Below are 115343 nucleotides of genomic sequence, written 5' to 3' on the forward strand. Positions count from 1 at the left end.
GTTCTCTGGATCGCACCCGGCGGCCACCAGAGCATCGATCTGCAGTGCTTCGTCCCGCTCGAGGGTGGAGACTCGCGCGTACCCGATCATGGCAATGGCAATGGCAATGGCAATACTGTCTCAGAAGCATGCGACGGAACACGTAGCGAGGCGATCAACTGAGACGGGATAATGAGAACGGCGGACTCTTGCGATCGCGGGAGCTGGCAACGTCGGCCGACAGTCGCGCGGGGCGTCTCAGGAACTTTGGGTTGCGAGACAGCAGTGTAGTGCTCCGCGCAGCGCCTAAACATACGTGTTCCTGGCCACAATGATGTGCTTGCGACTGACCGGGGTCTACTTCTTGTCCCACTCGCGCAACCCGTCAGATCACGCGGCCCGCGGCAGCCGCCAAACTGGCTAGCGCTCATCAGAGACCTCCCCTTGCGCGTGCCAGACCAACAACACCTACATCAATCAGGCAGACGGTTGTCCCGCGTAGTTCGCATCGCGAACACGTCGCGGGCAGCAGTTGCGCTGGAAACGATCGCGGCGATCGCGAGGGCAATCATGACGACGGCAAGGCCGAAGCCAATCCCGATGGCATCCGTGGTCGCGTAGTAGAACGTAAAGGCGACTCCTGCTTGGAGGATCGCTCCTGCGGCTTGCAATCCAGCTATCTTTCTTTGATTTCGTGGTGTCCGGCTCGACATGAGGGTGCCGAGAACGAGCCCGACTCCTGCAATGAGCGGTCCGATGACTTGGATCAGCTTGTAGGCGGTGCCGGAGAAAGATAGTGGAAGTAGATTTGAAAAGATCACGATCACGATCGCGATCAAGACGCTAGTAGCAGCCCACGTCAGCGCGGCGCCGCACCAGCGGGTTCTTGATGGTGTCATCTGCCATTCCAACCATTCGTGGTTCGGCTAACAACCCAGTAGTAGGTAGACGCCCTGCTGTAGCAGCTTTGGAGGTAACCGCCATACCCCCGAAGAGCGTACAAGCAGTTTTGCCTCATGTTGCTCTTAAGGTTTCGGTCTTCGGTGGCGCGTTGAGTTCGTTTCGAAGTGAGGCTGAGATTGTAGGTAGCTATGCGAGCGATGCCCATGTCGTGTCGTGCGCAAGGCCCCTTGAAACTGGCCGTGCCCCTGGCGTACTTGGCGGTGTCGGGTGAGCTGGTGCAGTAGTCGTGGCGTCCCGCGGGCTTGCACCTGGCAGTCGTGTGCGTCTTGCAGTAGATGTAGTTGCTTGGAACAGTGACAAAAGCCGCCCTCAAGGCCATGGCATTGGCCGTCGGTTGCTCTGTTGGTGAAGGAGCTGGTGCAGCTTCAGTGTTCGGCGTGGTGTCGGGGGGCGGTTCTGTTGTCTCGGTGTCACCGTTTAGCTCATCTTCTTCGGCGTCGAGCTGCTCTTGTGTTTTGAGGTTGGGACCGTTCCCGCCGACGAGATCTGAGAGTGTTTCAGCGATGTCATCGACGAGGTCTGAATCTGTCGCCTGAGTCAGATATGCGGTTACGAATCCGTCGAATTCGGGCGTCTGTGGTGAAATTCGCAGTCCGTTGTTGTCTAGATCTGCGGTTACATCCACCGTATTTCCGTCAGCAGTCACGGCTACCGGGGAGATGACAACGGGTCCAAAATCGCACGAAAGGCGCAACGCGACGGGGTCCTGCACTGAGCATCCCGTAGGCAGAGGGAGTGTGGCGGTTCGTGTGTCGGTTGCCGCAGTCGAAAATACGAGGTCATGAGTGTCGTACGGGGTTACGGCCGGGAGCGCTTCATCTTCGACTGAATCTTGGGGGTTGCTTGCGAGAGCTTCGCGCATCTCGCTTGCGACTCGATCCGCTTCACTGGGAATGTCGATGTCGACCTCGTCTGGCTGGCTGAACCATCCCTGCGTGTTGAGGAGGACGTGGGTTGACCCGGTGGTCGAGAGGTTCTTGAGGGTGATTGTTCCGCCGTATGATGCCTGAACGATTGATGTGGTCTGTCGCGGGACCTGATACGGACCTGCGAAAGCGACGTTCGAGGTTCCGTTCGCTCCACCAGGATTGTCGGAGTTGTAAACGGCCAGTGAGCCGCTTCCGGTCCAGTTCAATGCGGTAACCGTCATTGCAACCGAGCCTGCATCCTCAGGAATGCTCTGGGCCCCAGTGATCCGGATCTCGCGTTCCTCACGTGGGGCGAGAGCGCCACCGGCGCTGTTGCGCGAGTCCCAGATTCTTCTGTTGTCTTGGGGCGTGAAGCTTCCGCCTTCGGTGCCCGGAGTGAAGTAGCCCTGGACATCGATGATGAGGTCGGCCGTGGTGTTGGTGGTGATAAGGACCTTCATCTTGCCGTCGGGTCCAACCTTCACCGCTAGACCGGAGTCGGCGTCGTATCGGACGCGTAATCCAGCACCGAGGTGTTGCTCATTGAGATGGTCGTGTCGGAGGGTCCCACGCGAAGGCCGCCGCGTCCGGTGGTTGTGCCGCCTGCGTTACGGATGCGGAAATTGGCGAAAACTGCGGTCGCGTTGGCTGGAATCCCAGCTGTGCCAGCGAGTTGGACGGTGTACTGGGTGCCGCCCTGCATAGGGCTGACGTTCAGACCGACGCCCGTGTCGGTGCGGACCATCCGTTCCGGCTCGATCGGAACGAAACCACCCGTAGAGCTGGCGTCAGAGGTTTTGGTGAAGTACCCCTGCACGCCTACGTTGAAGTCAGTGTTTCCCGCGCTGCTGTAGACCTTGATCTTTCCGCTGTCGTTGACTCGCACGATGGCCGTGTTTGCTGCCCGCTCTTCGCTCCCACTTACCGACAAAATCCCCAGACCACGGCTGTCCTCAGCGGGGTAGGCATACAAGGTCGTATTCACGTTTGACTCTGCCGATAGATCGAGGACTACAGCTGACACGTTGGTCGTCGGGACTCCACCCTTCCCAGTGACTTGAATAGTGCGCTCAGACCCACCCGGGACCGTGCCCGATGCAGGTAGGCCTAGGCCCGACCGGGTGTCCGCAAGAAGCGCAGGGGTGACCGGCACGAACGAACCGCCCTCACCCGTGGTGGCCGAGGATGGAGCCGTGATGGCTGTCAACGCACCAACTGAAACAACGACCGCCACCAGCGACGCCACAACGCGACTGACCTTCAAGGGATCCTCCTGTATGAATCATCAGCCGCATGCTGATCGAGACAGACAGTAGTACAAAGCGAGCTCTTGAGCGGCGGAACTCGCGAAAGATGGCTCTTCGGGACTAGCCCCATCCAGCCCCATCCAGCTCGGATTAGAGATTGTCTCTAGACGAGCCGCCCTGGAGCTGCTCGAGCGGGTTGATCTCCCCAGGCGTTGAGGCACCCCATGTGGTGGAGGGTTTCGGTGCGCACATTGTCGGCGTGTCGCCACGATCTCAGCACCGCTGATCAACGCACCGAAAACGACCGTTTCTGAAACGCTTGTTCAACTCCTGTGGTTTCAGCGTCCGACTGACAGCGGGTGGCTAGGCTTTAGTCGCACAGAGGAAACGCGCAGCAGTCCTAGCCCAGATGATGCCGAACCGTTCAGCAGGCCCAACCGTTGTCGAACATCACGATCGACGTTGCCGCTTCGCTCTGACTAGTTTCCGAAACTCAGCCACAACTAAAGCAAGCAGCAAGATCAGTGCTAGAAGAATGATGAGCCATTTAATCCCCATAGCGGGAACCTGGGTCATGCTGTAGCCGGTTAATACGGCGAAGGCTGCTAGTAACGGAAGGGTTACCGCCGCACGCCAACTCATGAGCATCCGCTTCGCGTAGCACCCAAGGGGTCGTAGACGCCCGCCAAACTGGCTGATCCTGTACCCAGACCTAAGCCGACTAGCCCGGAAGCGCTGGTAACACTAAGGGCTAGTACGCCAACTTGGCCGAACACAACTCCGGTGCACCTCAGTTGGCCGCCGACGGTCGAAGACGAACCACCTGCGATGTAGCCGCCGCAGTTTGGGGTGTAGTAGCCCGTCGATCCGTTGGTGCCGCAGAGCGGATCCGCCGCGAGGCCTGTTGGGTCGAATCTATTGACCGGGTTCCCGCCGACGTAGTTGTAGCGGTTGGCGTTGGTGGGGTCGAGTGGTGCGTTGAGGGCGTCTTGCTGGATCCAGGATCCGGTGGTGGAGTCGTACCAGCGTTGGCCGAATTTGATGAGTCCGGTGGACCTGTCTTGGAGTCCGCCGCCGTAGGTGTAGGGGTTCTCAACGTAGGCGGTGTCGCCTGCGTTCTGGGTGGTGGTGGCGGTCCCGTAGGGGTCAAGCTCGTACAGGTAGCTTGTCGTGGCTCCTTCGCTGGTGAGGCTGACGGGATTGCCTTGCCCGTCATAGACGTACATGCCGGTCTGGCCAGTGCTGGCCTGCAGCATGACGGGCAGGCCGGTGTTGTCGTGAGTGACGTAGGCATCCACGAGTGCGGCGCCGTCTTCGGTCCTGCTGACTTCCTGGATGACGGGCAGGCCGTTCTGGTCAGGGGCTCCGTAGGCGTAGTCGTAGGTGACGTCGCCGGGTGTGTGCGCACGGGTGATCTCGTTTTGATCGGTGCCGGCGTAGGTGTACTCGGTGTCTTGCGTGTTGGCCGAAGGTCCAGATTCGGCGGTGCGGGACCTCATCTGTCCTGCCGTGTTGAACTCTGCCCCCATCCCGGGCCTGAAGCTCAGGTTCCCCGCCGGGTCGTAACCCCAGCCGCTGTTAGTGATCTGGTTCGCGTTGTTGTACGTGAGCGTTTGCGTTGATGGGTTCGAGCCGTTGACCGCCGCGGTGAGCCGGTTCCCGGCAGCGTCGTAGGTGTACGCGTAGGTCCGGGGGTTCGACCCGCCGGTGATGACCGAGCCGGTGAGTCGGTTGTCGGCGTTGTAGGTGAACTTGGTGGCTTGGCCGTCGACCGCGTTTTTGACCCATTGGATGTTGGCCCGGTCTGAGGTGGACGAGGTGGTGCACCCGCCGGCGGGGGTGGTGCCCGAAGAGAAGCAGTACGTCAGGTCGATGACCGAAGTGGGCGACGATGCTGGCCCACGCTCGGACTTCACTCCCACTACACGGCCCGAGGCGTCGTAGGTGGTTTTTGTGTGAGCCGACCAGGTGGTGTTGGTTGAGTTCGACTTCAACCACATGTCGGTGCGACGGCCGGAGTCGTCGTAGGCGAACGACATCCTTGAGGTGCCGCCGCCTTGCGGGTAGGTCATGTACTTGAGCCGGAAGGCGTCATCGTAGGTGTAGGTGATGGTGCCGTGGTAGTCGGTCTGCGTCTTCATGTTGCCGGCTTTGTCGTACGTATAGGACATCGTTTCGCCGCCAGCGGTGTTCTTCTTGGTCAACACGCGTCCCAGGACGTCGTACGTGTAGGTGGTGACACCAGAGACATCAGCGCGCGTCAGGATCTGCCCGTTGACGTCGTAGGTGTAGATGACGTCGTTGGTCGTTTCGTCGGTGTAATCCACGCGTGTGATGCGGTCGAGCTTGTCGTAGAGGTAACGGGTTGCCTCGCCGCGACCATCGTCAGCGCTGTACAGGCGACCGAACGCATCCCACTCATAATCACGGTTCCCCAAAGTCGCGCCGGACACGGGAGCGATATGGACCAAGTTCTTGGTCCAGTCGTAGAAGTAGCGTGTCTGCACCCCAGAAGCGGCACCAGGAGAGGCAGACGTCGCCACGGTGCCGTTCGAGTTGTACGTCACTTTGGCCTGCGGGCCTGTGCCCTGGGCGTTGGTCAACTGGTTTCCGGCGCCGTTGTAGGTGTAGTTCAAGGAATTCCCGGCGTCGCTGGTCGTCGATGACGGCAGGTGCGCGTTCGCGCCAGTGTTGTCATACGACGCGGTGCCAGTGGCGCCACCAGGAGACGCCGACGACGTCAGCGACTCCGCACCGTTGGCGCCGTAGGTGTTGGTCGTGGTTCCACCAGCGGCCGGAGTCTGCGTTGCGACCTGACCCAGCGACGTGTACGTCGCGGACCGAGCATGACCGTTCGGATCAGTGGCCGACGAGACGAGCTTGTCTGCCGTCAACGCATACGTCGTGCGCGGCACCGAAGCAACCGGCGCCGACTGGTCAGTAGTCGGATCAGCCACCAGGGTCTGCGTCGATGACGGGTAGGTCAAACGAGTGGTCGACGTGCCAGCGCCCGGGGCATTGGACTGAGTGACCGAGGCGGTCTTAGTGCCGGAGTACGCCAACGCGGTCGTGGCGTTCTTCGCGTTGGTGATCCGCACGACCTTGCCGTCATCGGCAGCAGGGTTGTAGAACGACGTCAAATCACCCTTCGTGTTCACGATCGTCTCCAGCTCGCCGGCGCTGGTGTATGCGAACTGGACCTGACGTGAAAGCGACCCCGCGGACTGCGTCAGCTTCGTGATCCGATTTTCACTGGTGGCGATCGTCAACGTCGACGTCGCAGTGCTGCCACGAGAGGACACGATGCTGGCCGGCAGATCGCCGTCGTACGTGAACTGGGTGAGGTTGTCGTTGCGGTCCTCAGACTTGGTCTGGCGACCCTCGGCGTTGAACGTCAGCGTGGTGTTGGACTGGTGATCGGTCAACGTCCACCCGGTGCTGCCGGTCTTGACCAGGTCAGCCTGATACTGCGCCGGTGCCGTATAACCGGTGCCGCTGGCAGCGAACACACCCGTTAGACCCGCCGGACCGTGGAACGTCACCGAGCCGTCGGAGTTCTCCAGCAGCCGGTTGTCGAACCCAGTGATCGACCAACCCGACCCGGTGTCACCTGTGACCGCTGAAGGCACATCGGATCCGAAAAGGCTCGAGTTGTACGCCACAGAGATCGGCACATCATTGTTCACACCAGGCAACGTGATCAGCTGGTCGGTGAACAGCGCGTTACCGGTACCCACGTCGACCGACACACCGGCCGTGCCCGACACCGTGAAGTCCAACCGTGTCGCATTCGCACGCTGCCCCGCCTCCGGCGCCGGATTCGCCGCCGCCGAGGCTGGAGCCTCCAGGCCCACCAGAGTCGCTAGAACGACCCCCGCTCCGACGATTCCTACAAGTGATCTACGCACGCGAGCCGAACCCGCCTCAGATGAACCCACAGCCGTTGACCTTTCAGACCAAAATCGGATGAGGCCGCGACCGAGGCTCACGATGAGCGATCAATTTGACAGACTGTCCCGCAGCGATCACGCCTATTCGACAGCACATCGTTGCCAGGCGCAAGGACTTTCTGGAGAACAGTTCAGGCTACGAGCAATCGGCGACATTCGGGCTCCCTCGCCGTTCGCGGTGCGGCGAGGCTGCGGCGGCGGCGAGGTCGGCCTGCGCACACAGCTGATGCGCTGCGGCATCCAGGCACCGGGTCGCACGCTGCGACGGTGCCTGAGTGCCGCTGGCTGGGCTCAACCAGATGTTCGTTCACCAGGTGGTCGTAACCCAGGACGGCCTGCTTGAACTCGCTGACCAGCTGCACGGCACTCAGGTCAGTTCTTAACCGGTTGCCACGGGTACAGCGTGTCGAGTGTCCCAAACCCGGTCGGGCGACCGCTGGCGTCGAACTGAATGTCGGAATGGTGGAGTGAACCGGAGCTGCGGGCGAATCCAGGTCCCCTGCGGCGGTGTTCCGATCACGGCGCGAGCGTGGCGGGCAGCGTCGCGTAGCCGCGCAGGATGCGGGTGGGTCGGCGCGTGGCTCCGGCCTCCAACCGCAGGTCTGGGAAGCGGTCGAAGATGGTGCGCAACCCCACCTCGCCCTCCATGCGGGCCAGCGCCGCACCCAGGCAGTAGTGCCGGCCCGAGGAGAACGACACGTGGTCGGCGGCGTTCTCGCGGGTCACGTCGAAGCGCTCAGGATCGGTGAACACCTCCGGGTCGCGGTTCGCCCCGGCGAGCAGGGTCGTGACCATGGCGCCGCGCGGCACGGTCACGCCGGCGATCTCGGTGTCCCGCGAGGCCATCCGGCCGGTCAGCAGCACCGGTGGGTCGTAGCGCAGGACCTCATCGACCGCGGTCGGCCAGAGGTCGGGCTGATCGCGCAACGTGGCCAGCTGGTCGGGGTGATCGTGCAGCAGGCGGATCCCGTTTCCCAGCAGATTGACGGTCGTCTCGAATCCCGCGGCCAGGACGAGCCCGGCGGTGGAACGCAGCTCCTCGTCGGTCAGGGCCGTGCCGTCGTCGTCGCGGGCCGTGACGAGCTGGCTGAGCAAGTCGTCGCCGGGATCGCGCCGCACCACCTCGATGTGTCCAGCCAGCCACTGCTCGAACTCGGCCAGCGATGACTCGACTCGATGGAAGGTCCGCCACCCCAGACCGAGGTCCAACGACGGCGCAGCGCCGGTGCCGAATCGCAGCACCCGGTCGTGGTCCTTCTCCGGGACGCCGAGGATCTCCGCGATGACGGTGACCGGTAGCTGGGCGCAGTACCGCTCGACCAGGTCGACCGGACGACGGGGATCGAGCCCGTCGAGCAGCTCGTCGGCGATCTGTTGGGTGCGCTCCTGCAGGCGTTGCACGGCACGCACCGAGAAGACGCGGGTGACGAGCTTGCGGTACCGGGTGTGGTTGGGCGGCTCGGTCACCAACAGCGAGGGCGGAGTCAGCGGGCCCAGCGGTGCGGACTTGAAGGCCCACCGGCTCACCGTCGCCAGGGGCCCACCCGGCCCGAAGTCGATGCCGCTTCGCATGTCGGGACTGGTCAGCACCTCCTTGACCACCGGTTGCGAGGCGGTCACGAAGGCGAACTTGGACCGGTGCAGCGGGCCCTGGGAGCGGATCTGATCGAACAGGTCGAGGGTCGTCGCCTGATCCCTCGTCTCGATGAGCCGCCCGTGCAGGTCGCCGCGGCGAGCCGAGCCGCGGATCGCCACGCGCGGCATCGCATGCCCCAGACCCCAACGGACCGTGCGGGCCGCGTGAGCCTCCACCTGTGCTGGCACTGACATCTGAACTCCTCACTCCACGCTCGATACTCAGGGGTATCGAATACTCAGGGGTATCCTATCCACTGATGTCAACTGCACCCGAGTCCCGAGCCGCCCGCCCCTCCCGCGACGAGGTGCGACGAGCACTGCTCGACGCTGCAGCCCAGGTGTTCGCCCGCCGGGGCATCGACTCCGCCAGCCTCGACGACGTCGCGGCCGCCGCCGGGTTCACGAAGGGCGCCGTCTACTCCAACTTCGGCAGCAAGGACGGTCTGGTCGCGGCACTGGTCGACGACCGGGTCACCGCCTATCTCGACCTGGGCCTCGGCGCCGTCAGCGATCTCGACGCGCCGTTCGACGGTCGGATCCAGGCCCTCGGCGACCAGCTGACGACGGCCTTCGACGCACAGCGCGACTGGACTCTGCTGTTCCTCGAGATGTGGCAGCGCGCGGTGCGCAGCGGGCGCACCGACAGCGCCTTCCTCCAGCGACGGCGAGAGCTGCAAGCCTCGATCACGACCGCGATCGAGCATCACTTCGGCGCAGCTGGCGCGGCCCTGCCGATGCCGGCCGGTGAGCTCGCGACCCTGCTCATGGCGTTGTCGAACGGACTGGCCATCGAGCGCCATGCCGATCCGAGCTCGGTCCCTGACGATCTGCTGGGGCGCGTGCTCACCCTGATCATCGGCGGGACCCCACCATCGGAGTAGCAGGAATCGAAATACCCCCGCGCCGTATCCCTCACCCTGTGCTCTGAGCGCCCGTCATCTGCGGGTGCCCGGTAGACTGGGCGGTGATGATGCCACGGGTCGTGCGACACGCGACGCCAGCTGGCCCGACGTGGCTGCTGGCGATGCTGGCTCCTGTCCTCATCCTGGGAATCGTCGCCATGCACAGCATGCTGGCTCAGTCACCACAGCCCATGCCGATCGCGATGGCGTCGTCGTCGAATGCGTCTGCGCCGATTGACGGGTCTGAGCACCCGACGTCTCACACCGCGACTGCGGCCCAGGCGATCGCCGATCCCATCGATGGTGGCCACGGGCACGAAGGCTCCATGCCCGACTGTGGCGGCCTGATGGCGATGTGTCTGGCTCTGCTCATGTCGATCATCGCGTTCGTGGCTGCACGGCGCACCGCCGTTTTCCGCGTGCTGTGGGTGCGACCTCTGCCCACCCACGTGCACCTTGGCGCTGCCCGCGCCGCCTTCGAGCAGCTCACACCCCTGCAACGCACTGCTGTCATCCGCTGCTGACAGGTGAGACCGCGACCCACCGGGTCGCGGAGCCCTCACCCCACCTGTCAAGCAGACCACTCAAGGAGAAGCACCCGTGCGTACACGAATGATTGCGGCGACCCTGATCGCCTTGGCAGCAGCGTTGCTGACTGCCTGCTCGAACAACGACGACTCGTCGGCCGAGGCCGGCTTCAACTCCGCTGACGTCACGTTCGCGACCGACATGATCCCCCACCACCGCCAGGCCACCGAGATGGCGGCGCTGGCGGCCTCACGAACCGAGAACGCCGAGGTCCTGGACCTGGCAGACCGGATCGGAGCCGCCCAGGATCCCGAGATCGACACCATGTCGTCGTGGCTGGAGTCGTGGGGCGAGGACGTTCCCGAGGACATGTCCGGCATGGACGACATGAGCTCGATGCCCGGCATGATGAGCGGCGACCAGATGTCACGACTTCGGGACTCCTCCGGCGAGGCGTTCGACCAGCTCTTCTTGACCATGATGGTCGAGCACCATGAGGGCGCCGTCGAGATGGCCCAGACCGAACAGACCGACGGAATGAGCACCGATGCGGTGTCGTTGGCCACCGAGATCGAGCAGACGCAAACCGCTGAGATCACCGAGATGATGAAGCTGCTCGCCTCCTGATCGAGGTGTCGCTGCCCGACGCCCCGAGGTCGACCCACCGCTCCACAGAACAGGAACCCGCATCATGGTCATGATCAACAACGTCCCCGACTGGCTGACACCGGTCGCCTGGGCCTTCATCATCGCCGCCGTCACCACGGCGGCCCTCATCGCGTTCGACATCTACGGACGAGGCAAACGGCACGACACCGTCGCGGAGGAGGTCGTCTGGGTGACGTCCGCGCTCTACCTCGGACCTTTCGCGTACCCGCTGTTCTCCCGGTACGGGCGTGCCCGCGGCGGTGCAGAACTGTCACCCGATGCGCCACCGATCTCTGAGGCCCCCTCGGCTGTCCATGGCCTTCCCGGCGGCGGTGCATCGGCCATCGCCCACCTCATCGGCGTCCCCCTGGTGGTCGCGTCAGGGCTCACCATCGCCGGAATCGACCTGTGGGTCATGATCGTGGTCATCGGTGTGCTGGCGATGGCGGTGCTGTTCGTGTTCGAGCGCACCACGGCGAGCTCCCGCGGCCACCGGCTGAGTGTCGGTGCCGCGGCCGGCGCGGCGGTGCTCACCGTCCTCGCCTTCGACGTCGGCATGGGCGGCTGGATGCTGCTGCTGCACTTCAACGAGTACATGCCACCCGCCACGGAGGGCACCTTCTGGTTCCTCATGCAGATTGGCATCGTGGCCGGCCTCGTGACCGGTTACCCGATGGTCGCCTGGCTCGCACGTCGGAACCGAACCGTCACTCCCCTGTGACCTTCAGCAGGTGACGGAACGTGCGTGCCCTCACACCGGGCCCAGTGAAGAGCCCGCCTGAGGAGGAAGGACAAGGCGCCCAGGACCGCAGCCATGACGAACAGCGCGACCAGTTGATCAGCGGTGACGGAGGCACTCGACGCGACCACTGGCCCCACCTCACCGTGGGATCACCGACCTCCCCACCGCCGTGAATCGACGGGCCGGGAAACGTCAGCCTGTCCGGGTGCGGAACGGTTCTCCGGTACTCTTGCGCGGTGCCGGGCCTCCACAAACGAACAAGGTCTGACCGACTGTCCGCCACCGGGCAGACCGGGACGAGCACCGAGACCCCCGGGCAGCGAGCCGACATCCAGGTGCTTCGCGCGGTCGCCGTCGGCACCGTCGTCCTCTACCACCTGTGGCCCAACAGGCTCACCGGCGGCTTCGTCGGCGTGGACATCTTCTTCACCATCTCCGGATTCCTGATCGGCGCACACCTCGTCGGGGAGCTGAACCGCGACGGGACGATCCGGCTCGGTCGATTCTGGGCTCGCCGGGCTCGCCGGTTGCTTCCTGCGTCGCTGCTCGTGCTCCTGGTGGTCGCCGTCGCCACGTGGACCGTGGTGCCACTCAGCGGTCGACGGCCCATCTTCGAGGAAGTCCTCGGGTCGACGTTCTACGTCCAGAACTGGGTGCTGGCGGGCAAGTCGGTCGACTACCTGGCCAGCGAGCAGGCGCCCAGCCCGGTGCAGCACTTCTGGTCGCTGTCGGTCGAGGAACAGTTCTACGTGACCCTGCCGCTGCTGATGCTCCTCGTGGCCCTGGCCTGCCGGAACCGACCGGCGCTGCGCTCGTGGATCCTTCGCGGGGTCGTGATCGTCCTGCTGCTGGCCAGCGTCACCTACTCGGCTCTGCTCACCGTCAGCAATCCCGGCGTCGCGTACTTCTCGACGGCGACGCGGGCCTGGGAGTTCCTCGCTGGGGTCGCGCTCGCGATGTTCGTCCCGCGCTGGTCGCGCGGTCTGGGGACGCTCATCGGTTGGATCGGCCTCATCTGCATCGTCGTCGCCGCCGTGACCTACTCGCAGTCCACCGCTTTCCCCGGTCTGGCCGCAGCTCTGCCGGTGATCGGTGCCGCAGCCGCCCTGTCCACCACGACAGGACCCTTCGCCCTGGCCGGTCGCATGCGTCCGCTCGTCTGGATCGGCGACCTGTCCTACGCCATCTACCTGTGGCACTGGCCACTGCTGGTGCTGCTCCCCTACGTCACCGGAGTGCCTCTGCGCACGGTCGACAAGCTGCTGATCGGCCTGGCCACACTCCTGCTCGCCTGGGCCACGACGCGCTATCTCGAGGATCCGATCCGCTTCTCCTCCTCGCTGCTCGCCGGACGTCGGCCTCGCGCGATCGGTGGCTGGATGCTCGCCGCCACCTGCCTCGTGGCGAGCTGCGCCTTCGTTCTCGACCAGGACGCGCAGAGCGACCAGGCGCAGCTGACCGCACGTGCTGAAAGGCTCCTCAGCGGCAGCACCCTCACCTGCCTCGGCGCCGGATTGGCGTCGGCGGCGCCGGGGTGCGATGACCTCGGCGAGACGATCGTCCCGGACCCCTCGGTGGTGAACCTCGACGACGTCAACCGGGTCGACTGCTGGGCCAGACCGCGCGAGGAGTCCGTGAACCTGTGCGCGATGCCGCTGCAGGGCGAGTCCCGAGCCGCGCCGTCCGACGACCCCCCGGTCCGGGTCCTGGCCATCGGCGACTCGCACAACAACGCGCTGCTGCCGGCCTACGAGCAGATGCACCGAGATCTGGGGTGGCAGATCGAGGTGGGCGGACACGCCGGCTGCGGCTGGCTGGACCCCGAGAGCGGGATCGAGGATCCCAACGCCTGCGAGATCTGGCGAGGTGGCGTTCGTGACCACCTCGACGAGTCCGAGCCGTACGACATCATCATCACCACGATCCGATCGATTCCGAACGACCCCAGCCCCGCCCGGCAGCAGGAGATCGTCGATCGGATCGAGTCGGCGTGGAAGCGCCAGATCGACCGCGGCACCACGGTGGTGGCGATCCGGGGCAACCCCTTTCTGGACAAGGACGTGGTGGCCTGTGTCGAGCGCGAGCGCGCAAGTGCCGACCAGCAGTGCGACCGGGACCGAGCTGGGGCACTTTCGCGGTTCGACCCGTTGATCCCGGCCGTCGACCAGACACCTGGCAGCGCGCTCGTCGACCTCACCGACCTGCAGTGCGGGAAGGACCGCTGTTCACCGGTCATCGGCAACGTGGCGGTCTACCGCGACGGCACCCACATGTCAGCGAGCTTCGTTCGCACCCTGGCTCCCGCCCTGATCGACCGGGTCGCCGACGCCGTCGAGGACAGTACGCGGCGAGCCGACTGAGCCCTGACGCACGAAGGGCCGGAACCTCTCGGCTCCGGCCCTTCGTGATCAGGTTTTCGATCGTGCTGTGCGCGAGGGGGGATTTGAACCCCCACGCCCTTGCGGACACTGGCACCTGAAGCCAGCGCGTCTACCGTTCCGCCACCCGCGCATGGTCCGAGAACTTCCGAACCGAAAGTCGAGTCTAACAGCACTGCGGCGAGGACTCGAACGGCCTCCCAGCCCCCTGGCGCGAAGCGGGTCGCGACCTGGCATGCGGCCCCGTGTCGCCGCGCCCGTTAGGATCGACCGAGCGACAAGCAGTGTCGCGCGTCCGATCGCGTGCATCCAGGAGGTGGCCCGACCATGGCAGGTGTCCTGCAGCGCTTCGAACAGCGCCTCGAAGGAGCCGTCACGGGTGCGTTCGCACGCGCCTTCCGCAGCGCCGTGCAGCCGGTCGAGATCGCTGCGGCTCTGCAGCGCGAGGTCGACAACACCGCGCACATCCTGTCGCGAGACCGTCGCCTGGTGCCCAACGACTTCACCGTCGAGCTGTCGGACTCCGACCACGAGCGCCTCGTTCCATTCGGCGACACGCTGGTGGCCGAGCTCAGCACGATGGTCCAAGATCACGTCACCGAGCAGCGCTACACCTTGGCCGGTCCGCTGGCGATCACCTTCGTCAACACTCCCGAGCTCGGCACCGGTCGATTCCGGGTCCGCAGCAAGACCAACGCGGCCGTCACCGGATCCGAAGGTGCCACGAACGTGACCACCCGTCCCTCCGACGTCACGCTCGAGGTCAACGGGGGCACCCTTGCCGTCCCCTCCACCGGCAGCGTCATCGGCCGCGGCAGCGAGGCCGACATCAAGATCGACGACCCCGGCATCTCCCGACGTCACGCCGAGGTCTCGGTGCACCGCAATGGTGGCGACGTCACCGTCTCGGTCGTCGACCTCGGGTCCACCAACGGAGTCGTCCTGAACGGGCACCGTGTCACCAGTGCCGTCGTCGCCGACGGGTCGGAGATCCGACTGGGCAACACCGTGCTCGTCGTCCGCATCGCCGGGGACCGGTAGGAAGCAGTCATGTCCGAACTGACTCTGACCCTCATCAAGCTGGGGTTCCTCGCCGTCCTGTGGCTGTTCGTGCTGTCGGCCGTCTCGGTCATCCGCTCGGACATCTTCGGCACCAAGGCGCCCAGCCCGGCCCGGGCCCCGAAGGCCGAGCAGAAGGCGGCGTCCAAGCCCCGCAAGCAGAAGCCCGCCCGTGGACGCAAGGCCCCGCGTGGCAATCCCACGACCCTGCAGGTGCTGTCCGGGGCCAACCAAGGGCAGAGCGTCCCCCTGGGCGAAGGACCCATCCTCCTCGGACGGGGCACCGACGCAGCCATCCGGCTCGACGACGACTACGTCTCCACCCGGCACGCCCGCTTCGCCACCAACGGGGAGCAGTGGTTCGTCGAGGACCTCGGATCCACCAACGGCACCTACATCGGCAGCCAGCGGGTCACCACGCCCGTCCCGGTCGGCCTCGGCATCCAGGTCCGCATCGGCAAGACCGTCGTCGAACTGCGGAAGTGACGATGACCGACCTCACCTATCGCTACGTCGCGCTCACCGATGTCGGTCTCCGACGCTCCAACAACGAGGACTCCGGATTCGCCAGCCCCCACCTGCTGGCCATCGCCGACGGCATGGGCGGCGCCGCCGCGGGCGACCTGGCATCGTCCTCGGCGATGCACGTCCTGCGTCGCCTCGACCGCGATCTCGAGGTCGACGCCCTGGCCGCGCTCGAACAGACCGTCCAGAGCGCCAATGACCGCCTCGGCGAGCTGATCCGCAAGGATCCGGCCGTCGAGGGCATGGGCACGACCCTCGAGGCCATGCTCTGGGACGGCGAGAAGCTCGCCGTCGCCCACTTGGGCGACTCCCGCATGTACCGGCTGCGCGATCACTACCTGTCGCAGGTCAGCACCGATCACACGTTCGTGCAGAGCCTCGTCGACGAGGGCAAGCTGACCCCGGCCGAGGCGCGCGTGCACCCGCATCGCTCCCTGTTGTTGCGCGCCATGCTCGGGCGCGATGACAACGAGGCCGACTTCTACTGGATCCAGCCGATGCTGGGCGACCGGTATCTGCTGTGCAGCGATGGCCTGTCCGACATGGTCGCCGACGAGAACATCGAACGTGCCCTGCAGGCCGACTCGATCGACATGGCCGCCACCGAGCTGGTTCGCATGGCCCTCGAGGCCGGAGGCCACGACAACGTCACCGTCGTCATCTCCGAGTTCGCCGACGCCGACGACGATCCGGACGAGAACCTGTCCTCGGCCGACGGGCAGCCGCAGCTGGTCGGCGCCGCCGCCGAGCAGTACCGTCCGTCCACCGACGGCGTCGACGCCGAGTCCGAGCAGACCTCCGACCGTCAGGTGATCGGTGACGGGTCGCCGCCGATCGCCGCTGCCGACGGCGAGTTCGACGAGGAGGCCATGCGCTACGCACCGCGCGAACCTCGTCGGTTCGGCTGGCTGCGGCGCACGGCCCTGCTCGTGGTGATCCTGGCGATACTCGGCGGCGCCGGATATGGCGCCTACCAGTGGAGCCAGACCCAGTACTTCGTCGCCGCCACCGACGACGGCCGCGTCGCGATCTACCGCGGCGTCCAGGCCGACATCCCGGGCGTCGCCCTGAGCAGCGTCGACGAGGTCAGCAGCATCGACCTCGACTCCCTGCCCGCGTACAGCCGCTCCCAGGTCGAGGACGGAATCGACGCGGCCGGTCGCACTGACGCCGAGGAGATCGTGGCCAATCTCGATCAGTTCGTCCGACCCGAGCCCGCACCCTCCGACGCGCCGACGGACGAACCCACCGACGAACCCACCAACGGGGAGGCGAGTCCCTGATGGCGCTCTCCCTGCCCAACCTCGTCCCCCGCAAGCGCCGCGGCGCCGAGCTGTTCCTGACCGCGCTCGCCGTCGCGATCAGCATCCTGGCCTACGCCGCGGTCGGCATCGGCACCACCGGTTCCATCCCGTCGGACACCTTCAAGCTCGGCGGCGCCGTCATCATCGTCGCGATCGCCACCAGCCTGATCGTGCGCAAGCTCGCGCCCTATGCCGATCCGGTGCTGCTCCCCCTCGTCATCTGCCTCAACGGCCTCGGGCTCGCGATGATCTACCGCATCGACCAGGACTGCACCGACTTCTGCCTCGGTGGCAACTACGAGCCGCTGGCCAATGCGCAGCTGATCTGGACCGCTCTCGGACTCGTCGCCTTCACCGCGGTGCTGTTCGTGGTCCGCGATCACCGCTCCCTGCAGCGTCTGACGTACTCCTTCGGACTCGCGGCCATCGTGCTGCTGATCCTTCCTCTGATCCCGGGCATCGGCCAGAACATCCGTGGCGCCCGCATCTGGATCAGCCTCGGACCGTTCAGCTTCCAACCGGGTGAGGCCGCCAAGATCGCACTCGCGATCTTCTTCGCGGGCTACCTGGTGGTGCACCGCGATGCGTTGGCACTGGCCGGCCGGCGCATCTTCAACGTCGACCTTCCCCGCGGCCGCGACCTCGGACCGATCCTCGCCGCCTGGCTGATCAGCGTCGGCATCCTGGTCTTCCAGCGCGACCTCGGGTCCTCCGTGCTGTTCTTCGGTCTGTTCGTGGTCATGCTCTACATCGCGACGGAGCGGCCCGGCTGGCTGATCGTCGGTGGCGGCCTGTTCGGCATGGGCGCCTTCCTCGGCTTCAAGGCCTTCGGGCACGTCCAGCGGCGTTTCGACGTCTGGCTCGACCCGTTCGGCGATCCCGACAACAACGGTCAGATCATCAGCTCGCTGTTCGGACTCGCCCACGGCGGTGTGCTCGGACAGGGGCTCGGGCAGGGCAGTCCGCAGCTGACCCCGTTCTCCTTCTCCGACTTCATCATCGGCGCCTTCGGCGAGGAGCTCGGCCTGACCGGTCTCATGGCCATCTTGCTGATCTACGGGTTGATCGTCGAGCGCGGTCTACGCATCGCCCTGACCTGCCGAGACGCCTTCGGCAAGCTCCTGGCCGCCGGACTCGCCGTCTCGTTCGCGCTGCAGGTGTTCGTGGTCGTCGGCGGCGTCACGCGCCTCATCCCGCTCACCGGACTCACCACGCCCTTCCTGGCCCAAGGTGGTTCGTCGATCGTCATGAACTGGGCGATCATCGCCCTGCTCCTGCGCATCAGCGACCAGACCCGGCGTCCCGCACCCGAGATCTCCACGTTCGACGGGAACGAGGAGACCCAGGTGGTGAAGCTCCCATGAACAAGCCCATTCGTTTTCTGGCCATCGGCTGCATGCTGCTGTTCCTGGCCCTGCTGGCGAACATCAACTACGTCCAGTTCGTCGAGGCCGACAGCCTCAATGCGCGCAACGGCAACCAGCGCGTCATCAACGAGGAGTTCTCCCGCGACCGCGGACCCATCCTGGTGGCCGGCGACCCCGTCGCCCAAAGTGTCCCCAGCAACGACGAGTACACGTTCCAGCGCGAGTACCCCGAGGGACCGCTGTACGCGAACCTGACCGGATACTTCTCCTACATCTACGGCAACAGCGCGATCGAGAACTCCCAGAGTCGCGTCCTGTCCGGCAGCGACAACCGGTTGTTCGTCAACCGAGTCGTCGATCTGTTGTCCAACAAGCAGCCCAAGGGCGGCAGCGTCGAGCTGACCATCGACCCCCTGGCTCAACGCACCGCCGCCGAGGGCCTGGAGGCACTCGGTCCCGACACCAAGGGAGCGGTTGCAGCGATCAACCCGCAGACCGGGGAGATCCTGGCCATGGTCACCCAGCCCTCCTACGACCCCAACCGGCTGGCCAGTCACGACTTCTCGTCCGTCACCGACGCCTGGGAGTCGCTGACCACCGCAGAAGACCAGCCGATGCTGAACCGCGCCACCCAGCAGACCCTTCCTCCCGGATCCACGTTCAAGCTGGTCACGGCCGCAGCGGCGCTCGAGAACGGTGTGGTCGACGACATCGACGACGAGGTCAAGGGAGGCGCCCAGCTGTCCTTCCCGGGCATCGACTACACCCTGCCCAACGAGGGAGGCGGCAACTGCGGAGGCGACCCGATCACCTTCGAGCGCGCCCTCAACGTCTCGTGCAACGTCTCGTTCGGCTCGCTGGCCGGTGACGTCGGCCAGGAGGCAATGGCCGAGCAGGCCGAGAAGTTCGGCTTCGGCTCGGACGCGCTGGAGGGTCTGTCCCTGAGCGAGAGCCGGTTCACCTCCGAGGGCACCGATCTGGAGGCCCCGCAGCTGGCGCAGTCCGGCATCGGTCAGTTCGAGGTCGCCGCCACACCGCTGCAGATGGCGATGGTCACGGCGGCGGTGGCCAACGACGGCCAGGTCATGCGGCCCTACATCGTCGACACGATCCGCTCCCCCAGTCTCAGCGTGCTCGACCAGGCGCAGCCCGAGGAGCTCGACCAGGCGATGAGCAGCGAGAATGCGGCCAAGCTCCAGCAGGCCCTGGTCAGCACCGTCGAGCAGGGCACCGCCACCTCCGCCCGTATTCCCGACGTCGAGGTCGGCGGCAAGACCGGCACCGCTCAGTCCACACCCGATCGTCCGCCATACGCCTGGTTCGTGTCCTACGCGGGGGGCGACGATCCCGAGGTCGCGGTGGCCGTCGTGGTCGAGTCCAGCGACACCGCGCGCAGCGAGATCGCCGGCGGTCGTCTCGCCGGCCCCATCGCCCGCTCCGTCATGGAAGCCGTGCTGGGTCGATGAGCCCGACCCAGCGACGATTCACACCCCCCGTGGGCAATGTGACCCACGCACCGACGTCCCATATTTTCGAGAGGTACCCCTGATGACCGAATCCGGCGACGAGACGATCCGCCTCGGCGATCGCTACGAGCTCGGCGGACTGCTGGGTCGCGGCGGCATGGCCGACGTCCGCGTGGGTCGCGACCTGCGACTCGGACGCACCGTGGCCGTGAAGCTGCTGCGCACCGATCTGTCGTCCGATGACACCTTCCAGGCCCGGTTCCGACGCGAGGCACAGTCCTCGGCCGCCCTGAACCACCCCTCGATCGTGGCCGTCTACGACACGGGCGACTCGGTCAACACCCACGGCGCGCACGTGCCGTACATCGTGATGGAGTACGTCGAGGGCCAGACCCTGCGCGACATCATGCGTGGGGCCGAGAACGGCCGCAAGATCCTGCCCGAACGCGCCCTGTCGATCACCGGGGACGTGCTCAGCGCGCTGGACTACAGCCACCGGTCCGGGATCATCCATCGCGACATCAAGCCCGCCAACGTCATGATGACGCCATCGGGTCAGGTCAAGGTGATGGACTTCGGCATCGCCCGCGCCATTGCCGACACCTCGTCGGCCATGACGCAGACCGCTGCCGTCATCGGCACGGCCCAGTACCTGTCGCCGGAGCAGGCACGGGGTGAGACGGTCGATGCTCGCAGCGACATCTACTCGACCGGCTGCCTGCTGTACGAGCTGTTGACCGGCCGTCCGCCGTTCGTGGGCGAGAGCCCCGTCTCGGTGGCCTATCAGCACGTGCGCGAGGAGGCCAAGCCCCCTTCGGACCTCAACCCCGACGTCAGCCCCTCGATCGATGCAGTGGTGGCCAAGTCCCTGGCCAAGCGCGTCGAGGATCGCTATCAGAGCGCTGGCGACATGCGCCGCGACATCGAGCGCGTCCTGGCCGGCCAGGCCGTCGACGCGCCGACTGCTGCCACGGCAGCCATCGGCGCCACCGCCATCACTCCTGCCGTTGGTGCTGCGGCCGCTGCGACCCGTCCGACGGCCGGTCAGCGCAAGGCCGTCGCCGAGGACGAGGAGGAGGCCGGCCGACGCTGGTGGTTGGCCGCGGTGGTCGGACTCCTGCTGGTCGTCGCAGCGATCGTCGCCGTGTTGTTGGTGACGAACGGAAACGACGAGCCTGAGGTGACCACGGTCGACGTGCCGGCTGTCGCGGGCCGCGAGGAGCAGGTGGCCACCCGATTGCTGACCGAGGCGAACTTCGAGGTCGCCACCGAGGAGCAGGCCGATGCCGACATCGCGGAGGGTCGTGTCATCGAGTCCGACCCACCCGAGGGCACCGCAGCCGAGCCGGGCAGCACCGTGACCCTGGTGGTCAGCACAGGACCCGAGGAAGTAGCCATCCCGGACGTGCAGGGCTTCAGCTTCGACGCAGCCCAGGACCGACTCGAGGAGCTGGGCCTCACGGTCGAGAAGCAGACCGTCGACGACGAGGCCGAACGCGATCAGGTCATCAACACCAACCCCTCACCAGGGGAGTCCGTGCAGGTCGGCAGCACCGTGACGATCATCGTGTCCCGCGGGCAGACGACCGTGCCGAACGTGATCAACCAGTCGCAGGAGGATGCCGAGCAGGCCCTCCAGGACGCCGGTCTCGAGATCGGCGACGTCCAGCAGGACGCCGAGGCCGAACAGGAAGCCGGCATCGTGTCGGGTCAGTCACTGGCCAGCGGGCAGCGGGTGCCGCGCGGCACCGCGATCTCCATCACCGTGTCCGACCGGCCCGAGGAACCTGAACCCACGGAGACGCCGACCCCGGAGACGCCACCGACGCCCGACGAGGAAGGCGGGGACTGACACGACAACCCGGTCGGGTCAGGAGCTGCCTGCCGGCCTCGAGGCGAACTCGAGATTGACCTGGCCGGAGTAGGCCGGTACGTCGATGCGCGACGGGTCCGAGATCTCGAGACCGAGGCCGAACTCGCGAACGTAGTCCGCGTAGGTGGAGGTCGCTGGTGTGGTGCGGATCGCCTCCATCATCCCCGTGGTGTCGCCGACCGCCTCGATCACGTAGGGCGGGGAGTAGGGCACGCCTTCGAGCAGCACCGTGTTCCCGACGCACTTGATGCCCGTCGTGGAGATCAGCCGCTGGCCCTGCAGCGAGATCGCCTCAGCGCCGCCGGCCCACAGCGCGTTGACGTAGGCCTGGATGTCCTGCTCGTGCACCACGAGCACATTCGGATCGAGTCCCGGCCGCCCGGCCCCGCGCGGTGCGTCGGTCAGCGACACGCGGATGCCGGGACCCGACACGGGCGTGAGACCAGTGACCGGCTCCAGATCCTCGATGTCGGCACGCAGATCGTCCAGCGCACTTCCTCCCACCGCACCGGACAGCTCGTCGATGCGAGCCTGCAGCTCTCCGGCGCTGCCCCGGCGGTCCTCGACGCGTTGGGATCGCTCGGCCAGCAGGGAACTGACATCGCCGCCGGTGGGTCGCAGGTCGTTGCCGCGAGCGCTGACGGCTGCCGTGACGAACAGCAGGCCGGTGGCGGCGAACACGCCCAGGACCGACAGGGGCCACCGCTGCTGCGCGTGCAGCCCGCGCTTGGTGGCCGAACTGGGCATGTGCCCTCCTGATCGAGTGGGTCCGGGGCCTAGGCTAGTCCAGACCCCATAGAACTGCGGCCATCCGGCCGCTCCACCTGGAGGACCCCGTGGCGCGAGACAAGACCCCCAAGGGACCGGCACCGCAGCGCATCGGCAACCGCTGGGCCGGGCCCGCCATGATCATCGCGGCTGTCATCGGCCTGATCTGGATCGTGACGTTCTACGTCATCAACGGCCAAGTGGAGGAGTACCCGTCGTTTGCGCAGTGGTACGGCGACCTCGGCAACTGGAACATCGTCATCGGGATGGGATTCATCGTGGCGGCCTTCGGCTTCGCCACCAAGTGGGAGTAAGTCCAAGGTCGCATCGATCCCTCGCCCGAGTTATTCCCAGGTGTGGACTCACATGGGGATAACTACACGCGTGTAACTCGTCCCCAGCTGTGTGCAAACCTGTGGATGTCCTAGCCGGGTGTCAGCGCCGCGGTGCGCAGCACGAGCGCCGCCACGGACCCGACCACCAGTACGAGCACCGCTGCGATCTGGGCCTGTTGGCGATACTGCTTGGGTGAGTGGACGATGGCCGAGGCCAGCAGCAGGCCCGCGATGAAGCCGCCCAGATGCCCCTGCCAGCTGACACCGGGGCGGAAGCTCAGCACCGCGTTGATCGCCAGGAGGATCAACAAGAAGTTGACGTCCTGCTTGGCGCGCACCATCAGCACCAGGGCAATGGCGAACAGGCCGAACACCGCACCCGAGGCGCCCACGGTGGAGGTGCGCGGCTCGGACAGCACGTAGACGAACACCGACGCGACGACAGCCATCGTCAGGTAGGCGACGATGAATCGCCACGTGCCCAGCGCGCGCTCGACATAGGGTCCGAACAGGTACAGGGCGTACATGTTGAAGGCCAGGTGCAAGAAGCCCAGGTGCAGGAACGCCGAGGTCAGCAGCCGCCACCAGGCCCCGTCGGACACACCGAGGTAGACCGGTCCTCCGGCATCGAAGGGTCCCGACTCGGCGATCATCGCGCCTTGCCGGAAGATCTCACCGCTGCGGTCACCACTGGCCAGCTGCGCGACGAACGCGATCACGTTGATGGCGATCAGGGTCGTCGAGACCTTGCCGACGTTGCTGGAGACCAGACCACCGGCCATGGTGCGCGGAGACCGCACCGACTTCTTGCCCTCAGCGACGCACGACGGACAGTGAAATCCGACGGCGGCATCGTTCATGCAGTCCGGACAGATGGGTCGCTCGCACCGCTGACACGTGATGTAGGCCTCGCGGTCAGGATGCCGATGGCAATGCTGGGCGCCGCCGGGCTGCGACCCGGCAGCGTCGGTCATGCCTCGGTGCGCTCGATCGTCACCGACTCGAGGACCACGGGGGAGTCCGGAACGTCCATGCGGTCGGTCGGCACGGCACCGATCGCGTCGACGACGGCGCGGCTCTCATCGTCGGCGACCTCGCCGAAGATGGTGTGCTTGCGCGTCAGCCACGCCGTGGGGACCAGCGTGATGAAGAACTGCGATCCGTTGGTGTTGGGGCCGGCATTCGCCATGGCCAACAGGTAGGAGCGATCGAACTGCAGGTCCGGGTGGAACTCGTCCTCGAACTCGAAGCCAGGTCCGCCGCGGCCGTCACCCTGAGGATCGCCGCCCTGCAGCATGAAGTCCGCGATGATGCGGTGGAAGGTGAGCCCGTCGTAGAACGGCCGCGTGGCTGGCTGACGCGTCTTGTGGTCGAGGAACTCCTTGGTTCCCTCGGCCAGACCGACGAAGTTCTCGACGGTCTTGGGCGCATGATCGGGAAACAGGGTGATCTTGATCAGCCCGTGGTTCGTGGAGAGGTGGGCGGTCAGCTGCGTGGCCACGTTCGGAGTTTCCTTTCACAGGGAAGAATTCCCTTCAAGTGTCCCACGCCCCACGCGAAACGCCCGTCAACGGGCCGCGGCGCCGAGCGCTAACGTGTCACGCATGAGTGTTTCTGTGGATCGCCCCGATTCGGGCCTGGCCGTCATCACCTTCAGCGCACCCCCGGTGAACCTGTACTCGGCGCAGATGCACGCCGATCTCGATGCCGCACTAGACCAGATCGAGGCCGATCTCCCCCGTGCCCTGTTGATCCGGGCTGAGGGCAAGCTGGTCTCCGGCGGCGTCGACGTGGCCGCGTTCCGAGAGCGCACCAGCCGCGAGGACACCCAGGTCCTCTACGACCGGATGCTGGAGCTGCCCGAACGCATCGACGCACTCGACGTGCCGACCTTCTTCGCCGCGCACTCACTGACGCTCACCTGGGCCTTCGAGGTCGCGCTGGCCTGCGATCTGATCCTCGCCTCGGAGAAGGCCTCCTTCGGCCTGGTCGAGCGCGTGATCGGACTGACTCCGACGATGGGCGGCACCCAGCGGCTCGCGGCTCGCGCCGGTGTCGGGCGCGCCAAGGAGCTGGTGTTCACCGGCCAGACCTACGACGCCGCGACGCTCGAGCGGTGGAACGTGGTCAACCGGGTCCTGCCCGCCGAAGGATTCGACGACGCCGTCCTGGACTTCGTGCGGCACATCGCGGTCGGCCCCACCCAGGCGTTCGGTGCGGCCAAGGAGATCCTGCGGCACTTCGAGGCCGGCGGCGTCCCCGAGGCCATCGCCCACACCACCTCCATCGCCGCTGCGCTCTACGACACCGACGACCTCCAGCGCGGCATGGACTCGTTCCTCGCCGAAGGCCCCGGAAAGGCCACCTTCTCCGGGAGGTGATGGTTCCCCAGGTTACGTAGGTTTGCCAGCACTGCTCAGGGCAAATTTGCGGGGAGAAGTCACGGCTTTCCTGCCGGAGTCAGCCCGACACCTTCACGATGCGCGCCGCCGGCGACGCGACTGCTCGAGAGCCGAGCGGATCCGCTCAGCCGTCTGGGCGCGTCGCCTTTTGCCGAGATCCTCAGTCGTCCATCGACTCACACCGTAGTCGAGCGCACGGATGCGATCCTCGCGCCGCTTCTCCTCGACGAGGACCTGACCGACCATGTCTCCTCGATGTGGGTTGAGTCGGCCGTACTTGACGAGGCCGTCGAACTCTCCAACGTGGTGATGCTCGAGCCAGGTGAAGTCAGAACGCGCGAACACTCCGTCTGCGTCGCAAAACTCCACCTGCGGGGTGGGGATGGGCAACCCGTTGGTCGCGAAGAAGTACATCGACCTCACCTCGCCGACCGACTCGCAGCGGGGCTCGGCGCGGCGCAGGGCCAGACGCACCTGCAGCATGCCGGGCCACCGCTCGTGACGGCTCATCCGGTCCTCGAGCTCGGCGATCTCCACCAGTCCTCGTCTCAGGGCGAAGCTCGCAGTGACCATCCCTGACTCGACACCGGCCAGGGACGACGACTCCACGACAGCTCGACTGGCCACCACGACCGGGAGGCCCTCGACCATGCAGACATCGTCGTCGGGAAGGACCCGCCCCACGTGGTGGTCGATCCCCGACTCGATGCGACCACCCCGGCCGTCGAGTCGTGTCACGTGAACGGTCGACAGATCGACGCCGTAGGACACTCCGGTGTGCAGGATCGCCGCCGTCTGGTGACTCAGCACCACACCGTCACCGAGCTTGTCCACCACGGCCCGGGCGAGCAGGACGTGCTGCTGCTCGGGACTCAGGGCGTCGTAAAGCACCTTGGGCGTGTAGGAACCGTGGCGCAGCCTCACCAAGAGTCCGCTGCGCAGGGCAAGACGGATGTGCCGGTCCTGGAGGCCGGCTGCGAGAAAGTCATGTCGATGGGCGAATCCGCCCCGAGTGGCGCAGATGCCTGCGATGAGTTCGTCCATCCGTCGACGATCGCCATCATCGACTCGCGCGTCACTACCTCCGTCGACCCTTGGGGATAGGTGGGCGGGCGCCGCGATCCTGGGGACGACGACCACTCCAGCAGGAAAGCCGTCACTTCTCCTGGCAAATTTGCCCTGAGAAGTGCTGGAGAACCTACATAACCTGGGGAACCATCACCTGGTCGAGGCGGGGGCGGCGCGCAGGGCGGCGGAGGCGCGGCGTTCGGCCCAGAAGCTGACGAACGGGATCGTGGCGAACAGGGCCGTGGTCAGGACGAAGGCGGGCTTCCAGCGGTGGCGGCGGGCCAGCACGGCGATGAGCACCAGCAGGGCCATGAACAGGTAGCCGTGCACCATGTCGACCACGGTGATGAAGCCGGCGTTGCGGTTCCACCACGAGGCATCGCTCGTGCTGAGCTGGGCCAACCAGGCGGTGATCACGAAGATCAGGTTGACGCCGACGATCCAGGCAATGGCACGGTACGCAGTTGCAGTTCGACTCACGAGGTCAGGCTACCGAGCGCCGGCCAGTTCGCGGTCGTCGGCGGTCAGCTGCTCGGTGCACATGCGCCACCACATGAACACGACGAACAGCCCGAACACCCACCACTGCAACGTGTAGGCGAGATTCTTCAGCCCCACGGTCCAGGACACCGAGAGGTCGGGCGGCTGTGCCGCCTGGAGTCCGCCGGTCAGCTCGGCGTCGGCGCCGGTGGCGATCGCGAAGCCCGAGTACAGGTCGTACGGCAGCACGTTGGTCATCGCGGGAATGCGCACAGACCCGATCTGGCGGGTGTCGGGATTCCACGGAGTGCCGGCACCTTCTCCCTGCTGCAAGCTCGCATCGATGGTCACCGGTCCGGGGGGCAACGGCGGCGCATCGCCGGGCTGCGGAGCCCAGCCGCGCACGACCAGCAGCGCACTGCCGGACTGGGTCATGAATGGCGCCATCAGCCATGCACCACGAGTGCCGTCCTGCTCACGGTCGGTCACCCAGAACTGATCGGCGTCCGACGCGAAAGTGCCCTCGGCGGTGATCGGACGCTGCACCAGCCGGGGTTCGAAGGCATCATCGGGACCCCACAGACCAGCCAGCTCCACCCGAGGGACGTCGCGCTGGTCGGCGCGCTCATCGTCCTGACGCGAGTCGTACACACCCAGCTGCCACAGGCCCATCGTGACGCAGAAGACCAGGCCCACGACAGCCAGCACGTGCAGGGCGATCAGTCCCGGCCGCAGCCAGGCCCGCAGGGTTCTCACGAGGTGAAGGGCGCCAGGTCCGGGTAGAGCGGGAACCGCTCGGCCAACACGGCGGTGCGCTTGCGCAGCGCGTCGACGTCGATGTCACCGGGCACCAAGGCCTCGGCGATCACGTCGGCCACCTCCGCGAACTCCTGCGCACCGAAACCCCGGGTCGCCAGCGCCGGCGTCCCGATACGAAGGCCCGAGGTGACCATCGGCGGGCGGGGGTCGTTGGGCACGGCATTGCGATTGACCGTGATGCCGACCTCGTGCAGCCGGTCCTCGGCCTGCTGGCCGTCCAGCTCGGACTCCCGCAGGTCGACCAGCACCAGGTGGACGTCAGTTCCGCCACTGAGGACCTGGACCCCGGCAGCGCGCGCATCGTCCGACATCAGTCGGTCGGCGAGGATCCGCGCACCTTCGATGGTGCGCTCCTGACGGTCCTTGAAATCTGGTCCGAGCGCCATCTTGAAGGCCACCGCCTTGGCCGCGATGACGTGCTCGAGCGGACCGCCCTGCTGGCCCGGGAACACCGCCGAGCGCATCTTCTTGGACACGGCCTCGTCATTGGTCATGATGACGCCACCACGAGGTCCACCCAGCGTCTTGTGCGTCGTGCTCGTGACGATGTGTGCGTGCGGCAGCGGGCTGGGGTGCAGTCCGGCTGCGACGAGTCCGGCGAAGTGCGCCATGTCGACCCACAGCTTGGCGCCGACCTGGTCGGCGATCGCACGGAAGGCCGCGAAGTCGAGCACCCGTGGATAGGCCGACCAACCGGCGATGATCACGGTGGGCCGATACTCCAGCGCGAGGCGCTCCACCTCCTCCATGTCGACCAGACCCTGGTCGTCGACGTGGTACGCCACCGGGTTGTACAGACGGCCCGAGAAGTTGAGCTTCATGCCGTGGGTGAGGTGACCACCGTTGGCCAGGTCGAGACCGAGGATCGTGTCGCCCACCGTCGCGATGGCGTGCAGTGCAGCGGCGTTCGCCGTGGCACCGGAGTGGGGCTGCACGTTGGCGTACTCAGCACCGAACAGCTCCTTGAGCCGGTCGATGGCGATCGTCTCGACCTGGTCGACGAACTCGCACCCGCCGTAGTACCGCTTGCCCGGGTAACCCTCGGCGTACTTGTTGGTCAGCACGCTGCCCTGGGCCTCGAGGACCGCGACGGGAGCGAAGTTCTCCGACGCGATCATCTCCAGCGTCGTCTGCTGGCGGTCCAGCTCGGCATCGAGCAGGGCGGCGACATCGGGGTCGAAGGAGGCAAGCGACTGATCCAGGCTCATGACGTCCAGACTACCCGCGCCCCGTCGGGACCAAACGCCTCAGTGTTCAGGGAACAGTGCTCTCAGTGTTCAGGGAACAGTGACCCGCCACGCTTGGTCACCAGGACCGCTGCCTGGGTGCGCCGTTGCAGTCCGAGCTTGGCCAGCATCTGGGTCACGTAGTTCTTGATCGTCTTCTCCGCGAGGAACATCTCCTCGGCGATCTGCCGGTTGGTCAGGCCCTCGCCGATGTACTCCAGGATGCGGCGCTCCTGACGGGTCAGCTTGTCGACCGGATCGGCGACGGGCGCACCCGCACGGATGCGCTCGAGCACCTTCTGGGTGACGGTCGGGTCGAGCAGCGACTCACCCGCCGCGACGCGGCGGATGGAGTCGACGATCTCGATGCCGCGCACCTGCTTGAGCACATAACCGGCCGCACCGGCCATGACGGCGGAGAACATCGCTTCGTCGTCCTCGTACGACGTCAGGATCAGCACCGCGGTCTGGGGATGACGTGATCGAACATCGCGGCACACCTCGACACCGGTGCCATCGGGCAGTCGCCCGTCGAGCACGGCGACATCGGGCTTGAGCTGGGGAATCTGGCGCAGCGCATCGGCCGCCATCCCCGCCTCACCCACGACCGTGAGGTCGTCATGCTGCTCGATCAGAGACTTGATGCCCTGCCGCACGACCTCGTGGTCGTCGAGCAGGAAAACCGTGATCTTGTCGCTCATGCCTGACCCCCTGGAATCTGATGACGAGCTGCCTGCGAGCCGGGGACGGTCCACGTGATCGTGGTGCCCTCGCCCCGCGCGCTGCGCGACGAGCACCGGCCATCCAGGAGCTCGGCCCGACGCACCATGTTGCGCATGCCGTTTCCACCCTCGAGCTCGTCGCTCGCGGTCATGCCGCGACCGTCGTCGGTCACCACGAGCACGACGTCCTCGCCCACCGACAGGTGAACTGACACATGGCGCGCCCTCGAATGCTTCACGATGTTGGACAACATCTCGCCCGCGACCGCGACCACGTGCTCTCGGACCGTACCGGACATCTGTGTCGCGAGGGCGCCAGCGAAGGTGACCTCCGGTTCAAGACCCATCAGCTCACCGGCATCGGCGGCCAGCTGCGTCAGCTGAGCCACCACGTCAGGGCCGTCGACGTCATCCCGCTCGAGGCCGGCGATCGTGCGACGCAGATCCGCGATCGTCTCGTCGATGCCGTCGACGGCCGCGTCCAGCGACTCGACCGTCTGCGCGTCCTGGCTGGAGCGCGCCGTCTGGTCGAGGTTCATGCCGATCGCGAAGAGCCGTTGGATCACGATGTCGTGCAGGTCGCGGCTGATCCGGCCGCGATCCTCGACCACGGCGAGCCGGCGGTTGTCGCCAGACGTCCGCGCGATGTGCAGCACCTGCGCTGCCTGCTCGGCAAAACGTTCCGGCAGCTCGGGGTCGAGCTCCCACGCGTCCAACGAGCGCGAGTCCGCCCAGCCCACCACCAGGGTGCCGGTGTGGGCGACGTCGTCGGGATGCAGGCGATCGCGCATCGGCAGCATCTGCACCGTGCGCAGTGCCGGCCACTGCGGGGTCACGGCTGCGTCGTAGCGGCGGTCCAGCTCGGTGTGCGGCACCACGACGGCTCGGCCCGTGCGAGACGGGCGGCCCACGAGCGTCCCGAGCACCGGGACCACCTCGCCGAGCACCCCGTCCGGGTCGATGCCCGACACCGCTGAGACCACCAGGTCGCCATCGCCGTCCGGCAGCAGCAGGATGGCGCAGGAGGCCGAGGCCACCTCGCGCGCCTGGTCGACGACGATCTGTCGCGCGGACGTCGCCGACACCGGTCCGAGCAAGGTGGTGGCGATCTCGGCCGAGGCCTCCAGCCACTTGCGATCGCGCACCGACTTGTGCTGGACGAGTGCCGTGCTGATCATCAGCCCCGCCGAGCTGGCGAAGGCGTCGGCGACGGCCTCGTCGTCCGCGACGAACCCCCGTCCGTCGACCTGGTCGAAGAGGTAGAGATTGGCGACCACACGCCCATCGACCCGGATCGGTACGCCGAGGTAGGGCAGGGTCCCGAGCGGCGAGCTCGCCTGCTCGACCAGGTCGACCAGCACCTCGCGGCCCACCTCCAGGTCGTTGGCGCCGGCGACTGGCTCGGCGTCGACCAGCCCGTGGCTCACGAACCGGGCCAGCCGCTGATCGGCACTGCTGTCCACCACGTCGAGGATGCCGCGGCTGGCCCCGCCGACCCGGCACGCCTCGGCGACGATCCGCTCGAGAAGTCCGTCGATTGACAGATCCCGCGCGACGTCGGCCAGTCCGAACCAGGATTCGCGCCGGCGTCGCTGGTTCCCCGTGATGGAGCTCCGGGTGTTCGGGTCACGGGAGGTGTTCGGGTCACGGGAGCTCGGGCCGTGGTCCGACACGGTGCCTGCATCGATGCCCATGTCGACCCTTCTCGAAAGCCTGCTGAACACCTCATGGTACCGAGTCGCAGCACAGGTCGACCAGAACTTTCTCCTGATCGGTCAAGAGCAGAAGTCGGACCGCGAAAAAGGACACCAAATTGCAATCACACGCCGATCCACGGGCGTGTAGCGTGCCGAACGGTCTGGTTCATCGGAACCAGGGACCCTGACCCAGGAGGACCACCCATGAACCACGTCCGTCGAGGAACCGCGGTGCTCGCGGTGACCGCAGCATCCGCGCTGGTGCTGGCCGCCTGCGGCGCCGGCAAGTCCGGAGGGTCGGGAGAGGGCCTCATCGTCGGCACCACGGACCAGGTCATCTCGATCGATCCCGCCGGCGCCTACGACAACGGGTCGACCACGGTGCAGACGCAGGTGTACCAGTACCTGATGAACTTCGAGGCCGGCTCCACCGACCTCTCCCCGGACGCCGCCGAGTCGTGCGAGTTCGACGCCGACGACGGCACCAAGTTCGTGTGCACCATGAAGGACGGTCTGACGTTCGCCAATGGCAACGAGCTCACCGCCAGCGACGTGGCCTTCAGCTTCCAGCGCGTCAAGGACATCAACGACGCCAACGGGCCCGCCTCCCTGCTCGGGGCGATGGAGTCGGTCGAGGCGACCGACGACTCGACCGTGACGTTCACCCTGTCGGCCGCCAACGACCAGACGTTCCCGCAGATCCTCGTGACCTCGGCCGGTCCGATCGTCGACGAGGACACCTACCCGGCCGACGAGGTCATGTCCGACGAGGACGCCATCGAGGCGAACGGGTTCTCCGGTCCGTACACGATCGGCAGCTATGAGAAGAACCAGCTGGCCGAGTTCACCGCCAACCCCGACTACAACGGCGCCTACGAAGCGCCCCAGACCGACAGCGTCACCGTCAAGTACTACGCGAAGTCCGAGAACCTCAAGCTGGACATCCAGAACTCCGACATCGACGTCGCGTACCGGTCGCTGACACCCACCGACATCGAGGACCTGGAGTCGCGCGACGGCATCACGGTGCACACCGGCGACGGCGGCGAGCTGCGCTACATGACGTTCAACCTCAAGACGATGCCCGGCGACGACGTCGACCAGAAGAGGGCGATCCGTCAGGCCGTGGCGTCCTCGGTCAACCGCGCCGACCTGGCCGAGCAGGTCTACAAGGGCACCTTCACCCCGGCGTACTCCATGGTCCCCGAGGGCCAGGACGGCGCTACCGAGTCGTTCAAGGACGCCTACGGCGAGGCTCCCGACGAGGCCGCGGCCACCCAGATCCTCGACGAGGCCGGCGTCCAGACACCGGTCGACGTCCAGCTGCAGTACAACCCCGATCACTACGGTTCCAGCTCGGACCAGGAGTACAACGCGGTCAAGCGTCAGCTCGAGGCAACCGGCCTGTTCAACGTCGCGCTGCAGTCCACCGAGTGGGTCACCTACTCCGAGGAGTACAACGCCGACGCGTACCCCGTCTTCCAGCTCGGCTGGTTTCCGGACTTCCCGGACGCCGACAACTACCTGTCGCCGTTCCTGAGCCCGTACGACGACGAGCAGAGCGGCAACTTCACCAACTCGCACTACAACGAGATCGGTACCGAGTTCGAGGACACCGAGATGACCCAGCTGCTCGAGGCAGAGCGGGTCGACGCCGACGAGGCGTCCCGCGAGGCCACGCTCGGTCAGATCCAGGACCGGCTCGCCGAGGAGGTGCCGTACCTGCCGCTGCTGACCGGCAGCCAGGTCGCGATCGCCGGTGATGACGTGCAGGGAGTCGACGACACCCTCGACGCGTCCTTCAAGTTTCGGTTCACCTCGCTGTCGAAGTAGCACCACCACCCACTGAACGGGGCCGGTCCATCGGGCCGGCCCCGTGTCAGGTCACTGCCGTCTCACGTCCATGCGAAGGAGCCATGCAATGGCCACCACCGAGGCGCTCACCCCGACCGTGCCCACCCCCTCCGAGCCCTCGTCGCCCCGCAAGGGCGGGCTGAGCCCCCTGGCGCGCTACCTGCTGGTGCGGCTGGCGCTGCTGATCCCGATGATCTGGCTGTTGGTCACCCTGGTGTTCCTGCTGATGCGGGTCATCGGAGATCCCATCCAGGCTGCTCTGGGTGGACGGCTCAGCCCGGCGCAGATCGCCGAGCGCAAGGCCGAGGCCGGTCTCGATCGGCCGATCCTGACCCAGTACCTGGAGTACCTGGGTGGTCTGGTGCGCGGCGACTTCGGTGTCACGTTGACCGACAACCGCAAGGTCAGCGATATTCTGCTGGTCAACGGAGCCGCGACGCTCGAGCTCGCGTTCTGGTCGCTGCTGGTGGCGTTCGCCGTCGGCATCCCCCTGGGCCGTCTGGCCGCGCGGTACCGCGACCAGCTACCCGACGTGGCGCTGCGCCTGTTCGCGATCCTCGTGTACGCCGCACCGGTGTTCTTCGTCGGCCTGCTGCTCAAGCTGGCGTTCACCCCGTTCGGCTGGCCGTCCTCGGGGCGGGCCAGCACCACGACCGAGATCACCCTGCAGCAGGTGGAGCCGCAGACGAACATCATGATCATCGACGCCATCCTCTGGGGTGAACCGTCGCTGATCCTCGACGTCCTGCAGCACGCGATGCTGCCGGCGATCGCGCTCGGTCTGCTCACCGGCGGCGTGTTCTTGCGCCTGGTGCGCCTCAACCTGCTGCAGACCCTGCGGATGGACTACGTCACGGCCGCCAGGGCGCGCGGCGTCAGCGAGCGGCGGGTGCTGAGCAAGCACGCCTTCCGCACCGCGCTCGTCCCGGTCGTGACCGTGATGGGCCTGCAGGTCGCGCTGCTGCTCGGCGGCGCGATCCTCACCGAGACCACCTTTGAGTGGAAGGGTCTGGGCTACCAGCTGGCGGAGTACCTGGTCCGCCGTGACTTCCTGGCCGTGCAGGGCATCGTCACCGTGATCGCCCTGATCGTCGGCGTGATGAGCTTTCTGATCGACGTCATCGTGGCGTTCGTCGACCCCCGAGTGAGGTTCTGATGATGTCTCGCGGATCGATCAACCCGGGCTCGATGGTTCCGTCCGTGGTGCGCCATTCGCATGGTCTGCAACGCTTCATGCTGATGCTGGGCTTCGGTCTGCTCGCACTGTTCGTCGTCCTCGCGGTGTTCGCGCCGCTGCTGGCGCCGTACGACTTCAACCAGGCCCGCGGCGACGACGGCCTCCTGTTCGGCACCCAGCAGGGGCCGTCGCTGGACCACCTGTTCGGCACCACCGTCGGTGGCACCGACGTGCTCTCGCGCGTCATCTACGGGGCCCGCACCGCGGTCATCGTGATCATCCTGGCCGTCCTGTTGTCGGCCGTGGTCGGGGTGCCTCTCGGACTGATCTCGGGATTCCTCGGCGGCTGGCTCGACCGCGGCCTCGTGTTCGTGATGGATGCGCTGTACGCGTTCCCGTCGCTGTTGCTGGCCATCGTGGTCTCGATCGTGCTGTCGGGCGGGAGCAGCGGGGCGGTCGGGGGCATCGGTGCCGCCGCGATCTCGATCACCGTGGTGTTCGTGCCGCAGTACTACCGCGTCATCCGCAACGCCACGCTGTCGGTCAAGACCGAGCCCTACGTCGACTCGGCCCGGGTCGTCGGCGTGCGGACGCCGCGCATCCTGCGCAAGCACGTGTTCTCCAACGTGTCGCAGTCGCTGCCGGTCATCGCGACGCTCAATGCCTCCGAGGCGATCCTGACCCTCGCCGGTCTGGGTTTCCTCGGCTTCGGCATCGAGCCCTCCGCTGCCGCCGAGTGGGGCTACGACCTGAACAAGGCGCTGCCCGACGCCGCCTCGGGCATCTGGTGGACCGGGGTGTTCCCCGGCCTGGCGATCGTGCTGATCGTGCTCGGCGCGACGCTGGTCGGCGAGAGCCTCAACGACATCCTCAACCCGCTGCTGCGCACGCGCAGCGGCGAGGCCACGACGGCCGACGAGGCCGAGATGGATCGTCTGGGGATGGGCGAGTTCGAGGCTTCGTCGTCAACTGGGTCGCAGGCCGTGGAGGGCGCCGCGGTGCGCACCGCCGTGCTGTCCCTGACCGATCTCGACGTCACGTTCCGCACCGACGCCGCACCGGTGCGCGCCGTCAACGGCATCAGCTTCGACGTCGCTCCCGGCGAGGTCCTGGCGGTGGTGGGCGAGTCCGGATCGGGCAAGTCCGTCACGTCACGGGCCATCCTCGGGCTGTTGCCGTCGACCGCCGACGTCACCGGTTCCGCACAGCTGCGACACGGCACAGGTGACCCGCGCGAGCTGATCGGCCTGGGCAGTCGCGGACTCCAGCCGGTGCGCGGCGACCAGGTCTCGATGGTCTTCCAGGAGCCGTCCACCGCGCTGAACCCGGTCTACTCCGTGGGCTGGCAGATCGCCGAGGGCCTGCGCGCGCACGGCACGACGTTCACCGGGAAGGGCTCCAAGAAGGCCGCCCGCGCCCGGGCCATCGAGCTGCTCGAGCTGGTCGGCATGCCCGACCCTCACCTGCGGGTCGACTACTACCCGCACCAGCTGTCGGGCGGGCAGAAGCAGCGCGTCGTCATCGCGATGGCGATCGCGTCCGAGCCCGACGTCATCATCGCCGACGAGCCGACCACCGCCCTCGACGTCACGGTGCAGGCGGGCATCCTCGAGCTGCTGCTGTCCCTGCGTGAGCGTCTGGGCACCGCGATCGTGCTGATCACGCACAACATGGGGGTCGTGGCCGACGTGGCCGACCGGGTCGTGGTCATGTATCGCGGATCGATCGTCGAGCAGGCCCCGGTGGATCAGCTCTTCGCCCGGCCCGAGCACCCGTACACGCGGGCGCTGCTCCAGGCCGTGCCTCACCTCGGTCGCGGCGGGGGGCCCGAGCCCGTACCCACCGACACGGAGCCGGTGCTGCAGATCTCCGACCTCGTGGTCGAGTTCGCCGGTGGGTTCGGCCGCCCCGGCTTCCGAGCCGTCGACCAGGTCTCGCTGACCGTCCGCCGCGGTGAGGTGCTGGGCCTGGTGGGTGAGTCCGGATCGGGCAAGTCCACGATCGGCCGGACCGCCGTGGGTCTGCAACAGCCGACGTCCGGGACGGTGCAGGTCTCCGGAACCACGGTGTCGGGCCTGTCCGACCGCCAGCTGCGCCCCTTGCGCAGCCGGTTCGGCTTCGTGTTCCAGGATCCGGCCTCGTCGCTGAACCCGCGCATGTCGATCCTGGACTGCATCGCCGAGCCGTTGCACGTCCAGACCGACCTGGACAAAGAGGCGGTCGACCAGCGCGTGCGCGAGCTGTTGGACAGCGTCGAGCTCAGTGGCTCCTACGCCGAGCGGTTCCCGCACGAGCTGTCCGGTGGCCAACGCCAGCGAGTGAGTCTCGCGCGCGCCCTCGCGCTCGACCCCGACCTCCTCATCGCCGACGAGCCCACCTCGGCACTCGACGTGTCGGTGCAGGCGCGCGTCCTCGAGCTGTTCAGCGACCTGCAGCAGCGGCTGCAGTTCGCCTGCCTGTTCATCAGTCACGACCTCGCGGTGGTGGACTCAGTCGCGAATCGGGTTGCGGTCATGCAGCACGGCCAGCTCGTCGAGGTGGGTGACCGGGCGCAGGTGCTGGGCGATCCTCAGGTCGAGTACACCCAGCGCCTCATCGCGGCCGTGCCCGTTCCCGATCCCGTCGAGCAGCGCCGTCGACGGTCCGAGCGTGGCGCCCTGCTGCAGGATCTCGACTGAAGGTATGAGCTGAAGGGTCTGGGCTGACCGAGGCTTCGCCTGCCGGACTGGGACACGACTGGGACACTGGGCACATGGATCCGGTGGCGATGATCAGGCAACGCATCGGATCGGCACTGTTCGAGCGGGTCGCCGGCGAGGAGGGACCCGATCGGCGCGAGCGTATCTGGTCCAGCACTGGCGAGCGGCGCTTCGGACCGGACTCGGCGATCTTCCGGGTGCACATGGACGCGTCGATGTTCGTGGGAGGCATCCGTGCGCTCCTGCTGCAGTCGTTGCACCCGTTGGCGATGGCCGCGGTGGACCAGCACTCGGGCTACCGCGGCGATCCGTGGGGGCGCCTGCAGCGCACCAGCGGCTTTCTCGCCGAGACCACCTTCGCCACCATCGAGCAGGCCGATCAAGCCATCGCCGTCGTGCGCTCCGTGCACGACCGCATCGAAGGCGTCGCGCCGGACGGCCGCGCCTACCGGGCCTCGGACCCGCACCTGATCCGCTGGGTGCACGTCGCCGAGATCGACAGCTTCCTGCGCGCCCACGACCGCTACGGCGCCCAGCCCCTCGATGCTGCGGGCCGCGACGAGTACGTCGCCCAGACGGCCCACATCGCCCGCGGGCTCGGCGCCGTCGACGTGCCCGAGACCGTCGCCGAGCTGGACGCGGTGCTGGCCGACTACCGGCCCGAGCTGGCGAGCACCGCCGCCGCCCGCCGCACCGCCCGCTTCATCCTCGTGCACCCGCCGGTCTCGCTGGCCCAGCGCGCACCGTACTCACTGCTGTGTGCTGCCGGTGTGTCGATGATGCCTCGGTGGACCCGCTGGCCCCTGCGCCTGCCGTACCTGCCGGTCACCGAGGCGACTGCGGTGCGCGGTGCTGGCATCGCGATGACCAGCACGATCCGGTGGGCGATGTCGGCCACCCCCGCCACCGGGTGAGCGCGGTCTCCGAGGCCGTCGGCCGATCCCTGCGCCGCCGCCTGACGATCGTCGGCCGCGACCTGCGGGCCTTCCGCCCCGACCTTCCCTGGATGATCGGGGTGCTGCGCTCGTTCGTGGTCTCCTTCGTCGCCCTGAGCCTGGTGCTGTGGTGGCTGCCCGGCACCCAGGTCACGCGCGGCACCACGTCGGTCGCCGCACTCGCCGTGGCCCTGCTCGCGGTCGGCGCCCTGCTGCGCCCCTTGCTGACGCGGCTGACGGTCCTGACCGGAACGATCGGGCTGCTGGTCGCCGGTGTCCTGGCGCAGGCGGTGCTGCTGGGTGTGGCGCTCGCGGTGGTGCCGACGGTCGAGTCGTTCTCGTTCGCCGAGATCGTGGTCGCGTCGTGGGCCGTGGCCGTGGTCGCTGCCGGCGTCAACTGGCTGTTCGACGCCAGCAGCGACGAGGCGTTCTTCGGTCAGGTGCTGGGGCAGAGCGTCAGCCTCACGCACCGATACGGTCGCGAGTCCCACGGAGTGCTCGTGGTGCAGCTCGACGGCGTCAGCGCACCCCTGATGCGCCAGGCCATCACGGCCGGCGCCATGCCGACCGTCTCCAGGTGGCTGCGGTCGGGATCGCACCACATGGACTCCTGGCACACCGGGCTGCCCGCCACCACTCCGGCCGGTCAGGCCGCTCTGCTGCACGGGGAGATCATCGCCGTGCCGTCGTTCCGGTGGTACGACAAGGAGCTGGGACGGCTCGTGGTGACCAGCCAGCCGTCGGACGTCGCGGCGGTCGAGAAGTCGTTCAGCACCGGCGATGGTCTCCTGGCCCACGGCGGCGTCAGCATCTCGAACCTGTTCTCCGGTGACGCCCCCACCCGCATCCTCACGATGAGCGATGCGCGCATCCCGTCCAAGGAGCGCGCGACGGCCTCGTTCGCGGTGGGCCGCGCGGGGTTCGTGCGCTCGTTCGTGCTGTTCATCGGTCAGGTCGTCACCGAGCTCCACCAGGGCCGCCGGCAACGCCGACGTCACGTCGAGCCGCGCGTCAAGCGCACCGGAGTGTTCGTCCTCCTGCGCGGACTGACCACCGTGGTGCTGCGCGACCTGAACGTCTCGATCGTGGCCGAGCACATGGCCCGCAGCGCGCCGGTGATCTTCGTGGACTTCGTGGACTACGACGAGGTCGCGCACCACGCCGGGCCGAGCCGGCCCGAGTCCATGCGCACGCTGGAGAACCTCGACCGAGTCCTGCGATTCTTCACCGAGGTGTCCGAGGAGGTGCGTGGCTCCTACGAGATCGTGGTGGTCTCCGACCATGGCCAGACCCAGGGAACACCGTTCAAGCAGCTGACCGGGTCGACCCTGTCGCAGGTCGTGCACGAGCTCGCCGCCCAGCCGACCCGGGCCGGAGGCGACGACCGACCGGTCGAGCCCTGGGGCGCGGCCACGCTGCTGGCCAGCAGTGCCGCCGGAACGCGGGTCGCCGAGGTCGCCGCTCGGCGGGCCAGTCACCAGGCGGCCGCCGAGGGGGACCTCGACGACCTGGTGGTCGCTGCGTCGGGCAACCTCGCGCACATCTACCTGACCGACGAGCCCGGTCGGCTCACCGTCGACGCCGTCGCGGCTCGATTCCCGTCGCTCGTGCAGGGGTTGGCGCACCACGGCCACATCGGCCTGGTCCTGGGCCGGCTGGCCGACGGAACGGTCCGCGTGTTCGGCACCGACGGGTGGCGCGACCTCCGCGACGGTGAGGTCGTCGGAGGCGAGGGAGGCGATCCCACCGCGCCCTATGGATGGCGTGCTGCGGCCGATCTGTGCCAGCTGTCCACCCGCGACCACGTCGGCGACCTCGTCGCGATCGGCCGTTTCGACCCCGTCCTGCAGGAGGTCGTCGCGTTCGAGGAGCAGGTCGGCTCCCACGGAGGCCTCGGTGGCTGGCAGAACGAGGCTCTGCTGATCCACCCGTCCGGCTGGTCGCACACCGCGCCTCGCGACGGCTCGCTGACCGGACAACAGGTGCATCACGAGATCGTGCAGCGGCTCGACCAGCTCGGGCTCCGGGGGCAGCCGTGAGCACGCTCGCGGTCACCTGGTGGGGTCACTCCTCGGCCTCGATCGAGCTGGGCGCCGCGACGGTCGGCACCGACCCGCTGCTGACCGACCGCCTGGCGCACCTGGTTCGCCACGCACCGACGCCGCCGGCGCACGCCCGCGAGGTGGACGTGGTCGTGATCTCGCACCTGCACGGCGATCACCTGCACCTGGCGTCCTTGCAGCGACTGGATCCCGCCATCCCACTCGTCGTGCCGCGCGGAGCGGCCGCCGTGATGAAGAAGCTGCGGCAGCGCACGATCCTCGAGGTGGAGCCCGGCGACCGACTCGACGTCAGTGGTGTGCGGGTCGATGTCCGACCCGCTCATCACGACGGTCATCGGTTGCCCCGGAGTCGTGCTGTGGGACCCGCACTCGGTTTCGTGCTGGAATCGGGTGGTCACCGGGTCTGGTACCCCGGCGACACCGGCGATGCGGACCACCTGCGCTCCGTCGGGCCCGTCGATCTCGCGCTGGTGCCGATCGGCGGCTGGGGGCCGTCTCTCGGCGACGAGCACCTCGGTCCCGAGCAGGCGGCCGATGTCGCCGTCGCGAATCAGGCCCGGTGGGCCCTGCCCGTCCACCACGGCACGTTCTGGCCGTGGGGGCTGCGCCGCGTCGCCCGGGGCAACCACGAACGGTTGTTCATCGGTCCCGCTGGCCGGTTCGCGGTTGCGCTGGAGGACCGGCCGACCACCGCCCTGCCTGCCGTCCACGGCCGGCGCATCGTGCTGAGCGGGGACGAGTCATGAGTGTGGGCGCCCTGGTGGGGGTGATGGCCTTCGTGATGTTCGGGTCGGTCATCCCGATCGTGCCGACGGGGGCGGCGGTGAGCGCCGCAGTGGTCGTGGTCAGCGCCGATCGTCCGTGGGAGATCGTGATCGTGATCGCCGTCGGTGCGCTCGGCGCCTACCTGGGCGACATCATCACCTACGGCGCGCTGCGACGGTGGGGCGAGCCGCTGGCCCAGCGGGTCGGCTGGCTGCAACGGGACAACCCGCAGGCAGCGCTGGCCAAGCTGCGCGAGGGGATCGAGCGCAACGAGATCCGCACGCTGCTGGTCTCGCGGCTCGTGCCGGGAGGACGCATCCCCGTGTTGGTCGCGGCTGCGCTCGGCGGCTACCCGTGGAGGCGGTACACCACCGCCGCGGCCGGAGCGGCCCTGCTGTGGTCGACCACCTACGCCGTGATCGGCCTGGTCGGCAACACGTTCATCGACGACCAGAGCACCGCGACGATCGCCGTGGTAGCAGCCGCCATAGCCCTGACAGGCGTCGTCCAGCTAGCCCAAGCAATCCGCCGACGAGTCACGCAGGCCCGGTGAGGAGTCACGCAGGCCCAGCGACGAGTCACATACGCCCGCTCCAGCGGGGACGGCCTCGCTTCTCTAAGTCCCCGCACCGCTGTCCAGCAGCCAGTGGTACTGCATGCGCAGGGCGCGCTCGATCGCCCCGACGGCTGCGCCGAAGCCAAGACACAGGTTGAGCCAGAGCGGTAGCTCCACCGGCGACTCGAAGCTGCCGATCGACGCCGCGATCTGAGGGACCTGCGAAATGGGTTCGGCCGCCTGCAACAGCCCGAGGAAAAAGCCGACGGTCAGCATGAGCACCGAGATCGCCCCGATGAAGGCACTCGCGGTGGGGTGTCGACGAGCGAAGCGCATCCGGCGCCCCTCGGCCGACTTCGGATGGGGCACCAGCTGCCGTTCCGTCCCGTCGAGCGCGACGAAGTGGCACCGTCGCATGCCACCTTGACTGATGCGAACCTCGATGTGACCGCCCTCGACCGGAAACCTCGCCGGCAACCTGGACTTGAGTCGCAGCGCCCCATCGAGGTACAGCGCTGCCCTGACGATGGAATCGCTCTCGCCGCCGTGTCGGACCTCGACGGTGTGCACCACGTGATGCCCACCCACCTCCAGCGTGATCGACAGCACCGACCGCCGCATCATCTGCCACCATCGGAAGGGCTTGAGCGGGCGCCCGTCGGCGGGTTTGGAGCGCCTCGACAACCGACGATCGTTCCATCGGGGGCTCATGGCGCGGGCGTCCGCGCGGGACCGCTCGTGCGCGTCATCCACCAGACGATCGCCGTGGCGACGATGATCCCGGCGCTCGGAATCAGGTTCACGATGGAGCCGACGGCTGACCCTCGGCCTTCGAGCTCCCCACCCAGGTCGAGGTGCAAGGTCGTGGCGAGCAGCAGGGCCATGTTGTAGACGCTGTGGAGCACGACGGCGACCTCTAGACCTCCGGTGCGCCAGGTGACGACCGCCATCGACGAGAACAGGACCAGGTAGGACGTCAGCAGGTACGGATCAACCGTGCCGTGGACCAGGGAGAACAACACGGTGGTCACGACAATGCCCAGCACCAGACCGACGCGAGCCCTGCGAGCCCATCCCCCCACCACGCGGAACATCAGGCCCCGGAACCCGTACTCCTCGCCCGCCGCGGCGAGCGGGCTCACGAGGAGGCCACTGAGGAACATGACGATCAGATCTCCGTCCGTCCACTCGATCCTCGCGCCGCCCTGCAACGCCGCGATGGCGACCGCGATGAGGACGGGTGGCCCGAGCACGAGCAACGCCTTGCCGAGCACACCGAACCGGAACCGTCCCGTGACCGAGTGCAGGGATCCGGGCGACACTCCGTAGAGCACGCGCTGCAGCAGCATGGCCCACGGGATGAGCAGCACCAGGGACAGTGACCCGGCCACGTGGCGCAGCGGCGTGAACTCCTCCGTACGCCCGAACACCTCCTCATCGATCACCTTCGACAGCTCGACGAAGATCAGCGAGAATCCGATGAGGCCCGCGAAGAGCAGCACGATGGTCAGCAGACCACGCCCGATCCGACGCTTGTCACCGGCCAGGACTCGGTGGTACTCGACACCTCCCGGCACGCCTCGCACCGGTGAAGGCAGATCTTCGCGTGTCAGCCATGGCTGCTCGGTGGTCGTCATGATGCATTCCCCTCTGGTCCTGTCCGGTGCTGTCCGCACTCGGAGTCGTTCAGACGATTGGCATCTTCCTTCGTCGTGGCAGATCCGCGGTAGTACGCTGTGCCAATGCCTCATCGGAGATTAGCACGCTGTACTACCGGCCCTGACGGAGGGACGTTGCAGAATGTCTGAATCTGCACCCAGCACGAGGGACAAGATCCTGATCGCAGCCGCCACGATGCTCACGAAGGATCCAACCGCACGGCTCAGCGTCCGGGCCGTCGCCGCGCGCGCCGGCGTCAGCGCCGGATCCTTGCGGCACTTCTTCCCGACCCAACGAGCACTGATCGACACCGTGGTCGCCGGATTGCACACGCTCGATCTGCCCGACAATCCGATGGACACCGCGAACAGCCCCTCCGAGCGCCTCGCGGCTTGTCTCCATCTCCTGCTCGCCGAGGTCGGCGCGGGAGAGGCGGCCCGTCAGTACCTCCACACGCTGCACCGCGCCTACGTCGCCTCCCCCCCGGACGAGGACTCGATGCACACGTACGCCGCGCTCGAACGCCTCGCCGTGCACCGAGTCGAGCGTTGGCTCGCCACGCTCCGCGACGAGGGTGCGCTCGTGACGGCCGACCTCGAGCACCAAGCGCGGTTCCTCCTCACCGTCGTGAACGGCCTCGCACTCGAGCGTGCACTTCCGGGAGCGCCGGCTCGGCTCGCCTACGAGGCGTCGACCCTGGAGATCGCCGTGTCATCTCTGATGACGACGGCGGGAGGGGATTCGGCCCCATCATCGGCGTGAGCGGCCGTCGCCCCAACCCGAGTAGATGGCCACGGACGAACAACGACGTGGTATCCGCTGCCACCGCGGCCGTGTCGGATTGAATGTCGCCATGGAGATGATCGGCCCGGAGGACGACGAGACGCTGACCGCGCTGCGCGAAAGGCTCGAGAGCGTGATCGACGAACGGCGAGCGGCCCTGGTCGGTCACCTCGACGACCTCACCGAGGAAGAGGCGCGGCGCTCACTCACTGGTGCCCTCGCTGACGACCGTGCTGGGTCTGGTCAAGCACGTGAACTATGTCGAGCGGTTCTACCTCGACCACCTGGTCAGCGGCCGCTCACTGGCCGAGATCGGCGTCGCCTCCACCCCGCACCGTTCCTTCATGCTCGCGAGGGCAGACACCATCACCTCCGTCACGGAGGCGTACCGCGAAACCTGGGAGGCCTCGCGCCAGGCGGTGGCCAGCCGGCTGCTCGGCGACACCGTCGACGGCGCGCGCGGCGAGCGAGCCGTCTGGTCGCTCCTGCTCGAGGTCGTCCGCGAGCTCGCTCACCACAGCGGACACGCCGACATCCTCCACGAGCAGATTCTCGCTGCCCGTGAGTAGCCCAGACCGGCTGCCACGGACTACCCCGTTGCGGGTCCTCAGGCGGGGGGACGCACGAACGCGCTGGGGGTGATCGGGAGGTCCCGAGCCCTCACGCCGGTCGCGTGCCACGCAGCGTTCGCGATGGCCGCCGCCGTGCCGACGATGCCGATCTCCCCGATGCCGCGACCCCCGAAGGGAGTGGCGAGATGGTCGTCCTCGTCGAGCCACTCGACCTCGATGCTGGGCACGTCGGCGTGCGACGCGACGTGGTAGGTGGCGAGGTCCTGCGTCACGACGTGTCCCAGACGGGGGTCTCGCACCGACTCCTCGTGCAGCGCTCCGGACAGGCCCATCACGAGCCCGCCGTAGAACTGCGATCGCGCGGTCATCGGGTTGATCACCCGTCCCGTGGAGTACACCCCGAGCATCCGGGACACGCGTGGCTCCCCGGTGTAGCGGTGAACCCGAACCTCGGCGAAGACCGCGCCGAAGGAGTGCAGTGCATGGTTCTCCATGTCGGGGTAGGCCTCGGCGACGGAGGTCGATTCAGCTCCCGGATCGGGGCGCTGACCGTGGTCGCGCCGGAGCTGCTGCACGGTCTGGACGATCGCGGTGCCCCACGACCCGGTGCCTGCCGACCCGCCGGCCACGGTGGCCGCTGGCTGGTCGGTGTCGCCGATGCTGAGGTCCACGGCACCGGGGTCGACCTCCAGCGCGTCGGCCGCGATCTGGCTCAGGACGGTGCGCGCTCCCGTGCCGATGTCGACGGCGCCGATCGAGACGGCATAGCGACCGCCGTCGAGCGCGACGACTCGGGCGGTGTTGCCCGGCATCCACAAGGTGGGGTAGGTCGCCGCGGCGACGCCGGTGCCCACCCACCAGTCGCCGTCTCGGACGGTACCCGGCGTCGCCGAACGCTCGGCCCAGCCGAACCTCTCGGCGCCTCGCTCCAGACACTCCACGAGCCTGCGACTGTTCCACGGCTTGCCCGTCTCGGGGTCGACGTCCGGCTCGTTGCGCACCCGCAGCTCGATCGGGTCGACCTCGCACGCGACGGCCAGCTCGTCCATCGCCACCTCGAGGGCGTACATGCCGGGCATCTCACCCGGGGCCCGCATCCACGACGGGACGGCGACGTCGAGCGCGGCGACACGATGCGTCGTGCGACGACTCGGGGCGGCGTACATCATGCGCGCAGCAGTCGCGGTCTGTTCGGCGAACTCCTTGATCCGCGAGGTCTGGCTGATGGCAACGTGCTCGATCGCGAGCAGCCGCCCGTCGGGCTCTGCACCGAGGCGAAGATGGGAGATCGTCTCGGTGCGGTACCCGGTGAGAGCGAACATCTGCTGGCGTGTCACGGCGAGCCGGACCGGGCGCCCGTCTACGGCCATCGCAGCGAGCGCGGCAGCCATCTCCGGGGCGTGAGGCAGGCCCTTGCTCCCGAAGCCGCCGCCCACGTACGGGGCCACCACCGTGATCTGTTCCTGCTCGAGACCGAGCATCGGAGCGAGCGCCGCCGCCACCGCGTGCACGGCCTGGGTCGAATCCCACATCGTCAAGGTCGACCCGTCCCAGCGAGCCGTGCAGGCGTGCGGCTCCATCGGGTTGTTGTGCTCGTGGGGGGTGGAGTAGGTGGCATCCACCTGCACCGCCGCGTCGCGCATGGCCGCATCGACGTCGCCGGTCTCGAAGTCGGTCTCGTGTCCGGCGTTGACCGACTCCGGAGCATAGGTGTCAGCGTCCTCGAGCGTCACGCGGTGTGGCTCGGCGTCGTAGTGCACCGTCGTCAACCGGGCTCCTTCGCGAGCCGCCTCGGGTGTCTCGGCGAGGACGATCGCCACGATCTGCCCGCGCAGGCCGACCCGATCGTCCTGCAGGATGGCCAGCTCGCGGTCATCGGTGTCAACCAGTCGTGGGGCGTTCTGGTGGTCGACGACCTGGACGACTCCCGGGTGCTTGAGAGCAACGCTGGCGTCGACCCGCACGACGCGGCCGCGAGCGATCGTCGACTGCACCAACCACGCAGTGAGCGGCGAGTCGGTGCCACCTGCCTCGTGCTCCATGGCGTAGACGGCGCGGCCGGTCACCTTTTCCCGGCCGTCGACACGATCATGGTGGGTTCCCATCGACCGGGCCGTGATGGGGGTGGCTCGGGTGGTCATCGGGCGCCTCCCTGCCGGACGGCGAGCTGATTCAGCACCAGGGCCGTGGCGTTCGCCACCATGGCGATCTTGAAAGCGTTGTCCTCGGTGGTGACCGCGTCACGCAGCTCCTCGGCTGCCGCCTCGCGCACGGCGTCCTCACTGAAGGTCTGTCCGCGCAGCAGCTCCTCGGCGCGGGTGGCGCGCCATGGCTTGTGCGCCACGCCACCCCAGGCGATCCGCACGTCTCTCACCGTGTCGCCGTCGAGCTCGAGCGCCCCCGCGACGGAGACCAGCGCGAACGCGTACGAGGCGCGATCGCGTGCCTTGTAGTACGTCGAGTGGCGCGTCAGGTGACTGCTGCGCAGCTCGACGGCGGTGATCAGCTCGCCGTGGGCCAGCGTGGTCTCGACGTCGGGGTGATGACCGGGCAGGGTGTGCAGGTCGCCGATGGGGAGTCGTCGTTCGCCGTCGGGCCCCAGCACGACGACCTCGGCATCCAGTGCCGCCATCGCGACCGCCATGTCCGAGGGGTGGGTCGCCACGCACTCGGCGCTGGTGCCGAGCAGCGCGTTGTACCGCCCGTACCCCTCCAGCGCCGAGCAACCGCTGCCGGGATCTCGCTTGTTGCACGGGGTCGTGACGTCCTGGAAGTAGACACAACGAGTGCGCTGGAGCAGATTGCCCCCGGTGGTCGCCTGATTGCGGATCTGACCTGAGGCCCCCGCGAGCAGGGCGCGCGCCAGCGCCGGGAAGCTGCCGCGCACCACGGCGCTCGCGGCCAGGTCGCTGTTGCGCACGTTGGCCCCGACACGAGTCCGGCCCTCGACCGTCTCGATGTCGTCCATCGGCAGCTGGCTCACGTCGACCAGGACACTGGGCGTGGACACACCCAGCTTGAGGTGGTCCACGAGGTTGGTTCCGCCACCCAGGAACCGGGCCTGGGGGTCGCCGGCCACTGCACTGACCGCTGCGCTCGCATCCGTGGGACGGAGGTACGTCAGCTCCTTCATCGGGTCTCGATGCCTTCCTGTGAAGCGGCCTGGCGGATGGCGTCGAGGATGCCGACGTAGGCGCCGCAGCGGCACAGGTTCCCGCTCATTCGCTCGCGAATCTCCTCGTCGGTCAGGGCGATCTCGCCGCCGAGGGTCAGGTCTTCGGTGACATGGCTCGGATGGCCCTGTCTCGCCTCGTCCAGAACGGCGACCGCCGAGCAGATCTGACCTGGCGTGCAGTAGCCGCACTGATAACCGTCGTGATCGAGGAAGGCCTGCTGCATCGGGTGCAGCTCAGCGTCATCACGCGCGTCGTCGGCTAGGCCGCTCGCGGTGACGATCTCGTCTCCGTCGTGTGCGACGGCCAGCGCCAGGCACGTCAGGTGACGGCGTCCGTTGAGCAGGACGGTGCAGGAACCGCACTGACCGTGGTCGCAGCCCTTCTTCGCCGCCGAGACGCCGAGCCGCTCGCGCAGGGCGTCGAGCAGCGTGGTGCGCGTGTCGACATCGAGCTCGCGCTCCGCACCGTCCACCCGCAAAGAGATCCGCGTGTCCATGAGTCACCTCTCAAGCAGGTACTGGGTCCGTGCAGAACGATAACTGCGGGTCGGTCCGCTTGCCGATCGCTGTCTGTGCGCCCTCACCAGCTGGACCTAGCCGATGTGCTCGCGCACCGCGTCGAGGAACCCCTTGGGCTCGTCGGTCCAGAGGTAGATGCGGTCGACGACCTGTTCGCCTCCTTTCGGCGGAAGACCCGGAAGGGTGATGGTCGTCGGTCTTTCCAGCACGACCTCGACGTTGGTCTGGTCGGTGATGCTCATGACCAGTGATCGGCCTTCGTGGTCATCGATCACGCTCGGGGTCTTGGGCTCGTGGTTGCGGTTCTTCGGTCCCACGGAGTACACGTCGTCCCAGGTGACGTGAGCATCCAGGTCGAGGCCGTTACGGACTCGGATGCCCTCGGTTCCGACCGTGTGGGGCCGCATGAGGTGAGCACACAGGAGCCCGGCCATCCAGACCAGTCCCCAGACGCCGAAGATGAGCAGGGGGATCCTGAGCCAGAGCCACTGGTGCACGATCAGGTCGATGACGACGACCTCGACGGCGGAGAGCACGATGAAGATGATGAGAGCCGCGAAGCTCTGAGCGTGGTAGTGGAACCCCTTGGCGTCGCGCGCCTTCCACGGTCTCCGAGCAATCGCGCGGCCGATGGCGGCGTAGATGATCTTCTCGATCCCCATGCCTCGGGCCAGCAGAGCTCGGGTGCGGCTCGGATCGGTCTGCGGGGTCTGGGTGGCGGGGCTCATGAGCCGTCCTCCGCTTCCGCCTGCTCCGCACTCATCAGTGCGGCAACACGGACGATGATCGCGTCGATGCCCTGTTCGAGTCCGTCCCAGTGCTCCGGCTGGACGGCGTCGCGCAGCTCTGCCTCCAGATGAGCGTGTTCCTCCCGCATCCGGTCCATTGCTTCCTCACCGGTCGAGGTGAGCGTCACCAGCACGGCGCGGCGGTCGGACGGATACGGAACGCGCTCGACGTATCCGTGCTGCTCCAGCGCGTCCACGAGGCCAGAGATGTTGCGGGGCGTCACCGACAGCGCCTCGGCGAGGGCTTGCTGCGTGGACGGTCCGGTCAGCGCCAGCGTCCACAGAACTGCGACCCGCGACTCCGTGAGAGGGGTGCCGGCGAAGGCTCGGGCCATGTCCTGCTGGAACATGCTCGTGACGGCCATGAGCTTGTCCACGATCGAGGGGTCCATATCGTTACCGTACTACATGAAGTAGATAGGTAACTATTCAGAGCAGAAAAATGTGTTCACCCTTGTAAACGGGGCGACGTCTCCGTGTGCGTAGACCGTCAGAACGAGACCGGTGGCGGCTGTCATGACAGCACGAAGGCCTCGCCGGGATCCTCCAACAGCCTGCCCAGCATCGCCAGCGCGTTCGACCCCGGCTCCGGCCGGCTGACGTTGCACCTAGCGTCGAAGCTCCGCACCTTGATCCCCGGTGCCAGCGCAAAAAGTGGTGGAGCCTAGGGGACTCGAACCCCTAACCCCCTGCTTGCAAAGCAGGTGCGCTACCAATTGCGCCAAGGCCCCTCTTGTGGTGCTAGACCGGATCAGTACCGGCCGCCCACGCATCGGCCGGGGCCGATGTCTTGCGGCGTCCGAGGGTCCATGCGATGCCTGCGGCCGTGAGGCCGAGGGCGATGATCTTGCGCATCGAATCCTCCTCGAACAGTGGGCGTACCAGGACTTGAACCTGGGACCTCTTCCTTATCAGGGAAGCGCTCTAACCGAGCTGAGCTATACGCCCGCAACAGCGATGAACGTTACCGTACGACCCCGTGCGGAGACGAACCGGCTCAGTTCTGCCCTCAGTCCTGCGATGTGTACGTGACCTGGAAACCGCCGAGCAGCTGCGCTCCCAGGTTGTACAGGTGCGCTGCGATGGTGGCCAGCACGGTCGCGATGACCACGTTGAGGGCCGACAGCACCAGGGTCAGGCCCACGAGGCGACCGAAGCCCAAGTAGTCGGTGATGCTGAACGCCGTGGCGTCATCACTGAGCACCGAGGTCACGCTGTTGTCGACCGTGTCCCAGATGCCCAGCGCCTCCAGCACGAGCCAGAAGATCGCCACGGCCACGACGGCCACGACCATGAGAGCCACCGAGATGGCGAAGGCCATGCGAGTGACCGACCACGGGTCGACGTGCGACAGGCGCAACGTCGCCGCACGTCCGGCTCCGCCACCGAACTGCTCGTTCTGCGCAGGCGCGGGTGCCGCCTTGGGTGTTGCTGCCGGCTCGTCCTTGACCGCCGGGATCACGGCCGTCGAGGACGCCGAGTTCGACGTGCTGGCCGCGTAGTCATTCGCCGTCAGGGCACGCCCGGTGGACGTTGTGGTCGTGGCAGCCGACGCAGGACCACGCGTCGTCTTGGCCTCTGCTGTCTTGCCAGCTGCGGTCTTGCCAGATCCAGTCGGGGCAGCTGCGGTCTTGGCCGCAGAGGCCTTCTTGGCCGCCGGAGCCTTCTTGGCCGCCTGCGTGCCCGTCTTGGTGGAACCGGCCTGACCTGAACCAGCCGGACCTGAACCAGCCGGGCGGGGGCGACCCTTGTCGGTCGTCTCGGGGCTCTCGTCGCTCACTGGTCCTGCACCTCATCGCTCGGGTCGGTGGCCTGCTCGGGCTCCGCGACGGCCTCGGCAGGCTCGGTGTTGCGGGCGATGGTCACCACCCGATCCGACCCCTTCAGCGTCACGAACTTGACCCCCATCGTGCCACGGCCGGTCGCATTGACCCCGGAGACGAGGCTGCGGGTGATCTGTCCGCGACTCGTGACGCTGATGACGTCATCGGAATCGACCATCACCAGACCGCCCACCAGCTCGCCGCGGTTCTCGGTGATCTGCATGGCCTTGATGCCGAGTCCACCGCGACCCTGCAGGCGGTAGTCCTCGATCCGCGACTTCTTGGCGTAGCCGCCGTCGGTGATCGTGAAGACGAACAGCTGGTCGGTCTCCAGCACGGCGTCCGCGTCGTCGACCTCCTCCGGGCGACGAATTACGCTCATCGACAGCACCGAGTCGTCGCCACGGAACTTCATGCCCGTGACACCGGAGGTGGCTCGGCCCATGGGTCGCAGCTGATCGTCGTCGGCGCGGAAGCGGATGGCTTGCGCCTGCCGCGAGATCAGCACGATGTCGTCCTGCGCGTTGACCAGCTCGGCGCCGATCAGCTCGTCGTCCTCCTCGCGGAAGTTGATCGCAATGACACCGGACTGGCGCGGACTGTCGTAGTCACCCAGGCGGGTCTTCTTGATCAGGCCCTTGCGGGTGGCCAGCACCAGGTACGGCGCCTGCTCGTAGTCGCGGATCGCGAGCACGCGGGCGATCTGCTCGTCCGGCTGGAACGACAGCAACCCGGCGACGTGGCCGCCCTTGGCATCGCGCGCAGCCTCGGGCAGGTGGTACGCCTTGGTGCGGTAGACCCGGCCCGCCGTGGTGAAGAACAAGATCCAGTGGTGGCTGGTGGTGGCGAACACGTGATCGACCACGTCCTCGCCGCGCAGGGCCGCGCCGCGCACTCCCGACCCGCCGCGATGCTGCACGCGGTACTGATCGATGCGGGTGCGCTTGGCGTACCCACCCTTGGTGAGCGTGACCACGACGTCCTCGTCGGGGATCAGGTCCTCCATCGACAGGTCGCCGTCGGCCGGCACGATGGGCGTGCGACGGTCGTCGCCGTACTTGTCCACGATCTCGGTCAGCTCGGCCGAGACGATCTCGCGCTGGAGCTGCTCGCTGTCCAGGATCTCCTGGTAGTGCGCGATGAGCCGCTCGAGCTCGGCGAGGTCGTCGATGATCTTCTGACGTTCCAGTGCTGCGAGCTGGCGCAACTGCATGTCGAGGATGGCACGTGCCTGGATCTCGTCGATCTCGAGCAGGTCCATCAGACCCGAGCGCGCGACCTCCGCCGACGGGCTGCTGCGGATGAACGCGATGACGTCGTCGAGGTTGTCGAGGGCCTTGACCAGCGCGCGCAGGATGTGGGCGCGCTCCTCGGCCTTGCGCAGACGGTACTCGGTGCGCCGCCGGATGACCTCGATCTGGTGACTGATCCAGTTGGTGATGAATCCGTCGAGGGTCAGGGTGCGCGGCACCTCATCGACCAGGGCCAGCATGTTGGCGCTGAAGTTGCTCTGCAGCTCGGTGTGCTTGTACAGGTTGTTCAGCACGACCCGGGCCACGGCGTCGCGACGCAGCTCGATCACGATGCGGCGACCCACGCGCGAGCTGGACTCGTCGCGCAGGTCCGAGATGCCCGCCATGCGACCGGAGTTGACCAGGTCGGCGATCTTGCGCATCAGGCTGTCGGGGTTGACCTGGTAGGGCAGCTCGGTGACCACCAGCTGGATGCGGCCCTTGGCGTCCTCCTCGATGCCGACCACGGCGCGCATCGGGATGGAGCCACGACCGGTGCGGTACATGTCCTCGATGCCCTGGTTGCCCACGATGAGGCCGTAGGTGGGGAAGTCGGGGCCCTTGACCCGGGCGATCAGGGCCTCCAGCAGCTCTTCGCGGCTGGCCTCGGGGTGGGCCAGCGACCACAGGGCGCCCTCTGCGACCTCGCGGAGGTTGTGTGGCGGGATGTTGGTGGCCATGCCGACCGCGATGCCGGCCGACCCGTTGACCAGCAGGTTGGGGATCCGTGCCGGCAGGACCGAAGGCTCCTGCGAGCGGCCGTCGTAGTTGGGGCGGAAGTCGACGGTGTCCTCGTCGATGTCGCGCACCATCTCCATGGCGATCGGAGCGAGCTTGCACTCGGTGTACCGCATGGCGGCGGCGCCGTCGTCGCCCGGCGCCCCGAAGTTGCCCTGCCCCTGCACCATCGGCGCACGCATGACCCAGTGCTGGGCCAGCCGGACGAGGGTGTCGTAGATCGCGGTGTCGCCGTGCGGGTGGTACTGACCCATGACGTCACCGACGATGCGGCTGCACTTGTTGAAGCCGCGGTCGGGCCGGTAGCCGCCGTCGAACATCGCGTAGAGCACCCGGCGGTGCACCGGCTTGAGACCGTCGCGCACATCGGGCAGGGCGCGCGACACGATCACGCTCATGGCGTAGTCGATGTACGAGCGCTGCATCTCATCCTGCAGCTCGACGGGTTCGATCCGGTCGCGCTCGATCGGGGAGTCAGTCACTGAGTGGTCCTTCGTTCAGTCGGATCGGGCATCAGATGTCGAGGAATCGGACGTCTTTGGCATTGCGCTGGATGAAGGAGCGGCGCTGCTCGACGTCCTCGCCCATGAGGATGGTGAACATGAGGTCGGCGGCCGCGGCGTCCTCGAGGCTGACCTGACGCAGGATGCGGGCGTCGGGATCCATCGTGGTCTCCCACAGCTCGGAGTCGTTCATCTCGCCGAGGCCCTTGTAGCGCTGGACCGGGGCCTCCTTGGGCAGGCGGTGACCGGCCTCGCGACCTGCGGCGAGCAGGACGTCGCGCTCGCGGTCGGTGTACGCGAGCTCGTGGGCGGAGTTCGTCCACTTGATGCGGTACAGCGGAGGCTGGGCGAGGTAGACGTGACCGCTGTCGATCAACGGCTTCATGAAGCGGAACAGCAGGGTCAGCAGCAGCGTGGAGATGTGCTGGCCATCGACGTCGGCGTCGGCCATCAGCACGACCTTGTGATAGCGCAGCTTGGCCATGTCGAAGTCCTCGTGCACGCCCGTGCCGAGCGCCGAGATGATGGCCTGGACCTCGGTGTTCTGCAGGATCTTGTCGATGCGGGCCTTCTCGACGTTCAGAATCTTGCCGCGCAGCGGGAGGATCGCCTGGGTGCGTGGGTCGCGGCCGCCCTTGGCCGAACCACCGGCGGAGTTGCCCTCGACGATGAAGACCTCGCACTCCTCGGGGTTGCGGCTCGAGCAGTCCGCCAGCTTGCCCGGCAGTCCGCCGGCGCCCAGGAAGCCCTTGCGGTTGCGAGCCAGGTCTCGAGCCTTGCGGGCCGCCATGCGGGCGGTCGCGGCGTCGATCGACTTGCGCACGATGACCTTGCCCTCGGCCGGGTGCTGCTCGAACCAGGCGCCGAGCTCGGTGTGCAGGACCGACTGGACGTAGGACTTGGCCTCGCTGTTGCCGAGCTTGGTCTTGGTCTGGCCCTCGAACTGCGGCTCCTCCAGCTTGACCGAGACGATCGCGGTGAGGCCCTCGCGGATGTCGTCGCCGGACAGGTTGTCAGTGGCCTTCTTGATGAGCCCCTGCGTCGTGGCGAACCGGTTGACGGTGGTGGTGAGCGCTGCTCGGAAGCCCTCCTCGTGCGTGCCACCCTCGTGCGTGTTGATCGTGTTGGCGAAGGTGTGCACCGACTCGCTGAAGCTGTCGTTCCACTGCATCGCGATCTCCAGCGACAGGCCCTTGGCCTCGTCCTCGGAATCGATCGAGATGATGCCGGAGTGGATGGGCGACTTGCTGCCCACGTTGATGTGATCGACGTAGTCGACCAGCCCGTTCTCGAACTTGAAGCGAGCCTCGCGCTCGATCGAGTCGATCTCGGTGTCGCCCTCGGCGGCCTCCATGGCCTCGGCACGCTCGTCGCGCAGCACCAGCTCGAGGCCCTTGTTCAGGAAGGCCATCTCGCGGAAGCGGGTCTTGAGGGTCTCGTAGGAGTACTCGACGGTCTCGAAGATGTCGGCACTGGCGTAGAAGACCGTGGTGGTGCCCGAGTCGCTGGTCGCCGCACCCTGGGCCAGGGGCTCATTGGGCTCGCCGTAGGTGAAGGACTGGTTCCACACGTAGCCGTCGCGCTTGACCTCGACCTCGAGCCGGGTGCTCAACGCGTTGACGACCGAGACCCCGACGCCGTGCAGACCGCCGGAGACCTTGTAGCCGCCGCCGCCGAACTTGCCTCCTGCGTGCAGAGAGGTGAGAACCAGGGTGACGGCCGGGATCTTCTCGGTGGGGTGCTCGTCGACCGGGATGCCGCGGCCGTCGTCGACGACCCGCACGCCGCCGTCGGGCTGCAGGACGACCTCGATGTGCGTGGCGTGACCGGCGAGTGCCTCGTCGACGGAGTTGTCGACGACCTCGTAGACCAGGTGGTGCAGGCCGCGCTCACCGGTGGAGCCGATGTACATGCCGGGGCGCTTGCGGACCGCCTCCAGACCTTCCAGCACCTGGATGTTCTTGGCGTCGTAGGACTGCTCAGGATCTGGGGTCTGGGTCACACGATCAGTATACGGGCCCATTGCGTGCGTCTAGTGCTGAATGGCTCCTGCCTGTGGACCGTGTCGTGAGCCGGGGGGTGTGCTCAGAGCCCCGTAACGGGCCCTGTGACGCAATAACAGACCCGGTGTCGAGGCCCCAATCAGCCCCGGGCATCTCGGGCCATCCATCCGGCTGCGGAGTCCACTCCCCGGTATTGGCCCGCATCAGGCACTCTTGATCCATGATGCCGTCCCGTGAGCGCCGTATCTCGACCGTCGTGTCGGTCGGGTGGATCGTGGTGTCCTCGCTCGTGCTGTGGGCCACGATCCGGATCGCGGTCGGCACCACGGCGGGCCAGCAGTACGACGATGCCGCGATGAGAACCTTCTCGGCCGGCCGCGAGGCTCGGATGGCCCTGCTCAGCGTGCTGGGTCGGGTCTCGATCGGTTTGATCCTGGTGGTCATGGTCGCGTGCATCATGACGGCACTGTTGCGCGGCCGCCTCCAGTGGGCGGTGGGCGCAGTCGTCGTCATCGCCGGCGCCAACATCACCACCCAGCTCCTGAAGAACCTGGCCCTCGATCGTCCCGACCTGGCCGGGCTCGGCACGCTGAACTCGTTGCCCAGTGGTCACACCACCGTGGTCGCCAGCGCCACGGCCGCCGCGCTCCTGGTCGTGCCGCCGGTCTTTCGTGCGCCCCTCGCCCTCGCCGGGGCAGCAGCCACGACCCTGACCGGCGCCTCGACGATCGTCGCCGGATGGCATCGACCCTCCGACATCGTCGCGGCGCTCGCGGTGAGCCTCGCCTGGGCCGCCGTCGTGTCCCTGGTCGTCGCGCGCCGGCTCGTGCGCGTGCGCGGCACGGCCTTCGGCTCCCTGGTCGGGGCTGCAGTCGGAGCGGTGGGGTTGATAGCGCTCGGAGTTCGTCCGGACATGGGCTGGGACGGAGCACTCGACGCCGGCGCCGTGCTCGGCGGCACCGCCCTGGCCACGGCGATCTTCACCTGGGCGGCCACCACTCTCGGTTTTGACGATGTTCCCCGTGAAACATCGCCTCCGCCGCTCGACGACGCCTCAGCCGTACGTGTCTCTCGGCCCGCGCTGGCCTCGGATCGACCGTGGTCCTGAGTTCCAGCTCGGCGCCTGGGGTCCACGGATGTCGATCCGCACCACCGCGCCGTCGCCCAGCAGCTCGTTGAGGCGGGCCACGATGCGAGGCGCCAGCAGCTTGAGCTGGGTGGCCCACGCCGTGGTGCGCGTCTCGACCCGCACGACCGCATCGGCGTACCCCACGACGCGGGAGTGCTGGGCGACCTCGGGCCCGACCAGCGAGCCCCAGTCCTCGAGCACGCGTTGGACGTCGAGCTGACGACTCCACCCGCGCTCGCGGATCAGCTCACCAAGCGCGTCGGAGATCGGGACGGCATCCTCGCGCCGGGTCCGTGGGCCCACGGTCGGCGGCGGCCGGCGCCGACGGCGCTGGGGAACGGCCGGCTGCCCGGGCGCCCGGCGATACCGGTCGGCCACGTCGCGCGCCAGGTCGAGCGGATCAGGTGGGGTCTCGTCGTCCTCAGACACGCGTGACACCACCGTCGCGGACCTCGAAGCGCTGTCCCGCGAGCTCGGCAGGCACATCCTCAGCGACCGCTGCGGTCACCAGCACCTGCTCTGCGGTCGCGACCAGCTCGGCCAGCTGCTGACGCCGACCTCCGTCGAGCTCGGCGAACACGTCGTCCAGGATCAGGACCGGGTCGTCGCCCTCGGACCGAAGCAGGTCGAACGAGGCGAGCCGCAGGGCCAGCGCCAGTGACCACGACTCCCCGTGGCTGGCGTAGCCCTTGGCCGGCAGGTCGCCGACCGACAGCACCACCTCGTCTCGGTGAGGTCCGACCAGACTGATGCCGCGATCGAGCTCGTCGCCGCGTCGACGACCGATCTCGGTCAGCAGAACCCCCGCGATCGCGTGCTGATCACGTTCCTCGGCATCCATCGCGGTCGACGACCGGTACACGGCCGTGACGTCGCGGCGGTTCGCCGAGGCCCCAGCAGCGACCCGTAGGTGTGCCTCGACGAGGTGCGGTCCCAGGTCGTCGAGCAACGTCAGTCGCTGCGCCACGAGCTCACCACCCAGGCGAGCGAGGTTCTCGTCCCAGATGTCGAGGGTCGCGACCTCGACGTTCCTTCTTCTGCCAGCAGATTTCAGAAGAGTGTTGCGCTGCCGCAGCACTCGGTCGTAGTCGGCCTTGACGCCGGCCAGACGCGGGGTGCGCAGCACCAGCAACGCGTCGAGGAAGTGTCGGCGGTCCGACGGATCGCCCTTGACCAGATCGAGGTCGCCGGGCGAGAACGTCACGGTGCGCAGCACGCCGACGAGATCGCGGACGCGTGGCAGGTCACCGCGGTTGATGCGAGCACGGTTGGACTTGCCCGGGATGATCTCCAGCTCGAGCAGGGCCGTGCGATCGCCTCGCACGACCTCGGCCCGCACCACGGCGCGCTCGGTCCCGGCGCGCACCAGGGGCACGTCGCTGGACACCCGGTGCGAGTCCAGGCGTGACAGGTACTCGATCGCCTCGACGAGGTTGGTCTTGCCCTGACCGTTGGCACCGATGAACGACACCGCGCCCGGTTCCATCCGGACGTCGGCCTCCGGGTAGGACCGGAAGTCGTTCAGGGTGAGTCGGGTGACATGCACGAGCCAGGGTCAGGCATCTCTGGGGGCATGACCGGCCTCGGCGGCGGCCTGCACGGCGTGGCCACCGAACTGCTGGCGCATCGCGGCGACGGCCTGCATGGCCGGCGACTCGTCCTGACGGGAGGTGAACCGGGCGAACAGTGACGCCGCGATGGTGTGCACCGGGACGGCGTTGTCGATGGCCGCCTCGACGGTCCAGCGTCCCTCGCCGGAATCGTCGGCGTAGCCACGCACCTGGCTCAGGCTCGGATCGTCCTCCAATGCCTTGACCAGCAGGTCCAGCAACCACGACCGCACGACCGTGCCCTCGCGCCAGGAGTCGAACACCGCCGTGACGTTGTCGACCAGGTCGACCTTCTCCAGCAGCTCAAAGCCCTCGGCGTAGGCCTGCATCATGGCGTACTCGATGCCGTTGTGGACCATCTTGGAGAAGTGGCCGGCACCCACGCGACCGGCGTGCACGAAGCCGGACTCGCCGGGCGGCTTGAGGGCGTCGAAGGCGAACTGGACCTTGGCGATGTCCTCGGTGGATCCGCCCGCCATGAGCGCGTAGCCGTTCTCCAGGCCCCAGACTCCGCCGCTGACGCCGCAGTCGACGTAGCCGACGTTCTTCTCGGCGGCCATCTCGGCGTGCTTCTCATCATCGGTCCAGCGCGAGTTGCCGCCATCGACGATGACATCGCCGTCGTCGAGCAGGTCCAGGAGGTCGGACACGGTCGAGCGGGTGATCTCACCGGACGGCACCATGACCCACACGACGCGCGGGGCCTGCAGCTGCTCGACCATGGCGGCCAACGAGTCGACGTCGGAGACGTCGGGATTGCGGTCGTACCCGACGACCGTGATGTCGGCATTGCGCATGCGGGTGCGCATGTTGCCGCCCATCTTGCCGAGTCCTACCAGTCCGATGTTCATCGTGACTCCCGTGATTGAGGGTGTTTCAGCTCTGGAGACGGACCGGCATGATCAGGTACCGGAAGGCGCCATCGGGGTCGGCACCGATCTCGCCCACGCCGGAGATCGCAGCGGGCTTGGTGTGCTGCGTGAAGGACAGGTGCACGACCGGCTCACTCATGACGCCGAGTCCCTCGAGCAGGTACGTGGGGTTGAAGCCGATCGAGATGTCGGGTCCGTCGATCGTGGCCTCGACCGATTCGGAGGCCTGGGCCTCGTCGCCGCTACCGGCCTCGAGGAGCAGGACACCGTCGGCGAACGTCAGGCGCACCGGGGTGTTGCGCTCGGCCACCAGCGCCACCCGCTTGACCGAGTCGACGAAGGCTTGGGTCTGGACGTACGCCACGGTCTCGGCCTGCGCCTGGAACAGCTGACGGACCCGCGGGAAGTCGCCCTCGAGCAAACGCGTCGTGGTGCGCCGGCTGCCATTGCCGACCATGCCCTCGAACCCGATCAGCCCGTCACCGGCATCGCCCGAGGACACCGCGATCGTGACGTCGCCGCCCGTGGTGAGCGCGCGGGCCGTCTCGTTGAGCACCCGAGCCGGAACCAGCGCCTGGGCCGACAGGTCCGAACGCTCCGGCGACCAGGTCAGGTCTCGCAGGCTGGCGCGAAAACGGTCGGTGGCCATCAGCGAGATGGTGTCGGCCTCCAGCTCGAGTCGCACCCCGGTCAGCAGGGGCAACATGTCGTCGCGCCCGGCAGCGGAGCTGGCCTGGGCGACCGCTGTGGCGAAGGTGGACGCAGCGACAGTTCCCGATGCGGTGGGCATCGCCGGCAGCTGGGGGTACTCCTCGACCGGCATGGTCTGCAGGCTGAAACGGGCGGAACCACACACGACCTGGACCTTGGTGCCATCGAGCGAGACGTCGACCGGCTTGGCCGGCAGGGACTTGACGATCTCGGCGAGCAGACGACCCGACACCAGCACGCGTCCGTCGGCGGAGACCTCGGCAGGCAGGGTCGCCCGCGTGGAGGTCTCGTAGTCGAAGCCCGACAAGGTCAGGCCGTCGGCCGTCGACTCGATCAGCAGACCGGCCAGCACCGGGACGCTGGGACGGTTCGGCAGGCTGCGCGCGGTCCACGCGACAGCGTCGGCGAACGTGTCGCGTTCGATGCGGAACTTCACGTCGTGCGGCCTTTCGAGAGGGTGCGACCGGGTCGGCTGTCGTCGGTGTGCATCCTGCCACGGCGACGGTCGATCGCGGTAGGCCGGTGCTGGGCTCCGGCGACGGTCCACAGGTTCGTGCTCTGGTGATTTCTGCTGGTGTCATGGTGATGAAGAAGAACAGTAGTAGTCGTAGCCTCTGTGGACATCGTGGACAACGTCGATCGATTCTGCGATGTCGGCGCATGTGCCCGTGGACAAGCTGTGGACGATGGCCGGGTGGAACTACAGGTGTCTGTGGACGAAGCTGAGCGGTTCACATGTCGTTCACATCGAGACACCAGATGTCCACCTCGGATGGAGACTTTTACACAGGCTCGTACACAGGTGTGCATGATGGTGTGGTGACACGCCGCCGATTGCAGGAGACGTGGTGTTCGAGGGCCGATGATCACGGCCGACGTGCCTGCTGCTTGATCCGCACGGTCAGCTCGGTGACCTGCTTGTAGACCGCACTCTTCTCGGCCATGAGCTTGCGGATCTTGCGGTCGGCGTGCATCACGGTGGTGTGGTCGCGCCCGCCGAACTCCTGACCGATCTTCGGCAACGACATGTCGGTGAGCTCGCGGCACAGGTACATCGCGATCTGCCGGGCCAGCACGAGATTTCGGCTGCGGTTGGTGTTGCAGAGCTCCTCGATCGTGAACTCGGAGTACGAGGCTGTCTGGGCCATGATCATGGCGACCGAGATGTCGGGCTCCTCGCCCTCGGCGATCAGGTCCTTGAGCACGATGTGCGCCAGGCTGAGATCGACCGTGGTGCCCTGCAGGTTGGCGAAGGCGGTGGCACGGATCAGCGCACCCTCGAGCTCCCGGATGTTGGTCTGCACCTTGCTGGCGATGAACTCCAGCACGTCGGCGGGAGCGGTGAGCTTCTCGGTGGCGGCCTTCTTGCGCAGGATCGCGATGCGGGTCTCGAGGTCGGGCGGTTGGACATCGGTGGTCAGACCCCACTCGAAGCGGTTGCGCAGCCGGTCCTCCAGGGTCGTCAGGTTCTTGGGCGGACGGTCCGAGGTCATCACGATCTGCTTGTTCTCGTTGTGCAGCGCGTTGAAGGTGTGGAAGAACTCGGTCTGCGTGGACTCTTTGCCCTCCAAGAACTGGATGTCGTCGACCAGCAGGACGTCGACCTCGCGGTACTTGCGCTTCAGAGCGGCGGTCTGGTTGTTGCGGATCGCGTTGATGACGTCGTTGGTGAACTCCTCGCTGCTGACGTACCGCACGCGTGAGGAGGGGAAGAAGTTCAGGACGTAGTGCCCGATCGCGTGCAGGAGGTGGGTCTTTCCGAGTCCCGACTCACCGTGGATGACCAGCGGGTTGTAGGCGCGACCGGGTGCCTCGGCCACGGCGACCGCGGCTGCGTGGGCGAACCGGTTGGACGCCCCGATGACGAAGTTCTCGAACAGGTAGCGCGGATTGAGTCGCGCCTCGGCCGCTCCCCCGACCCGAGCCGGCCCGAGGCGTGGTGCTCCGGAGTCCCAGCTGGGCGTGAAGGTGTCCTGCGTGTCGTCGTCCTCGAGGTCCTCGGACTCCTCGTCGAAGTCGTCCTCGTCGACCACGGGCTGCTGGTTCTGCTCGACGATCTCCGGCTCGATGGTGACCACCAGGCGTGTCTCGCTGCCCAGGCGCTGGCTGAGCGCGTGCTCGAGCGCCGGTTTGACGCGAGTCTCCAGCTGGGCACGGGTCAGGTCGTCGGGCACGGCCACGAGCAGGATGTTGTGGTGCAGCGTCATCGGGTGGGCGGCGTACACCCAGACCCGAGCTCCTGGGGAGAGCGTGTCGACCGACTCGGCCCAGACCGCCCGCATGCGCTCATCGTCTGCTGCGGCGTCCGTGGATGGTTGGGCCGCATCGGTCATCGAGTTCCTCCGGATCATGTCCACATGGTTTTCCACACAGTGTGCGCGCGGCAAGGGGACGGACCAACGGCTGTGGAAAAAGGCGGTACCGCGTGACGCTAGCAGCGTCGAGCGAGCGCCACAACCGCATTCTGAGAAGTTGTCGTCTTGGTGCGGCGTGTCTACGACGATCATCGGTCCGGTTCGCAGTATTGGGTCGGTTTGACCGCAATCACGGGCCCCCGTACCGTTGCAGTCTCGTCTTCGGACGACCTATGTTGTGCGCCCACGACTGGTGGGTGTCATCTGAGTGTCTTCCCCCGCGGACCACCTTGGTCCGTCGCAGCCTGTGAGGAATCATCGTGAGCAAGCGCACCTATCAGCCGAACAACCGTCGTCGCGCCAAGAAGCACGGCTTCCGCCTGCGCATGCGCACGCGCGCCGGCCGCGCGATCCTGGGCGACCGCCGCCGCAAGGGCCGCGCCAAGCTCTCTGCCTGACGGTGCTGGACCCGATCGTGCTGGGACCCGAGCACCGGATGCGCGACAGCGCACAGTTTCGACACACGGTGCGTCGAGGTCGTCGCGCTGCGCAGCCCACGCTCGTCACCCACGTGGTCGCGGGCGGTGGTGAGCGCACGTCGGTCGGGTTCGTGGTCAGCAAGGCGGTCGGATCGGCCGTGGACCGCAACCGGGTCAAGCGCAGGCTGCGTCATCTGATGCGAGCCCGCCTGGACTCGGTGCCGGTGGGTTCGCAGATCGTGGTGCGGGCACTCCCCCCCGCCAGCCGGGCGAGCAGCGAGGCGTTGGCCGAGCAGCTCGACCGGGCGCTCGTGCGTTCTGGTTCTGGCGCGTGAAGTACGTCCTCGTGGCACTGTTGCGGTTGTACCGCTTTGCCATCAGTCCTCTGTACGGCGATGTGTGCCGCTACTACCCCACCTGCTCGGCGTACGCGTTGGAGTCGGTGCAGGTGCACGGCGCCGTTCGGGGCTCGTGGTTGTCGGTGCGCCGCCTGGCTCGATGCCATCCATGGGCCGCTGGCGGCTTCGACTATGTTCCACCCCGTAAGCACTCCCGTCATGCTGGAGCCCAAGAAGCACCCCAGCGTGAGTTCCAGTACGAATCGTCCACCCAAGGAGAACAGTCGTGGGTTTCCTAGGCGACATCGGCTCGGCCATCATGACGCCGCTGTACTACGCGGTGTCGGGCATCCTGCTGGTCTGGCACGAGCTCTTCTCGCAGGTGCTCCCCGAGACCTCGGGCTACACCTGGGTGCTGTCGATCATCGGCCTGACCGTCACCATCCGCACCCTGCTGATCCCGCTGTTCGTCAAGCAGATCAAGTCCAGCCGCAACATGCAGCTGTTGCAGCCGCAGATCAAGGCGCTGCAGCAGAAGTACAAGCACGACCGGCAGAAGCTGCAGCAGGAGCAGATGAAGCTGTTCCAGGACACCGGCACCAATCCTCTGGCCTCGTGCCTGCCGCTGATCCTGCAGATGCCGGTCTTCTTCGCGTTGTTCCGCGTGATCGACCGGGCCGCCCAGCTGGGTGACGACGGTGGCGGCCGGGGCTTCATGACGGACCAGGACGCCGAACAACTACAGGGCGCCACACTGCTGGGTGCGCGCATCGCCGACACGTTCATCAACACCGACCTGATCGGCACTCGCGTGCTGACCATGACGCTCGTGGTGATCATGGTGGCGACGCAGTTCATCACGCAGCGCCAGCTGATGGCCAAGAACATGCCGGCCGATGCACTCAGTGGCCCGTACGCGCAGCAGCAGAAGATGCTCCTGTACATCCTGCCGTTCGTGTTCGCCATCAGCGGCGTGATCTTCCCGCTGGGCGTGCTGTTCTACTGGGTCACCTCGAACATCTGGACCATGGGTCAGCAGTTCTACGTGATCCGCAACAACCCCGGTCCGGGCACCCCGGCGTTCAAGGCCAAGCAGGAGCGTGACGCCAAGAAGGGGCGGACCGTGACCGAGGATCCCCTCGAGAGCGCGAAGCAGGCGGAGATCGAGGCCAAGCCGAAGCCGACCCGCAACCAACCCAAGAACAAGGCGCGCAATCAGCGCAAGAAGGGCGGCAAGCCATGAGCGCAGACGGATCCAAGCTGGAGAGCGAGGGCGACATCGCAGCTGACTTCCTCGAGGAGCTGCTCGACATCGCCGATCTGGACGGAGACATCGACATGGATGTCGAGGGCGATCGGGCTGCGGTCGACATCGTCGGAGGTTCGCTGGGTCACCTGGTGGGCGAGGGTGGCGAGACGCTCGACGCGCTGCAGGAGCTGACCCGCCTGGCCGTGTATCGCCAGACCGGCGAGCGCAGTCGCCTCATGCTCGACATCGGTGGTTTCCGCGCGAAGCGGCGCACCGAGCTGGTCGCGCTGACCCAGACGGCCGTCGAGAAGGTCAAGGGCGGCGAGACCTCGGTGTCGATGGATCCGATGAACCCGTTCGAGCGCAAGGTCGTCCATGACGCGGTGGCCGAGGCGGGACTGGCGAGCGAGTCGGCAGGCGTCGCACCTCATCGATACGTCGTGGTCCTGGCCGGTGCTTCCGCCAGCGAGTCCCCCGTTGAGTCTCCCACCGACGACAGCTGATCGCCCACGCATGAGTGATGACGTTTCACGTGAAACACCCCCGCCGGAAGCGGCGGGGGTGTTCTCGTCTCGCCTGCCGGTGATCGAGGCCTATGTCGATCTGCTCGCGACCGAGGGAGTCACCCGCGGGCTCATTGGTCCGCGTGAGGTGCCCCGGTTGTGGTCGCGCCACGTGATGAACTCGGCGGCTGTGCTCCCTCGGGTGCCCGAGGGTGCGACGGTGGCCGATGTCGGAACGGGGGCCGGCCTGCCCGGACTGGTGTGGGCGATCGCGCGACCAGACCTGTCCGTGACGCTGATCGAGCCGTTGTTGCGTCGCACGACATTCTTGGACGAGGCGGTCGAGCAGCTGGATCTGGAGAACGTGACGGTGCTGCGGTCCCGCGCTGAGGATGCGAGTGGCAGCTTCGACGTCGTCACCTCCCGCGCCGTGGCGAATCTCGACAAGCTCGCCCGGTGGTGCATGCCCCTGGTGCGCAAGCCGGGTGGTGTGATGCTCGCGCTGAAGGGTCAGTCGGCGGCGGAGGAGGTCCAGACGGCGACGGCGACACTCCACCGGTTCGGCGCGAGCACTATCGTGGTGACGACCTACCCCAACGGCGACGAGATCCCGACCACCGTCGTTGAAGTCACCACATGACGTATGTTCCACGTGAAACAACTGAAAGGGGTCCGGTGACTCACCCGCCCGTCTCATCAGCTCAGGCATCCACTCAACCTTCCGAACACCAGACCCCGTTGGCCCACGAGGCCCAGGCGCACGTGGAGCTGGCCCACCGGGTGGCGTCGACGCCGACCTTCGCCCGCCCCGCCGACACACGCGTGTTCGTGGTGGCCAACCAGAAGGGTGGGGTGGGCAAGACCACGACCACGGTCAACATCGCCGCGGCCATGGCGTTGCGTGGGTTGCGCGTGCTGGTGATCGATCTCGACCCCCAGGGCAATGCCTCCACGGCGCTCAACGTCCCGCACCACGAAGGCGCGGTCGGGGTCTACGAGGCCATCGTGGAAGGCACGGACATCGACGAGCTAGTCAGTCCCGCACCCGATCTGCCCGGCCTGACCGTGCTGCCCGCGTCGATCGATCTGGCGGGCGCCGAGATCGAGCTGGTGTCGCTGGTGGCCCGCGAGTCACGCCTCGATCGCGCCCTGCAGTCCTACCTGGCCGACTCCAAGGAGGCTGGCGACCCGATCGACTACGTGTTCATCGACTGCCCTCCGTCCCTGGGACTGCTGACCGTCAACGCGATGGTCGCCGGACGCGAGGTCCTGATTCCGATCCAGTGCGAGTACTACGCCCTGGAAGGCCTGGGGCAGCTGATCCGCAACATCGATCTGGTGAAGTCGCACCTCAACCCGTCGTTGGACGTCTCGACGATCTTGCTGACGATGTACGACGCCCGCACCCGCCTGGCCTCGGGCGTGGTCGATGAGGTGCGCTCCCACTTCGGCACCACGGTGCTGCGCACCACGATCCCCCGCGCGGTCCGCATCTCCGAGGCCCCCAGCTATCAGCAGACGGTACTGACGTACGACCCCTCCTCCAGTGGCGCCTTGTCCTACCTCGAGGCCGCCCGGGAGATCACCGCGAACACAGGAGCCCACTCATGAGCGCCCCCCACTCCCCAGGCAGGATCGGCAAGCCGGGCAAGAGCCGTGGACTGGGCCGCGGCCTCGAGGCTCTGATTCCGGCCAATGCCTCTGCGGCGCGCGAAAGTGGTCTGACGCCGGTCGAGGGTGCGCGCTACGCGGACATTCCCCTGGACCAGATCGTGCCCAACCCGCGGCAGCCGCGGTCGGTCTTCGATCAGGACGACATGGCCGAGCTGGTGCACTCGATCCGCGAGATCGGGCTGCTGCAGCCGATCGTCGTGCGTGAGGTCGGCCCGGAGCGGTTCGAGCTCATCATGGGTGAGCGCCGCTGGCGCGCGCACGGAGAGGCCGGCCTGCCCACGATCGGTGCGATCGTGCGCGATACCGATGACGCGGACCTGCTGCGCGACGCGTTGCTGGAGAACCTGCACCGCTCCGAGCTCAATCCGCTCGAGGAGGCGTCGGCCTATCAGCAGCTGCTCGAGGACTTCGGGTGCACCCACGACGAGCTCGCCGAGCGCATCGGCCGCTCGCGTCCCCAGATCAGCAACACGCTGCGCCTCCTGCGCCTCACCCCCACGGTGCAGCGGCGCGTCGCGGCCGGCGTGCTGTCGGCGGGCCATGCTCGCGCCCTGGTGAGCGTGGCCAACCCCGAGATCCAGGACCGGCTCGCCAGCAGGGTCGTGGCCGAGGGCCTGTCGGTGCGCGCCCTGGAGGAGATCGTGTCGGTCGGTCCCGACGACTCCGGTCCCAAGAAGCCGGTGCGCCGGGGACCCACGGTGTCGGCACCCCGCCTCGCCGAGATCGCCGATCGACTCTCCGATCGCTACGACACTCGGGTCAAGATCGATCTGGGTCGAGCCAAGGGCAAGGTGGTCATCGAGTTCGCCACCGTCGAGGATCTCGAGCGCATCGTCACGATGATGGGGCGCGATGCGCCACGTGATGAGCAATAGATTCATTTCTAAATAGAGAAAGCCCCTTGTCGATAAAACGACAAGGGGCTTTCTCTATGAATCAGGCGAATTCGGACAACTCGCCCAGAATCGCAGACTTCGGACGAACTCCGGTGAGGGAGCGCACGAGCTCACCCTTGTGGTACAGGTTCATGGTCGGCAGACCGATCACCTTGTACTGGGCGGGGGTGACGGGATTGGCGTCGGCGTCCATCTTCACGATGGTGAGCGCGTCGCCCTTCTCCGCGGCGATCTCCTCGAGGATCGGGGCGAGCTGGCGGCACGGGCCGCACCAGCTGGCCCAGAAGTCGACGAGCACGGGGCCCTCGGCGTCGAGGACCTTGCTCTGGAAGTCTGCGTCGGTGACGGCGGTGATCTCTGGCATGGGGTTCTCCTGGTGGTTGGTGGGCTGAAGAAGGAAGTCAGTCGACGAGCGCCGCGTCGGGCGACGGGAGACCGGCCTGGTCACGATCGGCCAGGAAGCGCTCGGCGTCCAGCGAGGCCGCGCAGCCGGTGCCGGCTGCCGTGATGGCCTGGCGGTACGTGTGGTCGACCAGGTCGCCGGCAGCGAAGACACCGGGCAGGTTGGTGCCGGTGGAGCCCTCGGAGACCAGGACGTAGCCCTCGTCGTCGAGGTCGACCTGACCGGTGAGCAGCTCGGAGCGTGGATCGTGGCCGATCGCGATGAACAGGCCGGTGGCGTCCAGGCGCCGGGTCTCGCCGGTGACGGTGTCGCGCAGGGTGAGTGCCTCGAGCTTCTGGTCACCGTGGATCTCGGCGACCTCGCTGTTCCAGGCGAACTCGATCTTGTCGTTCTTGATCGCCCGATCGACCATGATCTTGGAGGCACGCAGCTCGTCGCGCCGGTGCACCAAGGTCACCTTGCTGGCGAAACGTGTCAGGAAGGTGGCCTCCTCGACGGCGCTGTCGCCGCCGCCGACCACGACGATGTTCTGCTCGCGGAAGAAGAAGCCGTCGCAGGTCGCACACCAGCTGACGCCGCGGCCGGACAGACGATCCTCGCCCTCGATGTCGAGCTTGCGGTAACCCGAGCCCATGGCCAGCACCACGGCGTGCGCCTGGTACGTGCTGCCGTCGGCCAGGGTGACGGTCTTGATCTCACCGGTCAGGTCGACCGAGGTGACGTCATCGGCCACCAGGTCGGCGCCGAAGCGCTCGGCCTGGGCGCGGAAGTTGTCCATCAGCTCAGGACCCATGATTCCCTCGGGGAATCCGGGAAAGTTCTCCACATCAGTGGTGTTCATCAGCGCGCCGCCGGCGGTGACGGAGCCTTCGAAGACCAACGGCTCGAGGTTGGCTCGGGCGGCATAGACGGCGGCGGTGTAGCCCGACGGGCCGGATCCGATGATGATGAGGTTGCGGATGTCACCCATGGGGCGAACTCCTGTTCCTAGGGACGAGTAGTGCGACTATCTGGTCCAACGCAGTCTAGAGGCGCATGATTCCCCGCCGATCGCCTCGTCACGAACGCCCTCGCATCGAGATCTCACGGATCACACCGCGGAACTCTCCGGGCGTGACCTCGGGCAGGCGGGTGAGCCACACGACGACGTACCGACTGACGATGCCGCGCGGCAACGAGATGGTGGCGTCCTCCCCGGCCCGCTCGACGCGGGCGACCCGTTCGAGGCCGTCCAGGCCCTGTGGCGCCTCGACCGCATCGTCTGCAGCGGTGTAGATCTCCAGGTCGGTGGGCTCGCCCCCCAGCAGCACGCGCAGCGACGAGACCTCCCGTGGGCCGCCCAGGTCGACCACGAGGCCGACCCCGTCCTTGAGTCCGCCGAGCTCTGCCTGCCCGAAGTACATCGACGTGCGCCATCCCGTGGTCGGATCGCCGTCGAGGGCCAGGGGCGTCTCGTCGCGATTCTCCTCGCCATCGGTGCCCTGCGGGTCGAAGTCGAAGGCGTCCTGCAACGGCAGGACCCGCACGGGCGAGGAGTCGTCGATGCGATCGGCGGGGGACTGTGTGGACCGATCGGCCAGGAAGCCCAGCACGCCCAGGATCGCCAGCGTGCCGAGGACGCCGATCAGGATCAGGGCCCGATCACCCTTGGTGGCCCGGCGACCTCGGGCCGCCGCACGCTCGAGCGTGCTGGGTGGCGCCGGTTCGTGGGCTCTGGGGCGCCGCCGGGGAGGTTCGAGTCCCGGTGGCGGTCCGGCAGGCACGATCACCGGGTCGAGACGCAGCAGGTCGGGTGAGGAGAAGCCGACCAGGCTGGGATGCTCGTCGACCAGGTCCTCGTCCTCGCCGGTCAGTCGCAGCACGCGGGCGATGCCTGCTGCCGTGGTCAGAGGGGATTCGTGATGCCGAGGCGGGTCGCCGAGGATGCGGTCGCAGACCCGGTCGATCTCGCGGGAGACACCGGCGCGCACCTGGCGGGGGCGCAGGAGGCGGCCGTGCTCGGTGGGCGCCGGGCGCAGACCATCGACCGGTCCCCCGGGCCAGTGGCCGGTCAGCGAGGCGTACAGCAGGCGACCGATGCCCTCGACGTCCTCGCGCTCGTACTCGGCTCGGTCGGTGTCGGCCTCGTCGAGCGGCGACAGGGCGGTGGCGACGCCTAGACCCACTACGCGCACCGCGCCGGACTGCTTGAGCAGCACCTGGTGGGGACTCAACCGCCGGTGGTAGACGCCGAACTCGTGAGCGTGGGCGATGGCCTCGGCGACATCGGCGACGACCGTGGCGGCACGGCGCGTCGGCAGAGGTGACTGCAGCAGCACCTGGTCGAGGGGGAAGGCGCGCGCCCACTCGCGGACCACCAGGTGGTGAGCCTGCTCGTCCTCGATCAGGTCCAGCACGCGCAGGAAGCGCGGATCGGTGACGGCGGTGGACTCACGCGCCGCGTCCAGGAAGTGCGCGGCCCGCTCGTCATCACTGGGCAACAGCTCGAGACCGACGTTGCGGTTCAGGATCTGGTCGTGGGCCCGCCACTTGGTGGATCCGAGCTTCTCCGAGACGAGGTCCTGCAGCTCGTAGCGTCCGGACAGGACATCGCCGGAGGCCAGCGCCCGGCGCTCACTCATCGGTCCTCCTTCGCAGCGTTGTCGTCATCGTAGGACGACAGGGGTCAACGCCGGCGCAGGGTCGACACGAGGTAGCCGAGCTGTTCCATGCGCAGCAGCCTGGCGGTCACCAGATAGGCCGCAGCGCCGGGGATTCCAGCGGCCAGGGCGATCACGATCGAGGGGCCGGGTGTCCCCGCCTCGAGGCCGACTCGGTCCAGTCCGAGCACGATCGCGATCATGACGATCGCGGCTACGGCGCACGAGGCGACCAGCCGCGCGACGAAGGTGAGCATCTCGCGATCGACCAGCGACCCGATCCGCCGAGAGAGCAGAGTGACCGACAAGATCGCCCCGACCACGTAGGCGAGCCCGTAGGACAAGGCGAGCATCGCGGCGATCCAGGCCGGCTCGGCGGACTGGGTCAGCACGAGCGCGAACGTGATGTTGCTGAGGGCCACGACGACCTGGATGAAGAACGGGGTGCGCGTGTCCTCGTCGGCGTAGAAGCCGCGCAGCATCATGTAGTGGATCGTGAAGGCGATCATCGCGAGGCTGAAGGCGGCGACCGTTCGACCGACGACCTCGTGGTTCTCGCTGAGGGCGCCGATCGAGATGGCGCCGGCTGCAGGGATGCCGAGCACACCGACGGCCACGGCCAGCGGGGCCACGATGGCCAGCACCATCCGCAGGGTGCGGGCGAGCTCGACGCGGACCCGCTCGTACTCGCCTGCGGCGGCGTGGGCCGACATCATCGGGATGATGGCCGTGGCCAGCGAGACGGTGATGACGCCGTGCGGCACCTGGCTGACCAGGAAACCGATCTCGTACACGGCGGAGCCGCCGGCGGCCTCGTTGGTCGCCGCTCCGCTCAGGGTGCCGCCGGTCGCGATGCGGTTGATGGTGATGAAGGCGATCTGGTTCGCCACGATGAAGCCCAGCGTCCAGGCTGCGAGGCGCGCCGTGTGGCCCAGCCCGACGCCGCGCAGGTCGAAGCGCGGTCGGTACCGGAAACCGGCCCGGCGCAGGAACGGCACGAGCAGCAGCGCCTGGATCGCGATGCCGGCCGTCGAGCCGATGCCGAGCAGGAGCGCCTGGGTGTCGGTGAACCCGTCGGTGCCGTTGGAGGAACCGAACGCGATCAGGTAGCCGACGATGATGCCGCAGGCGACCACGTTGTTGACCACTGGCGCCCACATCATCGGGCCGAAGCGCTCCCGAGCGTTGAGCACCTGACCGATCAGCACGAAGGCGCCGTAGAAGAACACCTGGGGCATGCACAGGTACATCAGCAGCTCGGCGGACTCGCGCTGGGCAGCGAACTGCGCCGTGAACAGGTCGGCCTTGAACACCAGTCGCAGCACCAGGGGGACCGCGAGCACCAGCAGTGCCGTGGCGATCGCGAGCACCATCAGTCCGAGCGTGATGACGCGGTTGGCGTAGGCGTCACCGCCGTCCTCGTCGCCGCGCATCGCCCGCACGAGCTGGGGCACCAGCACCACGTTGAAGATGCCGCCGGCCACGAGGATGTACATGGTGTTGGGGATGGTGTTGGCGTTGTTGAACAGGTCGGCGTCCAGCGCCGTGCCGATGGTCCAGGCCAGCAGCGCCAGTCGGACGAATCCGCTCAGTCGCGAGGCGATGGTGCCGAGCGCCATCCAGACACTCGCCCGGGCCAGGCGGCGACCACGGGCGTCGTCCGCCTCGGGTGACTTGTCGATATGCCCACTTGCCGATTTGTCGACATGTGTACCCGAGGTGTCGGTGGTGACCCGCGGTTCGGCGTCCGGCTCGACGTTGCGGCGGTGAGATGCCGTGGGCTCACTCATCGGCGGCTCCGTCCGGGCTGGAATGGGTGCGGAAGCGCCGTGTCAGTGCGAACAGCACGAACAGTCCGGCGGCCCCCATGGTGGCCCACAGGACGACACCGACGCTGCTGGATCGGACGTTGAACTCGCTGGCCTCGCCGAACGGCTCGCCATCGGGGGTCAGTAGCTGGGCGGTGACGATGGTGGCGTTCTGCTGCGCGAGGTCGACGTCCACGGTCAGGGTCAACCGCTCGCCGGCCGCGATCTCGACCGGGTCCTGGTCGGGAAGGTCCAGCGCGGGGTTGCTGGTCCGCAGCTCGACTCCCACGGACACCGACTCGCGGCTGCCGTTGCTGATGGTCAGGGGGAACGCACCCTGTGAGCTCGACAACGTGACGGAGCCGGGCCCCATGACGGTGATCGCGGCGATGTCGTCGCGGAAGCCCGAGGCGAGCGCCTGGGCGATCTCGACCCCGGTGTCGGCCATGCCGCGCCACCGGACGCCGAGCAGCGAGGCCACGCTGCGGGCCCGTGCCGCATCGACCGAGCGACCGTCGTTGGCTGCAGCCGCGAGGATCTTGCTCTCGTCGAGGGCGCGGTCGATGGCGCCGGTCAGTCGCGGGGGGATGGGCTCGGCATCTGCGACGGGCTCGATCTCGCCGGTGTACACGCCGGTCCTCAGGTCGTCCAACGCGGTGGGCTTGATGAAATCGACTGCCGGAACTGGATCGGTGGCGTTGCGGGGACCGGGATCCCAGCCGGGGTCGACCACGGCGAGGGCGGCGCTGCGCGAGGAGGAGTCGCCGTCGCGGGCCAGGGAGGCCAGCGCGGCCGAGGCCAGCACCCGTTGGCGCAGGGTCACGGCGGTCTCGACGCCGGGCAGGTTGGCGGTGAGGTCCTCGTCGACGAGCAGGTCCTGCGATCCGTTGGGGGTCTGCACGTTCAGGGCGGGGCCGAGGTCGGTCTCCCAGTCGGCCAGATTGTCCGAGTCGAGGAGCACCTGGCGATCGTCTCCGCCGGCGAGCGTGCTCAGGAGGTCGGCGTCCGCAGTGCCCGAGGTCGGCCACGACAGACGATTGGTGGACAACCCGAATCGTCGGATGGCCGAGCTGGTGGCGTCATCGCTGACTTCGAGCAGGCGTTGGCCGCGAACGCCGTCGCGGCTGAGCGCCAGCACGTCGGTCCGGTCGAAGTCCAGGGTGCGTGACGACGGGCCCGCGGCCAGGGCGATCAGATCGTCGCGGAAGAGCGCAGCGCTCTGACGGTCGCCGTCGTCGACGCGCGGGTCGCGTCCCTCGGCCAGGTCGTCGACCGCCATGACGAGTGCCGGATCGACTGCGACGCCTCGTGAGCCGGGAGTCTGCGCCCTGGCCGCATCGAGCAGGTTGCGCAGCTGGCCCGCAGCACTGATCGACTCGATCAGCGTCGAGACGTCGACCAGGGCTCCCTGGGCGTCGCGGGCCACGGGCATCACGAACGGCCAGACGACGGTGGCAGGGGCCTGGGCGTGGTCCGCGGTCATGCGCGGCAGCAGCGTCACGGCGCGAGAGACTGAGTCGGCGCTGCGTTCTCCCTGGTCGTCGGTGGCGAGGATCTGCACGCCCACCGGGTAGACACCGTCGATGGCCGCGATGGGCAGCTCGTCGCCTGGCACGCGCACCCGGAAGGTGCGGGTGTCGCCGGCCGGCAGGTCACCGATCTCGTCGAACTGGCCGATGGCCACCACTCGGGGGCCGGCATAGCCGGGATTGCTGCTGATCGAGCCGCGGAGCCCCTCGACATCGGTCTGCGGTTGGCGCGGAATCACCAGGTAGGCCTGCACGTCGGTCCAGGGAGTCTCTCCGGTGTTCGTCACTTCTCCGGAGAGCGTGACGGTCGAGTTCTCGTCCAGCACGGAGGGGCTGACTCCGGTGATCGTGGTGCGCAGCGATGCGTCGTCGGCGGCCGCGGCCGGCGCGACCCAGGCCGACGACACGGTCGCCATCAGGACGAGAGTTGCGACGACTGCGAGGACGCGGGCGCGGGCGCTCGCTCCTCGTCGCTTCGTCACCAACTCATGTTAGACGCCGGGGCGATGGACTCGGGCATTCACCGCGGGCCGAGCGACGCCGATAGGATATGGCCTCGTGTCCGAGAACTCCTTGACTGCGCAGCAACGGCAGCGCCTCGATGCGCGTCTGGACGCGACCCCGTTCCTGGTCGAGCTGGGCCAGGCCTTCGCGGCGGCGGGCCACGAGCTGGCGGTCGTGGGCGGCCCGGTGCGCGACGCGGTGCTCGACCGACCGGGCAATGACTGGGACTTCACCACATCAGCGCTGCCCGAGATGATCGAGACGATCGTGGCCCCGTTCGCCGACACGACGTGGGACATGGGCCGCGAGTTCGGCACGATCGGGCTTCGGCACGCGGGCCATGAGCTGGAGATCACCACCTATCGCAGTGATGAGTACGACGCCTCCTCGCGCAAGCCGCAGGTGCGTTTCGGTCAGACTCTCGACGCCGATCTGTCGCGGCGCGACTTCGCCGTCAACGCCATGGCGGTCAGGTTGCCGTCGCGCGAGTTCGTGGACCTGTTCGGCGGCCTGGCCGACATCGAGGCCCAGCAGCTCCGCACGCCCATTTCCGCGCAGATCTCCTTCAGCGACGATCCGTTGCGGATGATGCGAGCCGCCCGGTTCTCGGCCCAGCTCGGTTTCGCGGTGGCCGACGACGTGCGCGCCGCGATGACGGAGATGGCCGACCGGCTCGAGATTGTTTCGGCCGAGCGCATGCGCATCGAGCTGGACAAGACGCTGCTGGCCGCCGATCCCGTAGCGGGGCTGCGGCTGCTGGTCGACACGGGGCTGGCCGCCCAGATGCTGCCCGAGCTGCCGGCCCTGATCCTCGAGCGCGACGAGCATCACCGTCACAAGGACGTCTACGAGCACTCGTTGATCGTGCTCGAGCAGGCCATGGCCCTCGAGCACCGCCTGGACGAGTCGCCGGACCTCGTCATCCGGCTCGCTGCCCTCCTGCACGACATCGGCAAGCCCAAGACCCGCAGGTTCGTCGAGGGCGGCACCGTCACGTTCCACCACCACGACGTCGTGGGCGCCAAGCTGGCCCGCAAGCGACTCAAGGCGCTGCGGTACAGCAACGACGTGATCGACCAGGTCGCGATGCTGGTCGAGCTGCACCTGCGATTCCACGGCTACGGCTCCGGGGAGTGGACCGACTCGGCGGTGCGCCGCTACGTCCGTGACGCCGGCGACCAGCTCGAGCGCCTGCACATCCTGACCCGCGCCGACTCCACGACCCGCAACCAGCGCAAGGCCGCCCGCCTGCAGCGCACGTATGACGACCTCGAGGCGCGCATCGCGGTGCTGGCCGACCAGGAAGAGCTCGCCTCGATCCGGCCTGACCTCGACGGCACCCAGATCATGGAGATCCTCGGTATCGGCCCGGGCCGCGAGGTCGGCGAGGCCTACCGCTTCCTGCTCGACCTGCGGATGGACCGTGGGCCGTTGGGTGAGGATCAGGCTGCTGAGGCGTTGAAGGCGTTCTGGTCTGCTCGGTCTTGAATGACGTCAGGGTCGGTTGCGACCCACCACCGGGTTGAGCTCGGAGGCCGCGAGGCCTCCTGGCTCCACCCCGGGCAGGAAGTCGCGCCAGGTGCCGCTGATCAGGGTCGGGGACTCCACGACGCGAGCCCCGTCGGCGAAGTAGGTGGTGGCCAGTGCCCGCCGTGGCTGGGTGGTCCGGTTGGGCCCGGCGGTGTGGAAGCACAGTGCGGAGTGGAAGGAGATGTCGCCGACGGCGAAGGGTCGTGACTCGACGGCCACCTGCCGTTCGACGAATCGCTGGGCGACCGCCTCGTCGTAGGACGTGCCGACCTTGTCGAAGTCCAGGTCGGCGACCTCCTCGAGCACGCGTCGACCGCGCGCGAACGACAAGGGCCCCATCAGGCCGGGGATTGCCGACATCGGGATCCACGCGGTGACGGCCTGCACCGTCTGCAGCGGGAAGTGTTCGGCGTCGTGGTGCCACGGTGTGCGGCCGCATCCGGGCTCCTTGGACAGGGCGTTGTCGTGGTACAGCCGCACGGCGGGCTCCTCGAGCAGCGCGGCGGCGAGCCCGCCGATGCGGGGCGAGAGCGCCACGGCACGCATCAGGTCGTCGTGGAGCCACATCTGCTCCAGGGCGGTGAACCGGCCGGCCACGTCGTCGCCGTGCTCGGCCTTCAGCAGCGCCTCGAGGCGCTCCGCGAGCCGCCGCACGACGGGTGGGGAGAGCACTCCGGGCAGGCGAACGAAGGCCTCGCGGCCGAAGGCCTCGACCATCGACGGTTCGAGGTCGTACGGTTCGGCCAGCTCGTGGACGAGCTCGTCGTCAGTGGCCGGCGTGACGTCGGGCAGGCCGGGCCCCTCGACGAGCTCGGTGGGGGCATCCGCGTTCTTCGCGAGGGTGACGTACCAGTCCCACCAGTCCTGGTCGTCGCCCGCCCAGTCCTGTTCCAGGCCACCACTGCGGTTCTTCTCGGGGAGCCGGTCGTTGGTGCCGATCTGGTTGTTCACAGCCACAGCAGGGACGCCTCGTGCTCGAAGGTGTAGGAGCCGCTCTCGTCCCGGCAGGAGGCGAGGTAGTCGCCCAGCACAGGAGCCTGTTCCATCTGGGTCAGCGACACCGAGTCGTCGAAAGCGCAGCGCTGAAGGAAGCCCTCGATGACGGTCCGGTCATCGCTCCCGGTGCGGTAGGTGATGCGCTGATCGCGCACGTCGGCACCCGCCCGGATCAGGGCATCGCGTACCTGCTCGGCCGAGGTGTACGGCGTGGCGTCTTCCACGCCAGCACGGAAGGCGTCGTAGAAGGCCAGGTAGTGCGACGTCGCCGTGGCCTGGGCGATCAGGCCGAGACCGCCGGGGGCCAGGGCGGCGACGAACCGCTGCGCGGCGACGTCGAGCTCATCGGCGGGCAGGGCGTACAGAGCGTGCGTGGCCCACACGACGTCGTAGCCCGCGTGCTCGTCGGGCAGGTCCTGCAGCGTCATCACCAGATCGTGGCGAGGCACGAAGGGAGGAGCCAGGACACCGCGTGCCTCCTGGACCGAGAAGGCCGACGGGTCAAGCAGGTCGTAGGCGACGTCGGGCACCTCGCTCAGATCGGTGTGGAGGCGCAGGGCCGTGGGGAACTTCCCGCTGCCGCAGGCCACGTCCAGCAGCGACCAGCCCTCGTGGGCTTGGTCGCCGAGCACCTGTGGCCAGTCGGCGGCCAGCGCGAGCTGGCGGTAGTCCTCGGTGGCCAGGGCGTAGAAGGCCTCCATGCCGGTGCGGCCAGCCTCGCTCCAGTGCTGGAGGCTGCGCTCCGCGGTGGATCCTGTGCTCACGCTGCTCCTCGCCGTGCCTCCCGACGGGTGGCAAGCATGTTTGTGTCGTGCGTGTTTGACTCTGGTTGATGCCCAACCTATCCCCGTCCATCTCATCCCAGCAGGCGGTTCTCGACCAGTTGCGCGCTGCTCGCTTCGGTGAGACTCTCCTGCCGGATCTCGCACCGGACGCCTACGCTCGCGGCCACGCTGCCTTCGAGGCGCGCTCGGACCAGCGCTCGCTGATCGGCGACCACCTCGCCGCTCGACTGGCCAACCGCGACACCGGACCGGTCGCGGTGCTCTCCGTGGGCTGCGGCGACGGGTCCCTCGACGCGCCGCTGGCAGCTGCCCTGGTGGACGTGCTGCCGGCTCGACCGATCCGCTACGTCGGCATCGACCCGTTCATCGGGAGCACGACTGCTTTTGCCACCGCGTTGGCCGACCTGGGGCGGCCAGGTCTATCGGCGGAGGTGCACACCACGTCGTTCGCTGATGCTCCTGTGAGCGGCCTGTTCGACGTCCTCACCTTCGTGCACTCGATGTACTACGTGCCCGAGGTCGGCTCGGCGCTGAGGGCTGCTCACGCACTCCTGAAGCCGGGGGGTGAGCTGCTGGTGCTCAGCGCGCCCCGCGGGGCCCTGAATCAGCTCGTCGACGTGCTCGCCCCTCCGGTCGAGGGTCACCAGCAGTGGTTCAGCGAAGAGATCGCGGCCGCGTTCGCCGATGCGGGCCTGCAGACCGAGGAGACAGTCACGCTCGACGCTCTCCTTGACCTGGAAGCCGCGAGCGACGAAGTCCTCGACTTCACGGTCCAGGCCCGACTCACCCCCGCGCTGCGATCTCTCGTGCGTGACTACCTCGACGCGGTTTCGGTCCTTCACCCCACGTCCGGCGTCCCGCACGTTCCTCACCCGGTGGACGTCTACCGGGTGCGGAGGGCTGTCTGAGTGTGGTCGACGAGCCAGTGGTCACTGCATCTGGTTGTCGGGATTCTCTTGGTCATAGCTGTGGCGCGACTCCGCGATGACGCCGCGGTGAGCCAATGACCAGTCGGCGAGGGCTTTGACGAGATGCGTCAGGCTCGCGCCGACCTCGGTGAGTCGGTAGTCGACCTGCGCCGGCACCGTTGGGTAGACGGTGCGAATGACGAGCCCGTCGCGCTCGAGGCGGCGAACGGTCAGAGTCAGCATTCGTTGCGAGATGCCGTCCACGGCACGTTGCAGCTCGCGGAATCGGCGGGCTCCGCTCGCCAGCTCGACGATGATCAGGACCGACCACTTGTCGCCGACGCGGTCGAGCACGTCGCGGATCCCGCAGTCGGGGTGCTCGGGCAGCCCGCATGGCTCCAGGTCTGCGGCCGAGGCGGTCACACCGGTGTGCGTCACTGACATCGAAGTGCCTCCTTGTGGGTCTTTCGCGGACGATCCAGACTCGCTGGGTAGTTACTCATCAGAACCACCTAGGAGCCATCAGATCATGATTCTCGTGACCGGAGCCAGCGGACACCTCGCACGGCTCGTCCTCGCCGAGCTGAGCGCTCGCGGCGTCAGTGCCGTCGGCGGCAGCCGTGCCCCGACACACCATGATCGGCCGATGGACTTCGACGATCCAGACAGCATCGATCTCCAGGGCATCTCGACGCTGGTGCTCGTGTCGGCCGGCTACGCGGAGGACGACCAGGTGATCTCCAGGCACGGCGCAGCCATCGACTCGGCGGTCCGATCGGGCGTCGAACACATCGTCTACACGAGTGTCACGGGTGACGGTGACCACCTCGCGCTCGCGCTGGCACACCGGGCGACCGAGAAGATGGTGAAGGACAGCGGCCTGGACTGGACGATCCTTCGCAACGGCCTCTATGCCGAGCTGTTCGGTGCTCTGCTCACGTGGACCGACGGCCGGTTGGAGTCAGCCTTCGGCGACGGAGCCCTGTCAGCAGTCCCACGCGAGGACCTTGCGATCGCCGCGACCACAGTGGCTGCGGACCCTGCCCGTCATCGCGGGCGGACGTACGAGTTGGTGGGCGTGCCGATCACCGCTGATGACGTCGCCCGGCGTCTCGGCGTCGAACACCGGTCCGTGACGTTGGCCGGCTACCGGGAACGGCTGCTCCAGTCGGACGAGCTGATGGCGTTCCAGCCACCGATGCTCACATCCATCGCCTCTTCTGTCCGTCACGGCTTCATGAATGGGACATCGCCCGATCTGGTGACCCTCCTGGGACGCCCTGGCGCGGACGCTCTTGCCGTCGCGGCCGACGTTGCACAAGCCTCGAGCTCGAACGTCTGACCCTGGCGTCATCATCGGTTGTGTCCGGACCTCGGTCAGTGCGGCTGGGCCATCACGACGAGCCAGCCGTCGTCCTCAGGAGACTGGTCGGTCCACTCCGGCGCGAGTCCCGCCGCGCTGAGGGCGTCGATGAACTCGTCCTTGGTTCGAAGGGCGCGGTAGTAGGAACTGCCGGACGCACCGACCTCCCAATCGGTGCCTTCGCCGCGAGGTACTGACACGAGGAACCGGCCCCCCGGGTGCAGAGCGTGGGCGACCTTGCACAGGACGGTGTGTAGATCCTTGGGCTCGACATGCTGGAGGACGTGCAGCACGACGACGGCATCGTAGGGACCACCGAGGTCGTCGTTGATCGCGTCGAGTCGATCGACTTCCTTGCCGCGCGCATGCTGCAGGTCGATGAACGCCTGGGTGATGTCTGTGCGGCGAACCGTCAGCCCGGACTCCTCCAGCTGGTCGGCATCCCAACCCGGGCCGGAGCCGATCTCGAGGACATGACCTGCAGGGACAGCCTCCGCCAAGCGCGTCAGTGCCCCGGCGAGGACCCCGCGGCCGGACGTCTCACGGGCGTAATCGACCGCAATCTTCTCGTATGACTCAACCGTGCGGGCATTCGGTGAGGGCTCCATGACCAGAGCCTAGGCAGGACCTTCGTGCGTGCCGTGTGTGGGACTAAACTTCCCGCGTCGCTGCTGGTTTCCTTCTCAGGCGTCTTGCCGGGCGAGCTGACGGGTGTGACCGGGAATCTCTTGCTCGGCGAGTCCCTGGATGATGTCATTCAGCGACATGGACTGGTCGACGAGGCAGGCGCCGTTGGAGACCAGCAGGGCTGGCACTGGCGCGGCGAGCTCTCGGGTGCTGAGGGCCGCGACCAGGATGCCCAACGCCTGAGCCTGCACGCGGATACGTTCACGCAGCTGTGCTGCATCGCCAGCTAGCGAGGCGGCGTGAGCCAGCGTCCACGCGTCCTGGGATGAGCGGTTGTCGTAGATGCTTCTCAGGCCGGTCGTCACGGTCGCCACGTTGGTCAGGGTCAAGGTGGTCACCAGCCAGACGTGCGCAAGGATCTGTTCGGTGTCCCACTCGCCCGTGGGCTGGGTCGGGGCAGGCTTTGCTGTCAGGAAGGTGTCATAGGCCTGGCCGAGCGCGATGGCGAGCTCGTGTGCGGAGTTGTCGTCGTCTGGTTGATACGTCGTGTCGTCAAGCATGCGCGTTGCCCATCGTCCACGGTGCTTGCGGGAGCACCGCTCCTGTCTCGAGCAGCGATTTGAGGTTGGCCATGACCGCGGGCCAGCCGTTCGAGATCCCGCGCAGCATGTCTTCGTTGGGGAGGTTCTCGTGCGTCACCGTCAGTCGCACGATCTCCTCGTGCGCCTCGATCGTGAAAGTGACCAGCGACGGCTGGCGATCTTCTTCGGGCGAGTCTTCGAACGTGATGGCAAGGCGAGTGGGCGGATCGGCCACGATGACCGTTCCGACCGCGTCTGTCCCCGACCCGTCGAGCCGTCGATGCTCCCATCCGGAGCCGGCTCGCCAGTCGGACACGTTGGAGTGGCCCCAGTACAGCGCTGTCGCATCCGAGTCGGTGAGCGCATCCCATACCTGTTGGGCGCTCGCGCGGATGTAGGTGACGTACACGTACGTTGGAACCGAAGCAGTCGGATGCTCCGAATGTGAATTGCGTGTAGAAGACACCGCGTTCTCCTCAGCTTGTTGTTTGATCGCGCTCAGCACCGCAAGTCGCGGCTGATCGAAGTCGGCGAGCCAGCGCTCCCCGATCTCATGGATCGGTGTCACGTTCAAGAAGTGCAGGCGATGTCGACCTGACCGCACGACGGTGATGAGATCGGCGCGCACCAGCACGTCGACATGTTGCGTTGCCGACTGGCGAGTCATCTCGACGTGCTCGCACAAGGCGCCGAGAGTCTGGCCGTCGTTGTTGCGCAAGCTGTCGAGCAGTGACCGCCTGGTCGGGTCCGCAAGCGCCTTGAACACCGCCCCTGTCTCGTTCATGCCCACATTATGCAGGTATTTACCTGCATAATGTCAAGGGATCGGCTGAGCACGTGCCGAATTGCCCCGCTGTCTTCTATCGGGACAGGAATGCGACACGGCGACCTGTCGACCTGAGCGAAAGGTTCGGATGGACGACTGCCCGCCCCAGCGTCTTGAGCATTCTGGTTTCCTTCGGCCCTGTGCTGCCAGTAGGGTGCGGAAGCGTGAGTAGCGCCCGCAACCCTTTCGAATCGGTGTGGTTTCTGCCTATCTTCCTCGGCGCGGGCACTGTTGTCGCGGTTGCAGCGGGCGGGCTGGCCGCTGGTTTCGACGTGTTGCCACTCGTCCCGATAGCGGTTGTAGCTGGCGTGATGATCGGGGCTGTGTTCCTTCTGATGACCGTTCGTCGAGATCGAACTATGGACCGGGTGGCCGGCGGGAACTCACCAGACGACTCCTTCCGGGTGACCAAGCAGGCGTTGCGTGGCGACTTGCCCGCCGACCACGCGGAGCGAAGGCGCGCGCTTGAGATCGCAGAGTTCTGGCAGGCCCGCCAGCACCGCTTCGGGCGCATCCTGATTCCCGTATGGGTCGTGCTCACGGTGCTCGGATTGGGACTCCTCGTGGTGGACTTTTCGATCTCGCTCGCAGTACAAGTGGGCAGCTTCGGCCTAGTCGCCGTTCTGTGGTGGCTGCAAGAACGCCAACTACGGCGAAGGGTTCAGGAGCTGCGTTCCGGCGGTCATGACGGAGGTCAGTGAGCGGCCCGTGCCGGCGCAGGCCAGCATCGTCCGGTGGCGGGCCCGGGACGCAGTCCATCGGGGGTCAGCTCCCGACGCCGGCCTTCTGCCCCTCGCCCTGTGAACCGCCGCGATTCGATGGCGGCCGACGTCAGGGGCGCGCGTCACGTCCGTTCGTCCATCGGGGTCATGGGTGGCATGAGGTGCGTCAGGTCCTGCGTCATGTGTCCCCAGCGGCTCGACTGACGCATCCGCTCGCCCTCGGCGGTGCGCTGTCCGTCGCTCCACAGACGCGGCCAGCCGCGGGCGAAGGTCAGGGTCCCGCCGGCGGCGAGCAGGCCCGTACCGATCGTCTGTCGCCGCCACCGGGGAGAGACGTAGACCTGGTCGCTGAACCCGGAGTGCGGGTACCAACGGAAGGCTGCCAGCTGGTCCTCGTTCGTCACGCCGACCTGGTGCAGGGCGACGCGGTCCAGCAGCGTGCCCGGCTCGACGCCGTGGCCGGTGAACGCGAGCAGCGTGGTGGCCGGCGGGTTCGAGCTGGGCTGCCTGAGCTCGGCGAACCACAGCGGCGGCGCCTTGGGGGCCGAGTGTGCCGTGACCTCGAGGCCGACAACCTCGCCCTCGGGTCCGTACCGCGCGTACCCGAACGCCTCGGTGCCGACCTGCTCGACGGCCTCAACCTCGCTGAGCTCCAGCTCGGTGCCGTCGGGATGCCGTGAGGACTGAACCACGGCGGCCCAGGCCGCTGACCCGTCCGGGCGGAGGGCCCGGACGTGCCAGAGGCTGAATCCGACGGTCTCTTTGTCAGCGCTCACGCGTGACGGCCGGCCGGCGACGTGACCGTGCGACCACGCCGCTGCCGGCCGCGGCCAGCAGAGCGCCCAGGCCCAGCAGCGAGAGGTTGGGACCACCGGCATCGGGCAAGGACGCGTTGCTCGCGCCCGCCTTCGCGGCGACCTTGCCCTCACCGGACGCCACGTCTGCTGGCTCCTCCGAGCCCGGTGTCGCCTCGGGGTCGGCCGGGTCGGCCGAATCGATCGGATTGGCCGGATTGACCGGGGGCGTCGGATCGACCGGGTCGGTGGGAGGTGTCGGGTCAACAGCGCCGGCTCGGACGGTGATGGTCAGCGTCTCCGTGGTGGAGCCATTGGAGTTGCTCACCGTGTACTGCACGGGGACCGTTCCGCTGAAGCTCGCGGCCGGCGTGTAGCGCAGGGCCAGCGATCCGGCCGATGGGACGGCCAGGACCCCGACGGGCTCATCGGGGGTTGCCGGCTCCTCCTCGTCGACGGGTGGTTGCGCAGGAGCGCCCTCGCCGACGATCTCGATGGTTCCCTGTCCCGCCGGCAGCGGCGTCACGCTCAGGGTGGTGTTCGGGTCCTCGCTGTCGTCGTTGGCCAGCACGTCGATGTCGATCGGCTCGCCACCCTCGTCGGCCGTGGCGGTGTCGGGCTGAGTCTCGGGCAGGATCGAGCCCGGCGTGGCGAAGCTCGCGAACGTGTCCGCGCAGGCGCCGGGCGCCTCGGAGTCACACGGCTCGATGACGACGGGCTCGGGGTCGGGCAAGATCGCTTGGCCCTCGGGCACACCGGTCTGGGTGATCACCACGCGCTCGCCCGGCTCTGCGGTGGCGCCGAAAAAGCCCCGGAAGCAGTCCGAGCTCCCGTCCGGACCCGTCGGGGTCGTGATGCACGTGGTCGTGCGCTCCGTGCCGTCGGGTGCCGTCGTGACGATCTCGAAGGTGCTTCCCGCGGTCGTCGTTCCGGCGGGAACGAACGCGCCGCTCTCGATTTGCACGCCGATCCGGTACTTCTGATCGCCGAAGATCGGCACGAGAGGGTCCCGCACGTTGAAGATCAGGTCGGCGGTCGTCGTGCCGTTGGTGTTGGTCGCCTCGAAGGTCACGGTGTCCGTGCCGGCGTAGTCCTCGACGGACGTGTACATGAGGGTACGTCCGTCGGAGCCGAGCGTGGCCGTGCCGTGGGAAGGTCCGGAGACGATGCGCACCGAGGTGTTCGGGTCGCCGATGTAGTCGTTCGCCAAGAGGTCGACATCGATCGTCTCGCCCTGGAAGGTCTGCGTGGGGTAGTCGCTGTCGCGGACGCTGGGGGCGGGGCCCTCGACGAGGTAGGGGACGTCCTTCGGCGCCGCGGAGCACTCGTCCACGAGGCAGGGCTCGATGGTGACGTTCTGGATCGGTGTGCGCGAGGCACTGGTCTCGAGCTCGACGCGCTCACCTGCAGCCAGCTGGAACGTTGAGTTCCCGTTCCCGTCGACGCAGGAGCTGGAGGACGGAGCGCTGGGCGAGAAGCCGATTTCGGTGTTGCAGAAGATGTAGTCGACGAACTCGGTGCCCCGGTAGACGACGCCGTTGGTCTGGACGAACTGAGTCACCCCGTAGCTCTCAGGAAAGAACTGGCCCGGAGCCCTCGTCACGGTGAGCGTGAAGGACTGGGCGCCGTACTCGGCCTCCTCCGCGGTGATCTCGGGCTCAGCGGCCTGCGGCTGCTCGTCGGTCGACGCCGGAGCCGGTACCTGCTCCGGCGCGTCAGGCGTGGCCTGGACCTCGAGAGCCGGGGCGTCGGGAGCCTGCTCCTCTACCTCCTGCTGCACAGGTGGGGGCTCTTGCTCGGCTGCAGTGGGGGCGACCTCCGGGGCCGGTGCGGGAGCAGCGGTCTCATCGTTGGTCGGGAGCTCGGTGCTCTCCGGCGCGAGGTCGTCGGCGGCGAACGCTGACGGAGCGCCGGCCGTCATGGACGCGAGGGTGGCGGCGCCGGCCACCGCGACGCGGCCGAGGGTGGTGCGCAGGGCAGGACGTGCTGAGGTCTTCATACGGCTCCGGAGTCAGGCATGATGCTGCCCCGAGCGGAGCTGCGGGGTTGAGTTTAGGGGCAAGAACGGGCCTCAGGGGACAGAACGGCTCAACTCAAAGAACTTGTCCCGCCGCTGGTACATCAGGGCGCTGGGAACGTGGCTCCTGACCAGCGGTCACGCAGAGTGCTTGGCATCGTTAGTGCGATCTGCCGCGATTCGGCCGTGGACATTCGGCCTGAAGCACCAGCGGAACCGTCCCGGGTCATTCGCGGTGGAGTGACGCACCCTTGCCGAAGAAACGGAGTAGGTATCCGATTCAGCGATGGCGGTTGCCGCCACGGCAACCCCGCCCGACCCGGAGAGTTGTCAGGCACATGGGATGAACGGCTGTTGGCGACCGTGGACACCGACGCTAGTCACGAACGACGCCCGGGCTACGTCACGTGCAGGCATCACTCATATCGGCGCGCACTCCGTCGCGACGACTTGTGCGTCTGTTGCCCCTGCTTCAGCGCAATGTCGACGGTCAACGCTGTTGCCAGCACGAGAGATCGCAGAGGCTCGTCCAGGGCCTTGTGGATCTCGACGACGTAGTTGTCGGCCTTCGTGAACCTCTCTTTCGCCCACCCCGCCCAGGTCTTGGTGATCCGCGCGACCTCGCTCCCGGTTCGGTCCTCTACTGCGAAGTCCCAGGAGCTCCAGCCCTCTGCCTTCATGGAACCCACCGACCGGCCGCCCGACTCAAGCGTGAACCGGACGCCGCCGATGACCCCCAAGCTCTTCTGGATGATCCGACCGACCTCGTCACCGTGGGCATCGTGCACGATCACTGTCGATTTGGCGAAGTTCGCCGGACGAGTGAGGGCCAAGACCACTCGGTCGTTGGGATCAATCACCTGCAGTCGTCGTGTCCTGTTCTGCGCCGGACGCATCGACACCGCGTTCGCCATCATGCCTCGGGTGAGCTCACGGACAGCGCTGACCTGTCGACCGCCTTGGTCACAGATGGCGTACTCGACCCTGTTCCCGATCAGCTTCGCCTTCTGATTGACCACCAGAACCCGCTCGGTGAAGAGCATTCCTCCCCCTGACTGATCCGGGGACGAAGCGGTTCGGTTCGCCTGTCGCCCGGCACTCTTCTTTGGCTCGTTCGCGCTACCCTGCTGATCGGCGACATGAACCACAGGTTGAGGCGGCACCGGTGGGTCAACCTTCTGCATCCCGCTCGAGGTCACCCGCTCAGTCCAGACCTCTCCGTCCCAGTAGCGCCGCTCATGGCGACCGAACGGATCCGGATACCAGTCAGCCGGGACACTAACGGTGACGGGGGGATCGGTTGACGGAATGCCGTCCGAGGTGACGTGCTCTGTCCAACACGCCCCGTTCCAATACCGTTGCTCGTACCGTCGGAAGGGATCCGGGTACCACTGAGCGGGAGAGGTTGGCGGCACGCAATGACGGTACTAAACAAACCTGCCTCGATGGTCGCGCTTTCGGTTGGCGAGCTTGCGGCGCGGGAGGGTCGGCGAGGAATCGGATAACCGATCCGGATCCGCCGTCGCGGTGCCGCTTGAACAAACGCGGTGGAAGGACGCGTCCGCGACGCTGGCCCTCCGATCTCTCGGTCTCAATACCCGAGCCTGGGATCTGGGCGGATGGAATGATCCACCTCATGTCTACTTCTGAGCAGGCCAGTTCGACGTTGCGCGAAATGGGTATCCAGTTGCCCTCCTTGATGAGCGTGCGCATAACCATGACCTGCAAGAACCACGTCACAGAAGGCGACCTCGAACTCGCGCAGGGGACCGGGTTCCTCTTCAACTGGCAGGACCGCCCGTACCTGGTGACAAATCGGCACAATCTGACGGGCCGACGCCAAGACGACGGATCTCCTCTGAACCGTCACGGCGCAACTCCCGACACAGTTCACATCGCGCACAATCTGTCGCCGCGAGTCGAGACCGAAGCTGGCCAATTTTCACTTGGCTGGGAGAGCGTTCCTGAGATCCTGCTAGATGACAGCACAGGCGATCATCGTTGGTTCGAACACCCGTCACTAGGCGCCCATGTCGATGTTGTGGTCCTCCCGATCTCCCGTGTTCCAAACGGCGGAATGATGCTGGCCTACACGACAAACGGATTCAGTCAGCCGATCGGAGTCGGTCCCTCCCAGGACCTCAGCATCGTTGGCTTCCCGTTCGGGGAGTCATCAGGAGGCAATGTCGCTGTCTGGGTTCGTGGATCTGTAGCGTCCGAGCCAGTGATGGACCACGGCGGATTGCCGAGGTTCCTGATTGACGCGCGCACCCGTCCCGGACAGTCCGGCTCCCCGGTCATCATCTACTCCGCGAGCGGGGTCGTGAACGACGCTGGAGGCATCACGGTAGGAGTTGGACCGCATCAACGCCTTGTGGGCGTGTACTCAGGACGCACGAACGAGCAAAGCGACCTCGGGCTCGTGTGGAAGGCGTCAACGATCGTGGACATACTTTCCGCAGCGGACACCGCCTCGCTCCCACCCGTCACTGGCTTAGCAGCCTGGGCGAACGTTGACTCGCCCCGCTGAGAGGTGAAGGCCCCAGGTTTGTTGCGCTGAACCACGAACTCGCGCGCGCCGCCATCGCGGTGAAATGACGCGCTTGCCCAAGGGGCATGACACAGCACGAATAGGTTGAGTCTGGACCAGCCGCCCGAGCGTGCGAACCCCGAGGCAGCGGCCCTACCACCCGAAGAACCTCGAGTGGATGCGAGGCCGCTGCTGCAGTCGGGCTCAGTGCGAGCTGAGCATTGCCAATACGTCGTCGAACCGGCCATCGGCCTCGGCGAAGCGGAGAAACTTCACGCGCTCGACCAGAATCTCACCTGACTCCGGGCGGTCCGCGATCAGCGTCATGACCTCGCTGAGATAGTCCTCCAGCGGCATCGCGCGCTCATCGTTCGTCTGGCCCATCAGCGCCGTCTGGACGGCCGGCGGGACCAGTTCGAGCACCTGCACCGACGACTCGGCGAGCTGCACCCGCAGGCTCTGCGTGTACGAGTGGATCGCCGCCTTGGTGGCGTTGTAGGTGGGGGTGAACGGCAGTGGGACGAACGCCAGGCCTGAGGACACGTTCATGATGACGGCCTCGTCCTGGGCCACCAGGAACGGGACGAACGCGTTCAGCATCCGGATGGGTCCCAGCAGGTTGGTGGTGATGGTGTCCTCGGCGACCGATAGCGCGCTGCCGTCGAGCAGGTTCTCAGGCAGCATGATGCCCGCCATGTTGATCAGTACGTTGAGCTCGGGGTGGGCCGCGGTGACGCTCGCATGAGCGGCAGTGATGGACCCCGGATCGTTCACGTCCAGGACGATCGACTCCATCCCTGGATGCGCGGCGACGATCTCTTCGAGCAGGTCAGCGCGACGACCGGCGATGATCACCGTGTTGCCTGCTGCATGGAATCGCTGCGCCAGTCCGAGGCCGAGCCCGGAGGTGCCGCCGGTGATGAGCATGGTGTTGTCCGTGGTCTTCATCATTCGTCCTTCAAGTGGGGAAGCACCAGTCCACCCGCGGCCGAGATCGTGCACCAGTGATCGCACAACCACTGATCGGCGGTCAGTGGTTGCCGCTGGGGATCTGCGCGAGACTGGACGCACCCCGATCACCTGGAGGAACGGCGCGGAGAGCCCTGAGCTGGCTGACTTCCTGCGTAAGCGTCGCGAGGCGATGCAGCCCGAGGACGTGGGACTCCCGCGCGGGCCACGCCGACGCGCGGTGGGCCTGCGACGTGAGGAGGTCGCCGAGCTCGCCAGCATGTCGACGGACTACTACGCCCGCCTCGAGCGGGGCAGTGGTCCGCAGCCTTCCGAGCAGATGGCTGCGGCGATCGCTCGGGCGCTGCGCCTGACACTCGCCGAACGTGACCACCTGTTCACGCTGGTCGGGCACACCGCGCCGCGCCGTACGCAGCGCAGCGACCATGTCAGCCCCGGTCTCATGCGGGTGCTCGACCGCCTCGCCGACACCCCGGCCCAGATCATGGGCGGGCCCGACGCCACGCTCGTCCAGACTGGTCCTGCCGTGGCCCTGCTCGGCGATCAGACGCACTTCACGGGACTCGCGCGCAGCAACGTCTACCGGTGGTTCACCGACCCGTCGTCGCAGCTCATCTACCCCGCCGAGGATCGCGCGCACCACGCCTCCGTGTTCACGGCCCAGCTCCGCAGCGCGGCTGCTTTGCACGGTCCACGCTCGCGCGCGGCAGGCGTGGCCGCGCGCCTGTTGCAGCAGAGCTCGGAGTTTGCCGCAGTCTGGAGTGAGCACGAGGTCGGCCTCCAGCACACCGAGCAGAAGCGCTTCGACCATCCAGAAATCGGTCGGCTGGAGCTGCACTGCCAGACACTGCTGGACGTCGACCAGGATCAGGCGCTGCTCGTGTTCACGGCCACGCCCGGCAGCGAGAGCTACGAGAAGCTGCAGCTTCTCACCATTATTGGCAAGCAGGAACTGCGCGTCTGAGCCGCGCGTGTCCAATCGGGCAAACGGTCTACGGGGCTCAGGCCTGGCCCATGATCAGACGCGGTGATAAGACGCACTCATCGCTTCAGGCGAGGGCACGGCAACTGAGCACGTCTGCGGGCGGAGATCAAAGCGGATCGCCTCCGAACAACGGCTAGGGCGCGAGCTGCAGTCCGCTGCGCGCGAGGACTCGTACGGGGGCGAGGAGCTCCTCTTCGTGGCGCATCAAGATGCCGAGGCGGACTGTCAGGGCGGCCTGCTCGGCGTTGGTCCAGTGGAGGTCCAGTCGGTAGACGGCGTTGATCGCCGTGAGTCGCGTCGCGCCCACGGTACGGGCCTCAACTTCCATCACCTCGTGGAGGCTGGGAGTGACGGTGGCAGTTCTTGCGTGGGGTGGGAGGCCTTGTGGTTCCCACCCCCAAAGGTCGCGTCGAAGGTCGTGGTTTGGGTCGTCGTTGCCGTCCGTGGCGGTGCGTGCAATCGCGTTGAGGACGTCCGGACTCCCTGCATCTTCAGCGTCCGCATCGGCATGGGAGCTGAGGCGGTCGATAACGGCTTCGACCGTCGGGAGGTACCGAAAGTTCGGCGGCGCTTCACTTAGGAGTTCACCATGCATCCGGTTGGTTTCCTCGAACCGGAACGCCCTGTCCCTACTGACGAAGATGAGCTGATGAGGAGCCACCTCGCTGGCTGCTGCGAGGGCTGTCAGCCAAATGACGACGTCGCGTCCTTCGCCGCCACTAATGGAGGCCGGTCGATCTCGGTTCACCTCACGCCGGTGTGCCTCGTCCGAAGAGCCCTCGGGGCTCGGCAGTATCTTCCAGAAGACCTTGCGGAGCGCTTCTTCTCGATACTGCGCCGCGGTGTTGGTGTTCGGCATGTCGGTGCTGAGGCCGCGGGCAACATCAGCGCGCCGGACCCATGTCGGGACGGCGGCCAAGACTTTGTCGGTATCGCCGGCGTCCAGGTACCCCTGGATTGACCGGCGGTAGTTGGCAAGGTCCTCGTCGAGCACCAGTTGAGGGAGTGCCAGCGGGTGGCCGCAGACCACCGCGAGTCCATGAAGCAAGGTGGCGTTGCAGGACGCCCCGAAACCGTCGCCGCGCACTGCGTTGCTGTCGAGGACAATCATGCGGGCAGCCTAGTAGCCGAGGATCTTGGCGACTCCCCGCAATCGTCCAGCTGTCACGACAGGTCCGTGGGGAGCACTGGTGGTTCCTCCTGCGTGATTCTGGGCGAGCCGTCGCGGCGGAATGACTCACCCTCACGGGCGCCGTCCGAAAGCAGCCTCCCGTTTAGCAACCAGATGGGGCGTACGCGCTCGTCCGGTAGGCCAAAGGCTGGTGCAACCAGGTTAGGCGAGAATTAGGGTCTGGGTTCGAGAGAACGCGTAGCGTCGCACCATGAGCGACAACGAAATTGAGCTGTTCATCGAGGGCGGGCTTCCATCGGGGTTTCCGCTGTCCGCGAAGGCGGGATTGAAGGTGCGACGTACCTGGGAGCGCCGCGGCAAGGAGTTCACCGAAACGATTTGCGCCAAGTGCTCCAACGAACTGGCTGATCTCGAAGAACGCGTCGCGGATGACGACTCGTTTGCCGACCTACTGGTCGACGGGCTTGATCGCGCCATTCGCTCGCCTGACGATGAGTACCGCGAGGTGCTGGCCTCGATTGTGGCGAATGCGTTCGCTGACCACGCAAAGATCGACCAATATCAAAGACTGATGAAGGACGTTCAAGACCTGGATCCGTTCGACCTTCGCGTGCTGGTCGCGGCCTACTCACAAGATCGTCACCCAGCGGGCAAGATCAGTCCAGACGAGCTCTATCTCATGGACACACACGGCCTCGGCATCGTGCACGCGAGCCTGCCGCGGCTGCGGGCCTTGGGATTGATCGCCATCGTCGAAGATCTGGCGCGCTTGGCCCCCCCGAAGCAAACTCCGGCGATCGAGACGGACCAAGGCTGGATCGGAACTACATGGGGTTCGTGGGCATATGAACAGTGCCGCGATGCATACGAAAGTTGAGCTGCGTCCGCGCCCAAGTAGTCACACCGCGCGTATGAATTTCGACGCGCAGGGAAGACCGCCGCCTTCGGCGTCTGCTCGTATTTGGTTGGACTCTCCGGATCGCGGTGGATTGACTGTGAGGATCGCCAACGCAGCCTGAAAGTGCTGGGCTGTGGTTGGTGACCGCGGGTGTGACCCCTGGATTGACTGGCGATGCTGCCTTGCTGCGACTTGTCCGCTCGTGGTTGCCGGCCCCGGCCCGAGCAGAGGAGCTGGCCTGATCAGGAGCTTGACCGCCAGGCGTTGGTAGCGCTTGGCGTGTCTCATCACAGTCCTGCCGAGCCTTTGTCCCGGACCGGAACCACGTCCCATTCCGGCGAAGGAGAGAACGCATGAACAGTCTGACCGATCTGCGTGAGGTGGTCGATGTCGTCATCGGCGTCGGCACTCACGTCCATACCCACTCCGCGGCTGTGGTTGATGCTGCCACTGGTGGTGTCCTTGACGAGATCACCGTCGAGGCGACAGCCGAGGGCTATGGCGAGCTGGTGGAGTTCGCCAACAACCACGCGATGTTGCGAGCCTGGGCGATTGAGGGGACCGGTGGTCACGGCGCCGGTCTGAGTCGTCACCTGTTGGAGGCCTCGGAGATCGTCATCGAGTTGGACCGTCCGAAGCGGGCTGCGCGCCGCAACGGCGCCAAGTCCGATCCGCTCGATGCGATCCGTGCTGCGCGTGAGGCGATGGCCCGACCACGGTTGGGAACCCCTCGTGCCGGGGGCGAACGTCAAGCTCTGTCAGTGCTTTTGGCTGCTCGCCGCTCCACAATCAATGCCTCCACCGAAGCCCAACTGCAGGTCTTCAGCCTGGTCATCGCAGCACCCGAACCGATCCGAACCAGGTTCCGTGGTCAGAAGCTTGCCGCGATGCTCAATACCGCCGCGAACCTGCGACTGCACGCCTCCTGGGACACCAAGACGACCAGCACCGTGGTGGCGCTGCGGACGTTGGCACGTCGCGCGCACGCGATGCTGAAAGAAGCACGGGAGCTGCAGAAGGCGATCGTGGCCGTCATCCGGAGCTGGCGTCCTGACCTGCTCGAGGAGTTCGGTGTCGGACCGATCGTGGCCGCGACGGTGTTGTGCGCCTGGTCCCACCCCGGCCGGATTCACTCCGAAGCGGCGTTCGCGATGCTCGCCGGCGTGGCACCGATCCCGGCGAACAGCGGCCAGGTCACCACCCGCTACCGGCTCAACCGCTACGGCGACCGGAACCTCAACAACGCCCTGCATACCGTGGTCCAGAGCCGGATCCAGTACCAGCAGGCCACCCGCGACTACGTCGCCCGCCGCACAGCAGAAGGCAAGACCAGCCGAGAGATCAAACGCTGCCTTGCTCGCTACGTTGCCCGCGACCTCTACCGCCTACTCGAAAGTGGCCCACAGCTGGCTTGACGAAGCATAGGAGCGTCGTACCAAGAGGTGTCGCGACTGGCCGATATCCGTTCTGATCTTTGACAACTAGGACGTCGACTCGACCGGTGGCGCGTTCACACGTCCTGTGACGAAGCGACGACGATTCGTCCAGGTCAAATCGCGGGCGTCGACCTCTACCACCGGCTCGTCATACCAAGGATCGTGGCCGGGGGGCGCAAGTCGGTCGAAGGTCTCTTGATCGAAATCCTCAGACAACGTCCAGTCTGGCTTCATACCGGTGTAGGTGCGCGCCGTGACCAGGCGGGAAGCGAGTGTTGATCGGTCGATGCGGCCAGTGTCCATGAGCGTCCCGATCTCGCGCTTGAGTTCGTCAATTCGTCCTGCACCCATCGCGAAATGTAGCTGATAGCCGACGCTCGATTGATCGGGCGCTTCATCGCCCAGTTCCAGATGATGGAGGAATCCGTTCACCGCTTCATCAGCGAGCGTTTGGTTCACTGCCTCATGCCAACCCGGCACGGTCTCCCTACTCCGGTTCTCGAGTTCGTAGCCCACGCGGCGCCAAGCGCGGATACGAAGGGCGCTGCTCGAAAAGTCAGCAAGGGCATCGAGAATCTTCGTGGGCGGTGCGTTTCGGTCGACTTCGATCAAGAGACGGCCGATCCAGCTCAGGATCTGGTCCTGGCTACCGAACGGCGTACCTCCTTCGTCTGGCATCTCGTTCACGATCTTGGTCAGCACTTCGACAAGCTTCAGTCGACCTGAGTCGGTCGATGGCTGTCGTCTAGGCTCGGCTGCCTTGCCGACGATCAGAAGGCGTCGGGCGTCCTCCACAGAGACCAGGAGCGCGGTTAGGCCCTCGCCATCACCACCTGCAGCGGCATCAACAGCGGCGTACACTTCCGCGTCGCTGACGTCATGAGCGGGAATGCCCATCGCGAAGTACCTATCGAAGTACTCCTCGGTTCCCACACCCCGCCGGGTTCGGCTTCCGTTGACACCAATCTGGCCTTTCTCTCTGAGATTGGGGAAGAGCGAGACAAGCAGCTTCTTGGCGTGCGCTCGATGCCGATCTGGAACCAGGCCGAATAACGGGTCCGGATCAAACCGCACGTACTCGAACGGTCGACTCTTAAGATCCATCTCGCCCGTATGACCAGCGATCAGTTCGTTTCTGTTCGGTGGAATCTCGCTGAATAGTCGGGGAAAACTCATCCTGATCAGAGTCAGAAGTATCACGTCGACGTCATCGATTTCGTCCGGCGGCATCAGCGGCAGATGGTGCTCAAGCTGGGCGATATACCGGTCGATCGAGCGGGGCGTCTGCAAGAGCGACAAAAACGAATCGATCAACGCACCAATGCGGCCGTCTTCATCGAGATCCCCCCGAGCCACACGTCCTAAGCCAGCATTGAGCCGAGTCAACTGCTGGTGTCTTAAGAGCGGCGGCACCAAGAGCGGATATTGGACGATCTTCTCCATGAAGCGTTCAGCAGAACCATCGTTCTCTCCTGCAGCCTGAGCAGTAGATAGGTTCCGAAATAGTGTCTCGTCGTCGTAGGCCAGCAGGTACTGGACACCGTCGAAACGTCCCAGAAGCCGTACCACCCGGAGCAGGACCATCAGTTCGTCTACGTGGAGGCGGTCGATGTCGTCTACTACAAGTAGGATCGGCAACTGAAACTTCTTCAGTTCCGTCTCTGCTTTTCGGAAAGCTTTCTCCCACGACGGCGATTGGGTGAGCGCGCCGCTGATCGAGGTGAGTAGCCGCGACACAGAGCCGCCCCCATACGGAATAGCGGTCGTAGCGGGCGCAGCCACTCTGGCCGTAGCGGCAAGAGCGCGCTTCACATGCCGTGTCTTCTTCTTGGGTAGCGCCGCAATCAGGGACGAGTAGAACTCACCCAGCAGCCCGGCGACGTCGCTCGTCGCCCAAGGAGTAAAGCGCGCGACTACCCATTGGGGATGCGCCTGTTTCAACTCTTCGACAGTCATATTGATGAACGACGTTTTGCCGCTGCCCCAAGGTCCGCTCAGGCCGAAGACGGAGCTTGACTCAAACGAGTGACTCACATGAATTCGTTCTGCGGCCCGCTTTGCGTAGAGCGCACGATCGAGGGTGTCCTGATTCGTCGACCCGAGCGGCTCATCTGTCCACTGCGCCTCGGCCATACGACCAGTGTCCCCGGGGGGCTGCCCGTCTGTCTCTCGATCGGCTGAGATCGAGGGGAATCGGACTCGCTTCCCGGCACCCGGCGGAGTGCCGACAACTTCCCACGCTCGGCCCAACTTGCGTCTAAGTGGGCGATATGCAGCGCCCGTCGTTTAAAGGACGACTGGCACTGAAGGGACCGCTCTTGCTTGAGATCCGATGTGCCATGACCTGTATCCACACCGGGTTTCCGGCGTGAAAGCTGATGTCGGTGGGTGCCTCTAGGTTGGACATATGAGCAACCACGAGTGCGCTGACGATGAGCTGGAGACCGGTCGGTTGACCGAGCTCGCTCGGGTGCAGGCTCGCGCGGAGGCTCGGGCGATAGAAGCGATGATCGGCTACCGCGATGCTGAGTATCAGCGGATTGCTGGGTTGGATCGGCCGTTGATGCGGCAGGTCGAGCGGGCTGTGGTGGTGCTGGAGATCGGGCAAGCGATGGGGTTGTCCGAGGCCCAGGTCCACGGGCGGTTGGCGTCGGCTGATCGGGTCCGGGAGCACACGCCTCGGGTGTGGTTGGCGTTCCACGACGGGACCATCAACGAGGCGCGGATGCGGGAGATCTCCTCCACGGTCGATATGTTGCAGCGCGACGACTCCTACATTCGTCTGGATCAGAGCGTCGTCGCTTACGCCGAGTCCCACACCGTTTCTGAACTTCGTCGGTGGTTGCGGCGATTCGTTGACCGGGTCGAGACCGACCTCGCCCTCGAACGTGCCGAACAAGCCCGGGAGCGTCGTCGGGTCGACGTCCGCCACGGCGATGACGGGATGGCGACCCTGCTGGCCGGACTGACGTCCCCGCAGGCCGCGGCCGCGATGAAGCGACTGACCGTCGAGGCCAAGGCCATGGGTGCCGATGACCCGCGCACCTTGGCGCAGCGTCAGGCCGATCTCCTCGCCTCCTGGCTGACCAACAACGAGGACGGCGAGACCTCGATCCACGCCCACATCGCGGTCAAGCTGTCAGCGGAGACCTTCACCGGCGCTCGCGACGGGTTCGCTGAATCGGCAGATGGCAGCTGGTCGTGCCCGGCCTCCTGGGTCCTGAGTCCCGACCTGGTCGCGAACCCCATCTGGCACCGGCTGATCGTCGACCCGGTCACCGACGACGTCTTGGCCCACCAGTACCTCGGCCGACTGGCCCCAGAATCACTCAAGCTCGCGTTGCTTTTCCGCGACGGCGTGTGCCAGGCACCGGGGTGTCTGGTTCCGGCCGATCGGTGCGATGGCGATCATCGACAACCTTGGCCCGACGGACCAACCTCGGGCGAGAACATGTGGCCCCTCTGTCGGCGTCACCACATCCTCAAAGGACACCGCATCATCCAGTGGGTCCTACCCTCCGGACGAACCGTCGACGCCGAACCGGCCCACCGACAACCGCCGGAGTCGCCGCCGTCGAGGATGGAACACCGCACCGCCCACCTGCTGGCCAATCACTGACCGACGGCTCTTGCCGATCTAATGCCAGAACCAGAAGACCCCGCGACCGAATGGTCGCGGGGCCAGCTGGATGAATCGATCGATCAGACGAAGGTCTCGCCGTTCTTCGCCTTCTCCAGCAGCGATGCCGGCGGGGTGAAGCGGTCGCCGTACTGCGCGGCCAGCTCCTGCGCCCGGTCGACGAACGCCTGCACGCCCAGCGATCCGTCAGCAGCCTCGTACCCGTTGATGTACTGGATGACGCCGCCCTGGTTGGGCGGGAAGCCGATGCCGAAGATCGAGCCGATGTTGGCGTCGGGAATCGTGCGCAGCACGCCCTCGTCGAGGCACTTGACCGACTCGATGCTCATGATGAACGTCAGTCGCTCCTTCAGGTCCTCGAACGCCGGCTGCGTGTCCGACACCGGGAACTTCTCGGCCAGACCCGACCACAGGCCCGTGCGCTTGCCGGCCTCGTCGTACTCGTAGAAACCAGCACCCTTGAGGCGGCTGGCGCGACCCGCTTCGATCATCTGGTCGATGATCGTCTCGGCGGCCGCCGGCTCCCACGTGCCGCCAGCTCCTTCGACCGCAGCCTTGGACTCGTTGCGGATCTTGACCATCAGTTCCATGTTGAGCTCGTCGGTCAGCTGCAGCACCGGCGCCGGGAAGCCCGACATCGTGGTGGCGCGCTCGATGCTCACCGGGGAGACGCCCTCGGCCAGCATGCCGATGCCCTCGTTGACGAACGTGCCGATGACGCGGCTGGTGAAGAAGCCGCGGCTGTCGCCGACCACGATCGGCGTCTTCTTGATCGCCTTGGTGTAGTCGAAGACCCGGGCGATGGCCTCGTCCGAGGTGTCCTCGCCAGCGATGATCTCCACCAACGGCATCTTGTCGACGGGTGAGAAGAAGTGGATCCCGATGAAGTCCTTGGGGCGCGACACACCCTCGGCCAGGCCCGTGATGGGCAGCGTCGACGTGTTGGAGCCGAGCAGCGCGTCGGGCTTGACGACCTTCTCGACCTCCGCGAAGACCTCGTGCTTGAGCTTGACCGACTCGAAGACGGCCTCCACGACGAAGTCGCAGCCCTCGAGATCGGCGTAGTCGGCCGTCGCGAGGATGCGACCCAGGACCTCGTCCTTCTTCTCTGCGGTGATCTTGCCCCGCTCGAGCGCCTTGTCGAGCAGCTTCTCGCTGTAGGCCTTGCCCTTGTCGGCGGCCTCCTGCGAGACGTCCTTCAGCACGACGTTCATCCCCGCCTGGGCCGAGACGTACGCGATGCCGGCGCCCATCATGCCCGCGCCGAGCACGGCGACCTTCTCGGCCTTGGTGGGCTCGATGCCGTCGGGACGGGACTTGCCGGCGTTGATGGCGCCCAGGTCGAAGAAGAACGCCTGCGTCATGTTCTTGAACTGCTGTCCGACGATCAGCTCGACCAGGTAGCGGCTCTCGATGCGCGTCGCGGTCTCGAAATCGACCAGCGCACCCTCGACCGCGGCGCTCATGATGTTGCGCTGCGCCCGGTAGTCAGCACCCTTGACCTGCTTGCGCAGATTGGACGGGAACGACGGCAGGATCGCGGCCAGCGACGGCGTGGTGGGCTTGCCGCCGGGCATCTTGTAGCCCGCACGGTCCCACGGCTGCTGCGCAGCCTCCTCGTTGGTGGCGTTCGCCTTCACCCAGGCGATCGCCGTCGACAGGAGGTCGTCAGGAGCGACGACCTCGTCGACCAGGCCGAGGCCCTGGGCCTTGGCCGGCTTCATCCGCGGGCCCTGCAGCAGGACCTTCATCAGCGCGTCGGCGATGCCGAACATGCGCACGGTGCGGGTGACGCCACCGCCGCCGGGCAGCAGGCCCAGTGTGGCTTCGGGCAGACCGATCTCGTAGCGACCGTCGGCGGCCACACGGTGGTGGCACGCCAGGGCGATTTCGAGTCCGCCGCCGAGCGCAGCGCCGTTGATGGCCGCGGCCACCGGCTTGCCGGAGGTCTCCAGCTTGCGCAGCGTGGCCTTGACCCGCTCGACGTTCGCGAACAGCTCGGGGGCGTCGTCCTTCGTGGCCTGCGTCATCAGCTTCAGGTCACCACCGGCGAAGAAGGTCTTCTTCGCCGAGGACACCACGGCGCCGAGCACCTGATCACCCTTGGTCTCGATATCGCTCACGAAAGCATTGACAGCTTTTTCCATCGAGTCGGTGTACGCCTGGTTCATCGTGTTGGCGCTCTGGCTGGGGTCATCGAGCACGAGGTGCGCGATGCCGTCCTTGACTTCGTAACGAACTGCTTCAGTCATGAAAGTGGCTGTTCTCCTGAGAAGGGGGTGGGGGTCAGATGCGCTCGACGACGGTGGCAATGCCCATGCCGCCGCCGACGCACAAGGTGGCCAGGCCGTAGCGCTTGTCGCGGCGCTCCAGCTCATCGATCAGGGTGCCGAGGATCATCGCGCCGGTCGCACCCAGCGGGTGACCCATCGCGATGGCGCCGCCGTTGACGTTGGTCTGGTCGTGCGGGTAGTCGCCCAGGTCCCTCATCAGGCGCATGGCCACGGCCGCGAACGCCTCGTTGATCTCGATCAGGTCGATGTCCTCGATGGACAGGCCGGCCTTGGCGAGCGCCTTCTTGCTGGCCGGACCGGGGCCCGTCAGCATGATGGTGGGCTCTGAACCGGTGACGGCGGTCGCCAGGATGCGCGCCCGCGGAGTCAGACCGGCCTTCTGGCCGGCCTCCCCGCTACCGATGAGCACCAGTGCGGCGCCGTCGACGATGCCCGAGCTGTTGCCGGCGTGGTGGACGTGGTTGATCTTCTCGACCTGGTGGTACTTCTCCAGCGCCACCGCGTCGAAGCCGCCCATGTCGCCGATCTGCGCGAACGAGGCCGGCAGGGCCGACAGGCTCTCGGCCGTGGTGCCCTCACGCACGAACTCGTCGTGGTCGAGGATCGTGAGGCCGTTGACGTCCTTGACCGGAATGACCGACTTGTCGAAGTAGCCGTTGGCGATCGCCTTGGCGGCACGAGCCTGCGACTCGGCGGCGAAGGTGTCGACGTCGGTGCGGCTGTAGCCCTCGAGGGTCGCGATCAGGTCGGCGCCGATGCCCTGCGGCACGAAGTCGGTGTCGAACGAGGTGCGCGGGTCCATGGCCCAGGCACCACCGTCGCTGCCCATGGGCACGCGGCTCATGGACTCGACGCCGCCGGCGAGGATGAAGTCCTCCCAGCCCGAGCGCACACGCTGCGCGGCCTGGTTGACGGCCTCGAGGCCGGACGCGCAGAAGCGGTTGAGCTGCACACCGGCGACCGAGTCGGGCAAACCTGCGGCGAGGGCCGCGGTCTTGGCGATGTCGCCGCCCTGATCGCCGACGGGCGAGACGCAGCCGAGGACGAGATCGTCGATCAGCGCAGGATCGAGCGACGGGTTGCGCTTCTGGATCTCCTCGATGAGGCCGGTGGCCAGCTCGATCGGCTTCACCTCGTGGAGGGAGCCGGTCTTCTTGCCGCGACCACGCGGCGTACGAATGGCGTCGTAGACGAATGCTTCAGCCATGGGGGTTCCTCACAGACGAACGGGGGTCGGGTGGCGTCCCTCGATTGTGACACCAACACTGTCAAAGTGGTAGCGGCACTTCTGTGGCTGAGGTCACAGGGCTCGGCGGCGCCGCAGGCTCAACGTGCCCAGCACGAGCATGAGCAGGCCCGCCGTGAGCAATTCGAACCGTGGCCCGCCGGTGTCGGGCAGGACCGCAGTGCCGCCCGGCTGGGGTGTCGTGCCGCCTGGCGCAGCGGCCGGCGGGGGTTCGGTTGGCGGGGGCTCCGGGGACGGTGGTGTCGGCTCGACGACATCAGCGAGGACGAAGTCGATCCCGCCCACGTTCTCGCCTGACTCGGTGATGACGACCGTGCGCGAGGGCAGGCCGTCGACCGAGACCGTGTAGGTGCCCGGCGCCAGATCGCCCGCCTCGTAGTTGCCGGCATCGTCGGTGGTGCGGGTCTCGTCGAAGCCGTCCGGTCCTGCCACCTGGACCTCAACGCCTGCGGCCGGATCCCCGGACGCCTCGGTGACCGTGCCGGACACCGAGCCGGGGCGGCTCAGGGCGAAGTCGTGATCCGCGGAGTCCGACGTGCCGACCTCGAAGGTCTGCGTCGGCGGCACACCGTACTGAGCCGGCGGGGTGGGCACGGCGACGGTGTAGGTGGAGTCGCCGGGAACGCGGACGAAGGAGTACGTGCCGTCGGCCATCGTGACGGCACTGTCCACCACCTGTCCGCCGGCGTCGCGCAGCTCGACCGTCACCCCACCCAGGGGCTCGCCCTCGGCGCCGACCGTGCGCACCGTCCCGGTGATCGTGGGGTTGGCCGTCAGGGTGAAGTCCTGACCGTCCACGACCTCCTCGGAGTCGGGCGGGATCGTCGGCCGGAGATCCTCCGATCCTCGGGTGTAGCCGTCGGGTGCCGTCACCGTGAGGGTGTAGTCGCCCGCCGGGTTGCCGTCGAGGACGTAGAACCCGTCGGCGTCGGTCACGGTCGTGACGGCCGTGCCGTCCGGATCGTCGGGCGTGAGCGTGACCGTGACGCCCTCGACCGGTCCGTCGCCAGGCGCCGTCACCGTCCCGGTGATGGCGGCCGGAACGATCTCGCGCGCCGCGAAGTCGACGACCTGGTCCTGTTCGGACAGGTCGAAGGTCGTGGAGGTCGGCCCGACGGCCAGGCAGTTGTTGGGGAGCCCGCTGATGCCGACCCGGTAACCGGGGCTGGCCGCCAGGCCCGTGAACGCGTAGGCGCCCGAGGCGTCCGAGGTGGTGCTGTCGACGACGGTGCCCTCCTGGTCCGTCACCTCGACCGTGGCGCCGGCGAGGTCGCAGGTGCCGTCGGTGACCTCGATCGAACCGGTGAGGTCCTGCGTCCGCAGGGCGAACCAGGTCTGGTAGATCGGCAGGCCAGCACGCCGGGTGAACTCGAAGGTCAGCGTGCGCAGGGGCACGGCCGGCTCGAACCATCCGGTGGCCCCGGTGGTGTCTCGCGCGGCGTCGTTGCCGGTCAGTGTCGTGGACACGGGGTCCCACGTGGGTGCGTCGGTCGGCGTCGGGGACCCGCAGCTGCTCGGGCGGGGCGTGAACCCGCACAGGTTGAAGCTGCTCTGGAAGCCAAGATCGGTGGCGCTCGCGGGCTCTCCGTCCGCGCGGGTCGCGGTGACCCTGACCTGATCGGCGTCGATGTCGCCGAGCACGAAGGCCCATCCGAGCGGAGTCGCCCGTTCGAAGGAGTAGGTCGTGGTCGACGGGCTGGAGGCGTTGTCCGCTCTCGGCCGCAGGTTCAGGTACTCCTGGTTGCGGCTCGATCCGTAGCGCTCGCCCGGGGGCGTGGTGGCGCCGAACCACGAGCTGGCCCCGCTCTGCACCCCCACCTGGCCGGCGCGTGAGTCCGTCGTCACTGCGGCCGCAGGAAACGTCGGCGACAGCTGCATGGTCGTCGTGTAGTCCGTCGAGGTGCCGGTCAGCGGCGTCCAGTCGGCGTACCGCGTCGCCAGTGCCGCAGAGGCACTCGACAACGGAAGGAAAAGTGCCGTCATCACGAGCAGAATCACGATGCGTTTCACGATGCCCCCTAGCGTCCCGCCCCCTGACGTGACTTTCGTCCCTCAGCGTAGGGGACAGGTAGGCTCGGTGTCGTGCCTGCCATTCCCGCCGAGACGCTCAACGTCGAGCAGCTGGCGACCCGTGTGGGCATGTCGGTGCGGACCGTGCGCTTCTACGCCGGTCGCGGGCTGATTCCTCCGCCGCGCCGCGAGGGACGCCACGGGTACTACGGACGCGACCACATCGCCCGGCTCGAGCTCGTGCGCGAGCTGCAGGCGCACGGATTCACCCTGTCAGCGATCGAGGGATACCTCGAGAACATCCCCGAGTCCGCCGCCCCCGAGCGGGTGGCCCTGCACCGCACGCTGCTGGCGCCGTGGAACACCAACCTGCCCGAGACCGTCACGCGATCCGAGCTCGAGACCCGCACCGGCCGCTCGCTGACCGACGACGACATCGAGCTGCTGGTCGCGGTCGGGGTGGTCGAACCCACGCCCGGCGACGACGTCTTCCAGGTGGCCCCGGCGCATCTCGCGGTCGGTGCGCAGTTCCTCGAGACCGACATGCCGCTCGACGTGGCCCACGCGGCGCGCAAGATCTTCGACGAGGCCGGACACAAGGTCGCCCACGACATCACCGAGATCTTCCGGACGATGTGGTGGCCGGCCCTGCGTGAGTCCGGCCGCAGTGCCGAGGACATCACCGCCCTGGTCGAGCGCTTCAAGCCGCTGACCATCCAGGCGCTGGTCACCGCCTACGAGAGCGCCGTCGACGAGTCGAAGCGCGAGACGGTCCGGCGCCGCACGTAGACCTGCGAGTCAGAGGCCCATGTCGCGGCCGACGATCTCCTTCATGATCTCGGTCGTGCCGCCGTAGATGGTCTGGATGCGGGTGTCCAGGAACGCCTTGGAGATCGGGTACTCGCTCATGTAGCCGTACCCGCCGTGCAGCTGCAGGCATGCGTCCGCGGTCTTCTTCTGCAGCTCGGTGGTCCACCACTTGCCCATCGCCGCCTCGGAGATCGTCAGGTCTCCGGCGTTCAGCGCCATGATGGAGCGGTCGACGAACACCTGCGCGATGCGCGCCTCGGTCTCGAGCTCGGCCATCGTGAAGCGGGAGTTCTGGAACGAGCCGATCGGCTTGCCGAAGGCGGTGCGCTCCTTGACGTACTCCAGGGTCATGTCGATCATCGCGCGGCAGGCGGCGGCGGCCACGACCGAGATGGTCAGGCGCTCCTGGGGCAGCTTCTCCATCAGGTAGATGAAGCCGTGGCCCTCCTCGCCAAGCAGGTTGGTGACCGGCACGCGCACGTTGTCGAACGACATCTCGGCGGTGTCCTGGGCCTTCAGGCCGATCTTGTCGAGGTTGCGGCCACGCTCGAAGCCCTCCATGCCGCGCTCGACGACGATCAGCGAGACGCCCATCGCGCCGGCCTCGGGATCGGTCTTGCACGCCACGATGACGAAGTCGGCGTTGATGCCGTTGGAGATGAACGTCTTGGACCCGTTGAGGACGTAGTGGTCGCCGTCCTTGACCGCCGTGGTCTTGATGCCCTGCAGGTCCGACCCGGTGCCCGGTTCGGTCATGGCGATCGCGGTGATCATCTCGCCGCTGCAGAACTTGGGGAACCAGCGCGCCTTCTGCTCGTCGGTCGTGTACGACAGCAGGTAGCCCGACACCAGGTCGGTGTGCAGGGCAAATCCCACGCCGCTCGCGCCGGAGCGGGTCAGCTCCTCCTGGACGATGGCGTTGAAGCGGAAGTCGGTGATGCCGCCTCCGCCGTGCTCCTCGGGCATCATGAAGCCGAGCAGACCCAGCTCGCCGGCCTTGGTCCAGACCTCGCGGGGCACGATCGAGGCCTCTTCCCACAACGCGTGGTTGGGCTCGATCTCCTTCTCGCAGAAGGACCGCATGGTGTCGCGGAACGATTCGTGGTCGGCGTCGAAGATGTCGCGCTTCATGAGTTCTCCTCGGATTGAACGGCTACGCCGTCGGTGATGAGCTGGTCGATGTCGTCGATGCCCCAGGCCGCCAGGGCGGTGCGGGTGTCGGCGCCGGGCAGCGACGGCGGTGCGCCGAGCTCGGCGGGAGTGCCTGAGAACCGGGGTGCAGGGGCCGGCTGCACCAGTCCGTCGCGCTCGACGTAGGTGCCGCGGGCGACGTTGTGGGGGTGGATGGCTGCCTCGTGCATCGGGACGACCGGCGAGACGCAGGCGTCCGAGCCCTCGAACGTGCCGATCCAGTCGGTCTGGGTGCGGCCGGCGAACACGCTCGCGAGGACGGTGCGCAGCTGCGGCCACTGGCGCGGGTCGTTGCGATCGGGCAGCGCGCCGTCCAGGAACGGGTCGAGCAGTTGCTCCATCGCGGCGTAGAACTGCGGCTCCAGGCCGCCGACCGACATCCAGCGGCCGTCCGACGTCTCGTACACGTCGTAGAACGGGGCGCCCGAATCGAGCAGGTTGGTACCGCGCTCGGGGTTCCACATCCCGGCCTGCTGCATCATCAGGGGCATCGCCAGCAGGTGGGCGGTGCCGTCGGTGATGGCGGCGTCGACGACCTGACCGGTCCCGGTGGAGCGTGCATGTGTCAGGGCGGCGAGCACTCCGGTGACGAGGTACATCGAGCCACCGGCGAAGTCGCCGACCAGGTTGAGCGGGATCTGCGGTGGTCCGCCGGCGCGACCGATCGTGTCGAGGGCGCCGGCGACCGAGATGTAGTTGACGTCGTGGCCGGCCGTGCTCGCCAGCGGTCCGTCCTGACCCCATCCGGTCATCCGGCCGTAGACGAGCGCCGGGTTGCGCTCGAGGCAGACGTCGGGCCCGAAGCCGAGTCGCTCGGCGACACCGGGGCGGAAGCCCTCGATCAGGATGTCGGCGCGCTCGACGAGGTCGAGCAGCACCGCGACACCCTCGGACCGCTTCAGGTCGAGCGCCACGGAGGGACGACCACGCGCCGTGATGTCCTTGTCCGGCGAGGCGACCTGCAGGGCGTTGCCACCGGGGCGATCCACGCGGATCACGTCCGCGCCGAGGTCGGCCAGCAGCATGGCGGCGAAGGGGCCGGGTCCGATGCCGACGATCTCGACGACGCGGAGGCCGGTCAGGGGGCCTGAGGGGCTGGTGTCAGTCACGCGCCCATCATGACAGTGATGGTGTCACGGTACAACTCATACCCTCGGTACGGGATGTGTCATCATCCATGTCATGTACTCCGAGCTCGCCTACACGCGCCAGGGCAATGGCGAACCGCTGGTCCTGATCCACGGCATCGGTCACCGCCGCCAGGCGTGGGACCCGATCATCGACCAGCTGGCCGCGTCCTACGACGTCATCGCCGTCGACCTGGCGGGATTCGGTGAGTCGCCGGCCCACCCGGACGGAGTGAACTACTCGATGGCGAACGCGTGCCAGAACCTGGTGGACAACTTCGCGCTGTGGGGCATCGAGAAGCCGCACGTGGTCGGTAACTCACTGGGTGGCGCAATCGCACTGGAGCTGGCCGCCCGCGACCAGGCGCGCTCCGCCACGGCGTTGAGTCCCGCCGGATTCTTCCGCGGTCTCGATCGGATGGTCGCGCTCGGCCTGCTGATGCTGCTCAAGATCACCTCGTACCTGCCCCTGCGTCTCGTGGGACTCGCCATGCGATCCGGTCCGGTGCGCAAGGCACTGGGGCGCACCCTCTTCGAGCACGGGGACCGGCTCACCGCCGAGCAGTTCCTGGGCGACACCACCGCGCTGCGCAACGGACGCGGCTTCTTCTCGGTGCTCCGCTCCGGCGTCACCTACGCCTTTCGGTCGCCCGTGTCGGTCCCCACCACGATCGCCTGGGGCACCCGCGACAAGATCCTGCTCTACGGCCAGGCCGGGTTGGCTGCTGAACGCCTGCCACAGGCGCGCCACGAACCACTGCTCGGCTGCGGGCACGTGCCGATGATCGACGACCCCGCTCGCATCGTGGAGCTCGTCACCGAGACCGCGCGCTAGATCCAGCCAGTCAGCGCGCGAAGAGATTCAGCACAAGGGTGAGTTCGACCGACAAGACGATGGAAACAAGGATCATCGCTAGGCAGCCGGCGCCGCCGCCCGCCGGGCGTATCCGTATGGGACTCATGGTGGTGCTCACTCTCAGGCGGGGAGGCACGGACTGGTCGGCGACGCTGGGTTCGTTCACTGGCGTCGCCCACAGGCAGAGTGCCCATGCCGCGCCAACTCCAAACGGGTGAGCGTCTGACGTATGTCTCCGAGTGGTGTGGCCATGGCCAGACACTCGTCTGCGGGGTCGAATGGGTACATGACCACGAGCACCACAACCACGACGCACCGTCACAAGGAGTCATCATGAACATCACCATCTTCGGTGCCACCGGCACCATCGGCCGCCTCGTGGTCGAGCAGGCGCTCGCCGCCGGGCACGACGTCAAGGCGTTCACGCGCGATGCCGCTCGTGTCAGCGCTGCGCACGATCGGTTGCAGGTCGTCGAGGGCGACGTCACCGATCCGGCCGCATGCCTACCCGCCGTCAAGGACGCCGACGCGGTTGTGGTCGCGCTCGGCGCCGGACGGAAGGGCGAGGTACGCGAGGCCGGCACCCGCGCCGTCGTCGCAGCGTTGGAACAGGCCGGCGGAGGACGGCTCGTGTGCCAGTCGACCCTCGGCGTCGGGTCGAGCCGGGCCAATCTCAACCTGCTCTGGAAGTACGTCATGTTCGGGGCGCTGCTGCGACCGGCCTACGCCGACCACGTTCGCCAGGAGCGGGTCGTGGAAGAGAGCAACCTGGACTGGACCATCGTGCGGCCGTCCGCGTTCGCCGACCAGAGCCCGGGACCCGTCCGACACGGCTTCGGCGGCTCGGAGAGCGGACTGCGCTTGAAGATCAGCCGCACCGACGTCGCCGCCTTCCTGCTCGTGCAGGTGCAGGACCAGACCTACCTGCGTCGCGCGGTGTCGGTCTCGTCGTGATCTTCGGCGGGAGTGACTAGATCCAGCCCCGGTCACGCGCGACCTGGGCGGCCTCGACCCGGGTGGTGGTGCCGGTCTTGCCGATGGCTGAGGACAGGTGGTTGCGCACGGTTCCGTCCGACAGGTGCAGCTCGGCGGCGATCCGTGCGACCGGCGACCCGCTCAGCGCGATCCGCAGGACATCGGTCTCCCGCGGGGTCAACGAGCTGGCGCCGTCGAGCAGCGACTCGGTGGCGAGGGTCGGATCGACGACGCGCAGGCCCGAATGGACTCGGCGCACCGCCTCGGCCAGCTCGGTGGCTGGCGTGTCCTTCACGACGAAACCCGACGCGCCGGCGTCCAGGGCCCGCCGCAGGTAGCCCGGACGGCCGAAGGTCGTGACGATGAGGACCCGCGCCGCAGTCTGATCGGTGACGAGCTGGCAGGCCTCGATGCCGTCGATGCCCGGCATCTCGATGTCGAGCAGGCACACATCGGGAGCGTGCTCGACCACCGCGGCCAGCACCTCGTCGCCCCGCGACACCTCCGCGACGATCTCGACGTCGGGCTCCAGGTCCAGCAACGCAGCGAGCGCACCGCGGACCATGGCCTGGTCGTCGGCCAGCAGCAGCCGGATCACCACGTCACCTCCAGCTCGGTCCCGCCCTGCGGCACCCGTCCGATCCGCAGCTCGCCGCCGGTGCCGGTGACGCGTTCGGACAGGCCGCGCAGACCGTTGCCCGCCACGATCTCGGCGACGCAGGAGCCATCATCGCGGATGGAGAAGCGGGACTCCTCCAGCGTCACCACGCAGTGCTGGGCACCGGAGTGCCGCACGACGTTGGTGACGGCCTCGCGCAGGACCCAGGCGGCCACGGTGCGACGGCGCGGATCAAGCACCGAGGTGCTGGTCGGCAGGTCTGCCGTGATGCCCGCGGCTCGCAGCGCGACACCCGCAGCCGCGACCTCGTCGTCGAGCCCGGCGGCTCGCAGGCCACCCACGGTGGCGCGGACCTCGGCCAGCGCTTGTCGGGTGAGGGTCTGGATCTCGATGAGCTCGGCGCGGGCTCGCTCGGGATCGCGGTCGATCATCCGCTCGGCCAGCTGCGCCTTGACGCTGACCACCGTGAGGCTGTGCCCGAGCACGTCGTGGACGTCTCGGGCCACTCGGTCGCGCTCGGCGGTGACGGTCAGCTCGTCCCGGATGCGTTCGTGCCGTTCGCCCAGGTCGGACATCACGCGACCCGTGCCGGTACCCAGCGACACCGCGACCAGGATGAACGCGAGGATCAGGTACTCCATCAGCTGACCGGCAGCCAGCGGCAGAGCGAGGGAGACGACCACCAGGGCTGCGGCCCACCACCAGGTCCAGGGACGGCGCAGACCGAACATGCCGAACGAGGCCAGGAAGGGCAGGAACGACAGCGCCCCCAGCCCGATCGCCGCGCCGGTCGCCGCCGCGATCGCCGCCAGGGCGATCAGCATGATCGTGTCCGAGGTCTCGGTCGCGGCGCCCCGACCGAACAGGCCGCGGAACGCCAGGACGTACACCCCGGCGAAGACGGCCACGCCGACCAGTCCGCCGACGACCCGGATGACCGAGTCCTCGGAGAGCGCGCTGATCACCGGGAAGACCAGGAAGATCATCCAGGTCGACCACAGCAGCCAGCCGTAGCGCTCGAACGGGTTGGTGGAGTCGGCCGGCATCACTGGCGCCCGCGGCCCCGGCGCACCAGCAGCGTCGCTGTGATGGCGAAGATCAGGGTCCATGTCAGAACGTTAGCGATCGGCAGCCACAGGGGGTCGGTGATCGTCGATCCGTCCTGGGAGACGATGACTCCCTCGCTGAGCGGATAGCGCGCCAACGCCACGTATCCGTACAGCGGGGTGAACTTGGCCAGGGTCAGCAACGCCCCGGACAGCGGGAAGAACACATTGCCCAGGAAGGCCAGCACCACGACCGAACCACTGGCCCCGCTGATCGCGGCCTCGGACCGGAACAGCAGCCCGAAGCACAGGCCGTACAGCGCGAAGGACAGCGACCCGGCGGCCAGGACGAGCCCGCTCAGCAGCCACGCGCTGCCGCTGCCCTCGGCGCCGGTCAGCGCGCCTAGCAGGTAGACCAGGCAGATCGGACCCAGCGCCACCAGGGAGGCGAGCGCGACCTTGACCCGCACGAAGGAGAAGTCCCGCAACGGCGTCAGGCCCAGCTGTCGACCCCACCCCTGGCTGCGCTCGACGGCGGCCTGCCCGCCGATGCCGACGGTCGCGGTGACAGCGCCGTAGGCCGCCATCGCGATCATGATGGCCATCGCCACGTTGCCATTGCCGAGGCGCTCTTCGGAGAAGGCCGCCGAGGCGCCGAAGATCAGGAAGAAGAACGCGGGAAGCACGACCGTGAAGAACAACGTCACGGGATCGCGCAGGATCCTGCGCACCTCGATGCGCAGCATCGCGCCGTGGCGGGTGCGGGTCGACGGTGCGGATGTCGTGGTGGTCATGCGAGCTCCTTTGCCGGGGTCTTGGCCTGCGGGCCGGTGATCCGCACGAAGGCGTCCTCCAGCGATCCTGCGGTGATCTGGAGGTCGTGGCCGCTGAGGTCGACCAGGACGGTCCGGGCGATCGCGTCGGAGTCCGTCCCCCGCACGATGATGCGGTGGCCGGCCACCTCCACGATGGCTCCGGTGGACTCGAGCGCGTGGCGCGCCGACTCCGGATCGGGCACGGTGGCCTGCACGACGTTGCCGGTGGCCGTCGCCCGGATCTCGGCGGTCGACCCGTCGGCGACGATCAGGCCATCGGCCATCAGGACGATGCGATCGGCGAAGTCGTCGGCCTCCTCGAGGTAGTGGGTGGCGAAGACGACGGTGCGACCGCGGGCTGCCTCTTCGCGCATCGTGGCCCAGAACTCACGGCGCGCGGACACGTCCATGCCTGCGGTGGGCTCGTCGAGCACCAGCAGCTGGGGATCGGGCAGCAGCGCGAGCGCGAAGCGCAGCCGTTGCTGCTGTCCTCCCGAGCACTTGCTGACCCGCCGGCCGGCCAGGTCGGTCAGGCCGGTGTGGGCCATCACGTCGTCGGGGTCGTCGTGGGCGTCGCCGTAGGTGGCGGCGACGTAGTGCACGGTCTCACCGACCGTGATGTCGTTCAGCAGGCCGCCGGTCTGCAGGACCGCGGACACCAGCCCGTCCCGCACAGCCTGGCGGGGCGGCTGCCCCAGCACGCGAGCCGTGCCCCGCGTGGGCTCGATCAGCCCGAGCACGATGTCGAGCGTGGTGGTCTTGCCGGCGCCGTTGGGGCCGAGCAGCGCCACGATCTCGCCGGTCGGGATGGTCAGGTCGACATGATCGACCGCAGTCACAGTGGTGGCGTGGCCGGCACTGTCCTTGGTGGGGAACGTGCGGCCGAGGCCGGTCAGCTCGATCGCTGGTGAGGTTGTCATGGGTCGAGCCTCGCGCCTCGACGGCCCGAGGGGATGCGGCACGTGTCACGACCTGACCATGACAGGTGTCAGGCATACCTGCTGGATCGCCGGTGTTCTCATGAACGTGGAGATCTACGATGCCGTGGTCATCGGGGCCGGGCAGGCCGGCTTGTCCGCGTCGTACCACCTGCGCCGCCGGGGGCTCTCCCATGTCGTGCTCGACGCCGACGACCGTGCGGGCGGGGCGTGGCAGCACCGGTGGGACGCATTGACGATGCACGACGTGCACGGAGTCGCCGACCTGCCAGGGCTGGAGCTGTCCACCGCCTCCGAGGGCGAGCGCGCCAACACCGTCGTGCCCGCCTACTTCGATCGCTATGAGCGCCGCTTCGAGCTGCCCGTGGTGCGACCGGTGCGGGTCGCGTCGGTGCAGGACGAGGGCGGTGTGCTGGTGACCACGGCCCAGGACTCCCGTTCCTGGGATTCACGCACGCTGGTCAACGCGACCGGAACGTGGACGCGTCCCTTCGTGCCGCGCTACCCCGGCCAAGAGATCTTTGCGGGACGGCAGCTGCACACGGTCGACTACCCGGGACCTGCGGCGTTCTCGGGACGCCGGGTCATCGTGGTCGGTGGCGGGGCATCAGCGGTGCAGCTGGCCGGGGCGATCGCGCCGGTGGCCGAGTCCCTCACGTGGGTGACGCGGTCCGAGCCGGTCTGGCGCACGGGACCGTTCACCGCCGAGATCGGACGCGAGGTGGTGGCGAAGGTCGAGGAGCGGGTGCGGGCCGGGCTGCCGCCGCGCAGTGTCGTGAGCGTGACCGGGTTGATGCTGCGTGATCAGGAGCGCGAGGCCGAGGCGATGGGCGTCTACGCCCGGCGACGACCGATGTTCGACCGACTGGAGGCCGACGGTGCTCGCTGGTCCGACGGGAAGTTCGTCGCCGCCGACATCATCGTGTGGGCCACTGGTTTCCGGCCCGCGATCGAGCACCTGGCACCCCTGCACCTGCGCGGTCCGCTCGGCGGGATCCAGCTGGACGGCACGACCGCCGTGGTCGATCCCCGGGTGCAGATGGTCGGCTACGGGCCGTCGGCCAGCACGATCGGCGCCAATCGCGCCGGCCGGACGGCCGCACAGGGTGTCAGCGCCTGGCTGGGGCGAGGAACGACCGATCCACGTCCGCCGCCCGCGGGCATCCGATGAGGGCGAGCGTGTTCTCGACCTCGGCCACCAGTCGTTCGATCTCGGCGCGGGCCCCGTCGGCGCCGCCGGCCGCCAGACCCCAGAGCACCGGACGACCGACCAGGGCAGCGTCCGCTCCGACGGCGAGGGCGCGGACCACGTCCCAGCCGCGTCGGATGCCACCGTCGACCAGCACCGACGCCTGACCCGCCACGGCGTCGACGATCGGCTCCAGGGCCTCGGCCGTGCTGAGGACCGCATCGAGCTGACGGCCACCATGGTTGGAGACCACGACGCCCGCTGCGCCGGCGTCGATCGCGCGTCGAGCGTCGTCGGGACGCAGGATCCCCTTCAGCACCACCGGCAGCCCGCTGGACTCGGCGAATCGGCCGATGTCGTCCCAGGTGAGCGAGGGGTCATGGAGGGCATGGCGTTCGGCCAGGGTGAGTGCGACCCCGTCGGCGGCGGCCACTCGATCCAGCAGCGTGGGGTGGGTCGGCGCGAAACCTGTGCGGAGATCGCGCTCGCGCCGCCCGCCGACCGGGAAGTCGACGGTGATGACCAGCGCCTCGTGACCCCCCTCGCGGGCCGCGGCGATCAGATCCTCGTTCACGGCACGGTCGCGGAACACGTACAGCTGGAACCAGCGCGGTGCGTCGCCCATGGCGGCTGCGACCTCCACCGGCGGGCACGTCGTCTGCGAGGACAACGTGAACAGCGCCCCCGCCTGGGCCGCGGCCCGCGCCAGCGCGACCTCGCCCTCGTCGTGGGCGTGCCGCTGGTAGGCCATCGGGGCGATGCCGATCGGATGAGCCCACCGACGTCCCAGCACCGTCACCCCGGTGTCGATCGTCGAGACGTCGACCAGCGCGCGGGGGGCGAGGCGGTACTGCTGCCACTGCTCGATGTTGCGTGTCATCACCCGTTCGTCGCCGGCACCGCCAGCGAAGTAGCCGTGTGCCGCTTCGCCCATCAGCTCGGCTGCGCGCTGCTCCAGATCATCGTTCACTCCGCCACCGTATGCCGACGAAGCCCGGTCCCATCAGCTGTCGATGAGACCGGGCTCCGGGGTGGTGCAGTCCTGACTACAGGGAGTTGGGCCCCGCCGGGACCGGAGTGCCGTCGATGCGGAAGTCGCCACCCGCCGGCTGGTTGTAGACGTTCGAGCCGACCGGAGCGGTGTTGCTGCGGATCGTCACGCCCGTCACGATCAGCGTGGCCGTCGCGCCGTTCCACAGTCCGCCGCCCTCGGCGGCTGCGATGTTGCCGGTGACCGTGCCACCGTCGTAGGTGACGCTTCCGGTGCCACCGACGTGCAGGCCACCACCGTTGCCGGGGTTCCTCGACGTCACGTTGTCGCGCAGCACGAGGTCGGTCAGCGCCGCGGTGCCGTTGGCGACCTCGATGCCACCACCGGCACGACGGGCCACGTTGCCCGACGCGACCGTGTCGCTGACGTTCAACGAACCGGCCAGGCTGATGATGCCGCCGCCGGATCCGCTGGTGCCGTTCGCCACGTTGTCGAGGACCCTGCTGCCGCGCACGGTCAGCGCACCGCCATCGTTGAAGATGCCGCCACCGCCCTGATCAGCGTCGTTGCCGCTCGCGATGTTGGCCGTGACCCTGGTCGAGTCGACCAGGAAGGTGCCGGTCGCGGAGTTCCACAGGCCGCCGCCCTCGGCGCTGGCCTTGTTTCCACTGACGGTGCTGCGCGCGACCGTGACGTCGCCGGCACCGGTCAGGTGCAGGCCGCCGCCGTTGCCGGGTCCCGCGCCCGTGGTGTTCTTGTTCAGCCGCACGTCGTCCAGCAGGGTCGAGCCGATGTTGGCCTCGATTCCGCCACCCGCGCGCACGGACGTGTTGCGGGCGATGGTGCTGTCCGAGACCGACACGGTGCCCTGGTCGTTCAGGATGCCGCCGCCGGAGCCGGCCGCGCCGGTCGCGGTGTTGTCGGCGATCGTGCTGCCGGTGACCGTCAGCGTGCCGGATGCGCCGGCCTCCTGGAACAGTCCGCCGCCGCCCTGCGTGGCCTCGGCGCCGGCCACCGTGTTGCCGACCACCCTGGTGTCGGTGACCGTCATGGTGCCGGTGCCGGAGTTCCACAGGCCGCCACCCTCGGCGGCCGCCTCGTTCTTGGTGACGGTGCTGCCGGTGACAGCCACCGTGCCCGCACCGGTCAGGTGCAGGGCACCACCGTTGCCGGGTCCCGCACCGGTGGTGTTGCGGCTCATCGTCGTGTTGGTGACCGTGGTCGAACCGCCGTTGGCCTCGATCGCGCCACCGGCCCGGGTCGCGGAGTTCGACGCGAGGGTCGAGTCCACGACGTTGAGCGTTCCGCCGTTCACCGAGGCGACGGCGCCACCGGAGGCGCCGGTGCCCGTCACGACGTTGTTGACGGCGCGCACGTTGTTCATGGTCAGGGTGCCGCCGTCGTTCAGCAGCGCTCCTCCGCTCTCACCCGCAGCAGGAGCCCCGCCGCGGATCGTCGTGTTGCGCACCGCCACGCGGGTGTCGGTCACCGTGAACGCGCGATCGACCCCGGCTGCGTTGATGGTCAGGTTGCGGCCGTTGATCACGAGGCGGTCGGTGATCTCGATGTCACCGGTGGTGCGGGCGAACGAGATGTTGTTCGTCAGTCGGATCGTGTCGACGCCGGGCGTCGCGTTCGCCTCGGCGACTGCAGCGCGCAGCTCGGTGATGTTCGAGACCGAGAAGGTGGCCGCGCTGGCGGGCGCGGCACCCAGGACGGTCAGGCCCAGGGCGGATACGGCGGCGAGTGAGAGCAGCCGCTTGGAGGGGCGGGGAGGTGTCATGGCGTGTGTCTCCTCAGACATCGATGACGTGGCCGAGGGTGGCCACGTGCGGGGATACGCCGGGCGGAGGGGCCGCGTTCATCGGTCTCTGGCCCGCCTCATTGCCCTATGCAATTGATTGCATAATCGAGTTCGGGGGACTACCGTCATCGGGTGGCACTCGAGCACGCGATCCTCGTCTCCCTGGCTGAACGATCAGCCAGTGGCTACGAGCTGGCCCGTCGCTTCGATGCCTCGATCGGCCACTTCTGGACCGCCAGCCATCAGCAGATCTACAAGGTGCTCGGCCGGATGGAGACCAACGCCTGGGTCACCGCCGACGTCGTGGTCCAGGGGACCCGTCCGGACAAGAAGGTGTACGCGATCACGGCGCAGGGACGCGAGGAGCTGGCGGCCTGGACGACGCAACCCGCCCCCCTCGAACAGGTGCGCAGCGCGTTCGCCGTCAAGCTGCGCGCCCTCCCGTTCGGTGACGCCGCAGCGATCGGTGACGACGTCCGGTCCCGGCGTCGAGCCCACGTGGAGCGGTTGGAGTACTACCGGGCGAGCGCCACCCGCTTCTACCCCGATCCCGAGGCGATCGGCGACGATCAGCTCGGTGGTTGGTTGGTGCTGCGGGGCGGCATCATCAGCGAGGAGGCGGCCATCGCCTGGTGCGATGAGATCCTTCAGCGGTTGCGATGAGCGCGCACACCGATCACCAGGACCACCGCCGCGATCGTGACGGCCGAGCCGATCAGCACCGCGTGCACCCAGAAGAATCCTGTCGGAGTGCTGGAGAAGGCCTCCCCGCTCCACGCGCGGTCGTCATCGACGATGGCCTTGGCGAACCGTGGCCAGATCACCAGGTTGAACAGTCCGGCCAGCACCAGGAACCACGCAGCACTCTTCGAGATCACCTCACCAGTATGGAGTCCAGATGAAAGCCTTCCGCGAGCTCGTGGAGTCCGGCGACTTCGCCGCCGTCGACAGCCTCCTGGCCGACGACGTCGTCTTTCGCAGTCCCGTCGCCTTCAAGCCCTACGAGGGCCGGGCCATGGTCAGCGCCATCCTGCGCGGAGTCGGGCGAGTCTTCACCGACCTGCGGTACGTGCGTGAGCTCGAGGACGCCGACGGAC

Annotated in this window: 104 protein-coding genes and 3 tRNA genes (1 of these 107 running past the window's edge); 46 read left to right on the plus strand and 61 right to left on the minus strand. The window is 67.4% G+C overall.

The window, feature by feature from the left end; all coding sequences use genetic code 11:
* Positions 1–452 precede the first annotated feature (452 nt).
* The 5 genes from ACHAA3_RS06875 to ACHAA3_RS06895 all read right to left on the minus strand — a co-directional run bounded on the left by ACHAA3_RS06875 (position 453) and on the right by ACHAA3_RS06895 (position 8877).
* On the minus strand, positions 453–818 hold the full coding sequence (locus ACHAA3_RS06875; protein WP_435708230.1) for a hypothetical protein: 366 nt from the start codon (positions 816–818) through the stop codon (positions 453–455).
* A 56-nt stretch (positions 819–874) separates the two neighbouring features.
* Positions 875–2335, minus strand: a complete 1461-nt coding sequence (locus ACHAA3_RS06880; RefSeq protein ID WP_435708231.1) for a hypothetical protein — start codon at positions 2333–2335, stop codon at positions 875–877.
* A 2-nt stretch (positions 2336–2337) separates the two neighbouring features.
* Positions 2338–2835: a hypothetical protein gene (locus tag ACHAA3_RS06885; RefSeq protein WP_435708232.1), complete on the minus strand. Its 498-nt coding sequence runs from the start codon at positions 2833–2835 to the stop codon at positions 2338–2340.
* Between the two features lie 900 nt (positions 2836–3735).
* A complete protein-coding gene (locus ACHAA3_RS06890; protein ID WP_435708233.1) occupies positions 3736–6951 on the minus strand; it encodes an RHS repeat-associated core domain-containing protein in 3216 nt (1071 codons plus the stop codon).
* Between the two features lie 612 nt (positions 6952–7563).
* Complete coding sequence (locus tag ACHAA3_RS06895; protein WP_435708234.1) at positions 7564–8877, minus strand: cytochrome P450; 1314 nt, start codon at positions 8875–8877, stop codon at positions 7564–7566.
* A 65-nt stretch (positions 8878–8942) separates the two neighbouring features.
* Here ACHAA3_RS06895 and ACHAA3_RS06900 point away from each other — a divergent pair, with 65 nt between their 5' ends.
* From ACHAA3_RS06900 to ACHAA3_RS06920, 5 genes are all read left to right on the plus strand, one after another.
* A complete protein-coding gene (locus ACHAA3_RS06900; protein WP_435708235.1) occupies positions 8943–9566 on the plus strand; it encodes a TetR/AcrR family transcriptional regulator in 624 nt (207 codons plus the stop codon).
* Between the two features lie 86 nt (positions 9567–9652).
* A complete protein-coding gene (locus ACHAA3_RS06905; protein WP_435708236.1) occupies positions 9653–10111 on the plus strand; it encodes a hypothetical protein in 459 nt (152 codons plus the stop codon).
* Between the two features lie 76 nt (positions 10112–10187).
* Positions 10188–10742 carry a DUF305 domain-containing protein gene (locus ACHAA3_RS06910; protein WP_435708237.1) on the plus strand — a complete coding sequence of 185 codons (555 nt, stop codon included), beginning with the start codon at positions 10188–10190 and terminating at the stop codon, positions 10740–10742.
* Between the two features lie 70 nt (positions 10743–10812).
* Positions 10813–11484: a DUF4396 domain-containing protein gene (locus ACHAA3_RS06915; RefSeq protein ID WP_435708238.1), complete on the plus strand. Its 672-nt coding sequence runs from the start codon at positions 10813–10815 to the stop codon at positions 11482–11484.
* Between the two features lie 257 nt (positions 11485–11741).
* Positions 11742–13865, plus strand: coding sequence for an acyltransferase family protein (locus ACHAA3_RS06920; protein WP_435708239.1), 2124 nt, complete (start codon positions 11742–11744; stop codon positions 13863–13865).
* Between the two features lie 68 nt (positions 13866–13933).
* Here the strand turns inward: ACHAA3_RS06920 and ACHAA3_RS06925 are convergent.
* Positions 13934–14016: transfer RNA gene (locus tag ACHAA3_RS06925), tRNA-Leu, on the minus strand.
* A gap of 194 nt (positions 14017–14210) precedes the next feature.
* Here ACHAA3_RS06925 and ACHAA3_RS06930 point away from each other — a divergent pair.
* The 6 genes from ACHAA3_RS06930 (at position 14211) to pknB (ending at position 21456) form a co-directional block, all read left to right on the plus strand.
* Entirely contained in the window at positions 14211–14924 is a 714-nt protein-coding gene (locus ACHAA3_RS06930; RefSeq protein WP_435708240.1) for an FhaA domain-containing protein, read from the plus strand.
* Between the two features lie 9 nt (positions 14925–14933).
* Entirely contained in the window at positions 14934–15428 is a 495-nt protein-coding gene (locus ACHAA3_RS06935; protein ID WP_435708241.1) for an FHA domain-containing protein FhaB/FipA, read from the plus strand.
* Positions 15429–15430: 2 nt separating this feature from the next.
* Positions 15431–16750 (plus strand): PP2C family protein-serine/threonine phosphatase, encoded by a 1320-nt coding sequence (locus ACHAA3_RS06940; protein WP_435708242.1) that lies wholly within the window; start codon positions 15431–15433, stop codon positions 16748–16750.
* Complete coding sequence (locus ACHAA3_RS06945) at positions 16750–18135, plus strand: FtsW/RodA/SpoVE family cell cycle protein (protein ID WP_435708243.1); 1386 nt, start codon at positions 16750–16752, stop codon at positions 18133–18135. Before ACHAA3_RS06940 ends, ACHAA3_RS06945 begins: the two co-directional genes overlap by 1 nt.
* A complete protein-coding gene (locus ACHAA3_RS06950; RefSeq protein ID WP_435708244.1) occupies positions 18132–19604 on the plus strand; it encodes a peptidoglycan D,D-transpeptidase FtsI family protein in 1473 nt (490 codons plus the stop codon). Before ACHAA3_RS06945 ends, ACHAA3_RS06950 begins: the two co-directional genes overlap by 4 nt.
* Before the next feature lie 82 nt (positions 19605–19686).
* Positions 19687–21456 carry a Stk1 family PASTA domain-containing Ser/Thr kinase gene (gene pknB, locus ACHAA3_RS06955; protein ID WP_435708245.1) on the plus strand — a complete coding sequence of 590 codons (1770 nt, stop codon included), beginning with the start codon at positions 19687–19689 and terminating at the stop codon, positions 21454–21456.
* Between the two features lie 18 nt (positions 21457–21474).
* Here pknB and ACHAA3_RS06960 read toward each other — a convergent pair whose 3' ends face one another.
* Positions 21475–22224, minus strand: coding sequence for a DUF881 domain-containing protein (locus ACHAA3_RS06960; protein WP_435708246.1), 750 nt, complete (start codon positions 22222–22224; stop codon positions 21475–21477).
* Positions 22225–22313: 89 nt separating this feature from the next.
* Between ACHAA3_RS06960 and ACHAA3_RS06965 the strand changes: the two genes are divergently transcribed.
* Positions 22314–22559 carry a cell division protein CrgA gene (locus ACHAA3_RS06965; protein WP_435708247.1) on the plus strand — a complete coding sequence of 82 codons (246 nt, stop codon included), beginning with the start codon at positions 22314–22316 and terminating at the stop codon, positions 22557–22559.
* A 110-nt stretch (positions 22560–22669) separates the two neighbouring features.
* Here ACHAA3_RS06965 and ACHAA3_RS06970 read toward each other — a convergent pair whose 3' ends face one another.
* A complete protein-coding gene (locus tag ACHAA3_RS06970) occupies positions 22670–23440 on the minus strand; it encodes a rhomboid family intramembrane serine protease (protein ID WP_435708248.1) in 771 nt (256 codons plus the stop codon).
* 110 nt (positions 23441–23550) lie between these two features.
* Positions 23551–24081 (minus strand): peptidylprolyl isomerase, encoded by a 531-nt coding sequence (locus tag ACHAA3_RS06975; protein WP_435708249.1) that lies wholly within the window; start codon positions 24079–24081, stop codon positions 23551–23553.
* 103 nt (positions 24082–24184) lie between these two features.
* Between ACHAA3_RS06975 and ACHAA3_RS06980 the strand changes: the two genes are divergently transcribed.
* A complete protein-coding gene (locus ACHAA3_RS06980) occupies positions 24185–24961 on the plus strand; it encodes an enoyl-CoA hydratase/isomerase family protein (RefSeq protein WP_435708250.1) in 777 nt (258 codons plus the stop codon).
* A gap of 93 nt (positions 24962–25054) precedes the next feature.
* On the opposite strand, the gene ACHAA3_RS06985 is transcribed toward ACHAA3_RS06980, so the two are convergent.
* From ACHAA3_RS06985 to ACHAA3_RS07010, 6 genes are all read right to left on the minus strand, one after another.
* Positions 25055–26026, minus strand: a complete 972-nt coding sequence (locus ACHAA3_RS06985) for a hypothetical protein (RefSeq protein WP_435708251.1) — start codon at positions 26024–26026, stop codon at positions 25055–25057.
* 174 nt (positions 26027–26200) lie between these two features.
* Entirely contained in the window at positions 26201–26530 is a 330-nt protein-coding gene (locus ACHAA3_RS06990) for a DUF3817 domain-containing protein (protein ID WP_435708252.1), read from the minus strand.
* Between the two features lie 9 nt (positions 26531–26539).
* A complete protein-coding gene (locus ACHAA3_RS06995; RefSeq protein WP_435708253.1) occupies positions 26540–27286 on the minus strand; it encodes an SURF1 family protein in 747 nt (248 codons plus the stop codon).
* Complete coding sequence (gene glyA / locus ACHAA3_RS07000; protein WP_435708254.1) at positions 27283–28557, minus strand: serine hydroxymethyltransferase; 1275 nt, start codon at positions 28555–28557, stop codon at positions 27283–27285. The genes ACHAA3_RS06995 and glyA overlap by 4 nt, the downstream gene beginning before the upstream one ends.
* Before the next feature lie 62 nt (positions 28558–28619).
* A complete protein-coding gene (locus ACHAA3_RS07005; RefSeq protein ID WP_435708255.1) occupies positions 28620–29276 on the minus strand; it encodes a response regulator in 657 nt (218 codons plus the stop codon).
* Positions 29273–30991 carry a histidine kinase gene (locus ACHAA3_RS07010; RefSeq protein ID WP_435708256.1) on the minus strand — a complete coding sequence of 573 codons (1719 nt, stop codon included), beginning with the start codon at positions 30989–30991 and terminating at the stop codon, positions 29273–29275. Before ACHAA3_RS07010 ends, ACHAA3_RS07005 begins: the two co-directional genes overlap by 4 nt.
* A 207-nt stretch (positions 30992–31198) precedes the next feature.
* On the opposite strand from ACHAA3_RS07010, the gene ACHAA3_RS07015 reads away from it, so the two are divergent.
* The 7 genes from ACHAA3_RS07015 to ACHAA3_RS07045 all read left to right on the plus strand — a co-directional run bounded on the left by ACHAA3_RS07015 (position 31199) and on the right by ACHAA3_RS07045 (position 41040).
* The gene (locus tag ACHAA3_RS07015; RefSeq protein ID WP_435708257.1) at positions 31199–32827 is read left to right on the plus strand and encodes an ABC transporter substrate-binding protein; all 1629 of its coding nucleotides are present in this window, start codon (positions 31199–31201) and stop codon (positions 32825–32827) included.
* A gap of 88 nt (positions 32828–32915) precedes the next feature.
* Positions 32916–34004 carry an ABC transporter permease gene (locus ACHAA3_RS07020; protein ID WP_435708258.1) on the plus strand — a complete coding sequence of 363 codons (1089 nt, stop codon included), beginning with the start codon at positions 32916–32918 and terminating at the stop codon, positions 34002–34004.
* A 2-nt stretch (positions 34005–34006) separates the two neighbouring features.
* Complete coding sequence (locus tag ACHAA3_RS07025; protein ID WP_435708259.1) at positions 34007–36703, plus strand: dipeptide ABC transporter ATP-binding protein; 2697 nt, start codon at positions 34007–34009, stop codon at positions 36701–36703.
* Positions 36704–36777: 74 nt separating this feature from the next.
* Entirely contained in the window at positions 36778–37638 is an 861-nt protein-coding gene (locus tag ACHAA3_RS07030; RefSeq protein ID WP_435708260.1) for an oxygenase MpaB family protein, read from the plus strand.
* A complete protein-coding gene (locus ACHAA3_RS07035; RefSeq protein ID WP_435708262.1) occupies positions 37605–39698 on the plus strand; it encodes an alkaline phosphatase family protein in 2094 nt (697 codons plus the stop codon). Before ACHAA3_RS07030 ends, ACHAA3_RS07035 begins: the two co-directional genes overlap by 34 nt.
* Positions 39695–40468, plus strand: coding sequence for an MBL fold metallo-hydrolase (locus tag ACHAA3_RS07040; protein WP_435708263.1), 774 nt, complete (start codon positions 39695–39697; stop codon positions 40466–40468). The genes ACHAA3_RS07035 and ACHAA3_RS07040 overlap by 4 nt, the downstream gene beginning before the upstream one ends.
* Positions 40465–41040 (plus strand): DedA family protein, encoded by a 576-nt coding sequence (locus tag ACHAA3_RS07045; RefSeq protein ID WP_435708264.1) that lies wholly within the window; start codon positions 40465–40467, stop codon positions 41038–41040. Before ACHAA3_RS07040 ends, ACHAA3_RS07045 begins: the two co-directional genes overlap by 4 nt.
* A gap of 63 nt (positions 41041–41103) precedes the next feature.
* Here the strand turns inward: ACHAA3_RS07045 and ACHAA3_RS07050 are convergent, their stop codons facing one another.
* Both ACHAA3_RS07050 and ACHAA3_RS07055 read right to left on the minus strand, forming a co-directional pair.
* Positions 41104–41667 carry a hypothetical protein gene (locus tag ACHAA3_RS07050; protein WP_435708265.1) on the minus strand — a complete coding sequence of 188 codons (564 nt, stop codon included), beginning with the start codon at positions 41665–41667 and terminating at the stop codon, positions 41104–41106.
* Between the two features lie 83 nt (positions 41668–41750).
* Positions 41751–42680: a lysostaphin resistance A-like protein gene (locus tag ACHAA3_RS07055; RefSeq protein WP_435708266.1), complete on the minus strand. Its 930-nt coding sequence runs from the start codon at positions 42678–42680 to the stop codon at positions 41751–41753.
* A gap of 163 nt (positions 42681–42843) precedes the next feature.
* Here ACHAA3_RS07055 and ACHAA3_RS07060 point away from each other — a divergent pair, with 163 nt between their 5' ends.
* Both ACHAA3_RS07060 and ACHAA3_RS07065 read left to right on the plus strand, forming a co-directional pair.
* Positions 42844–43464, plus strand: a complete 621-nt coding sequence (locus tag ACHAA3_RS07060; protein WP_435708267.1) for a TetR/AcrR family transcriptional regulator — start codon at positions 42844–42846, stop codon at positions 43462–43464.
* 233 nt (positions 43465–43697) lie between these two features.
* Positions 43698–44054 carry a DUF664 domain-containing protein gene (locus tag ACHAA3_RS07065; RefSeq protein ID WP_435708268.1) on the plus strand — a complete coding sequence of 119 codons (357 nt, stop codon included), beginning with the start codon at positions 43698–43700 and terminating at the stop codon, positions 44052–44054.
* Between the two features lie 38 nt (positions 44055–44092).
* Here ACHAA3_RS07065 and ACHAA3_RS07070 read toward each other — a convergent pair whose 3' ends face one another.
* The 10 genes from ACHAA3_RS07070 to gyrB form a co-directional block, all read right to left on the minus strand.
* Positions 44093–46198: a xanthine dehydrogenase family protein molybdopterin-binding subunit gene (locus tag ACHAA3_RS07070; RefSeq protein WP_435708269.1), complete on the minus strand. Its 2106-nt coding sequence runs from the start codon at positions 46196–46198 to the stop codon at positions 44093–44095.
* Entirely contained in the window at positions 46195–47190 is a 996-nt protein-coding gene (locus tag ACHAA3_RS07075; protein WP_435708270.1) for an FAD binding domain-containing protein, read from the minus strand. Before ACHAA3_RS07075 ends, ACHAA3_RS07070 begins: the two co-directional genes overlap by 4 nt.
* Positions 47187–47729: a 2Fe-2S iron-sulfur cluster-binding protein gene (locus ACHAA3_RS07080; protein ID WP_435708271.1), complete on the minus strand. Its 543-nt coding sequence runs from the start codon at positions 47727–47729 to the stop codon at positions 47187–47189. The genes ACHAA3_RS07075 and ACHAA3_RS07080 overlap by 4 nt, the downstream gene beginning before the upstream one ends.
* Positions 47730–47825: 96 nt before the next feature.
* Complete coding sequence (locus ACHAA3_RS07085) at positions 47826–48479, minus strand: hypothetical protein (protein WP_435708272.1); 654 nt, start codon at positions 48477–48479, stop codon at positions 47826–47828.
* Positions 48476–48931, minus strand: coding sequence for a MarR family winged helix-turn-helix transcriptional regulator (locus tag ACHAA3_RS07090; RefSeq protein WP_435708273.1), 456 nt, complete (start codon positions 48929–48931; stop codon positions 48476–48478). The genes ACHAA3_RS07085 and ACHAA3_RS07090 overlap by 4 nt, the downstream gene beginning before the upstream one ends.
* A gap of 263 nt (positions 48932–49194) precedes the next feature.
* A tRNA-Ala gene (locus ACHAA3_RS07095) sits at positions 49195–49270 on the minus strand.
* 142 nt (positions 49271–49412) lie between these two features.
* Positions 49413–49487: transfer RNA gene (locus tag ACHAA3_RS07100), tRNA-Ile, on the minus strand.
* 61 nt (positions 49488–49548) lie between these two features.
* The gene (locus ACHAA3_RS07105) at positions 49549–50319 is read right to left on the minus strand and encodes a DUF3566 domain-containing protein (protein WP_435708274.1); all 771 of its coding nucleotides are present in this window, start codon (positions 50317–50319) and stop codon (positions 49549–49551) included.
* A complete protein-coding gene (gene gyrA / locus ACHAA3_RS07110) occupies positions 50316–52874 on the minus strand; it encodes a DNA gyrase subunit A (protein WP_435708275.1) in 2559 nt (852 codons plus the stop codon). Before gyrA ends, ACHAA3_RS07105 begins: the two co-directional genes overlap by 4 nt.
* Before the next feature lie 31 nt (positions 52875–52905).
* The gene (gene gyrB, locus ACHAA3_RS07115) at positions 52906–54897 is read right to left on the minus strand and encodes a DNA topoisomerase (ATP-hydrolyzing) subunit B (protein ID WP_435708276.1); all 1992 of its coding nucleotides are present in this window, start codon (positions 54895–54897) and stop codon (positions 52906–52908) included.
* A gap of 221 nt (positions 54898–55118) precedes the next feature.
* On the opposite strand from gyrB, the gene ACHAA3_RS07120 reads away from it, so the two are divergent.
* Complete coding sequence (locus ACHAA3_RS07120; protein ID WP_435708277.1) at positions 55119–56006, plus strand: phosphatase PAP2 family protein; 888 nt, start codon at positions 55119–55121, stop codon at positions 56004–56006.
* Here the strand turns inward: ACHAA3_RS07120 and ACHAA3_RS07125 are convergent.
* The 5 genes from ACHAA3_RS07125 to dnaA form a co-directional block, all read right to left on the minus strand.
* Positions 55953–56456, minus strand: a complete 504-nt coding sequence (locus ACHAA3_RS07125; protein ID WP_435708278.1) for a DUF721 domain-containing protein — start codon at positions 56454–56456, stop codon at positions 55953–55955. The genes ACHAA3_RS07120 and ACHAA3_RS07125 overlap by 54 nt on opposite strands.
* Positions 56449–57573: a DNA replication/repair protein RecF gene (gene recF, locus ACHAA3_RS07130; protein ID WP_435708279.1), complete on the minus strand. Its 1125-nt coding sequence runs from the start codon at positions 57571–57573 to the stop codon at positions 56449–56451. The genes ACHAA3_RS07125 and recF overlap by 8 nt, the downstream gene beginning before the upstream one ends.
* Before the next feature lie 9 nt (positions 57574–57582).
* Entirely contained in the window at positions 57583–58488 is a 906-nt protein-coding gene (gene gnd, locus ACHAA3_RS07135; RefSeq protein ID WP_435708280.1) for a phosphogluconate dehydrogenase (NAD(+)-dependent, decarboxylating), read from the minus strand.
* A gap of 25 nt (positions 58489–58513) precedes the next feature.
* Positions 58514–59656 carry a DNA polymerase III subunit beta gene (gene dnaN, locus ACHAA3_RS07140; RefSeq protein ID WP_435708281.1) on the minus strand — a complete coding sequence of 381 codons (1143 nt, stop codon included), beginning with the start codon at positions 59654–59656 and terminating at the stop codon, positions 58514–58516.
* Positions 59657–60086: 430 nt separating this feature from the next.
* Positions 60087–61571: a chromosomal replication initiator protein DnaA gene (dnaA, locus tag ACHAA3_RS07145; protein ID WP_435708282.1), complete on the minus strand. Its 1485-nt coding sequence runs from the start codon at positions 61569–61571 to the stop codon at positions 60087–60089.
* A gap of 323 nt (positions 61572–61894) precedes the next feature.
* Between dnaA and rpmH the strand changes: the two genes are divergently transcribed.
* The 8 genes from rpmH to ACHAA3_RS07185 all read left to right on the plus strand — a co-directional run bounded on the left by rpmH (position 61895) and on the right by ACHAA3_RS07185 (position 66692).
* Positions 61895–62032 carry a 50S ribosomal protein L34 gene (rpmH, locus tag ACHAA3_RS07150; protein ID WP_435708283.1) on the plus strand — a complete coding sequence of 46 codons (138 nt, stop codon included), beginning with the start codon at positions 61895–61897 and terminating at the stop codon, positions 62030–62032.
* Positions 62033–62049: 17 nt separating this feature from the next.
* On the plus strand, positions 62050–62388 hold the full coding sequence (gene rnpA / locus ACHAA3_RS07155) for a ribonuclease P protein component (protein WP_435708633.1): 339 nt from the start codon (positions 62050–62052) through the stop codon (positions 62386–62388).
* Between the two features lie 11 nt (positions 62389–62399).
* Positions 62400–62690, plus strand: a complete 291-nt coding sequence (yidD, locus tag ACHAA3_RS07160; RefSeq protein WP_435708634.1) for a membrane protein insertion efficiency factor YidD — start codon at positions 62400–62402, stop codon at positions 62688–62690.
* Positions 62678–63634: a membrane protein insertase YidC gene (gene yidC / locus ACHAA3_RS07165; RefSeq protein ID WP_435708284.1), complete on the plus strand. Its 957-nt coding sequence runs from the start codon at positions 62678–62680 to the stop codon at positions 63632–63634. The genes yidD and yidC overlap by 13 nt, the downstream gene beginning before the upstream one ends.
* The gene (locus ACHAA3_RS07170; protein ID WP_435708285.1) at positions 63631–64143 is read left to right on the plus strand and encodes a protein jag; all 513 of its coding nucleotides are present in this window, start codon (positions 63631–63633) and stop codon (positions 64141–64143) included. Before yidC ends, ACHAA3_RS07170 begins: the two co-directional genes overlap by 4 nt.
* 58 nt (positions 64144–64201) lie before the next feature.
* On the plus strand, positions 64202–64783 hold the full coding sequence (gene rsmG / locus ACHAA3_RS07175; RefSeq protein WP_435708286.1) for a 16S rRNA (guanine(527)-N(7))-methyltransferase RsmG: 582 nt from the start codon (positions 64202–64204) through the stop codon (positions 64781–64783).
* A gap of 98 nt (positions 64784–64881) precedes the next feature.
* Positions 64882–65754: a ParA family protein gene (locus ACHAA3_RS07180; RefSeq protein ID WP_435708287.1), complete on the plus strand. Its 873-nt coding sequence runs from the start codon at positions 64882–64884 to the stop codon at positions 65752–65754.
* Positions 65751–66692: a ParB/RepB/Spo0J family partition protein gene (locus ACHAA3_RS07185; protein ID WP_435708288.1), complete on the plus strand. Its 942-nt coding sequence runs from the start codon at positions 65751–65753 to the stop codon at positions 66690–66692. Before ACHAA3_RS07180 ends, ACHAA3_RS07185 begins: the two co-directional genes overlap by 4 nt.
* A gap of 61 nt (positions 66693–66753) precedes the next feature.
* On the opposite strand, the gene trxA is transcribed toward ACHAA3_RS07185, so the two are convergent.
* The 5 genes from trxA to ACHAA3_RS07210 form a co-directional block, all read right to left on the minus strand.
* Positions 66754–67077, minus strand: coding sequence for a thioredoxin (gene trxA, locus ACHAA3_RS07190; RefSeq protein WP_435708289.1), 324 nt, complete (start codon positions 67075–67077; stop codon positions 66754–66756).
* A gap of 37 nt (positions 67078–67114) precedes the next feature.
* Positions 67115–68086 carry a thioredoxin-disulfide reductase gene (gene trxB, locus ACHAA3_RS07195; protein ID WP_435708290.1) on the minus strand — a complete coding sequence of 324 codons (972 nt, stop codon included), beginning with the start codon at positions 68084–68086 and terminating at the stop codon, positions 67115–67117.
* 88 nt (positions 68087–68174) lie between these two features.
* Positions 68175–69737: a protein kinase gene (locus tag ACHAA3_RS07200; protein ID WP_435708291.1), complete on the minus strand. Its 1563-nt coding sequence runs from the start codon at positions 69735–69737 to the stop codon at positions 68175–68177.
* A gap of 44 nt (positions 69738–69781) precedes the next feature.
* Positions 69782–71545, minus strand: coding sequence for a murein biosynthesis integral membrane protein MurJ (gene murJ / locus ACHAA3_RS07205; protein ID WP_435708292.1), 1764 nt, complete (start codon positions 71543–71545; stop codon positions 69782–69784).
* Positions 71538–73574, minus strand: coding sequence for a DUF6049 family protein (locus tag ACHAA3_RS07210; protein ID WP_435708293.1), 2037 nt, complete (start codon positions 73572–73574; stop codon positions 71538–71540). The genes murJ and ACHAA3_RS07210 overlap by 8 nt, the downstream gene beginning before the upstream one ends.
* A gap of 76 nt (positions 73575–73650) precedes the next feature.
* On the opposite strand from ACHAA3_RS07210, the gene ACHAA3_RS07215 reads away from it, so the two are divergent.
* The gene (locus ACHAA3_RS07215) at positions 73651–75084 is read left to right on the plus strand and encodes a CCA tRNA nucleotidyltransferase (RefSeq protein ID WP_435708294.1); all 1434 of its coding nucleotides are present in this window, start codon (positions 73651–73653) and stop codon (positions 75082–75084) included.
* Positions 75085–75090: 6 nt separating this feature from the next.
* Here the strand turns inward: ACHAA3_RS07215 and ACHAA3_RS07220 are convergent, their stop codons facing one another.
* Together ACHAA3_RS07220 and ACHAA3_RS07225 are read right to left on the minus strand one after the other, a co-directional pair.
* Positions 75091–76077, minus strand: a complete 987-nt coding sequence (locus tag ACHAA3_RS07220) for a phytanoyl-CoA dioxygenase family protein (RefSeq protein ID WP_435708295.1) — start codon at positions 76075–76077, stop codon at positions 75091–75093.
* Positions 76074–76886 (minus strand): class I SAM-dependent methyltransferase, encoded by an 813-nt coding sequence (locus tag ACHAA3_RS07225; protein ID WP_435708296.1) that lies wholly within the window; start codon positions 76884–76886, stop codon positions 76074–76076. The genes ACHAA3_RS07220 and ACHAA3_RS07225 overlap by 4 nt, the downstream gene beginning before the upstream one ends.
* Before the next feature lie 68 nt (positions 76887–76954).
* Here ACHAA3_RS07225 and ACHAA3_RS07230 point away from each other — a divergent pair, with 68 nt between their 5' ends.
* Positions 76955–77815, plus strand: a complete 861-nt coding sequence (locus ACHAA3_RS07230; RefSeq protein ID WP_435708297.1) for a class I SAM-dependent methyltransferase — start codon at positions 76955–76957, stop codon at positions 77813–77815.
* A 21-nt stretch (positions 77816–77836) separates the two neighbouring features.
* Here ACHAA3_RS07230 and ACHAA3_RS07235 read toward each other — a convergent pair whose 3' ends face one another.
* Positions 77837–78259, minus strand: a complete 423-nt coding sequence (locus ACHAA3_RS07235; RefSeq protein WP_435708298.1) for a winged helix-turn-helix transcriptional regulator — start codon at positions 78257–78259, stop codon at positions 77837–77839.
* Positions 78260–78344: 85 nt separating this feature from the next.
* Between ACHAA3_RS07235 and ACHAA3_RS07240 the strand changes: the two genes are divergently transcribed.
* Positions 78345–79157, plus strand: a complete 813-nt coding sequence (locus tag ACHAA3_RS07240) for an NAD(P)H-binding protein (RefSeq protein WP_435708299.1) — start codon at positions 78345–78347, stop codon at positions 79155–79157.
* Positions 79158–79192: 35 nt separating this feature from the next.
* On the opposite strand, the gene ACHAA3_RS07245 is transcribed toward ACHAA3_RS07240, so the two are convergent.
* The 3 genes from ACHAA3_RS07245 to ACHAA3_RS07255 form a co-directional block, all read right to left on the minus strand.
* Entirely contained in the window at positions 79193–79786 is a 594-nt protein-coding gene (locus ACHAA3_RS07245) for a methyltransferase (RefSeq protein ID WP_435708300.1), read from the minus strand.
* 75 nt (positions 79787–79861) lie between these two features.
* On the minus strand, positions 79862–80365 hold the full coding sequence (locus tag ACHAA3_RS07250; protein ID WP_435708301.1) for a hypothetical protein: 504 nt from the start codon (positions 80363–80365) through the stop codon (positions 79862–79864).
* Positions 80358–81170: an ArsR/SmtB family transcription factor gene (locus tag ACHAA3_RS07255; protein ID WP_435708302.1), complete on the minus strand. Its 813-nt coding sequence runs from the start codon at positions 81168–81170 to the stop codon at positions 80358–80360. The genes ACHAA3_RS07250 and ACHAA3_RS07255 overlap by 8 nt, the downstream gene beginning before the upstream one ends.
* 206 nt (positions 81171–81376) lie before the next feature.
* Here ACHAA3_RS07255 and ACHAA3_RS07260 point away from each other — a divergent pair, with 206 nt between their 5' ends.
* The gene (locus ACHAA3_RS07260) at positions 81377–81913 is read left to right on the plus strand and encodes a hypothetical protein (protein WP_435708303.1); all 537 of its coding nucleotides are present in this window, start codon (positions 81377–81379) and stop codon (positions 81911–81913) included.
* Positions 81914–82056: 143 nt separating this feature from the next.
* On the opposite strand, the gene ACHAA3_RS07265 is transcribed toward ACHAA3_RS07260, so the two are convergent.
* The 3 genes from ACHAA3_RS07265 to ACHAA3_RS07275 form a co-directional block, all read right to left on the minus strand.
* Entirely contained in the window at positions 82057–82710 is a 654-nt protein-coding gene (locus ACHAA3_RS07265; RefSeq protein ID WP_435708304.1) for a hypothetical protein, read from the minus strand.
* Positions 82700–84727, minus strand: coding sequence for an Ig-like domain-containing protein (locus ACHAA3_RS07270; protein ID WP_435708305.1), 2028 nt, complete (start codon positions 84725–84727; stop codon positions 82700–82702). The genes ACHAA3_RS07265 and ACHAA3_RS07270 overlap by 11 nt, the downstream gene beginning before the upstream one ends.
* Positions 84728–85161: 434 nt before the next feature.
* On the minus strand, positions 85162–86160 hold the full coding sequence (locus ACHAA3_RS07275) for a phospholipid scramblase-related protein (protein ID WP_435708306.1): 999 nt from the start codon (positions 86158–86160) through the stop codon (positions 85162–85164).
* Between the two features lie 209 nt (positions 86161–86369).
* Here ACHAA3_RS07275 and ACHAA3_RS07280 point away from each other — a divergent pair, with 209 nt between their 5' ends.
* Entirely contained in the window at positions 86370–87275 is a 906-nt protein-coding gene (locus ACHAA3_RS07280; protein ID WP_435708307.1) for a trypsin-like peptidase domain-containing protein, read from the plus strand.
* 204 nt (positions 87276–87479) lie between these two features.
* Here the strand turns inward: ACHAA3_RS07280 and ACHAA3_RS07285 are convergent, their stop codons facing one another.
* Positions 87480–88223: an SDR family oxidoreductase gene (locus tag ACHAA3_RS07285; RefSeq protein WP_435708308.1), complete on the minus strand. Its 744-nt coding sequence runs from the start codon at positions 88221–88223 to the stop codon at positions 87480–87482.
* An 85-nt stretch (positions 88224–88308) separates the two neighbouring features.
* Between ACHAA3_RS07285 and ACHAA3_RS07290 the strand changes: the two genes are divergently transcribed.
* Entirely contained in the window at positions 88309–89208 is a 900-nt protein-coding gene (locus tag ACHAA3_RS07290; RefSeq protein WP_435708309.1) for a helix-turn-helix transcriptional regulator, read from the plus strand.
* A gap of 154 nt (positions 89209–89362) precedes the next feature.
* On the opposite strand, the gene ACHAA3_RS07295 is transcribed toward ACHAA3_RS07290, so the two are convergent.
* Positions 89363–90340 (minus strand): PIN domain-containing protein, encoded by a 978-nt coding sequence (locus tag ACHAA3_RS07295; protein ID WP_435708310.1) that lies wholly within the window; start codon positions 90338–90340, stop codon positions 89363–89365.
* 271 nt (positions 90341–90611) lie between these two features.
* On the opposite strand from ACHAA3_RS07295, the gene ACHAA3_RS07300 reads away from it, so the two are divergent.
* Both ACHAA3_RS07300 and ACHAA3_RS07305 read left to right on the plus strand, forming a co-directional pair.
* Entirely contained in the window at positions 90612–91238 is a 627-nt protein-coding gene (locus ACHAA3_RS07300) for a hypothetical protein (RefSeq protein ID WP_435708311.1), read from the plus strand.
* A 401-nt stretch (positions 91239–91639) separates the two neighbouring features.
* Positions 91640–92674 carry an IS110 family transposase gene (locus tag ACHAA3_RS07305; protein WP_435708312.1) on the plus strand — a complete coding sequence of 345 codons (1035 nt, stop codon included), beginning with the start codon at positions 91640–91642 and terminating at the stop codon, positions 92672–92674.
* 66 nt (positions 92675–92740) lie between these two features.
* Here ACHAA3_RS07305 and ACHAA3_RS07310 read toward each other — a convergent pair whose 3' ends face one another.
* A complete protein-coding gene (locus tag ACHAA3_RS07310) occupies positions 92741–94828 on the minus strand; it encodes a KAP family NTPase (protein ID WP_435708313.1) in 2088 nt (695 codons plus the stop codon).
* A gap of 274 nt (positions 94829–95102) precedes the next feature.
* Here ACHAA3_RS07310 and ACHAA3_RS07315 point away from each other — a divergent pair, with 274 nt between their 5' ends.
* Positions 95103–96314 carry a DUF222 domain-containing protein gene (locus ACHAA3_RS07315; RefSeq protein ID WP_435708314.1) on the plus strand — a complete coding sequence of 404 codons (1212 nt, stop codon included), beginning with the start codon at positions 95103–95105 and terminating at the stop codon, positions 96312–96314.
* A gap of 83 nt (positions 96315–96397) precedes the next feature.
* Here the strand turns inward: ACHAA3_RS07315 and ACHAA3_RS07320 are convergent, their stop codons facing one another.
* The 3 genes from ACHAA3_RS07320 to ACHAA3_RS07330 form a co-directional block, all read right to left on the minus strand.
* Positions 96398–98587, minus strand: coding sequence for a 3-hydroxyacyl-CoA dehydrogenase NAD-binding domain-containing protein (locus tag ACHAA3_RS07320; protein WP_435708315.1), 2190 nt, complete (start codon positions 98585–98587; stop codon positions 96398–96400).
* A 34-nt stretch (positions 98588–98621) separates the two neighbouring features.
* Positions 98622–99836, minus strand: a complete 1215-nt coding sequence (locus ACHAA3_RS07325) for an acetyl-CoA C-acetyltransferase (RefSeq protein WP_435708316.1) — start codon at positions 99834–99836, stop codon at positions 98622–98624.
* 93 nt (positions 99837–99929) lie between these two features.
* Complete coding sequence (locus tag ACHAA3_RS07330) at positions 99930–101885, minus strand: MSCRAMM family protein (RefSeq protein ID WP_435708317.1); 1956 nt, start codon at positions 101883–101885, stop codon at positions 99930–99932.
* A 72-nt stretch (positions 101886–101957) separates the two neighbouring features.
* Between ACHAA3_RS07330 and ACHAA3_RS07335 the strand changes: the two genes are divergently transcribed.
* Entirely contained in the window at positions 101958–102674 is a 717-nt protein-coding gene (locus ACHAA3_RS07335; protein ID WP_435708318.1) for a MerR family transcriptional regulator, read from the plus strand.
* A 9-nt stretch (positions 102675–102683) separates the two neighbouring features.
* On the opposite strand, the gene ACHAA3_RS07340 is transcribed toward ACHAA3_RS07335, so the two are convergent.
* Both ACHAA3_RS07340 and ACHAA3_RS07345 read right to left on the minus strand, forming a co-directional pair.
* Entirely contained in the window at positions 102684–103826 is a 1143-nt protein-coding gene (locus ACHAA3_RS07340; protein ID WP_435708319.1) for an acyl-CoA dehydrogenase family protein, read from the minus strand.
* The gene (locus ACHAA3_RS07345; RefSeq protein ID WP_435708320.1) at positions 103823–104995 is read right to left on the minus strand and encodes a CaiB/BaiF CoA transferase family protein; all 1173 of its coding nucleotides are present in this window, start codon (positions 104993–104995) and stop codon (positions 103823–103825) included. The genes ACHAA3_RS07340 and ACHAA3_RS07345 overlap by 4 nt, the downstream gene beginning before the upstream one ends.
* A 73-nt stretch (positions 104996–105068) precedes the next feature.
* Between ACHAA3_RS07345 and ACHAA3_RS07350 the strand changes: the two genes are divergently transcribed.
* A complete protein-coding gene (locus tag ACHAA3_RS07350; RefSeq protein ID WP_435708321.1) occupies positions 105069–105848 on the plus strand; it encodes an alpha/beta fold hydrolase in 780 nt (259 codons plus the stop codon).
* Between the two features lie 354 nt (positions 105849–106202).
* The gene (locus ACHAA3_RS07355) at positions 106203–106823 is read left to right on the plus strand and encodes an NAD(P)-dependent oxidoreductase (protein ID WP_435708322.1); all 621 of its coding nucleotides are present in this window, start codon (positions 106203–106205) and stop codon (positions 106821–106823) included.
* Between the two features lie 16 nt (positions 106824–106839).
* On the opposite strand, the gene ACHAA3_RS07360 is transcribed toward ACHAA3_RS07355, so the two are convergent.
* The 4 genes from ACHAA3_RS07360 to ACHAA3_RS07375 are packed head-to-tail and all read right to left on the minus strand — an operon-like array spanning position 106840 to position 110244.
* Positions 106840–107445, minus strand: a complete 606-nt coding sequence (locus tag ACHAA3_RS07360) for a response regulator (protein WP_435708323.1) — start codon at positions 107443–107445, stop codon at positions 106840–106842.
* The gene (locus ACHAA3_RS07365; protein ID WP_435708324.1) at positions 107439–108572 is read right to left on the minus strand and encodes a sensor histidine kinase; all 1134 of its coding nucleotides are present in this window, start codon (positions 108570–108572) and stop codon (positions 107439–107441) included. Before ACHAA3_RS07365 ends, ACHAA3_RS07360 begins: the two co-directional genes overlap by 7 nt.
* Positions 108509–109303: an ABC transporter permease gene (locus tag ACHAA3_RS07370; RefSeq protein WP_435708325.1), complete on the minus strand. Its 795-nt coding sequence runs from the start codon at positions 109301–109303 to the stop codon at positions 108509–108511. Before ACHAA3_RS07370 ends, ACHAA3_RS07365 begins: the two co-directional genes overlap by 64 nt.
* Positions 109300–110244, minus strand: coding sequence for an ABC transporter ATP-binding protein (locus tag ACHAA3_RS07375; protein WP_435708326.1), 945 nt, complete (start codon positions 110242–110244; stop codon positions 109300–109302). Before ACHAA3_RS07375 ends, ACHAA3_RS07370 begins: the two co-directional genes overlap by 4 nt.
* Before the next feature lie 100 nt (positions 110245–110344).
* Between ACHAA3_RS07375 and ACHAA3_RS07380 the strand changes: the two genes are divergently transcribed.
* Positions 110345–111433, plus strand: a complete 1089-nt coding sequence (locus ACHAA3_RS07380; protein WP_435708327.1) for an FAD-dependent oxidoreductase — start codon at positions 110345–110347, stop codon at positions 111431–111433.
* Here the strand turns inward: ACHAA3_RS07380 and ACHAA3_RS07385 are convergent.
* Together ACHAA3_RS07385 and ACHAA3_RS07390 are read right to left on the minus strand one after the other, a co-directional pair.
* The gene (locus ACHAA3_RS07385; protein ID WP_435708328.1) at positions 111372–112421 is read right to left on the minus strand and encodes an alpha-hydroxy acid oxidase; all 1050 of its coding nucleotides are present in this window, start codon (positions 112419–112421) and stop codon (positions 111372–111374) included. The two genes, ACHAA3_RS07380 and ACHAA3_RS07385, sit on opposite strands and share 62 nt — an antisense overlap.
* Positions 112422–112497: 76 nt before the next feature.
* Complete coding sequence (locus ACHAA3_RS07390) at positions 112498–114225, minus strand: beta strand repeat-containing protein (RefSeq protein ID WP_435708329.1); 1728 nt, start codon at positions 114223–114225, stop codon at positions 112498–112500.
* Between the two features lie 153 nt (positions 114226–114378).
* Here ACHAA3_RS07390 and ACHAA3_RS07395 point away from each other — a divergent pair, with 153 nt between their 5' ends.
* The gene (locus ACHAA3_RS07395) at positions 114379–114909 is read left to right on the plus strand and encodes a PadR family transcriptional regulator (RefSeq protein ID WP_435708330.1); all 531 of its coding nucleotides are present in this window, start codon (positions 114379–114381) and stop codon (positions 114907–114909) included.
* Here the strand turns inward: ACHAA3_RS07395 and ACHAA3_RS07400 are convergent.
* A complete protein-coding gene (locus ACHAA3_RS07400; protein ID WP_435708331.1) occupies positions 114894–115124 on the minus strand; it encodes an SCO4848 family membrane protein in 231 nt (76 codons plus the stop codon). The two genes, ACHAA3_RS07395 and ACHAA3_RS07400, sit on opposite strands and share 16 nt — an antisense overlap.
* 20 nt (positions 115125–115144) lie before the next feature.
* Between ACHAA3_RS07400 and ACHAA3_RS07405 the strand changes: the two genes are divergently transcribed.
* Positions 115145–115343, plus strand: partial view of a nuclear transport factor 2 family protein gene (locus ACHAA3_RS07405; protein ID WP_435708332.1) — the 5' portion only. 191 nt of this gene lie beyond the right edge of the window; only the first 199 of its 390 coding nucleotides appear in the window; the start codon lies at positions 115145–115147; the stop codon falls past the right edge of the window.

The sequence above is a fragment of the Aeromicrobium sp. CF3.5 genome (genome assembly GCF_051262695.1).
Taxonomy (GTDB): domain Bacteria; phylum Actinomycetota; class Actinomycetes; order Propionibacteriales; family Nocardioidaceae; genus Aeromicrobium.

Coding starts and splice junctions, on each gene's coding strand:
- ACHAA3_RS06895 (WP_435708234.1), bottom strand. CDS start 8,877: ATGTCAGTGCCAGCACAGGTGGAGGCTCACGCGGCCCGCACGGTCCGT.
- ACHAA3_RS06900 (WP_435708235.1), top strand. CDS start 8,943: ATGTCAACTGCACCCGAGTCCCGAGCCGCCCGCCCCTCCCGCGACGAG.
- ACHAA3_RS06905 (WP_435708236.1), top strand. CDS start 9,653: ATGATGCCACGGGTCGTGCGACACGCGACGCCAGCTGGCCCGACGTGG.
- ACHAA3_RS06915 (WP_435708238.1), top strand. CDS start 10,813: ATGATCAACAACGTCCCCGACTGGCTGACACCGGTCGCCTGGGCCTTC.
- ACHAA3_RS06930 (WP_435708240.1), top strand. CDS start 14,211: ATGGCAGGTGTCCTGCAGCGCTTCGAACAGCGCCTCGAAGGAGCCGTC.
- ACHAA3_RS06935 (WP_435708241.1), top strand. CDS start 14,934: ATGTCCGAACTGACTCTGACCCTCATCAAGCTGGGGTTCCTCGCCGTC.
- ACHAA3_RS06940 (WP_435708242.1), top strand. CDS start 15,431: ATGACCGACCTCACCTATCGCTACGTCGCGCTCACCGATGTCGGTCTC.
- ACHAA3_RS06945 (WP_435708243.1), top strand. CDS start 16,750: ATGGCGCTCTCCCTGCCCAACCTCGTCCCCCGCAAGCGCCGCGGCGCC.
- ACHAA3_RS06950 (WP_435708244.1), top strand. CDS start 18,132: ATGAACAAGCCCATTCGTTTTCTGGCCATCGGCTGCATGCTGCTGTTC.
- pknB (WP_435708245.1), top strand. CDS start 19,687: ATGACCGAATCCGGCGACGAGACGATCCGCCTCGGCGATCGCTACGAG.
- ACHAA3_RS06960 (WP_435708246.1), bottom strand. CDS start 22,224: ATGCCCAGTTCGGCCACCAAGCGCGGGCTGCACGCGCAGCAGCGGTGG.
- ACHAA3_RS06970 (WP_435708248.1), bottom strand. CDS start 23,440: ATGAACGATGCCGCCGTCGGATTTCACTGTCCGTCGTGCGTCGCTGAG.
- ACHAA3_RS06980 (WP_435708250.1), top strand. CDS start 24,185: ATGAGTGTTTCTGTGGATCGCCCCGATTCGGGCCTGGCCGTCATCACC.
- ACHAA3_RS06985 (WP_435708251.1), bottom strand. CDS start 26,026: ATGGACGAACTCATCGCAGGCATCTGCGCCACTCGGGGCGGATTCGCC.
- glyA (WP_435708254.1), bottom strand. CDS start 28,557: ATGAGCCTGGATCAGTCGCTTGCCTCCTTCGACCCCGATGTCGCCGCC.
- ACHAA3_RS07005 (WP_435708255.1), bottom strand. CDS start 29,276: ATGAGCGACAAGATCACGGTTTTCCTGCTCGACGACCACGAGGTCGTG.
- ACHAA3_RS07010 (WP_435708256.1), bottom strand. CDS start 30,991: ATGGGCATCGATGCAGGCACCGTGTCGGACCACGGCCCGAGCTCCCGT.
- ACHAA3_RS07015 (WP_435708257.1), top strand. CDS start 31,199: ATGAACCACGTCCGTCGAGGAACCGCGGTGCTCGCGGTGACCGCAGCA.
- ACHAA3_RS07020 (WP_435708258.1), top strand. CDS start 32,916: ATGGCCACCACCGAGGCGCTCACCCCGACCGTGCCCACCCCCTCCGAG.
- ACHAA3_RS07025 (WP_435708259.1), top strand. CDS start 34,007: ATGTCTCGCGGATCGATCAACCCGGGCTCGATGGTTCCGTCCGTGGTG.
- ACHAA3_RS07030 (WP_435708260.1), top strand. CDS start 36,778: ATGGATCCGGTGGCGATGATCAGGCAACGCATCGGATCGGCACTGTTC.
- ACHAA3_RS07045 (WP_435708264.1), top strand. CDS start 40,465: ATGAGTGTGGGCGCCCTGGTGGGGGTGATGGCCTTCGTGATGTTCGGG.
- ACHAA3_RS07050 (WP_435708265.1), bottom strand. CDS start 41,667: ATGATGCGGCGGTCGGTGCTGTCGATCACGCTGGAGGTGGGTGGGCAT.
- ACHAA3_RS07055 (WP_435708266.1), bottom strand. CDS start 42,680: ATGACGACCACCGAGCAGCCATGGCTGACACGCGAAGATCTGCCTTCA.
- ACHAA3_RS07060 (WP_435708267.1), top strand. CDS start 42,844: ATGTCTGAATCTGCACCCAGCACGAGGGACAAGATCCTGATCGCAGCC.
- ACHAA3_RS07070 (WP_435708269.1), bottom strand. CDS start 46,198: ATGACCACCCGAGCCACCCCCATCACGGCCCGGTCGATGGGAACCCAC.
- ACHAA3_RS07075 (WP_435708270.1), bottom strand. CDS start 47,190: ATGAAGGAGCTGACGTACCTCCGTCCCACGGATGCGAGCGCAGCGGTC.
- ACHAA3_RS07080 (WP_435708271.1), bottom strand. CDS start 47,729: ATGGACACGCGGATCTCTTTGCGGGTGGACGGTGCGGAGCGCGAGCTC.
- ACHAA3_RS07085 (WP_435708272.1), bottom strand. CDS start 48,479: ATGAGCCCCGCCACCCAGACCCCGCAGACCGATCCGAGCCGCACCCGA.
- ACHAA3_RS07090 (WP_435708273.1), bottom strand. CDS start 48,931: ATGGACCCCTCGATCGTGGACAAGCTCATGGCCGTCACGAGCATGTTC.
- ACHAA3_RS07120 (WP_435708277.1), top strand. CDS start 55,119: ATGATGCCGTCCCGTGAGCGCCGTATCTCGACCGTCGTGTCGGTCGGG.
- gnd (WP_435708280.1), bottom strand. CDS start 58,488: ATGAACATCGGACTGGTAGGACTCGGCAAGATGGGCGGCAACATGCGC.
- dnaA (WP_435708282.1), bottom strand. CDS start 61,571: ATGATCCGGAGGAACTCGATGACCGATGCGGCCCAACCATCCACGGAC.
- ACHAA3_RS07170 (WP_435708285.1), top strand. CDS start 63,631: ATGAGCGCAGACGGATCCAAGCTGGAGAGCGAGGGCGACATCGCAGCT.
- ACHAA3_RS07185 (WP_435708288.1), top strand. CDS start 65,751: ATGAGCGCCCCCCACTCCCCAGGCAGGATCGGCAAGCCGGGCAAGAGC.
- trxA (WP_435708289.1), bottom strand. CDS start 67,077: ATGCCAGAGATCACCGCCGTCACCGACGCAGACTTCCAGAGCAAGGTC.
- trxB (WP_435708290.1), bottom strand. CDS start 68,086: ATGGGTGACATCCGCAACCTCATCATCATCGGATCCGGCCCGTCGGGC.
- ACHAA3_RS07200 (WP_435708291.1), bottom strand. CDS start 69,737: ATGAGTGAGCGCCGGGCGCTGGCCTCCGGCGATGTCCTGTCCGGACGC.
- murJ (WP_435708292.1), bottom strand. CDS start 71,545: ATGAGTGAGCCCACGGCATCTCACCGCCGCAACGTCGAGCCGGACGCC.
- ACHAA3_RS07230 (WP_435708297.1), top strand. CDS start 76,955: ATGCCCAACCTATCCCCGTCCATCTCATCCCAGCAGGCGGTTCTCGAC.
- ACHAA3_RS07235 (WP_435708298.1), bottom strand. CDS start 78,259: ATGTCAGTGACGCACACCGGTGTGACCGCCTCGGCCGCAGACCTGGAG.
- ACHAA3_RS07240 (WP_435708299.1), top strand. CDS start 78,345: ATGATTCTCGTGACCGGAGCCAGCGGACACCTCGCACGGCTCGTCCTC.
- ACHAA3_RS07245 (WP_435708300.1), bottom strand. CDS start 79,786: ATGGAGCCCTCACCGAATGCCCGCACGGTTGAGTCATACGAGAAGATT.
- ACHAA3_RS07250 (WP_435708301.1), bottom strand. CDS start 80,365: ATGCTTGACGACACGACGTATCAACCAGACGACGACAACTCCGCACAC.
- ACHAA3_RS07255 (WP_435708302.1), bottom strand. CDS start 81,170: ATGAACGAGACAGGGGCGGTGTTCAAGGCGCTTGCGGACCCGACCAGG.
- ACHAA3_RS07270 (WP_435708305.1), bottom strand. CDS start 84,727: ATGAAGACCTCAGCACGTCCTGCCCTGCGCACCACCCTCGGCCGCGTC.
- ACHAA3_RS07280 (WP_435708307.1), top strand. CDS start 86,370: ATGATCCACCTCATGTCTACTTCTGAGCAGGCCAGTTCGACGTTGCGC.
- ACHAA3_RS07285 (WP_435708308.1), bottom strand. CDS start 88,223: ATGAAGACCACGGACAACACCATGCTCATCACCGGCGGCACCTCCGGG.
- ACHAA3_RS07295 (WP_435708310.1), bottom strand. CDS start 90,340: ATGATTGTCCTCGACAGCAACGCAGTGCGCGGCGACGGTTTCGGGGCG.
- ACHAA3_RS07300 (WP_435708311.1), top strand. CDS start 90,612: ATGAGCGACAACGAAATTGAGCTGTTCATCGAGGGCGGGCTTCCATCG.
- ACHAA3_RS07310 (WP_435708313.1), bottom strand. CDS start 94,828: ATGGCCGAGGCGCAGTGGACAGATGAGCCGCTCGGGTCGACGAATCAG.
- ACHAA3_RS07315 (WP_435708314.1), top strand. CDS start 95,103: ATGAGCAACCACGAGTGCGCTGACGATGAGCTGGAGACCGGTCGGTTG.
- ACHAA3_RS07320 (WP_435708315.1), bottom strand. CDS start 98,587: ATGACTGAAGCAGTTCGTTACGAAGTCAAGGACGGCATCGCGCACCTC.
- ACHAA3_RS07325 (WP_435708316.1), bottom strand. CDS start 99,836: ATGGCTGAAGCATTCGTCTACGACGCCATTCGTACGCCGCGTGGTCGC.
- ACHAA3_RS07340 (WP_435708319.1), bottom strand. CDS start 103,826: ATGAAGCGCGACATCTTCGACGCCGACCACGAATCGTTCCGCGACACC.
- ACHAA3_RS07350 (WP_435708321.1), top strand. CDS start 105,069: ATGTACTCCGAGCTCGCCTACACGCGCCAGGGCAATGGCGAACCGCTG.
- ACHAA3_RS07355 (WP_435708322.1), top strand. CDS start 106,203: ATGAACATCACCATCTTCGGTGCCACCGGCACCATCGGCCGCCTCGTG.
- ACHAA3_RS07365 (WP_435708324.1), bottom strand. CDS start 108,572: ATGGACCCTGATCTTCGCCATCACAGCGACGCTGCTGGTGCGCCGGGG.
- ACHAA3_RS07370 (WP_435708325.1), bottom strand. CDS start 109,303: ATGACCACCACGACATCCGCACCGTCGACCCGCACCCGCCACGGCGCG.
- ACHAA3_RS07375 (WP_435708326.1), bottom strand. CDS start 110,244: ATGACAACCTCACCAGCGATCGAGCTGACCGGCCTCGGCCGCACGTTC.
- ACHAA3_RS07380 (WP_435708327.1), top strand. CDS start 110,345: ATGAACGTGGAGATCTACGATGCCGTGGTCATCGGGGCCGGGCAGGCC.
- ACHAA3_RS07390 (WP_435708329.1), bottom strand. CDS start 114,225: ATGACACCTCCCCGCCCCTCCAAGCGGCTGCTCTCACTCGCCGCCGTA.